Source organism: Spirosoma agri (assembly GCF_010747415.1).
GTDB lineage: Bacteria > Bacteroidota > Bacteroidia > Cytophagales > Spirosomataceae > Spirosoma > Spirosoma agri.
Map to the genome: position 1 here is coordinate 922,739 of NZ_JAAGNZ010000001.1, position 115,343 is coordinate 1,038,081.

The window sequence follows — 115,343 nt, forward strand, 5'->3', positions numbered from 1 at the left end:
ATGCTCATGACGTGACTGGCACTGAGGCTGAGGTTATTGACAACCGGTGTCCGGTCGGTGAGGAATGTCTCGCTCAATTCGCCCGTCCGATTGGGATTGTAATAGGGGCGACCGCTGCTGATCGTATGCGTAAGCGATATGTTCGTGCTGATTTTCTCGAAATACCGCTTCAGGATCAGGCTTACATTGTGATTCGAAATAAACGTCGGTGTAGCCTCTATGGGGAATTGCTGGAACAGCCGTTTCGTGTCTACGTAGCTGTAGGTAACCCAATAGTCGAGTCCCTTGACCGTTTTTTGATCGCGCCAGAAGACATCGAATCCTTTCGCGTAACCGTTCCCGCCGTTGTTGGTCGCACCAACGGGAAAACGGTAAGGGTTTGCGTCATATTGGACCGGCATTCCGGGCTGCCCCGTAAACTCGCGGACGAGCTGCGCGTAGTTTTTGTAGAAGGTTTCGATTCGGAAGGTTCGCTTGTTTTTGATGAGCTGGTAGTTCAGAATCAGGTGGTCGGCCCGCTCGAAATCCAGCGATCGGTTGCGGAAGAGGTAACGGTAATCGGGTGTCTGGTAAAACTGCCCATAAGCCAGCGACACCTGACTGAACGTGCCCGTTTTGTAGGCCAGCGAAACCCGGGGAGCCACATTGAACCGGTTGATCACGGATGAATACTCACCCCGGATACCTGACTGAACAGCCAGATTTCGGCCCAGGTAGGTCTGCGATTCCAGAAACAACGCGCTGTAGTTGTCATGCAGGGCATAATTAGTGCCGGAAACCGTATTCCTGATCGTGATGGCATGTGCTTCTGCGCCCACCAACAACGAATTGGCACCAAAGAGCCGGGTCAGAACCAGACGACCCTGTGCCCGTTCGCTCGACCGGCCAAAATCCTGCGTGTCGAACGTAGTCGCATCGGTATCGTAGCTGTAGGACAGACCGGAATGGAGCAGCCAGCGGCCATCAGCCCAGCTATCGGTATACGTACTGGTTGTGAAAAAATTGCGGTTGCGTTGCTGAAAGGCCGTTTTGCCTGCATCGTTCGATGGGTCGAGGAAATTCATGCCGAGCTTGCTGTCCGAATACATACCATATAGTTTGAGCAGGCCGTTTTTCGTTGGTTTTAGGCGATAGGTCAGCGAAGAACCGGCAAACTCGGGAACGTGCGTCCAGTCGATGTTTTGCCGAACCAGGGCGAAAAGCGGCTTGAGATTGCCGTAATAACCCGTTGCTGAGATGGACGATTTCTCCGTGGCATGGTCGTAGCTGACCCCCGCATTCGCCAGATTCAGGCTCACACTAACGCCTTCGTTTTGCGTTTTGTCCGTTGTATTCAGCAACAGAACCGACGAAAGTGCCTGTCCATACTGCGCCGAGTAACCACCCGTACTGAACGACGTTCCTTTGAACATGAACGGTTGAAAGCGACCGCGCGATTGTACATCGGGCATTGAGCTGAAGTAGGGGTTCTGCACGATCATCCCGTCGATCACTACTTTGGCTTCTTCGCCAGAACCACCCCGCACAAACAACCCCGTCTGTTCACCAACCCGCTGTGTGCCGGGCAGTAAATTCATGGCTGCCGTAATGTCGGCGTTGGCCCCGGCGGTTGTAACGATATCCATTGGTTTGAGCATGGTCATCCGCCGTTCGTCGGACGCTTCGAATGATCCGGCGGTAATAACGACTGTATTCAGTTCATTGGCCGCTTCGGTGAGCCGGATCGTCAGGGGAGCTGTGATTCCGAGCCTAATTTTTTTGCTGAACGGCTCGTAACCGATGTACGAAACCAGCAGCGTGGCCGTATCTTTTCGGGTGGTGGGAAACCGAAAATTGCCCGTGCTGTCGGTGTTCGCACCGTCATACGTTCCGCGTAGAAATACGTTCGCGCCGGGCAGGGCGTGTCCTTTCTGGTCTGTTACACGTCCGGTAAGTATGGTTTGTGCGGGGGCTATGCGTGTGCACAGCAGTAGCATGAAGAGGACGTAATTTATTCCCATGGTGGTCTGGTTACTGATTCGATGGATCAAAACTAGCCCGCCCGGCTGCCTCCACTCGTTAGTTTCCGACGAACGCAGGAATGTATGGTGTGAAATCCCGTTAGATAAGGATAAATTTGGGTTAACATTTGCCGAAATACAGAGTTACTGTCGTATAAATACCCTCGACCATTGACCACTACCTTGACCACGTTTCAACTTTCACTTGGTCGACTTCGCCCGTGGCGCGAGGGCGATGAAGATGCGTTATCCCGTCACGCCAGTAATCGTCGTATCTGGAACAATGTGCGCGATTTCTTTCCTTATCCATACACCCCGCGCGATGCTCATTCGTGGGTGCGATCCAATAAATCGTACCAGCAACCCAACAATCTGGCCGTTGAGATCGATGGTCAGGCCGTAGGAAATATCGGGTTCACGATAAAAGATGATATCTACCGCTATAATGCCGAGATTGGGTATTGGCTCAGCGAAGACTACTGGGGCCAGGGTGTTATGAGTGAAGCGGTTCCGATCATGACCGACTATATTTTCAAAAACTTTCAGGTCAACCGGATCTTTGCCTGCGTACTGGATGGTAACCTAGGGTCGATGCGCGTGCTGGAAATAGCCGGTTACCGGCACGAAGCCATACATCGTAAAGCAGCGGTAAAGAACAACCAATACCTGGACGAGCACATTTTTTCCATGCTCCGCTCCGAATTCAGAGTGCAGAATCAATGAGTCACGCGGAGCTTATTCGCCATTACTTGAAACCGCCTTACTGTCTGTTCCACAGCGTGATAAGTGAAGAAGAGAGGCCAAAGACTGTCCAGCAGGTTGGTTATGCTTCTTAATTGTGGTTATTTTGCTGAAATAGTACCGCTTCGGCGGTTCAGGATTCATGCCGAAGATAGTAATTGCCATAGACGGATATTCCAGTTGCGGAAAAAGTACGACCGCCAAGGCTGTAGCGGCCAAAATGAACTACGGCTACATCGATACCGGAGCTATGTATCGGGCGGTGACGCTGTTCTTTCTAAAAGAGCGGGTGTCGTTCACCAACCAGAAAGAGATTGAAGCGGCTCTGGATCGAATCCATATCACATTCAATTTCAACGCGCGCATTGGCCGGAACGAGACCTGTCTGAACAGCCTGAATGTGGAGGAAGAAATTCGTACGATGTACGTTTCCAATCAGGTTAGCGAGGTCAGTGCCATTCCCGAAGTTCGCTGGGCCATGGTCGCGCAACAGCAGAAAATGGGTCGTCGGCGGGGGCTCGTTATGGATGGTCGGGACATTGGCACCAAGGTCTTTCCGGATGCGGAAGTGAAAGTCTTCATGACCGCCGATACGTACATTCGGGCTAAACGGCGTCAGCAGGAACTACTGGCCAAGGGTGAACTGATTAACCTGGAGGATATCATCAAAAACATCGAGAAACGGGATCTGATCGACACAACCCGTTCGGAGAGTCCGCTCGTTCAGGCACCGGATGCTATTCTGCTGGATACGTCGCACATGACCATTGAAGAGCAGGTAGACTGGGTCATCGAACTCGCTGACCGAAAGCTGGCCGAGATTCACCGGATAAAGAACAAGAAAGCGATTGGCGGTTTACAATAGTCGATACCGAGTCGATTACCGGATTGGAACCAGTCAGCTTTCTGAACTAGCCAGCGGGTAACTGCCTTAACCACAACCAATAAGAATGACTGCCGATTTTTTGATAGTAGGGCAGGGTGTTGCCGGATCGGTGCTGGCCTGGACACTCGACCAGCGTGGTTGTTCGGTGATACTGGCGGATGATCCGGCCCTGCCCTCGGCATCGGGCGTTGCTGCCGGTATCGTCAATCCCCTAACGGGCCGAAAACTGGTCCGCACCTGGAAGGCTGATGAGCTGTTCCCATTCCTGCATCAGTTCTATTCGACTATTGAACAGGTGCTTGGTGTTACGTTCTTCCATCCTAAAAATATCTATCGCCCCTTTCGTTCCCTTGCCGAACAACAGACGTATCTCGATATTATTGCCGATCCTGATCTGCACCAGTACGTGTCGAACGCGGTTGATAACCAGTCGTATAGTGCGTGCATAAATAACCCGTTCGGTGGGCTGGAAGTAACACAATCTGGCTGGGTCGATCTGACGGAACTGACCCGGATTATTAAGGGCTACTTTATTCGGAAGAATCAATATTTCGAAGGCAACGTATCGGCTGCCGATCTGGCAATCAAGGATGACGGTGCCGATTGGAAAGGGATAAAAATCAATAAAGTTATATTTTGCGATGGGGTACAGGCTCGCGAAAACGCGCTGTTCGGCTGGCTCCCCTACAATCCCGTAAAAGGCCAGATCCTGACTGTGGCTGTCGAAAAGTACCCGATCAACGCCATTGTTAATCAAGGTGTGTTTATTTTGCCGATCCGGAATGGACTGCTTCGGATCGGCGCTACTTACTCGTGGCACGATCTGGATTGGGAGACAACCGAGGATGGGCGAGCGTTTCTGGAGTCAAAAGTAAGTTCGGTCTTAAAAATTCCTTACCAGATCGTGGCTCAACAGGCGGGTATTCGCCCGTCAACCAAAGATCGTCGTCCATTGGTTGGTATGCACCCTACGCAGCCTGCTATTGGTATTTTCGGGGGAATGGGCACGAAGGGCGTGTCGCTGGCACCCTATCTGGCTGAGCAATTTGCGCGGTATTTACTGGACGGCGAAGAATTAGAGTCGGAAGCGAATATTAGCCGTTATGTTTCGTTATTATAGCGTTAATCTGGACGTCGGGGTTTAGCTATTGGATTTTGGCTTTTTGGGGCTATTTTCCGGTATCTTTTTTCGGGCGTCTACCGTCGTTTTGATTAGTATGCGAAATCAATACCTTCTGCTGATAGGGTTGTGGCTAGGAGTCGTTAGTGCAGCCACGGCGCAAAACTACCCGGCGCTTGAGCGTTTTGGCAAAAACCGGATTCAATACCGGAGTTTTGACTGGAAGATCATCCGGACGTCCAACTTCGAAATCTATTATTACCAGGACGGCAGCCAGATTGCCAATCTGACCGCGCAGTATGCCGAATCGGAGTTTGACCGGATCACGGAACTGCTCGGCTATACACCCTACAATCGGGTCAAGATATTCTTATTCAATTCGCCATCCGAACTCGCTCAGAGCAATATTGGCCTTAATACGCAGGGGGGGCTCAACCGACGTGAACTCGATCTGTCGAAGTCGCGCGTAGAGCTGGCCTTTACGGGTGATCAGATCAGTTTTCGGCGTCAGATCGTTCATGATATTTCCATGCTGTTCGTCTACGATATGCTGTATGGGGGTAGCCTGAAAGACGCGCTCCAGAGTTCCCTGTTGCTGACGCTGCCCGATTGGTTCATGCCCGGTATTGCGTCCTACATTGCCGATGGCTATAGTCTGGATCTCGACGATTACATGCGTGATGTGTCGATAACGAAGTCGGTAAAAAAGCCATCGTTGTTGTCGGGTATAGAAGCGGAACGGATCGGGCATTCGATCTGGAACTACATCGTTCAGAAATACGGTCGCGATAACGTGTCCAACATTCTGAACCTGACGCGCATTATCCGAAATGAGCAGAACAGCATTTCGAGTACGCTCGGTGTTCCGTATAGCCGGTTCCTGCGCGATTGGCGCGATTATTATACGGGAATGGCTAACGCAGTCACGCAGTCATACCGGTCTGGCTCCGATGATTTTCAGATCAAGCTCAACGCATCGGACGAAGAGATGACCCTCAATAGTCTGAAGTTGAGTCCTGATAAGCAGTATTTCGCTTATGCGACGTACTTTGATGGCAAGTACAAAGTAGAAGTTGTCAATACCACCAACCGCAAAAAGACGACCGTCTTGCAGGGTGGCTACCGGCTCGATGGGCAGGCTGCCCGGACACATACGCCTTTGGTGGCCTGGCAACGTGATAACAACCTGATCGTTATTACGGATGAACTGGGCAAAACGAACCTGTATCGGTTCGGCGATTTCGAAAAACGTCCCAAGCGGGAGTTCAGACGGCAGATTACGGGGTTGACGCAGGTCGTTTCGGTCGACGCATCTGACGATGGAGGGAGCTTGATTCTGAGCGCCGACCGTCACGGACAGAACGATCTGTTTATCTACAGCATCAATCGGGGTTCGTATCAGCAGATCACCAATGATCTGTACGATGATTTGTATCCGCAGTTTGTCGGAAGAACCGCTCGTCAGGTCGTTTTTAGCTCGAACCGGAAATTGGACACCCTCGGCGTTGACAAAGGGTCGTATAGAACTATTACCGACCGACTGAGTCTGTTCTCGCATGAGGGCGGTGCCCGTGATTTCTCACTCACCCGACTAACGGATTCACTCTCACATGCCACGCAGCCAATTCCAGCCAGCGAAACGGTTCTTTATTTCCTCAATGATGTAAGCGGGATTCGTAACCTGTATCGACTCGATACAGAGTCTGGCAGCGTAGGGCAACTGACGGCTTTCCCCGAGAGCATTCAGCTTTATGATCTGAACCCAGCAAACGGTGGATTCGTGTACAGCAGCCTCAAAAATGGCGAGGTGTACATTGGGTTTCGTTCGCAACTGAATCTGACACAAACGGTTCAGGCTCCGCTTACGCAGCGTAGTATAAATGCGGGCGTTGGTAATCCTGCCCGTTCGAGCGCAGGGCGCTCCGGAGCGGTAAAGCCAGACACAAGTGGGCAGGCTGGTCGTACGAGTGCAACTCCATCGGATACGTCAATCGTAAAACGAGATCAGGCAAAGGCCGCACAACTTGGCGTTGGCGCCAGACTGAAACTGGAGCCGGGTGAAGTGGACACCGATAATTATCAATTTGATCCCGACGTACTAAAGGCTACGGAATACCGGCAGCGTCGTTCGATCGGGGGCGTAACACCGAGCCTCACGACAACACTACCCCGCAACCGTCGCCGGGAAAACATTACGATCCGGGGGCCGTTCAATTACAAAGGCGTCTTTACGGTCAATGACGCGAATTCCAACTGGCGGATCGATCCTATTTCGGCCAAAGGCTTTGGCTATTCGCAGGACGTGACGCTTACCGATCTGCTGGAAAACCACGTTCTCCGGGCTGGTCTGTTTATCACGACAACTCTGCGCAACAGTGATCTTTTTGCTGAATACACGAACCTGAAACACCTGATCGATTTTGGAGCGCGTGTTGATCGGAGTACGTTGTTCGTTGATAATGCCGGGTTGAGCCAGAAGTATCGGTACAATCGAGTATCGCTATCGGCTTCTTACCCACTATCGGTAACGACCCGATTCACGGTTTCGCCCTTCTACGCCCTGACTCGGCTCATCGATATTTCTTCATTCAGCGAGCCCGATCGCGTGTCCGATTATGCAGGTTTGCGGGGCGAAGTTGTGTTCGACAACACCAAGGTCAACGGAATGAACATGGCCATCGGGACCAAGATGAAACTCAAGTATGAAGAATATGCAGGACTGCGTTCTTCGTCGGAGAGTTTCAGACGGTTATCGCTCGATTTGCGCCATTATCAGAAAATTCACCGGGATCTTGTCCTGGCGTTGCGGTTCTCACTGAGTCAGTCCGGCGGACCTGCGCCTAAGCAAAGTACGCTGGGTGGTATGGATAACTGGATTGGTACGAACTCAGCCATTAAAGAGCCCATTGCGGCCAATCCGCTGCTGGTCCCGAACACGATTCCGGCTGAAATTCCGTACGACTACCGGAATGTGTTCTTCCTGGATTTTGCCGCACCACTGCGTGGATTCCGGCAGGGTAAGTTAACGGGTACGAGTCATATGCTGTTCAATGCAGAGCTTCGGTTGCCCCTCATCCGCTATTTATACCGCGGCAATATCACGTCTAACTTTCTACGTAATCTCCAGCTAGTTGCCTTTACGGACATCGGCACTGCCTGGGCCGGAAAAGGACCATTTAGCCAGCAAAATAGTTTGAACACCGAAATTGTTGGTGGTGGAAACATTCCGTTCAGAGCTACCGTCACTAATTTCAAGAACCCATTCCTGATAGGCTACGGGGCCGGAGCCCGGACGATGTTGTTTGGCTATTTTGTTAAATTCGATTACGGCTGGGGACTTGAAAACAAGGTGGTGAGCAAACCAATCGCTTATCTTACATTAGGTTACGATTTCTAATGTCCTTGACGTCTCTACGCACAAAAACCACCTATCGCGGTGGTTTTTGTGCGTAGAGACGTTACAACCAGCCCATATTGGTTGTAAAAAAATTCTTATGTATGTTTGTCTTAAGAAACAATCATATATAGTGCTCCTTCACGATAGCGCTGTTTTACGGTTGCTATTCGGCGTATTCTCCCTCTTCTTGTCTGCTAAGGAATCACCTCTTCTCGGAGGTGTGTTGCTGTTTGTGGGTAGTCAACTTTCGTAGAATAGCTTTCTTAATCCTGTTGGTCTGATGATTGGCATAGTTTTCGCTATTCTGAACAGCCATCTGCCGTGAAGCTATTCGTGAAAACGTCAATGAGTTGCAACGCAAATGGCTAACAAATGAACCATCCTGACAAATTAACCTACTTACACCAATAAGGTTTTCCCATATGTAGCTGAATTTAATCAGATAAACGGGATGATTGGCATAGTTTTCGTTTGATAACTGCGGGTAGAAGGTGCCCCTGTCAGCGATGAATTGAAGCGTGACCTATCACTGGTTTGTGGGTCTGAATAAGTGCTAACCAGGGAGTTTTTTTTGCCATATAGTGCCCCAGACAAGGTTGCAGATGAAAGTAACTTATACGCTACGCAAAATTTGTTCATCGACCTTAGTTCACCCGTTTCCCAAACTGGTGGGGAGTTGCTTTGTGAGCACTAAAAGCCAACTCGCTCAGGTAATAAACCCGCTGATCACTCACAAGTTGGTGGGTGTATCGAATCAATCTGATCGCGAAGTCAAGTTGCTTGCAGCAACAAGTAATGCTGGTAAAGTGGCTGATTATGAACTCCCCAAACTAAAAATCTTCGGGTTCTCCGGACTACAGATCCGCTGCCGAAGTGTCTGCACCAAGAATTTACGCTTTTCGTACAACGTCCAATGAATGAAAGAACTTTACTCAATCAATCATATCGCTTAGCCTTGCCGAGACCAGTGCCTGATACGGGGCCAAAACTGGATCCGGCACTAAAAGGCTCTACCATTCCAGGCAACTTGAAAAAGTTGCTGTTGCCGTTTATAGCGTTCATCCCTTTTTTAGGTCAATCCAGGCAGCGAATGAAAACGGCTTGCCTTAGCCTGATGCTACTGGTATTGGGCGCTTTTTCGGCACAGGCGCAGTCGTCTGCTACGGTTAATCTGAGCGTTTCAAAAAAGATAAGTAAGCAAAACCCTGCACTGGGCGACGTTATATCCTATACGGTCATTGTACGGAATGCAGCAGGTTCAGCTACCGCTACCAATGTTGTCGTAAAAGATCAACTGCCCGTTGGGGGCGTTTCATACGTGGCGGGTTCCGCTACGACGGTTCGGGGTACAGGGACTTATGTTTCTGACAGCGGCCTCTGGAGTTTACGGGCTATCGCGCCCAATGACTCTGCCGTTCTGACGTTGCAAGCCACGGTGCTAAATCGTGGTGTCTGGTTTAATACGGCTGAAGTAATCGCGGTCGATCAGGCGGATTCGAACTCCCAACCCAATAATAATAGCCTGATTGAAGATGACTATGCGGCTATCTGTTTTTCTGTGCCGATTTTCTGGTATGCGGGTGATGAGTTTACCGTAAGTATTCCATCGGGCTACAAGAATGTGACCTGGTATCGTAACGACCAAACGCTGGCGACTGTCGCTGCTTCGTTAGCTGTTATCAATGCCGATTCATCATTAACGATCAAAAGCCCCGGCAACTACCGGTTTACAACAACGATCAATGGCTGTTCAGCGCTGAATTGCTGCGACATCGAAATTATTCAGGGGCCCTATGGTAGCCTGGGGGACTATGTCTTTGTCGATGCGAATAAAGACGGAATCCAGAACGCCGGAGATAGTCCGCTGGCGGGCGTAAAGGTGACCTTGTTCATTAATGGCGTATCCTCGCAAACGGCAGTGACGAATTCATCGGGCTTTTACAGTTTCGCTGATCTGTCAACTGGCAATACCATCAATTATTCAGTGGGGTTTACCGCTCCATCGGGCTATACTGTTACCGTAGCTAATCAGGGTGGCGATCCTATGAAGGATAGTGATGCCGACCCGATAACGGGAATCACACAGTCCGTGACACTGGCCGCAGGCGAGTTTAATTCAACGCTCGACGCTGGGTATTACTCAATTTGCTCGACCGATTTTAGTCTGACAACTTCCAGCGACGCTGTGCTGTGTTTCGGAGATTCGACCCGATTGACAGCCTTCAGCCCGGTTGCCGACGTAAAGCTTTCCTACTACCTGACGCAGACAGGTGGCACACCCGTTGCCAGTGTTACCAGCGGGATTCCGGTAACCGTAAACCCGACGGTAACGACCACATATTTTGTCGAAGCATCGGCCAACGGTTGCACTAGTGCTCGTAAGCCAATTGTCGTGACAGTGAATCTTGTTCAGACGCCAATCGTTCAGGGAACTGTCAGAAACACATGCCCTGCGCAAACCGTTAATCTGGCCACCGTGGCTGTTACCAATGACAATCCGGCTTTAACGTATGAGTGGTATACAAGCCCGGCTCGTTCGCAGACTACACGCGTAACAAACCTGACCACAGTAGGAGCAGGGCAATATTATCTGTATGCCCGTTCTGGCGAGAGTTGCTACAGTAGTCCAGCCGTAGTAACGGTTGAGGTGACAAATTGTGGCTGCCCGAATCCGGCTGCTGTACAGCTGAGTTCGGGACTAACGACCTGTGCCATCAATCCGGTCACGCTGAAAGCAACGATTTCCGGATCGGCCACGAGCGTAACCTGGACATCGACGGGCACGGGTACATTTAGCGCACCAACCGGCCTGACGAATATATACACACCGTCTCTGACCGACGCAACCAGTGGTACAGTACTGATTACGGCTACCACAGATGATCCGGATGGAGTTTGTACTGCATCGGCCAGTTCGGTTATCCTGAAAATCAGTAAGCGTCCCGAAGCGCCTGTCAATGCTGCACCGGACGAGGTTTCACTGTGCCAGGGTGGATCGACGAAGCTGGTCGCTTATGCGCCAAATGCACGAATTAATTGGTATGATCAGTCCGGTATCCTGCTTACGACTACAGAAAGCGGAGCCAAAGTAACGGTGAAGCCCGCTTTGGTCGGCGCCAATACATACTATGCCGAAACGGTAAGTGCTGACAACTGCACCAGTGCTGCCCGCACACCGGTAACGGTAACCGTCACCGCGTGCCAGACGCTGGCCGATTTAGCCGTAGTGAAAAATATCGTGACTGCCGGTCCGTATAGCGTAGGTCAGAAAGTCACCTACTTGATAACCGCTTCGAATAATGGTCCGCTGGCAGGGACAGACGTGAAAGTGAACGATCTGTTGCCGGCAACATTGACCTTTGGTAGCGCCAGTCCGGCTGGCGAATACAACGCGGCTACAGGCGTCTGGACCATTGGTACGTTAACACCCGGCCTGAACCGTACACTATCGATCGAAGCGACGATAACCAGTACCGGAGCGATCAGGAACACGGCAATCATCAGTGGTACGAATAACGATCCCAAGTTCGCGCTAAACGATACCTCAACCGTAGTCGTACCGGTAGGAACCTGTACGGTACAGCCTCCTTCCATCACCTGCGCAGTTACGGACATCTGCCGAGATGAAACCACCACGCTGAAAGCGACGGGCTGTGCAACGGGCACCGTCCGATGGTCCGATGGTCAGACGGGCCTGACGATCAATGTGAAGCCGATTGTAACGACGACTTATTCGGCCAGTTGTGTGGCAAGTGGCGGTTGCATTAGTGCTGCTTCGAATCTGGTTACCATTACTGTGAGTGATCCACAGATACCAACCCTCGTAGCCAGTGCTGCTATCGTATGTCCCGGCGGTTCCGTAACGCTGACGGCAACGGGTTGTGCAGGTGGTGTTATCGAGTGGTCGGAAGGAGCGCAGATCGGACCTTCGATCGTCGTCAATCCGTATACGAAGACAACTTACACGGCACAATGCTGGATTGGTAGCTGCCTAAGCAAGCCGGCCACGAAAACCATTGATATCGCAACGGATTCGCCGACGCCGACAATTACGGCCAGTGCTACCGCCGTTTGTCCAGGCAAACAAGTAACGCTGACCGTAACGAACTGCGTCGGTACGCCCGTCTGGAATACAACAACCGCAACGACGAGCAGTATTATCGTTGCGCCAACGACAGGCAACAATAGCTACACCGTCTATTGCCGCACCGGATCATGCGCAAGCAAAGCATCCCCGACGCTCACTGTTCAAGTGGTACCCGCAGTACCACCAACGGTTAGTGCTGACACCGATACGACCTGTGTGAAAGGGAAAGTGGTATTGACGGCTGACGGCTGTACCGGCACAGTTCTGTGGAGCGATAAGCAGACGGGTTCAAGTATTTCGGTGTATCCTGAGGCTAGCATCAGCTATTACGCCCAGTGCAAAACGAATGACAACTGCCTGAGTGATCCATCGAATTCAGTAGCCATTACCGTTGTATCGCCATCGGCTCCGATCATCAAAACGGATAAATCGCTCGTATGCAGCGGCCAGCTGGTTTCGCTCACCGCAACGGGTTGCAACGGAACCGTGAAATGGTACGGTGCGGATAAGGTTGGCGCAATTGCTCAAATCCTGCCGACTGAAACGAAAGATTATTACGCAACCTGTAAAGTCGGTACGTGTGAAAGTAGCCCATCGAACAGAATCCGCATAACGGTTACGACCTCGGCGGGCACCCCCCCAACGATCGCGGCTTCCTCATTGTCTATCTGCAACAGCGGTATCGTGTCACTGACGGCAACGGGCTGCTCGGGTGACGTGATCTGGTCAGATGGGCAACGTGGAGTAGTGGTATCAGTGACGGCTACGACAACGAACAAGACGTTCTATGCGGTTTGTAAACCAGTAAACAGCACCGCCTGTGCTACCGGTCAGTCGAACGTTGTTACGATCAATGTAACGGCAACACCAACGCCGGTCATTACCCGGTGCGTCTGTAGCGCGGATACGATCTGCCCCGGTGAAAAGGTGAAGCTGAGCGTAAGCAATTGCCAGGGCACCCCACACTGGAGTACGAACGAAACGACGACCAGTATTACCGTTTCTCCGACGGTAACCACATCGTATACGGTCTACTGCCAGGATGGTATTTGTCGCAGTACGGTATCTAGAGCCTATACGGTTACGGTTGTTCCGATTGCGGCCCCAACCATAGTGGCATCGGCGACGTCAGTTGCGCCGGGAGGATTGATCACGCTGACGGCAACGGGTTGTGTGGGTGAGGTCATCTGGTCGGCGAATGATCGTACCGGTAACAACAAAGGGTCTGTTTTGGTCGTCCAGCCCGATGGCATCCAGACCTATTATGCCCAGTGTAAATTCCATGACTGCCTGAGCGAACCGTCGAACAGCATCACCGTCAATAAGGTCAACTGCACCGCCAAAACGGGAACACTGCTAGCGGTAAGCCCATCAGTCTGCATTGGAACGAGTACGACGGTTACGGTTGCGGCAACGCCAGGTGGCGGTCTGGTAATGCCTACGGGTTACTCGGTACTCTATGTGCTGACAAAAGGGACAGGCTTGATCATCGATCAGACCAGCGCAACGCCGAATTTCACGGTAGCGGCACAAACAGCGGAGTACACCATTCATACATTCGTCTATAATCCGAATCCGGCTGATAGAAATTACCTGGATCTGTCGATCATCAAGCCGGGTATAACCAGCGCCACGGACGTGCTGAAACTTGTCGCGGATAAGAACGTCTGCGCCGAGCTGGATCTGGCGGGTGCTAAAATAAACGTGCGGTCGGTTGCACCACCACTATTGAGTTCAACGGCATCGAAAACGGTATGTTATGGGTCAAGAGTGGCGCTGACGGCGGTTGGCTGCGAAAGCGGTATTGTGAACTGGAGCATTGGGCTGGTTGGTCAGCGCATCGAAACCGTTGCAAACAGCGATCTGGCGATAACGGCAACCTGTACACTTGACGGCTGCGTCAGCACCCCATCGAGCAGTATTGCTATTAAACTGGGAACGCCAAACATTCCGTCGATAGCGGTCAACAAACCCGTGGCTTGTATCGGCGAAACGGTTTCGTTGACGGCCACCGGTTGCAGTGCCGGAACCTATGTCTGGTCTGATCCAGCCAGCACAACGGGAAGCGTGTTGACGGTAACACCGATCAGTACGACACAATACCGCGTCAAATGTAAAGTTGGCGAGTGCACCAGTGAGTGGTCGGCTGCCAATACCATTCAGGTTGGTACGCCGGTTGCACCGGTCGTTTCGGTCGTCGGCTCCACCGCGAGTGCTACTGTTTGTTCCGGAACGCCCATTTCGCTGACCGCTACCGGCTGTCCGGACAATACATCTGTGGTCTGGTCGAATGATCAGATTGGTCGATCCATAACCGTGACGCTGACTACCAGTGCAACCTATACCGCGCGTTGTACGGGATCGACTCAGTGCGTAAGTAACCCATCGAACCGGGTAACGATCACCGTTTTGCCGAAGATTCCGCAGCCGTCGGTGGTCGATAAGACGAATACGTGTCCATTCAATACTGTCGATTTAAGAACGGCGGTAACGAGTGCCGCGGCTACAACCGGTGGTGTCTTTGAGTACTACACCAACGCGTCGCTGAGCAGTGGGTCGAGAGTTGTCAGCCCAACGACTGTCGGTATGGGCACCTATTACGTTGTCGAGAAAACCACGACGGGTTGCTACAGTCTACCTGCTATAGTTCACGTGCAGATCAATACCTGTACTGAGCAAACGCCCTGCGATAGCAAAAATCCGGCGGTGGCCGATGCGGGTGCTGACGCCAGCATTTGTGCCGCTAAGTCGTATCAACTGACGGGTAAGATTGGCGGAGCGGCTAAAACCGCCTACTGGAAAACCAGTGGCACCGGTACGTTCGATAATCCATATTCACTAAACGCTACCTATACGGCCAGTGCTGGGGATATAACGGCGGGTAAAGTAACGCTGACGCTTTCGGCCAGTACCAACAACACGTCTTGCCCGGTTGCGCAGGACGAGATGGTACTGACGGTTGGTGGCGCTAAAACGGTTCCGGTTATAACCGTCATTGGCTCCACGAGCCTGTGCTACGGGGATTCGGTACGCCTGAGGGCATCGGATGGCGCCACGAGTTACCTGTGGAGTACCAAAGCGACTACGCAGACAATTGTTGTCAAAACGAGTGGTGTCTACAGCGTTCAGGTGCTGGATGCGCAGGGATGTAGCTCAGTGAAGTCGGAGAACGTTGTTGTCAACGTAGCTGATCCTGTGCTGCCTCCGCTGGTCACGAACCTGCGCAATGAATGTCCGGCTAAAATTGTCAACCTGACCAAAGCACTTTCCGCCACAACGGCAGGCAGTTCCTACAGCTATCGGATTTGTGCGTGTGTTACCTCAAACATCGTGATCCGGCCAGATTCGGTTGGCGAAGGGACCTATTGGGTCGTTGAGCGGGGGGCAACGGGTTGCCTGAGCACACCGGCCAAGGTAGAGGTGAAAGTCTTTAACTGTGCCGCCGATACGCTCAATACCGATGTAAGCATCGTTAAAACTGCGAACAAATCGGTTGTGAAGCGGGGCGAGACCGTTACCTACACCATCACAGTAAGCAACAACGGTATGCATACGGCCTACAATGTCGATGTGCGCGACGTATTGCCTAAAGGACTGGAACTTGTACCGGGCTTACCACCAACCTATTCATTGACAAATGGTATCATCAGGAAACGTATCGATAGTCTGCCGGTTGGCAAGACCGAGTCGATCGTTTTCTCAGCTCGGTTGACCGCAAAAGGAGAGGTTGTCAATACCGCTGAAATTACGTACCTCGATAACAAAGACACCAACCTGGCGAACAACGTATCGAGCGTAACGGTGAAAGATACCTCGGATGCCAGAACGGGCGTGATCGGTCTGGCAAAAGCTGTAGTTGGCACGCCGGTAGTGACAGGTGACTCGCTGATCAACGTCAGGTACAGTTTTGTGGTGACGAACTTCGGCAATGATACGCTTCGTCAGGTTCAGGTGGTCGATGACTTGGCGACTGTCTTTGGGTCTAATCAAATCCGCGCGGCTACCATCAGCACAACGAATGCAGACTTTACGCTGAACGCGAATGCGGCCTTTACCGGAACGGGAACGAATACCAGCTTATTCGATTCGACCAGCTATCTGGTGCCGGGTCGTTCGCAGATGTTCTTCCTCGATGTGACCGTCAAACGGACAGCCGGTGATACGACCAATACATTCCGGAACATCGCCAGCGTATCGGCTCTCAGTAACGGAACGAAAATCGAAGACCGTTCTGTCGACGGTGGTGATGTAGACCCTGATAACGACGGTGATCCGACGAACAACACGAGCTTTACTGTATTCTCGCTCAGCCAGTCAAACGGACCACGTATAGGTGTTGCCCTGGCCGTCGTAAAGGTTGAACGACAGCCCGATAACAGCTACAATGTTACGTACAAAGCTACCGTCAGAAATTTTGGTAACGTCGCACTCTACGGCGTAAGTCTGATCGATAGTCTGGTGAAAACCTTTACATCGCCAACGTCATTCTCCATTGTTGGTTCGCCGGTGGTCGGTGCAGGTAGTCATCTCGTAGCCAATGCCAGCTTCAATGGAGGCAGCAGCGCGGATCTGCTGACGAATGCCAGTTACCTGAATGCCAGTGAGCAGGACACGGTACTACTAACAGTCAATGTGAAGCCGAGCGGTACTAACGGTCCCTTCTACTCGTCAATCACGGGTCAGGGCTACACTGCCGACAGAACGCTGACCGTGCGGGATATATCGAACAATGGCTTAGATCCCAAACCCGAAGGATCTGTGGCGACAGGCGTCCGTTTCGATCTGCCACCGGCACTGCTGGGTGTTGCCAAATCGGTGGGTAGTCCGACACTGGTTGCTGAAGGGATCTATGACGTTGTATATACCATCAAGCTGAGTAATCTGGGGTCCGTGCCGCTTCAGAAAGTGCAGGTCGTTGATAACCTATCGCAAACCTTTGGACGTGGAGCACTGATTGTCAGCAATAGAATCGGGATAGCAACAGATGCCGGACTAAAAGCTGATACCTCGTATACGGGACAGGGTCTTGTAACGAAAATGCTGGTCGATTCCCTAAGTACGCTGCCCGTAGGCGCAACAAGAAGGCTTGCCTTTACGGTCCGGGTGAATGTGAAGAATGCCAGTGCGGTCACGTTCTACAATACAGCCTATGCCACCGCGCAGACGGCTGGCAACGTGGCCGTTGCCGATACATCGACATCCGGAACGAATGATGATCCGGACAATGACCTCGATCCGCGCAACAACAGCCAGCCAACGCCGGTTTCGTTGAACAATCTTCCGTCGAACTCGCGCATCGGTATCGCCAAGGCTGTTCGGGATACGGCTCGTCAGGCCGATGGCAGCTACAACGTAACGTATCAGTTTGTCGTACAGAGTTTCGGTCCGGATACGCTGACGCGTGTCAGCGTTAGTGACTCGCTGGTGAAAGTCTTCAATAGCCAGACGGGGGCGCGATATACGGTTGTGCGGGGACCCTTCACAACATCGACGGGTAGCCAGTTGAAACTGAACGATCGGTTTGATGGCAACGCGGAGCACCTGCTGGTGCTTGGCGAAAGCACCAGTATACTGGCCGCTGGCAAAGTCGATACGATTCTGTTTGTAGTCAATGTGGGCAGCAACGGCAGCACGGCCACGTTCTTCAACTCCGCAGTTGCTCAGGCAACCAACAGAACAGGCGTCGTAACCGATGTTTCGACGAATGGACTGATTGCCGATCTGAACGGAAACGGTAATCCGTCAGACGTGAACGAGAGCGAACCAACCCCATTGAGCCTGACGCCACCGAGTTCGGCGGTCTTTATACCGGAAGGCTTCTCGCCAAACGGCGATGGCATCAATGACCTGTTCGTCATTCGTGGTTTTGGTAATGTAACAATCAGTCTGGAAGTCTATAACCGCTGGGGACACCTCGTCTACAAGAGCGACAATTATCAGAACGACTGGAATGGCAAGGCCAATACCGGAATCAATGTCGGCTCCGAGAATGACGGGCTACCTGATGGTACCTATTACTACGTCATCAGGACGAGTGACGGTCGGAAATTTGTACGATACATGACGATTAACCGCTAATACCGATGTTAAAACAACTTTTTATGAAACAGTGGGCAGTCGTCTTGCTGCTGATCCTTGTGGTAAGCAGTCGTCAGGTTCGGGCGCAGCAGGACAAGATGTTCTCTCAGTACATGTTCAACATGATGGCCCTGAACCCGGCGTATGCGGGGAGTCGTGATGTACTGAGCATGTCGGCACTCTACCGCAACCAGTGGACAGGCGTGGAGGGTGCTCCGCAGACGGCCACCTTCACGATGGACATGCCCCTCAATCAGGAGCGGGTTGGCGTGGGGCTGCAACTATACGGGGATAAATATGGCCCTGTACAGGAGGCCGGTGGCTTTGCGTCCTATGCCTTCCGGATAAAGGTAGGGGCCCGCACTACGTTGGGACTAGGACTACAGGCCGGTGCTGCCAGCTATAACGTGAATCTGGCCGATATCAAAACAACACCGGACGGATCGGGTCAGATCGACCCGGCCTTTGCGAATAACATCTCTAAAATACTGCCCAACTTTGGCACCGGTATCTACCTGAGCAACGACCGTTCCTACCTGAGTTTGTCGGTTCCGCGTCTGATCAAAAACAAACTGACAGAGTATAATGTCGGCAATGTTGTGTCAACGCAACGTCGCCACGCCTATCTGGCAGCCGGGTTCGTAATCGGTATCAGTCCGGTCGTCAAGATGAAGCCATCGATGCTGGTCAAATACGCGGAAGGAGCCCCGTTGGGGTTCGATGGTAATATCAATTTCTGGTTTGCGGATCGGATCGCTATTGGTGCATCCATCCGCCGGAACCAGTTTTCGGACTGGAGTGCCGTCGGTACAGATGCCATTATCGGTATGCTGGAGGTACAGTTAAACGACCAGCTACGCTTCGGTTACGCCTACGACCGGACGATGAACAACTTCAAGGATATTGCGCCGAGTTCGCACGAAATCATGATTCGCTACGAATTTGGTTTCGGTAAAAACCGTATTCTGACTCCGCGCTATTTCTAGTGATGCAGAAAAAGCAGGAAGGCGTATGATGAAAGACTGGCTCTAGCTTCTTTTATGGTACGCCTTTTTAATTGTGACCTTGCCACTTACGGCTTGGTGTTGGCTTACTATTGATCCGTAACACGTATTCGTCTAGTCTGGCTCGTTTGAAAAAGCCTTAACCTAACCCTTATCTATGACACAAATTTGCTCGCTTTTTGGTCTGTTACTTCTGCTGAACGGATCGCTGATAGCGCAGTCACTTAGTAAACAGGCCGACCGACAGTTCGACCAAATGGCGTACGCACAGGCCATCGATTTGTATGAGCAGGCTTTGACCCGTTCTGCGTCGCTGTCGGAAAGCGAACGACGGGCGGCTAAAATTAAGCTGGGCTATAGTTATCATCAGACGCACGACACGCAGAATGCCGAGCGGGTGTACCGTGACCTGCTGAATGAAGGTGAGTTTGGCCCTGACCATGCGCAATGTTATCTATATTATGCCCAGGCTCTGGCGAGTAACGGGAAATACAGGGAAGCGCAGTCGATGTACGATAAATACACCAACGTGCAACCCGATGACAAAAGGGGCCAAACCTTTTCAAAACTCTATCGTGATGTAACTCCGCTAACCAGCAATACGGATAGCTACAAGATCGAATTCTTGACATTAAATACGCGCAAAGCTGAGTTCAGCCCCATGCTGTACAAAGGCGGGTTAGTATTCGTTTCGGCGGGGGAACCTAACGGCATCAAGCGTGTCTTCAACTGGAATAGCACGCCGTATCTGGATTTGTTTTATCTACCGGAAGCCAAAGACCTGCGTGGTTCATCGGCTTCCAGGGTTGGTGGGTCAGTGCCGAAAGCCAGTAAAAGGACAAAGACGGTACTGGTCCGGTCATTGGGCAGCGACGATTATACGACGCAAACGGCGAATGATACACGGACAATTGGCTTCTTCGGGAGCAACAACATCAACGCCGGGTTGGGTTATACGGATGAGGCCGTTAATCCATCGGATCGCTTTAGTCAGACGTTGAACACCAAGTACCACGAAGGTCCGGCCACGTTTACGCAGGATGGCAGTCGGATCATTTTTACGCGCAATAACTACAATAACGGTAAGTTCCGAAAAAGTACCGATGGCGTCAACAAGCTAAAGCTGTACGCGGCAACGCAGACAGATGGCTATTGGGGCAAGGTCGAAGAATTACCCTTTAATAGCGACAATTATTCAACGGGGCACCCCGCCCTGTCGCCGGACGATAAGCTTCTGTATTTCGCATCTGACCGGCCCGGCGGTTTCGGTGGAACGGATATTTATGTAGCCAAATGGCTTGGCGGTACATGGTCGGAACCCGTTAATCTGGGCGACAAAATAAATACGAAAGGGAATGAACTGTTTCCCTCCGTCGATGAAGCAGGCCACCTCTACATGGCGTCGGATGGTCAGCCCGGATTGGGTGGTCTGGATATGTTTTATGTCCAGCTGAGCGACGACGGGCAGCACGTCAAAAGCGTACGTAACCTGGGGGAGCCCCTGAATTCATCACAGGATGACTTCGGCATTATAACGAACGCCGATCGGAAGACGGGTTATTTCAGTAGTAATCGCAAAAATGGGGGTGCCGATGATGACGTGTACCGATTCACGCGTGAAGGGCCTATGTATCCGTGTCGGGAGCTTACCGTCAGCGTGTTCGATGCCGACTCGAAAGAGCCCGTAGCGAATGCGTCTGTGGTTGTCGATAATGGTGGGAAAAACAACGAAAAGCAACTGAAAACGGACGCCGACGGACTGATGCGCCTTTGCCTCGATGCCGATAGCGATGTTAAATTTCTGGCTAGTCGGGAGGGGTACTCCGATAATAAGGTCGGCTTCTCAACACGCGATCTGGCCGACGATCAACCGTCTCGGTTAGCTATACCCCTAAGCCGATCAGGCGGGGCTTCGGCAACTACGGCCAGCACAGTGCGGGGTATCGTTACTAGTCAGGCCGATAGAATGCCGATCAAGGGCGTGAATGTAGTGCTGGTAAATATGTGCAACGGAGCATTACAGCAAACGATGACGGGTGACGATGGTCGCTATGAATTTACCGTGCAATCGGATTGTGACTATTCGATCGAAGCGATAAAGAATAACATGGGCACTACCGGCGGAAAAATCGCCAAAGACGGTTGGGGTTCTACTGATTTGGTAATGTTCAAAAAGGGAGACATCATCAAAATCGATAACATCTATTACGATATCAATAAATCGAACATCCGTACTGATGCTGCGCTGGAACTCGATAAGGTGGTGGAGCTGATGATGAAGTATCCGAGCATGAAAATTGAAATGCGGTCGCATACGGATAGCCGGGCTACGGCGCAATATAACAACACGTTATCGGCCAATCGGGCACAGGCTGCGGTCGTTTATCTAAAGAAAAAAGGCATTGCTGCCAAACGGATGGTAGCCAGAGGCTATGGCGAAAGCCTGCTGCTGAACGATTGTAAAGATGGTGTTAACTGTCCGGACGATGAGCATCAGCAAAACCGCCGTACCGAAATCAAGATTCTATCGCTGCAATAGCAACCCTATTCGGATGCCCATGAGCGTACGGCTTACTGGCAAGACGGATTAGGTTTTTATAACAAAACCCCGCAATTTGGCCTCCTATTCGTTAATGACCTATGTCTGTTCGTATCCGTAGTAGGATCCTTTGTCTCGTTGCTATCGGGTTTGCGATGTTCGTTGCCCGTCCGGCTCTGTCGCAGCGCGAAGTACTTTATTCGCAATACCTGGTCAACCCGTTGAGTATCAATCCGGCATACGCGGGTATGCGCGAATCGTTTCATCTGTCCGCTTTTCTACGGCGCAAATGGATCTCGGCCCGCAACGCTCCCTTAACGCAAAGCGTTTCCGGTGATGGGGCTATCAATAACGGGCGGATTGGGTTAGGGTTTCAAGCGCTGAACGACCGGATGGGCTTGCTGGCCGCTACGGGTGTGTACGGGAGTGTCGCCTACCGCTTCAACCTGCCCGCACTGGCCAAACTGGCGATCGGTGTACAGGGTGGAGTTAACGTGTTACCGGTGTATGACTTTACGAGCGCATCGAGCCTGAATCGTGCCGTCGGGAGTTTCGGGATCGGCGTTTATTACGATTCTGAGCATTTCTTCGGGGGTATTTCCATGCCTGAGGTCGTGTCGAGAGGGGTGAACATTGCCGGGCAAACCTTGTATCCAGCAGTGCGGCCAATCATGGTGAATCTGGGAACAAAGCTGACCATCGATGAAGGAACGGTCCTGATTCCGTCGATCCTGGTATCGAAAATAGAAGGTCGTCCGGTTGGTGTTGACATCAATGCCCGGATCTGGTTCAGCGAAGAATTTGGACTTGGCGCATCCTACCGCAGTAATAGTCCGGGTATTATTCAGACGAATTATATTCAGGCGCTGGCTGAATATCAGCTAACAAAATCGATTCGGCTTGGGTACATCTTCAATTCGCAAACCCCCGAAAGTCCGCTATCGAACCAGTATTATGAGAAAAGTGTACACGAAATTATGTTTCGCTTTTCGCCGGGATTACTTAAGTTTTCCTATTAGCCATGGCTGTTACCCGCTACAATTAAGGCAAACTATTACTTAAAGTAGGCTATTCATTAATTTTAAGGTAATTTAGTACCGTAAAACCGTAATCTAAAGCCTGCTTGAAACCTCAGGAAGAGTTTTCCAAAGCCGAGATGTTCCGCTACCTGACGGCCGATAGTCGTATGACCAGTCAACAAACGATTCAGAATTTGTACATCCCCAGCGATCTTGACCGTGAGTTTCCGATGGCTCCGCACTTTGTGCAGGCATTTGGCAGCTACCCGAACTATCTGCATTTCAACGACGATTTCAAGCCGTCGGCACGGGCGCTATTGGATGAACGGGGCTTTAACCAGATCAATCTGTCTACCCGTGTTACCGATGATGGGTGGCATACGATAGAGCGTATCTATCAGCATAGCGATGGCGTTGTGTTGAAAGCGGAGTTTGTCGGCGAACGCTTCTTTCGATTGTACGGATTCTACCGCGATGAAGTAGCTGCCCGGAATTTGCTTCAGGGGTTTCAGGATCATAAATACGTTCACGAAGAAAATCAGACGCATATTTATCTGATCCAAAGTGGATTAGGTGGGTTGCATACGGAGCGTGTCGAAATTCTGCCGCCCGATATCAATCTCGACTTACACTATAACGAAGATTTTCTGCCCGTTCATGAGCGGTTAGTAACGCTGTTGGGTCAGCCCAAAAGCAAGGGGCTGATTTTGCTTCACGGAGAACCCGGAACCGGCAAGACGACATACATCAAACATCTGAGTTCGCTGGTCAAAAAGGATATGCTCATTTTGCCGCCTTACATGACCAATTACCTGACTTCGCCGGAGATCATTCCGTTTCTGCTGGATAATAAAGATTCGGTGCTGATCATCGAAGATGCCGAGCGCATTCTTCAATCGCGCGAAGCTGGTGGTGACACAAACAGTGTGTCAAACATTCTGAATCTGACCGATGGGCTACTGGCCGATTGTATGCACATTCAGGTAATTGCGACCTTCAATGCCAGTAAGCATCTTCTCGACAAAGCCCTGCTGCGAAAAGGACGACTGATGGTCGATTATGCGTTCGGTAAACTGGCCGCCGACAAAGCCAATGAACTCCTTGCAAATCTGGGGATGGACTACCGAACCCGGGAGCCGATGACGCTGGCTGACATCTTCAACATGGAGGATCAGACCGTTTCGGGGGAGCGGCAGGAAGTTAAAATGGGCTTCTGATTGTTAGCAGGTTAGGCTTTTATCTTCTGTTTTTTAATGGCTTTTTCCTTCTTCCGGACTTCCCGGCGCTGTTCCAGTTCTTCCACTTTATCTTCGTGAATTTCTTCGGCTTCTTCGATCGAATGCGATTCGGAGAGAGTCGCTTCGGCTTTGGCACGGTCGGCCAGTCGCCCGAAGAACTCGTGTAAGGCATGAAGCTCTGCTTCGGTCAGATCTTCGACATTAAGCAGTCGATTACTGGCTTTCCGATTTACCGCGATCAACTCGTTCAGCTTGATCTGCATGGCAAGCGAATCTTTATTCTGCGATTTCTGAATCAGAAAAACCATCAAAAACGTGATGATGGTCGTGCCTGTATTGATTACCAGCTGCCACGTATCGGAATAGCCAAAAATGGGTCCGGTAATGAGCCAGATAATAACAGTCAGTAAAGCCAGCAAAAAGGCAGTTGACGAACCAGTAGCTCGAGTGGCCTTCGACGCGAATTTTTCGAAGAAGTTAGTGAATCGATTCGTTTCCATGCGACAAGATACTAAAGCACAACTGATTATATACGTAAACAGAATACGCGTTGCTTTGTGATATTAAATCATTTTAATGTATAATTAAGCGCAAACTGGATTGACCGGGCACGTTATCAATCGCTGGCTTGGGACAGATCGCGTGCGGAAGATGCGCTGCTTCAGTTCGCTACTGGCGTTGCATCTCTGCCAATTCCTTCTCGTAACGCCTTGTATTCCAGTCAGCTTTTCCCGCTTCACGAATCGCTTCTTCCTGTGCCGTAATAGCATCATCGGTACGGCCAATCTTTTTAAGCAAAAGTGCGTATCCGTTTAGGTAACGATGAGTGCGGTACAAGTCTATCGATCGTGCTATCCAGGCCAGTGCCAGAGTCCAGTCGGTTGAGGTTGATCCCAACTGACGGTATGTATCCGCTATTTCAGAGAGTGTGTAAGCGACCTTCCAGGAGGCAATATGTTGGGTTTGTCGCTCGCTTTCCGGCGTACTGGTCAGCTGCTTTTTGAGCGAATCAGGGACAAAGGCCATCATCGGTTTGATCTGCACCGCCAGCGATGAATCCTTTTTATGCAAGTCGGTAACTGATTGACTCATCAATTGCTGAGCGATCGGCTCCGCGATTGCCCGGTATTTCGCAAAGTTTGCGGTTTGTTTGTAAAACGTTAGCCGATAGTCATTGGCTGCTTCCTGCTTCTGTACATCCTTATGGATCACGAACGGATTCCCGGACGCTGCATTCCGTTCGCTATTGATAATGAATTTTTCCAACAGAGCCTCATCGCTGGCGGCACATGCCTGCTTAAAATCATTGGCCAGTACCCGGTAAAGCGCGTTGTAGACAATACTGGCCAGTGCCTGTTGGGCTGGATCGGAGGAAAGCGGTGAGGGTCGATTTTTAAGCAGGTAGTCGAATGCTTTCGTGTTCGCCGATTGAATGGCCCCGGCCACCAGCGCGCGCGTGTCATCGGCCGGACGTTCCGCTTCCGGTAGCGCGTCGAGGTAAGCGTCCAGCGCATCACTCGTAGACTGGTTGGCTACCTGCCGTGCCAGTACATACTTTTTTAGAAAGGTTGGGTCGCGCCGACCATCAACGTAGTCTTTGTCGCCTTTGATAATGGTTTCCCGAATTCGGGGCATTGCCAGCATCTGATCGGCCTGAGCGAGCATGCCCTTGATGCCGCCGTAGCCGACCAGCTTATTCAGTAAATCACCATTAGGGGCAATGTAGAGCGCCGTTGGGTAACTTGTCACATTATACTGTTTAGCCAGCGTAAAGCCCTCGCCCTTCTCAGCGTCGATTTGGTAATTGATAAAATGCACATTGAATTTGGCCCCGATCGCTGGATTAGGGAATGCTTCTCTGGCCATTCGCTTGCAGGGCGGACACCAGGTCGTGTAGACATCGAGAAACACAGGTTTATTCTGACGTTTGGCTTCGGCCAATACATCTTTCCAGGAGCCCTTGAAAAAGCGAATACCAGATGGGCCATCACCGGGAAATGCAGCACTCCAGACCCTGGTGTCGGGGGCTATGAGTAGGGTGAGGCACAGAATCAGTCGTGAAAAGCGCAATTTCATAGAGTATAAAGGTGATGATTGGCAGTATCAGTTGCGGAAGTGTATTCGATACGCCAAATCTCCAAGATATGGCGTATCGAATACACTTCCGCAACTGATATCGACCACGGCGGATAGGTTCCAGGAAACGAAGCTACAGCGAAAGAACCGACTGACAAGACTTCCGACGAAGAATCCGGTGAGTTTAGCCCGTTGTACCGACCCGGTAGTACAATCAATCATGAAGCCACAAAGGTTAATAGGCTGCATCCGATCACGAACGTATTCGGGAAGTTTCGGGCGACCGGTTTCGATGAACTAATCCACAGCTGCACTTGTCTCTTGTGTATATGGGAAAACGAGTAACTCCACAAGCTAACACTACTGATACTAAGGAACAAATAAGCTGGCGCGAACGCTTCGCTGCCCTCGGAAATTTACCCGCTTTTTTCCGCCTGGTGTGGGAAGTTTCCCCCGCTTTATTTCTGGGAAATGCGGGGCTGCGTCTGATTCGGGCGGCCATTCCAGCGGCAACGCTGTACGTTGGCAAACTCATTATTGACCACATCGTTGCGCTGAACAAACAGGCCGCTGGCTCATCGACTGACGATATACACTACTTATGGTGGCTGGTGGCGGCCGAGTTTGGGCTAGCCATTGTATCGACGGCGCTGGGGCGGGCCGTTGCGTTACTGGATGGCTTACTGGGCGATTTGTTCGCCAATCGAATATCCATCCGGCTGATGGAACACGCGGCTACGCTCGATCTGGAACAATTTGAAGATGCAACATTCTACGATAAACTTGAACGCGCCCGGCGGCAAACCTCGGGTCGAACGGTGTTGTTATCCGGCGTATTCGGTCAGGTGCAGGAGCTGATTTCGGTCGCTTTTCTGGCGGCTGGTCTGGCGGTCTACAACCCTTGGCTGCTCCTGCTGATTCTGGTGGCCGTGACGCCGTCGTTCATTGGCGATAATTACTTCAACCAGCGCAGTTATTCACTGTCGCGTTCGTGGACACCCGAACGGCGCGAACTTGACTACCTGCGCTACATCGGTGCGAGCGATGAAACCGCTAAAGAGGTGAAGATCTTTGGTCTGTCCGGGTTTCTGATTGACCGATTCAGGAGCTTATCGTGGGAATATTTTACTAAAAATCGCTCACTGGCCATTAGTCGGGCGGGGTGGGGCGTGGTGCTCACGGCGCTCGGTACGGCGGGTTACTACGGTGCTTACGTCTGGATCGTGATGCGGGCCGTTACGGGTCAGATTTCGCTGGGGGATTTGACCTTTCTGGCGGGTTCGTTCCGTCAGGTACGTGGTTCGCTGGAAGGCATTCTGCTTCAATTCAGCAGTCTGACCCAGGAAGCGATCTATCTACAGGACCTGTTCGACTATTTCGCTATTCAGCCTACGATTCATTCGCCCGGCACGTCGCGTCCTTTTCCGAATCCGATTCGTGAAGGTTTCGTCTTCGAAAATGTCGGCTTCAAGTACACGAACTTGGAGCGATGGGCTTTGCGTAATCTGTCATTCACCCTGCATGTAGGCGAAAAACTGGCACTTGTGGGCGAGAATGGGGCGGGTAAAACGACGCTCGTCAAGTTGCTGGCCCGGCTTTACGATCCGGCTGAAGGGCGCATTCTGCTCGATGGTCATGACCTTCGCGAGTACGATCTGATGGCGCTTCGGCGGAATATCGGCGTTATTTTTCAGGATTATACGCGGTTCAAAATGTCGGCGGGTGTTAACATTGCCGTTGGCGATATTGACGAACGGACCAATCAACCACAGATCGAAACCTCCGCGCAACGGAGTCTGGCCGACACGGTCATTGCTAAGCTTGCGGATGGGTATGATCAACAGTTGGGACGATCGTTCAACAAAGGGGTCGAACTGTCGGGGGGCGAATGGCAAAAGATCGCACTCGGTCGGGCTTACATGCGCGACGCGCAGCTGGTCATCCTCGACGAACCGACGGCGGCTCTCGACGCTCGTGCTGAGTATGAGGTATTTCAGCGATTCAATAAATTGACCGAAGGGCATTCGTCCGTCATTATATCGCACCGGTTCAGCACCGTCCGTATGGCTGACCGGATTTTGGTGCTTGAAAACGGAACGCTGCTCGAAATTGGCAGCCACTACGAACTTTTAGAAAAAGATGGGCGGTACGCTGAATTATTTGGTCTACAGGCAAGAGGCTATCAGTAGCTACGCGCATTCTTGGTGTTTATAACGACAGTACGTAATGAACAACACGATCAATTAATGGCCCTAACTACCAATAACGTATGAAAATTGCCGCTCTTTTCCTTGCGTCCTACAGTCTGACCGCGGTGGTATTCGCGCAAACTCCCGTTGTGCCATCGCCCGAGGTGCAGATTAAAACCGCTGTACTCGCTGCCCCAACCGATAAACGGGATGGCGCAACTGTTTACGGTTATTCACCCAAAAATGAGTTTGTCGTGCTTCGGAAGGGGACTAATGAGCTGGTTTGCCTGGCCGATGATCCGGCCCAGAAAGGGTTGAACGTGTCGTGCTATCACCGTGATCTTGATCCCTTCATGGAGCGAGGCCGAATCCTGAAAAAAGAGGGTAAAAAACCTGCCGAAATTCTGGCTATGCGCGAGCAGGAAGTCAAGAGCAAAAAGTTGCTGATGCCGACTAATCCCTCGTCGTTGTTCTCTTACACGGCCAAGGAGGAAGACTACAATGCGGCTACGGGTGATGTAAAAGACGGTTATCTGCGCTACGTCGTTTATATTCCCTACGCTACTGCCGAAAGCACGGGGTTGCCCACAAAACCAGAGGCACCCGGTATGCCCTGGATTATGGACCCCGGTACGCACCGGGCGCATATTATGATTAACCCACCCGTTTCGACTACGGCTCACCATTAGTTTGTCTTGGTAATCAGGTGGTTAGTGTCGATTTGCAGCTGAGTCGATAAACAGTAGATGATGACGATACGGTTTAGATACCGATGGCTGAATTGGCTGATGCTAGGGCTGGTCTTATTCAGTAGCGATAGCTACGGGCAGTACGATTCTGGACAAAAAACCGCTACTTCAGCACTGTTAACGGTAACGATCCGACTCGTTGACTCAGAGACGAATGAGCCGGTGTCTGCCGGAAAGTTGACTATAACCGATGCGCAAAGTCAACAGATGCTTACGCCTGTAATCGATAGTTTAGACCAACGGTTTACTCTTTCGGTGGCTGCCGGTACAGCATTGGATTTTTTGGCAGCGGCCCCTGGTTACGTGTCTACCCGAGCCCACCTTTCTAGCCTGAACGCTCCGCGCCAGATTACCCTGAAACTGCTAAGGCTGAAACCTAGCGTCTTGACCATCAAGGTATTTTCAATGACGATCAGGCAGCCTCTCACATCGGCGGTAGTCGTTATTACCTCACGAATTACGGGAAAGTCGGAACGATTTGATCTGCCTTCGGGTCGGCTTGAGCAAATGTTTGCCGTACCCGATGAGCTTGCTATTCAGATCAGTGCCGCTGGCTACACCTCCGTAACGCGCCATCTTACAATTGATGTGCCGCCATCGGGGAAACTATATGAGCTGGATACTCAACTGGATAAACTGATGCTTGGCCTGACCGTTCGCGTGGTCGATAATCAGACGGGTAAGTCGATTTCAGCTGTCCAAATGACACTGACCGGCAAAAACGGTACACCTACTGTTCCGCTTAAAACTGATCCGGCAACGGGGCTATCTACCGCCGATGTACCCGGTAGGGGTACATACCAATTGATGGCTACCGCGGCAGGATACGAAAACTTTTCGCGGTCTTTACTCTTGGAAAAAGAACAGAATGATATGTTGGTGACGCTAATTGCCAAACCAGCTGTTGTCGATACCAAATCAGCCGCTGTGTCTGAAACGATTGCCCGGTCGGTGGCGACAAAACCGTTTGGCGTTATTGAAAAGGGAAAAACGATTCGGCTCAACAAGATCTATTTTGATCAGAGCAGCCCGGTTCTGCGACCAGCCTCTTACGCTGAACTTGACCAGCTTGTCGGCGTTTTAGTCCAAAGTCCATCACTACGTATCGAAATACGAGGGTATACCGACAACCAGGGGGATTTCGATCTGAATACGAAACTATCCCGCGACCGTTGCCAGGCCGTTATTGAGTATTTGATTGCTAAAGGAGTTCACAAAAGTCGCCTGAAAGCCATCGGTCGTGGACCGCTCGACCCCGTGGCACCAAACAACAACGAAGACAATCGCCGGAAAAATCGCCGGGTGGAGTTTGTGGCGTTCTAAACCAGGATTTCGCCGATTCCAGGATTATCAGGATGTTCGCTTTACACAAACGCTTATTTGATAACCCTGGAATCGACCCGGACAGAGTCAACGCATACGGCTAGGCTTGCTTTGGCTCAGGGCCCCGGAACGCATCTTTTTTCTCAATCGTAGCGAGTTTCACCGGACGCCCTTCCCTTGCTGACTGATAGATAGCCTCCATAATTTTCTGATCCTGAAGCCCTTCTTCGCCTGGCGTAAACGGGGCTTTATTTTCCAGAACACATTCCGAAAAGTGGTCCATTTCGCTGGCAAAGTGGTTTATTTCGCCGATTTTGTGCTGAATAACCTGATTTTCTTTGCCTTGTGCCTGACTGGTTTCCAGTTGTAAGCCTTTGTAGGGAAAAGCCGGGTCCATTTTGATCCAGCCGGTATCGGCCAGCACCTTGTAGTTCTTATCGTCGTGGTGGCCGTAGCTGGTCGCGCAGCTGGTTTGAACGCCACTCGGAAATTTCATGAGCCAGTTGACTTGCTCTTCTACTTCCTTGAAACGAGGATCACCGGGCGTGCTATGTACGTAACCAACCACTTCGTTAGGCTCTTCACCCAAAATATATCGGATTGTATTCAGGCAATATAAGCCAACGTCGGGTAGCGAACCCCCGCCAGCCAGTGCCTTATTAAACCGCCAGTGTTTCGGATTATCGGAGTTTTGACCGTTGTTGGCCATAATCGACTTCACTTTTCCGAACTTCTCTTCCTTGATCATCTCGCGTACCATCCGATTGTGGGGTTCGTATTGAATCCGGTACGCGATCATTAGTTTACGGTCCGCTTTTTTGCAGGCATCGATCATGGCCTGGCATTCCTGAACCGTGTTGGCCATCGGCTTTTCGCAGAGAATATGCTTACCTGCCTGTGCTCCCCGGATCGTGTATTCGGCGTGCATTCCGTTGGGCAGCACGATATAAATGACCTGTACCTCCTTGTTGTCGCGTAATTTGTCGTAGTCCGCGTAGCTGTAGCAGCTCTCCTTCTTTACGCCATACTGAGCCGCCACTTTCTGCATTTTCTCGGGACTACCGCTCACGAGTGCGACAACTTTGGATTTTTTGCTCATACTCAACGCCGGTAAAATTTCGTCGAGCGTCAAGTGACCCAAACCCACCAGCGCATAGCCAACGCGCTGATCGGGTGACAATGGCGTTGGAGTCGGTGCTTCCTGCTGTTCTGTTTTCGCCTTAATTTGTTCTAGTTCAATTGGCTTGGTCGAATCGGCGGGTACTTCGGCAGGTGGAGAAAGGGCCGGCAGTTTCGGAACCGGGCCGCTGGGCGTACTGGCTACTTCGGGTGCTGATGCTGTTGTTTCCGGTTTCTTGTCGCATCCAATAAGTGAACTTCCTACAGCACCAACGACCAGTCCACGGCTGGCCGTTTTCAGAAATTGCTGACGCGATACGGCCGATGATGGAGATTGATCAAGTAAGCTAAACAAATTATCAATCGATTTCATAACGTTGTAGTTTTGTTCAGTCAACCCCCTCAATGCCGCTTTGTTACGAAAAGTAAGCCAATGCCTATACTGCGTCCCACGGTTGAGCAACTCCATCAGTCTGGTCACTATGAGTTGATTGAGTCCTTTTCAATTGACGAAATGAATCAGTTTCTGCTCCGCGAATTAGGCATGAAGCCTACCTCCGCCCAGCAGCCTCGGAAGCGTACCTGGAAAAGCTGGCTTGCCCTGATCGGTATTGGATTTCTTGGCGGCCTGGTGGGCTATTTGATCAGTGCTTCATCAGCTAACTGGCTAGTAAAAGGGCTGAGCATTGTAGGGCAGATTGGGGTGGGGGGCGTCGCGTTTTTCCTCGTGTTGCCGCTTCATGAGTTCATTCACGGACTGGCATTCAAGCGCGTTGGCGCCCCCACGGTACGCTACGGAGGATCACTGAAAAACGGGATGGTGTATGCCTACAGTCAATTGTTTCCGGCTACGATGGGTGAGGTCGCTTTCGTAGCGGTCATGCCTTTTCTGGTAATTACCACGATGGGCGTGGTCGGACTTATTCTCTGGCCGTTTTATGCGGTTTCCTTTATCGTCTTACTGCTGATTCACACAGCGGGTTGCATCGGCGATTTTGTCTTGATTAGGTATTATCTTAAAAATCGGCACCGTACCATTTACACCTATGACGATGTTGATGTCGAACGTCGATCGTACTTTTTTGCTGAAATCCGAACTATGGTTTATGGGATTTGACGGACCGACTGTGATTTATTTATTAGTAGCTTTCTTCGAAAGCAAAAACAAAATCATGGTCGGTCCGTCAAATCCATAAATCAAGGTTCAGTTTTATTTAATCGGTGAATAATCCGTTGGGTTCATGTAGACGGATTCAACCTTTGTCGTCAGGGAACCATCTTTTTCCGACGCTTCTTTCACCTTCACCCAGTTTGGATCTTTACGGAATTCATCGAAGTGCGCTTTACCTTCGGCTTCGCTGGGGTGCGCCAGAATATAGACCAGCTTAGGCTGACCACCCTCTTTCTCCTGCGTAACCCAGTAGCCGATATGCGTCATACCGTGTTTGCTGAACAGCTTTATCGTATGGTCGCGGAAGCGTGAAAGCAGAGCATCCAACTTGCCGGGCGCTGGCGTGTAGGTCCGCAGTTCGAACGTCCGTTCCGGCGATTTTGTACCGGTTTTTACCTTGGGCGAAATGTCTGATTCGGTCATGAAAATCTGATCAACATGATCGACCAGCTTACCATTCGCTTCGGTCTTCGCCACAACGGCTTTCCATTCCGGATCGCTGCCGAAGGCTTTCCAGGACGCATCGCGGGCTTCACGGCTGGGGTAAGCCAGAATGTAGATCAATTCTTTGCGGGAAGTGTCGGTCGGCGTCCAGTAGCCGATATTTTCCATACCGTGTTTCTCGAAAATCTTTGTCGTGTACTGACGAAAGCGATCAACGATTTCGGCGTATTTGCCGGGTGTCGGGTGGTAAATTCTGACCTCGTAAAACTTGGAACTGGGTTTTCCGGGGTTGGCAGTAGCCATCAGTGCTGTGCTGACCAGTAAGCCAAAGGTGAGCAGCGAATAAAGTTTATACATCGTGTTAAGCAAAGGAAATAGCCGGTTATAAGTTACTCAATTTTACCGCAATTTCTTTGCAAAAAAAGCAGACTGGTGCGTATAGGCTTGTAAAACAGTGATGAAGTTCTATTTTTGTTGGTCACCCTCCGTGATAACCCAATTCTTTTACTTATGCTGAGCCGCGTTGCTAACTCTGTTTACTGGATGCATCGCTACATCGAACGGGCCGAAAACTATGCCCGTTTTATGAGCGTTAATTTCAATCTGGCCCTTGATTTGCCGCCTAACGTGAATCAGCAATGGGAACCGCTGCTCATCGCTACGGCCGATAACACGCTGTTTGCCAAGTTCTACAAAGAACCGACGCGTGAGAACGTCATTCAGTTCATGACCTTCGACAAGCGTAATCCAAACTCCATTGTTGCATGTTTGAGCTACGCCCGCGAGAATGCCCGGACAATCCGCGAAGTGATCTCGAAGGAAATGTGGGAGCACCTGAACCAATTCTACCTGCGCGTGCGCGAAACATCGCCCAAACAGCAGTGGGGTGAAGTGCAGACGCAAAACTTTTTCACGGACATTCGCAACGATACGCAGCTCTTTTACGGCATCATCGACGCGACGATTACCCGAAATGAAGCCTGGCATTTTGGCCGATTAGGCCGTTTTCTGGAACGTGCCGACAAAACATCCCGTTTTCTGGATGTAAAATACTTTACCCTGCTTCCCGAAGTGGAAGCCGTAGGGTCGACGCTCGATCTGATGATTTGGTCGGCTGTGCTCAAATCGGTGAGTGCTTATAACATGCACCGTCAGCAATACCGTTCGCTGACACCATCCAGCATTGTCGAGTTTCTTATTCTAGACAAGATGTTTCCCCGGGCCGTTGCGCACTGCATTCGGCAGGCTGAATTATCGCTCTACGAGATTTCGGGCAATCACATCACAAATGGCTTTGGCAACTCGGCGGAGCGAACGCTTTCTAAACTGCGTGCCGAAATTGAGTTTACCGAAACGGCCGACATCTTCAAAACGGGCTTGCACCAGTATCTTGATAGTTTTCAGACGCGTACGAATGAAATCGGAACGACGATTTTCGAAACCTATTTCGATCTGAAACCTATAGAAGTTTAGTCCGGTCAATTTCGTGTCTACCGCGATTGGTGCTGGTAAAGAATAATAGCTGTTAAGCTAAGTCATGCGGATGCTTGTAGCGCGGGTGAAAATCCGCGACTTTTCAGTCAATTATCGCGGGTTTCCACCCGCGTTACAAGCGTCCGTATTACGCCAACACTACCTGGATTCAATACATGATCGGGAACGAGATCGCAATATAAGCTAGTCCGGCCCGGTTCCTGAAACGGTCATTATCAGCAACAACGTTACGATTATTCGCGGTGATTTCGGTTGTCAGCCATTGATAGCCAACCTTGGCCGCAAAGCGCTGACTGATCCGAACACGAGCATATAGCTCTGTCGATAGGGTGCCGATGTTGTTATCGCCCAGCAAGCGTACGTTAAAAAAGCCGGGTCGAACCCGCTGAAACGTGTTTGCTCCCTGAAAATACAGCGTTGAATCGGCGCCTGTGGGTGTCGTCAGCGTATATTGTCCATCCGATGATCGGTAACGGCCTGTTCTCGATTTGCCGAAGGTAAAGCCTAGAAGGTCGGCACTGGCTCCCAGTTCAACAATGCCTAGATTGACCTGTGCCCGAACGCCAACGTTTACGGAGGTCATGGTTACGTAATCAAGACGAACGGTATCGATATTTGGGATGATCAGTGGACCAGACAACGCGTTAAAGCCACTTTTTCCACGGGTCAGCCGGGCGGGAGCGGTATAGTAATTTAGATTATCCCCGTAAAAAGCGCCTAAACGCAGCGTCCAGCCAAATGAAAATAGTTTGCGCTCACCGACATTGATGAGCTGGTAATACGTGAGAGAGGGATTGTAGTTGTTTTTAGAGTAACCCATTCCCAAATCAAACCCACTGCTTAAACGGGCTGCGACCGGCGACTGAGCGAAACTATGAATGGAGGACAGAATGAATAGCGCAACAATGATTTTCTTCATGCAAACGAATCAGGATGTTCGAGTCGGCAAAGATAGGGTATGAGCCGGGATTACACTGATTTAAGGATTAATCTGATTTTGTAGCCTTATTCAGTGGCTGAAAATCAGACTAATCCTTAAAAAACAGTATAAAATTATAAAGTTAGTGGCTCGCTCAGCCGATCTTCAACACGGTTGCACCGAGGGGAGGTACGTTTAGTCTGATCGATTGCGAGCGCCCATGCCAGCTTACATCTTCGCTCTGGACAGGTGACGAGTTGGTTACGCCACTCCCATAATAATCGGTGGAGTCGCTATTGAAAACTTCATGGTATGCACCTGCTGCTGGTACGCCAATACGATAGTCGGAACGGGGTATCGGCGTCATGTTGAGCACGATCAATAAGGTATCGCTCGGGTTGTTCCCGTTGCGGCAGTAGGTGATGATGCTGTTTTCGCGATCCGACGTGTCGATCCACTCAAAACCGTCGGCTGTATAACTACGCTCATACATAGCCGGTTCGTTTCTGTACAGGTGGTTGAGCGCTTTAACACAGGCGGCCATGCCTTTGTGGGGTGCGTAATCCAATAAATGCCAGTCGAGGCTGCTATCAAATTTCCACTCCGACGTCTGGCCAAATTCACCGCCCATAAACAGCAGCTTGCTACCGGAGTGCGTGAACATATACGAGAACAAAAGCCGAAGATTGGCGAACCGCTGCCATTCATCGCCCGGCATTTTACCGACCAGCGACTGTTTGCCGTACACAACTTCATCGTGCGAAAGGGGCAGCATGAAGTTCTCGGTGAAGGCGTATACCGTACTGAACGTCAGATTGTCCTGATGGAACTTGCGGAACGCCGGATCACGCTCGAAATACCGGAGCGTGTCGTTCATCCAGCCCATCATCCACTTCATCCCGAACCCGAGGCCACCGGTATAAACGGGCCGCGATACGCCCGGAAAGGCCGTCGATTCTTCCGCAATGGTCTGGGTGTCCGGAAAATTCTCGTAGATCGCTTCGTTAATTTCTTTGAATAAGGAAATTGCATCCAGATTTTCCCGGCCACCAAATTCGTTTGGTTCCCACTCACCAGCGTTCCGGGAGTAGTCGAGATACAGCATCGACGCGACCGCATCGACCCGTAGCCCATCGGCGTGACAACGGTCTAGCCAGAACAGCGCGTTGGAGAGCAGAAACGATCTGACTTCGGGACGACCGTAGTTGAAAATATAGCTTTTCCAGTCGGGGTGATAGCCTTTGCGGGGATCGGGGTGTTCATAGAGGTGCGACCCGTCAAATTCGTAGAGGCCGTGTGCATCGCCGGGGAAGTGGGAGGGAACCCAGTCCAGAATGACGCCGATACCCGCCTGGTGCAGTCGCTCGACCAGCCGCATAAACTCCTGCGGTGTGCCGAAGCGGCTGCTGGGTGCGTAATATCCCGTGATCTGATACCCCCACGAGGGCGCGTATGGATACTGCATAACGGGCATGAACTCGACGTGCGTGAAGCCCATGTCCTGTAAGTAAGGCACAAGCGCATCGCCAATCTCGCCGTAGCTTAACTCCCGTTCAGGTTCAGAAGGGTCACGTCGCCAGGAAGCGAGATGCATCTCATAGACCGAATAAGGCGCATTGAGCGCATTTTTCGCCTTCCGGTTGGTCATCCAGTCCTGATCCTGCCATTCGTAGTAGGTGTCCCGGATCACTGAAGCTGTTTTGGGCGGAACTTCCCACAGGTGAGCATACGGGTCGCCTTTTTCGACTTCGCGACCGTTCTGATTAACGATAAAATACTTGTACGTTTCTCCGTTGCCGATGTTGGGAATGAACGCTTCCCAGATTCCCGACGAATCCCAACGGACGTTCAACGGTTGACTACCTTTGTCCCAGCCGTTGAAATTGCCGATCACGGAAACGTACTTGGCCGAAGGAGCCCATACCGCAAAATAGGTGCCGGTAACGCCATTGTAGTCAACGACGTGCGAACCAAATTTTTCGTAGAGCTTCTGGTGTTTTCCAGCCCGGAATAAATAAATATCAAATTCAGTAAAGCGAGAATACGTAGCCGGAACGTCCGATTGGGTTGGTTCACTGCTGCTTTCTAAGGCTTGGGTAGGCTGTACTGGCTGTTCGGTTTCAGCCGGTGCGGGTGTAGACGGTGACGTCGTGGTTTTGCGTTTTGCCATTGGTTAGTACTGGTATAGCTACGTTGTTGAACGCGATCAGGACCGGAAAGTTAGAAAATTTCCTTACCGTTGTTAGTAAACATGTTTACAATCTGTTTGCGCATCATTTTTACATAGCTACTGGGGAACAGTCTGGTAAGGCGCTCGATCATGCGGGCGTCGGCCCCAATCAAAATGCGGGCTTTGTTTTTGTTGATGCCCTGCCAGATTTGACGGGCGGCTTCTGCCGAAGTAGTTCGGGCCACTTTTTCAAAACTGGTAACGCTTTGTTGGTGAATTGCGTCGGTTACCGGACTGTTTTTGCCGATGCGGGCGTTGAGCGCAATGTTGGTTTTAATGCCACCCGGATGAACACAGGTAACGCCAATTGCTGTGTCGAGCAGTTCCATTCGCAAGGCGTCACTAAACCCCCGGACACCAAATTTAGCGGTGCAATAAGCAGACTGATGCATAACCCCCGCCAGGCCGAACACGCTGGATAGATTGACAATATGACTGGCCGGCCCACCCGCGCGATCCTGCGCAAGCATATACGGGAGAAAAGCCTTCGTCATCCGAATAACCCCCCACAGATTAATGCTCAACAGCCACTCGAAGTCGGTCAGGTCAGTTTCCGCGAAAGGTCCGCTGCCCAGCGCTACGCCCGCGTTGTTGATCAGGATCAGGCGTCGGTTTTTCAGCGTTGGTATCGTTTGTTCAGAAAAAGCCTTGATCGCGTCAGCATCAGCGACATCCAGGCGAACGGTTGTCATGTCGCCCGATGCCGCTTCGCGCGTTTCCGTCAAACCTGCTTCGTTGATGTCTGTCGCAATAACGCTGGCACCGCTGGCCACTGCCTGAATCGCCAGTTGACGACCAATTCCTGAACCGGCACCCGTGATGATGACAACGCTGTGGGAGAAGATGTCCATGAGAAAAGTAGCGGATCGTCTGGCTACTACAACTACACCGCTTTCGATTGTAACAAACCCGTTTGCAACAGGGGAATATCCGGCGAAGCAGGCCCGTCGCTCAAACGAATTTTCTCGATCTCCCGGATCACATCAATTATACCCCGAAGCGGAATCTTAACCCAGGAAGGCCGGTAGCTGATTTCGTAGCCCAGTTCATACACCGCCTTTTCGAGCAGATAAATCAACAGCAGAAAGTTAATCTCGTTGTTGTTTTTGAACAGGGGATGGGGCGCACCGAAAACATCCAGATACGCATGCATAAACGTATCGCGGATGAGGTAAAACCACCGGTCGGATACACGCTGTAAATGGTCTGGATCAAGCTCATCCGTTTCGGCTGAATTGAAAAGCTTGGCCGAAACGGCGTAGTGGTAAGAACGAATCATACCGGCCACATCCTTGAGCGGTGAGTGCTTTATCTTTCGATCAGCAATGCTGCTTTCCGGCTCGCCTTCAAAGTCGATGATGACAAAATCATTGGCTGTTGCCAGCACTTGCCCCAGATGATAATCCCCGTGAATACGGATACGTAATGAGTCAATAGATCGGTTCCGGAAGTCGTTGATAAAGGATTCGATCATCTCCCTGGCTTCCATAAACACCCAGGCCAGCCGCTGAGCCTGTGGATCGAGCTTGGTGTAGTTGTCGATCAGTAAGGCATACCGACGTTCGAGCAGGTCCTGTAAGCGGGTGATCAAAAACTCCCGGTAGTCATCGGTAAACGATTCGGGCGCAAAGTCCGGGTTAACGGCTGCACCGGGACGGTTAGGTTTATAGAGCGCACAATGTAGCTCGCCCGTTCGTTTACCCAGCAGCTCGACCTTATCGAAAACGTCTTCCCGAATGGCAAACAGTCGCTGCGGCACCGCATACAGAAAGTCGTTGAGGTAGTCGCCCGTCTGCATCCAGGAATCTTTGTCGTTCTCCACCATCCGCTGCACCATCCCCAGCGTAATCTCGGAATGATCCGACGAACCGGACGTATCGGGTTGGGTTCGTTGCCAGACGATACTGCCCCCAAAAGCCGGTATATGACTAAAGTTGCTTTCGTCGGTCAGAAAGGCCACCATGTCTACTTCCGGATTGGTTTCACGGAAAAGTTTACGGTAGAGCTTTAAGAAATATTTTTCGCCGAACGTCATGGCCGAGTTGCTCGAATCGACAGGCAGCACCCGCGAACTTAGTTTATCGTCCCCTTCGTCTAATCCTTTACCACGGTGAAATGTCAGCTGGCCATCAGATTGCGGCAGTACCTGGTTGCTGTAGATATTCGTGAACAGCGCCTGCCGAAACCGCTCGTCGTAAATAGCGTCGATTAAAACACCCGACACCTGACCGATCACGGCCTCACCAATACGTCCCTTTTCAGGAACATCGGCCAGCTGAAAACTTGTTGAGACAGAATCTGTGATGAACGACAATGGCAACAGGTAATGCTCGGGAATGCCATCAGCGTACGTCGCTTCCAGAATCAAAAGGTACGCCACATCGCCGTCGGACAAGGCAATGGTATGAATCGTCTGTACTGAAAGGCCGGTTTGCTGCCGGGCCTTACCGGCAAACCATCGGCAGGTATTTACGTAAGTAGGTAATACGGTTTGAGCCAGATCTGCCCAGAATTCAGTGTTGGATACACTAACATTCCAGGACGAAGGCGACGTTATGGGAGGAATAGTCGGTGTCATGAATGAGTAGGGCTGTCTGCTAGCCAGCTGGTTAATTTGTGTAAATACGGAATGCGGTTGAGAAACAGCAAACTGAGCTGGTAACTACTCAACTAGTACGCTTATGACTTCGCCACAAAGCTCACTACATTAACCTGAGAGATGTCGTTCCGGTCAAAAATTGCTTGACCATACAACAAAAAACAACTGTCGATGTTGTCGGACAGGCCAACTAATTGAGATTTCCGCTACAGGCCGAGTGTGGCTGTTTGCCAATGCAATGTAGCTGTTCTGAGGGTACAAATGCTATCGAAAAGGGAGCGATCGACTGGCCAATACCACAAAAGCCCTAACCGGTCTATCCGTTAGGGCTTTTGGAAAAAGAAGTGTGCAAATTAGTTCAGAACAAGTACCCGACCTGGCGCTGCGGGTTGTTGAGTTGACAGCGTTATGGTGTGTGTCTTCGTTTCGACGCCGTTCGTGATTTCAACCTGATAGGTACCATCGGGAAGGTCGCTCAAGTTCAGACGGGAACGGTACTGACTTTCGTTTTTGCTTACCTGCTGGCTGTACAGCACGGTTCCTTCGGCGTTTTTTAGACGAACATCAACTGTACCACCGGTTTCTTTGTCAAGAGCAATGCTCAGGTTACCGTTCATGGTTGTGTAAATGCCTGCTCTGTAGGCGACCGTGCCGTTTGGCCGACCAATTGGTTTCGCTTCGGCAAGGGAGGTAGCAGTAGTAACAATACTTACTGTAAGGGCTAAGGCGAGTGATTGGAGGAAGGTTTTCATGGTATGTATGTTTTTCGTGTTTGTGTAAAAGCGAGTTGGGTTATTCCCGATTGGTGAACCAAAGGTATATAATGGATATAGTACTATGCATTGCAAACTACCGGAATGGTTGTTGGACAGGATGAATGGCATGAAACTAGAGATGACTGATTATACGGTGTGTAGGATAGGTCGCATTTTGGTCGCAATTTTGTTCTGTTTGAGGCCGCTTACCACCTCCGAAATCGCTTACTTCGAATGTCGCTTTATCAAAATCCTGCCATACTATCGGGCTTCACCAAGTTGATCGCAGCTGAAAGTACCCGGCATGGGGGCATCAGTCCGGCACCGTTTACCTCGCTTAATCTGGGCATAAACACCACCGACGATCCGGAAAATGTACTTGAAAACCGGCGCCGGTTTTTTCAGGCACTAGGGGTCGAAGCAGGAGAGGAGCATTTCGCGTCGTCTCATCAGGTTCATGGCACAGCTATTTTATACGCTACCGAAGCTGGCCGTTTTGATGGCTACGACGCACTGATTACCGATACGCCGGGCTTGTTGATCGGTGTGACCGTAGCGGATTGCGTGCCAATCTTGGTGTATGACAAGGCAAATCAGGCTGTTGCTGCCGTTCATGCCGGCTGGCGGGGCACGTCGGGAGGGATCGTCAGAAAAACACTGGAAGCGATGCAACAGCAGTTTGGAACCACAGCCAATCAGTGTTACGCGTATGTCGGCACCTGCATTGACATGACCTCATTCGAAGTCGGCCCTGAAGTGGCAGAACAGTTTGCACCGGAATTTAGGCAAATCGATTTGGCTACGCAGAAGGATTGTGTTAATCTGAAAGCGGCCAATCGGCAGCAGCTTGTTGACTGGGGTATTCCGGCGAATCAGGTCGGCGTGTCGCCCTTTTCTACAGTATTGAACAACGGTGATTATTTCTCGTATCGGGCTGAAAAAGGGCAAACTGGACGAATGCTGGTAGTAATTGGTATTAATCCGTAAAACAAACTGACAGGAGCCGCAGTTATGTACATGATTTTATGTCAAATCGTTTACTCAACAACCAATAATCATGGGAATCTTAGTATCAATCTTAGTAGGTGCGGTTGCCGGATGGCTTGCTGACCTCGTATTTAAGCGTTTTTCGTTTTCGCTGTTCGCTGAAATCCTGCTTGGCATTGCCGGTGGATTCGTAGGTGGCTGGATATTTGGCCGTGATGGTGGTATGATAGACCAGATCCTGACTGCCTTTGTCGGAGCTGTTATCATCCTCGGTATCGCTGCACTGATCAAAGGTCGTAGCAGCGCGGTGTAAATTTTTGACCTGGGATTCATTTGATTTTTGACTTACAATGACTTTGTTTTCGCTTCAACGAAGCGTGCGACTAGGACAAAATCGTTGAAGCGAAAAGATCAAATGAATCCCGGTTTTATTTTAAGATTTGCCGCGAAATGACCAATTTCTGAATTTCGCTCGTCCCTTCCCCGATGGTACAAAGCTTGGCATCCCGGTAAAATTTCTCCACCGGAAAGTCCTTAGTGTAGCCATATCCTCCAAAAATCTGTACAGCCTCGTTCGCTACCTTAACAGCCGTTTCGGATGCGAAGAGCTTCGCCATCGCCGATTCTTTCGTTACCGATTTTCCCGTGTCTTTCAGATCGGCGGCCTGATACGTCAGCAGTCTGGCGGCTTCGATATCAGTAGCCATGTCGGCCAGTTTAAAGCTGATCCCCTGAAACGTTGCTATCGGTTGACCGAACTGTTCACGCTCTTTTGCGTAGGCTAACGCTGCATCGTAAGCGCCATAGGCAATGCCCAGACTCAAGGCCGCAATCGAAATGCGCCCCCCATCGAGTACTTTTAACGACTGAATAAAGCCATCGCCCACCGCGCCCAGTCGCTGTGCGTCGGAAATACGACAATCCTGAAACAGCATTTCTGTCGTTTCAGAGGCCCTCATCCCTAATTTGTCTTCTTTACGACCGCCCGAAAAACCCGGAGTGCCCCGTTCAACCACAAAAGCTGTTGCATTATGGGGACTGTTGGGTTCGCCCGTGCGGGCAATAACTACCGCTACGTGACCACTTCGCCCGTGGGTAATAAAGTTTTTAGCGCCATTCAGCACCCACTCATCGCCCTGCCGAACGGCGGTTGTGCGCATGTTGCCCGCATCGGAGCCTGTGTTCGGCTCCGTCAATCCCCAGGCACCAATCCATTCGCCGGAGGCCAGCCGTGGTAAATAGGTTTGCTTCTGCTCTTCGCTACCGAATAATAAAATATGGTTCGTGCATAAGGAGTTATGAGCGGCCATGGATAAGCCTACAGAACCGTCTACGCGCGACAGTTCAACGATTGCGGTTACATATTCACGATAACCTAGGCCAGTTCCGCCATAAATTGCCGGCACCAGCATTCCCATTAGCCCCTGATCGCCTAACTGGCCGAACAAATCGGCTGGAAAGTGCTGCTCCTCGTCCCATCGGCGTACGTTCGGGCGAATGAGCCGTTCGCTCAAATCTCGAACGGATTGCGCTATTAATTCTTGATTTTCTTCAATTTCGTTCATCATATAAGGGTCTCACTCAATAGAGCGATTGATTAGAAATTTCGGTAAATTCTGCATAAACTCCAATGATTTATTGGTATGACTTTCCTAAGTAGTATTAACTAACAAAACGAAGTCTATTGTTACGATTGTTACTTTTATTTTTATTGGTAAATCAAATGATTGCGAATAGCTGTGATTGGTATATTTGTAGGCCCGCTACTTAGCTATTGACTCAATTCGTTTAGTGCTCGAGGAATTACCTACCACTCAGTCACATTTCTCACTCAGGTGTGGGCAGTTATTAAAAAACTCCTATTTTTGTGAAATAGGGCAACGAGAAGCTTCTACATAATACAACTCAATTGTTCGCAAATTTTACTTCGACATTTTTTATATGAAACTGGCAGTAGTAGGAACCGGGTATGTGGGCCTTGTTACGGGAACGTGTTTCGCGGAAACAGGCAATCAGGTGACATGCGTTGACATTGACGAGCGCAAAGTCGAAAAGCTTAACAATGGCATCATGCCCATTTACGAGCCTGGTCTTGACGTGCTCTTCCATCGGAATGTGGAACAGGGACGGCTATCGTTCACCACGAATCTGGAAGAAGGAATCAAAGGGGCGGAGGTTATCTTTCTGGCGCTGCCAACCCCTCCGGGTGAAGATGGATCGGCTGATTTGAAATATATTCTGAAAGTGGCCAGCGATCTGGGACCGATCATGAATCAGTATGCGGTCATTGTTGATAAGAGCACCGTTCCGGTCGGCACGGCTGAGAAAGTACACGCTCACATTGCCGATAACGCCAAGGTTGACTTTGACGTCGTATCGAATCCCGAGTTCCTGCGGGAAGGGGTTGCTGTTGAAGATTTCATGAAGCCTGACCGGGTTGTTATCGGAACGAAATCAGAGCGTGCGAAAGGCGTTATGAATCGGCTCTACGCACCGCTGGTACGCCAGGGAAATCCGATCATTTTTATGGATGAGCGTTCAGCTGAAATGACCAAGTATGCTGCCAATGCATTCCTGGCTACGAAAATCACGTTCATGAACGAAATCGCGAACCTGTGCGAGCGGGCGGGCGCTAATGTAGACGATATCCGTCGTGGCATTGGTACCGACAGCCGTATCGGCAAGCGGTTCCTGTTTGCGGGCATCGGTTACGGTGGTAGCTGCTTCCCCAAAGATGTACAGGCACTGGCGAAGACGGCCAAGGATTTCAACTATGATTTCAAGGTGCTTCAGTCGGTGATGGACGTTAACTACGCTCAGAAAACGAAACTGGTCCCTATGATCCTTGACCATTTTGGCGGTGATCTGGCGGGTAAAACGATTGCTGTCTGGGGTCTGGCGTTCAAACCCTACACCGACGATATCCGTGAAGCACCGGCGCTGGATAACATAAAGGCAATGCTTGACGCTGGTGCCAAAGTGACGGTTTACGATCCCGAAGCGATGGACAATGTGCGGGTTCTGCTTGGCAATTCCGTTACGTATGCCCATACTCAATACGCGGCCCTGGACGATGCTGATGCACTTGTCATCATCACTGAATGGCCACTGTTCCGTACGCCTGATTTCGATAAAATGAACTTACTCATGAAGAGTAAAACCATTTTTGACGGTCGTAACGTCTACGAACTTGATCAGATGCGCGAGTTAAATTATACGTACATTAGCGTTGGCCGGGAAGCTGTTCTGGCTCCTGTCGAACAAAAAGCCTAGTTTACCCTGTGGTTCATACGTAGTGGTTTCAAGTGGCCGGGCAAAAAGGTCTATGTCGCTAACCACTAGCTATGAACCACAATCTATAAAACTTTATACTGAATGAAGCGTGTTTTAATTACCGGCGGAGCCGGATTTCTGGGGTCGCATTTGTGTGATCGGTTCATTAAGGAAGGCTACCACGTCATCGCGATGGACAACCTGATCACTGGGGACATCCGCAACATCGAACACCTGTTTCACCTGCCGAATTTCGAGTTCTATCATCACGACGTCTCCAAATTCATCCATGTGCCGGGCGAGCTGGATTACATCCTGCATTTTGCCTCGCCGGCCAGTCCTATCGATTACCTGAAAATACCGATTCAAACTCTGAAAGTAGGTTCGCTGGGTATTCACAATTGCCTGGGTCTGGCTCGGGTGAAAGGCGCCCGCGTCCTGATCGCGTCTACGTCAGAGATTTACGGTGATCCAACCGTTCACCCACAACCGGAAGAATACTGGGGTAACGTAAACCCGGTTGGTCCGCGTGGCGTTTACGACGAAGCCAAGCGTTTTCAGGAAGCGATCACGATGGCTTACCATACCTACCATGGTTTGGAAACGCGCATCGTTCGGATTTTCAATACCTACGGCCCACGGATGCGCCTGAACGACGGTCGGGTATTGCCGGCCTTCATTGGTCAGGCACTGCGTGGCGAAGACCTGACCGTGTTTGGAGATGGTAGTCAGACGCGTTCGTTCTGCTACGTCGATGATCTGGTCGAGGGAATTTACCGGTTGCTGCTGAGCGACTATGCATATCCGGTCAACATTGGCAATCCATCGGAAATTACGATCAAAGAATTTGGCGAAGAAATCATTAAGCTGACGGGTACGACCCAGAAGCTGGTGCTAAAAGATTTGCCGACGGATGACCCGAAACAACGTCAGCCTGACATCACAAAAGCCAGAGCAATTCTGGACTGGGAGCCAAAAGTATCGCGGGCTGAAGGGCTTCGGATTACGTATGACTATTTTAAGAGTTTGCCTCAGGAAGAACTCTACACAGCGGCTTATCACCGCGAGTTTGTAAAGAAATAAACTGAACGGTTACGTTGTCGTTCCCGGAAAGGTTGCGTAGTTTTACTACCGTACTTGCCTTGTGCAGTACACCTTTAGCTGTCTGATAGAAACCTGTAGACCACGTGGTCCACAGGTTTTTTGTTTATAAAAAGCGTAGAGTGTGTAGTTGGTTGCGCCCATGAAACTAGTGCTTAACCGATTTGATTTGGAATGGAAAATTGACCAGCCTTTTGTCTGGGCCAAGCTCCGGCTTGGCCCAGACCAGTCCAACCCGCTACTCCTTATAGTGGTAGCGTACTAGCTCAGCCGATCCTTGAAACTATCATAGCCGTACGTTCGTATGAGCTGAAACTCGTCGCTTTCTTTCCAGACGCCAATGCTTGGCAAGTTCACGCCATTGAACGTGGTTGTCTTGACCATCGTGTAATGGATCATGTCGTCGAACACAAGTTTATCGCCAACGTCGAGTGGTTTGTCGAACGAATAATCACCCAGAAAATCACCAGCCAGACAGGTCATACCGCCCAGTCGATACGTCGGTTTGCCCGCTACGGGTTCGTGATACGAGTCAATGATGCGCGGTTTATAGGGCATTTCGAGCGTATCGGGCATATGGGCTGCAAACGACGTGTCTAGAATGGCGACCTGGATTCCCTGACTATCTACCACATCCAGCACGGTCGAGACAAGTACCCCCGTTTGCCAGGCTATGGCCGAGCCGGGTTCCAGAATCACATCGACATTGTATTTCTGACGGAACGCTGTCAGTAAACCGATCAGGTGGCTGGTGTCATATCCTTCGCGCGTCATCAGATGACCCCCACCAAAGTTTACCCACTTCACCTGATGAAGCAAGTTACCGAATCGGTCTTCAAGGGCGTTGAGCGTGCGTTCGAGCGTAAACGAATCGTTTTCGCAAAGGGTGTGAAAATGAATGCCGTCCAGCCCTTCGGGTAATTGGTCGGGCAACTGATCGCGGGTGGCACCCAACCGTGAGCCGGGTACGCAGGGATTATACATATCCGTTGCGACCTCCGAGTACTGCGGATTTACGCGAATGCCGCACGAAACACGTCCAACGGCCCGATCCTTGAACCGCTCCCATTGATTCCACGAGTTAAAGGTCAGGTGACTGCTGCGTTCCACCACTTCGCCGAATTCATCGTCGCGGTAGGCCGGAATATAGGCGTGTGCTTGTACGCCCATGTAATCGTTGACGAGTTTGATTTCGTTGAGCGAACTGGCCGTAGCTCCGCTCAGGTACTCGCGAACCAGCGGAAAGGCGCTGAACATGGAGAAGCCTTTCAGGGCAAGAATGATAGTAACACCGGCTGCCTGTTGAACAGAGTCGATGAGTTCGAGATTCCGGCGGAGTTTGGCTTCTTCGAGTATGAAGCACGGCGATGGAATGGTATCCAGACGCTGATGCAGGGTCGTATTCATGCGGCAAAGGTAAGACCTTTTAACGCGCTATCGACCCCGTACGCCGGGTACTTATTCTAGGAGTTTCTTCAACCGGCAGGTCGGTGATACTTCCGTTCGATCAGAGTCGAATGACATAGCCCATACCGACTACCGTATGAATAAGTTTTGTCGTTGACTGTCGATCGATTTTATTCCGCAGGTAATTGATGTACACTTCAACGGTATTCGGGCGAATTGAATTGGCACTTTTCCAGACATTCTCCAGGATCTCTTTCTTTGAGATTACCCGTTCCCGGTTTTGCATTAGAAAGAGCAACAGATAATATTCGCGGGGAAGTAACGAAATACGCTTGCCCGCGCGGTACACTGACCTTTCAGACAGGTTGATGTCGAGATCGTCAATGCTGAGTTCTGAGCGTGTCGCAAAATGGCCGCTTTTGCGTCGGCACAACGCGTAAAGACGTGCTGTTAACTCCCGAATATCGACCGAATTACCGACGCAGTCGTCTGCACCCGACTCAAGACACCAAGCCTTGTTATCTGGCGTGTCGGGAGAAACAATTAACAGGAGTGGTACAGTACGCCTTTCATCTGTCCAGCGCAAATCGGCCTCGTTGCTTTCGGCAATGTTCATCGTCAACAGCACAGCATCGTACTGGGACTGGTGGGTCATTGTCCAACCCGTTTGCCAGTCCGGGATAACCATAACCTGATTATTCTCGATCTCCAGACGTCGGCGAATCCAGTCTGCCTGGTTAATTTCACTGTTAATAAGTAAAAGTTTCATACCCATGATCCCAAAATCAGCATTGCCGTTCGTACATGGCCACCCATAGAACCGCTTGCTTTGCGTAGCACTAATTATCGCTACAAAGGACGTGGGGAAAGGAACGTTTGGGATTAAATCCGTCTTAGATTTTTAGACGTCTGAGCTTAAAAAGTAATTAATAGCGTGCTGGTAATGAGACGCTTTGCACCTTGTGGAAAGTCAATAATACTGCTTTCTATGTCGATCGAATGAGTGAATCAGACGAATTATTTGCCGAAAAACATGATGTGCTGCTGGGGTAAGCGACCATCATTTTTGAGTAAGCGTAAGCCCACCGCTTTCATTTCTTTGGTAGCCTGCTCCACGCTCAACTTATGGAGTTCTTTGATCGGAACCGTAGGATCCTCGGCGCGGTATTCGACCAGAGCTACCCGTCCGGTTGGCTTCAATGAAGCGACGATGTGTTCCATCATTTCCCGTGGGTACGAAAATTCGTGATAGGCGTCGATCAGGATGGCCAGATCGACCGAGTTAGCGGGTAGTTTCGGGTCTGATTCTGTGCCAAGTATGGGCTGGACGTTTGTCACCTTTCGCTTCGCGCTCCCTTCTTTCAGGTAGTCGATCATTTCGGGCTGAATATCGACGGCCAGCACGCGGCCTTTGGGTAATTCGGGAGCCATTGAAAACGAAAAGAAGCCCGTTCCTGCTCCAATATCGGCAACAACATCGGTGGGTTTCAAAGCAAGCGCTTTCAGCAACAGATCGGTTCGTTCTTCGCGCTCCCGTTCTGGCCGTTCCAGCCAAGAGGCCCCAAGATGACCCATAACCTGTGCAATCTCACGACCCATGTACCGTTTGCCGATGCCGTCACGGGTAGCCTGCTCGTATTGATAAACGCTGGATGAGTCAGTTGTTCGAGCGGTTGTTTTCTGTTGTGAAGAACCCTGTCCGCAAGCCGATAAAGAGAGAAGAGAAAATAGCCAGAGACGGTACATGCTCAATAGGGTGATGCTGTCCTTCGAACAACAACCGTGATTATGAGTTGTTCAGAAAAACCATCTAATCGCTTTTTATGAACCTGATACTACACTTATTACTGGATGCCGCCGTAATTTTTGGCCTAGCTTACCTAATGCCCCAGGTCGACGTAAAAAATTTTGGAACCGCTCTGCTCATCGCTGTACTGCTGGGTTTACTTAATTTTTTTATCGGCTGGATCATTCGCTTTCCTCTCAACTTAGTGACTTTTTTTCTGCTCACGGGCATTATCCGGATCGTTGTAACGGCCATTCTTCTGAAGCTTATTGACAGTTTTCTCGATAGTTTTACCATCGTTGGCTTCTGGCCCGCGCTCGTTATTGCCTTAGCCGTTGCGGTTGCGGGTATGCTGATCGATCGGTCAGCACCTACGCAAGAGATGGTGCAGTCGGGGTATCAGGCCTTGCTGATCCCATAACTGAACTCATACAAGTTATTATTAAACGAAAAAAGGGTAATCGAGAGACACGCGATCTCTCGATTACCCTTTTCTACTGGCACTCTATCAACATAAAGAATAGCTGATTTGGCCGGGCCAGGCTCTAGCCTGTCTGCTGGTCAATGTTAGCTTCGAATTAGCTTGATAAAGCACTCGTTGCCACTTAGTCACTACGGCGGCCACCGCTCAGAAGGCTGGCGTAATAAAGCAACGTGGCCAGCGAACCCAACGCAGCAACAACATAGGTCATGGCAGCCCACCAGAGCGCATCTTTAGCGAACTCATATTCGCGCTCGTTCACAACGCCCCGGTTTTTGATCCAGGCCAGCGCCCGACGGCTGGCGTCGAACTCGACAGGAAGGGTTACGAAACTAAAAATCGTTGTCAGAGCAAACAGGCCAACACCGATAGCCAAGGGGACGGGCGTTGTCTGAAGCATAACGATACCAAGCAGAATGACCCACTGCAAATACCGGGAGGAAACCGACAGAACAGGAACCAGCGCCGACCGCAATTTCAGCGGAGCATAGGCCAGTTGATGCTGCACGGCGTGACCGCACTCGTGGGCCGCTACCGCAGCGGCTGCCACACTACGTCCGTAGTAGACATCATTGCTGAGATTAACGGTTTTTTCCTGCGGGTTATAATTATCCGTAAGCATACCTTCCGTCGACACAACGCGTACGTCGTAAATGCCGTTTTCGTTCAGCATTTTTTGTGCGATTTCGGCACCACTCAGGCCATTGCTCAAACCAATCTGCGAATATTCATTAAACTTACTTTTCAGTCTCCAGCTTACAAACATGCTGATACCGAAGATAAGAAGCATTAATAACCAAGGTGATATCATTGTTTTTTGGTCAGGTTTATGTGTACGTGACGGCCAACTTACAGGGCCATCTCCTATAAAACAATAGTTTTGCCGAAATGTCTCCATTCACTCAACCATTTATCAAGCCTACCCGCCGTTGGGCCACCATTAATGCCAACGGCCACCCGATGAATCAGGTGGCCGTTGCAAGAATGTAGCAAATAGCTAGTTTATAAATTGGAAACCTTGGTCTGTTGGGCCTAAAGGGCTTCTCTGGTCATTACAAATTCTTTGTTGAGCCAACGCCATCCCTTATAAACGGTTGCGTTTATTGTCCGCGAATCGACCATTTCTACGTCTATATTAAGATGGTTTCCTGTCTTGGGATGGATCAACTCACCCGACCACCCTTTGCCGTCGAAGGCCAGATTGCTGATCAGTAACTGATTTTTAGTTAAACCGAACTGTTCTTTACCCGTCGGGCTGACGTCGGAGATACGACCAAAATAGCGATCACCAACACGGTACAACTCAACCGTCGATCCCCGGCCCGGAAACAGCCACCGGCCCAGAATCTGATCAGCAGTGCGGTCTACCGAGGATTTCCCCGGTACGGGCCATAAAGAGAGAACGAGAAAGAGAGAAGCCCAGAGGTAGTTTCGGAATAGCAATAGAGACATTCGTTCACTGACGGTTTACGAGGTGATACAAGCAAATAATAACGACGTTGCGGACTGTATTCTGGTGAGTAGGAGGTAATGAGGTAGCAAAATAAAAAATAAATTATCAATTTCTATTGATTAACTAGATTAAACTTAGATGAAGCATAAAAAAAACTGACCTGATGATCAGTTTTCTGTTGATAATAAGCAAGTTATGATTGATTGAAGATGGAGTATTTTTTTTGTGGTGTCTCGAAAAAATACTTAAGGAAACTGCTCTAGAAGCTTTGCTTGATGCGCTCGATAAGTTTGGTCGTCGAATAGCCCGGTACGAGCGTAACCGTCTTAACACGACCACCTCTGCCAAGCACAAAGTCGGCCCCAACAATCGTATCGACCGTGTAATCGTTGCCTTTGACAAGAATGTCCGGCTTAACCGCTTCGATGAGTTCGAGGGGAGTTGGTTCGTCGAAAAGCGTAACAGCATCCACAAATTCCAGCGCAGCCATCAGCCGGGCGCGGGCATATTCGTTGACAACTGGACGCAGGGGGCCTTTAATGCAGCTCACCGATGCGTCCGTATTCAGCCCCAGAATCAGGCGATTGCCCAGCGCGTGTGCTTTTTCAAGGTAATCGATATGGCCTAAGTGAACGATGTCAAAGCAGCCATTGGTGAAAACAATCTGCTGCCCTTCGGCCCGCCATAGTTCGGCCTGCTGAATCGCCTGCTCGCGCGATAGGATTTTGGTTTCTGTCATGAAAAAAGGTGTGTACGAACGGGTGATTACAACTTAATTGCTTTAGGATCATCGAGTACATCCGCCAGGTCTGTCGTTTTGTTACGCCGTAGCAGTACGACCAGCAGACTTAGGATACCCAGAATGATGACCATCAGCGTTGAAACGCCGTGAATAAATGTTGCCAGCACCTGCCCGTCCTGACTGGTCAGGCCATAGAGCAACGCAACCTGTCCGACCAGTAGGTGAAAAGAACCGATGCCGCCCGGTGTAGGCGCAGCCATCCCCAATGAACCAACGACCAGAATCGTCAATCCGGCCAGTGGACCTAAGTCAGCCGTAGCTGGCATGGCGAAAAAGAGGGTGTACGACATAAAGTAGTACATTGTCCAGATGAGGATCGTATGAAACACAAACGCGCCGGGTCGACGTATTCTACGAACGCTTAACAGGCCTTCGAGCAAGCCGGTCAGAAACCCACTAACTTTCTGATAAAGGGGATGCCTGCCCAACGCTTCACGATACCGGTTGAACAAAAACCAGCCTAACAGAGCTAGTCCCAGCAGTGTAGCGCCGGAGAGCATCAATAGACTAGAACCGCTGGAACCTTTTGGGAGCTTACCGCCCAGAAACTCCATGAAAAACTGGCTCAGCCGATCAAATTCAAGGATAAACGTAGCCCCCAGTAGGAGTAGTAACATGAGCACGTCGAACAATCGTTCGGCCACTACCGTACCAAAACTAACGTTCACGGGTACGCCCGAAAGCCGGTAGAGTGTCCCGCATCGGGCCACTTCGCCAGCCCGTGGGAGAGCCATATTCGCCAAATAGCCTGTCAATACGCTAACCGTTGCATCCAGTGAAGTGGGCCGTTGGGGAACAACGGGTTCCAGCAGGATGCGCCAGCGTTCGGCCCGGCTCCAGTGTGCTACGAGGGTCATTACCGCCGATACCAGTATCCATCGAAAATCGGCTGCGCTGAGTTTGCGCCCCAGATCAGCGACATCGAGATGGCTCTGCTTAAAGGTAAACCAGAGAAGCCCTCCGGCAATAGCAAGTGAAATTACGTATTTGAGAATATTCTTCAGGTTCATACGATCGGAACACGGCCGGAAAGCCGCGCTTGTGGTCAACAGGAACGACTTGCCAGCCGTCTTACAAAAAACTCCGTCACAAAGTAACGGAGTTTCACGCAAATGGATGGTACCGGATTAGCCTTTCACGAGCCGATTGTTATCATTCGGAAAGATTACGGTTGGTTTATGGGATCGGGCCTCGTCGGGTGTCATCATGGCGTAAGCGATGATAATGATAATATCGCCGACCTGTGCCCGGCGAGCTGCAGCGCCGTTCAGACAGATTATACCCGAGCCGCGTTCGCCTTTGATGACATACGTGACGAGCCGCTCACCGTTGTTATTATTGACGATATGTACCTGTTCGTTCTCGAACAGTCCGGCAGCATCCATAAGATCTTCATCAATGGTAATGCTACCAACATAATTCAACTCGGCCTGCGTGACTTTGACGCGATGGAGCTTTGATTTTAATACGGTGACAAACATGGTTGGTAATGATAATACCGTTTAGAGTGGCAACGATCATTGCTGGCCAACGGCACTCGCAAAACAGCCATGTCCGGGTGTTGGTTCCGGCTCGGATCGCAGACTGCTTGATACAAGTAAGGCCGTAACATTACGTCACGGCCTTACTTATACGGGCTGTAAGACAAAATCAATAGATTGCCATTTCGGGTTCAATGTCCCGCGCCCAGGCGTCGATACCGCCATCAAGGTTATACAGATTCGTTAATCCGCCCTGCGCATACAGGTAATTGATGACGTTGGCCGAGCGGATGCCGTGGTGACAGTATACGACAACGGGCCGATCCGTAGGAATGCGTTTTCGGTTATTGGGAATCATACCAACCGGGATCAGCACAGCTCCCTCCAGGTGACACAGGTCATATTCGGGTCGTTCGCGAACATCCAGCAGAAAAATGTCTTCGCCAAGAGCCAGCCGGTCGGCTAATTCCTGAGCTGTTATTTTCTGCGGTCCCGTCGAAACGAGGGCCGGTCGGTAGCCCGATGCCAGACCCTGTTTGGCCAGTTGGTCCGCGTCGGCCCGGCGCTTGGTTTTGATGCGCTGCTGGTTCATCGTCAGCAAATCGACCATCAGCAGATGCTCGTTTAGCGACTGCCCAATGCCGGTAATCAGTTTGATGACTTCGTTCGCCTGATACGTCCCAATCACACCTGGCAATACGCCGAGTACGCCCGTATCATTGCAGTTTGGAATTTCGATGTCGTTCGGGTATTCAGGGAACATGCACCGATACGTAGGCCCACGCTGACCATCACCCAGATCGGCATTAAGTACGGCTACCTGTCCTTCAAAACGGTGAATGGCCCCATAAACGAAGGGTTTGCCCAGTGTTACACAAATGTCATTAACCAGATACCGAACCTTAAAATTATCGGTGCAGTCAACCACGATATCGTAGCCTTCAATGATCCCTCGGGCGTTGCTGATTTCGAGAGCCGCCGTATATGTGTCGAAAGAAATGTCGGGATTGAGCCGATTCAGGTGGCTGGTAGCGATTTTCGCTTTCGGTTTACCCACCTCATCGGTTGTGTAGAGCACCTGTCGCTGAAGGTTGCTGAGATCGACCACATCGGGATCGATAACACCAATGGTGCCAACACCGGCCGCCGTTAGATACAATAGCACCGGGCATCCCAAACCACCTGCGCCAACGACGAGCACACGAGCGTTCTTTAGCCGAAGCTGGCCCGCCGTACCAATTTCAGGTAGATTAAGGTGTTTTTGATAGCGTTGTTTTTCGGCGGGTATTAATGTTGTGGCTTCCATGGGGTCGAACGCTGTGCAGAGCTGATTCCAGCGTTTTTATGAAACAGATTTCGACCCGCTAAAATTGCGCTGGATCAAAAAAAAGGTCATCTATTTTGGGAACGGACCGGCCCCCTTTTGATGGTGAACGGGCTGGATCGCTATTTCGCCAAACGTATATCGAAAACTATAAAAAAAGCCGTCTCGTTTAGGTGAGATGGCTTTTTTTATAGTTTTGATCGATCAGCGGGTTCGGATACTGATGCTGGCTTCGTCGTCTTCGCCATTGGCAAAGCCGTTGCCGGGTGTCGAGTCTGGGTCGGCCTGGGCAGCGTTGAAAATCTGAGCAACCACTGTGCCACTTCCCTTCACCTGAATCGGTATCGTCAACGTGGTTGAATTTCCTGCTGGCAGAGAGCTGATTGTTGCTGCTACGGCCTGACCAATAACCGTCAATCCGTTACTATTGGTTACCGTCCATCCGCTTGGTAAGATCACCTGAGCGGTTATGTTGGTGGCGGTTAGTCCGCCTGCATTCGTAATTGTTATTGTTATGTTATCCGGTCCATTGGCTGATACGGTCAGATAATTGGCACCCAAATCCAGACTGAGATCGGCTTTGGTCGGATTGGTGGGTGGCTGATCTGATTGCACCAGCGGCAGAGGTGTCTGGTTTGGATTTGGCGATACGAGTAGCGTACCGTTTGCATCGATCGTGCGCAGATCGGCCACACTACTATCATCCTGTCCGTCACCCGTACCCGAATTAGGCTGGCTGTCCGGATCGGGTGTTTGGCTGGTGATGATCTGGGCCGTGGTCACGAACGTACCGGGTTGAGTTGCCTTTAGTCGAAAAATATAGGGCGTGGTTGAACCGGCGGCAAGCGTGCCCGCATCAATTGTTACTGTACCCGCACTTTCACGGATAGCAGCGTTCGGCGAATCAACGAACGTAAGGTTCGGTGGTAAGAGACTTTGCGCTTTCACGCCCGTTGCATTCTGTGGCCCATCGTTCCTCAAAGACACGGTTAATGACACAACCTGGCCAATGGCGGGTATCCGATTGTTGAGTTGCATAACCATGGACAGGTCAGCCATACTGGCGGACATATTAGCGCAGACGCGTAGGAATGGACTGGGGGCGCTCGTTACCGCCGGGTTACTGCCCACTACCCGAATACGATACGTTGATCCGTCGGGTAAACCTGCGGGCAACGTAACCCTAATCGGACTTGTACCGCCTGTACCAATCGTTGTAGGAGAACTGAAAGAACCCGTCGCATCCGATAACTGAATGGTAAATATGTTGCCATTATTCACCGGACCATCGGTGACGGTAACCGATACCGAAAACGACTCGGGCAAACAGGCGGGTGACGTGGGGATTTCATCGGCGGAGAGTACGGGCGGGATGGGTGGAATTGGCTCCATAGCATAATACAGAATGTTTCGCCCGTCGATCAGGCTGACTTCGTACCACAAGCCCGCACCAGTATCCCCCTGACGACGAACCGACAGGCGATACCTTCCCGGCTCTACGCCCCCAACAGCAAAGGCAACGGGCGGGTAGTTTCGAATGTAATTGAAATCGGCAAACTCATCGTAGTCCGGTGATTGACTGTTGGGTGGGGCTACAGTCCAACCTGAGTCATTGAAGCTTCCACCATCGATACGTTCAACGCGAGTTTCTACGGGTACATCCGAACGAGCCATAGTATAAAAGCCATGACTGCCGGATTCGTAGCGATACGCGAAACGAAGAATAGACGCATCACTCGTTCCACCACTGGTTGTCAGCGGAATGGTTGGCTGAGAAGTGGTCGCATTGGCCGACTGTTGAATTAAAAAAGGCTCGCCCAGTGTACCAACACTGACCGGATGCGTTGAGCGCGTTCGCATACGATACAGACCATCGGGCAAATTGGCTGGTAGTGTTACCAACAGCGGATTTGCCGTACTTGGTGCTGATTCGTAAACGAGCTGGTTGTTGTCGGCCCGTAAGATCTGCGCAACGTATTGATTATCCGATTCATGGGCATCGGTACGAAGTGAAGAAGCCTGAATAGTCTCACCGGGTCGTCGCGTTAATGGCAACGTGTAACCGCTGGTGATCACTGTCGATTCGTCGTTCGGGGCAAACGGTTTCGAATTTTGGAAGAAAGCGGTAGTTAGACATTGCTCCCAGGTGTTGACGAAACGGTATAAACCCTCCCCCAGCAGGTGTACGTTGTCCGGACGGTTGGCGGTTCCCGTAATGCTGTCGGTGGCCGGGCCGGGAAAAACGTCCTGGATTTCTGTAATGAGCCGGTTCTGAGCGGCAATAACGGCTGGATTGGTGTTGCCGTTGATGTAGCTGGCCCGCGATACCATCCAGGCCAGTTGATTGTAGCCCGTTTGCTGGCGGGTTTTGTTGATAACGTACTGAATGTTATCGAAATAGGTCTGTTCGCCGGTCGTGCGGTCATTCTCACCCTGATGCCAGAGCACCGCCCGTGCGCCTGTACGGGATACGTAATGCATCAGCGCAACACCTAGTCGCCGATACACCGAGAAATTAGGAGCACTGTTGACGTTACCGGCCGCGGACTGTTTCCAGTCGTCGCTTGACGTGCCGCCAAGTGCTGCACCCAGAAACATAACAGGTACATTGAGCTTGCGAACAAGCCTGTCGCCGAGAATACCCCAGAGGTGAAATGGCTGGCTGGGGCCGATATTACTGCCGTAACTCACATTGCTGAAGCGGAACGGGAGGAGGTATTCGCTGAGGATTTCCTGCCGGAAGTCCAGACAGGAAACCCGGTCTTCTTCGGAACCGGGCACGCGCTGAAATCCGCCGTATACGTTCGATTGACCGGCCAGTACGAACACTTCGCCCACACCGACCCGATTGACCTGCGTTTCGGCCAGTACCGAGCCGCCCGCTTTAGCCCTGACATTCAGCCGATATTGCCCTTTTCTTACGACTACGGAACCTCGGAAAGCGGTAGAGGTAGGCAGCAAGGGCAATGTGGTCCAGGCCGTTACGTCGCCCTGTCCAAGTACCATCGGAACAAACCGGGCTTCAACAAGAGTCGCCGTCGCAGGGGCTAGCCCTGTAACCAGAATCGTTGCTTCGTCCGATTGATTTCGTTGGTAAACGAGTCTAGGTACGGGACTGGTAACGGTAAGTTGGGCAAGTGATAAAAGAGGATACAGGTATAACAAGACCCATATCACAGGTCGAGCGAAAAGCATGTTGAATAGAGCGCATGTAAACTGTTTAAAATAGTATATAATTATAAACTAATATTTCGTGAAATCAAATTATAAAGTACTTTATAATTGGTAAATATACATTATGCTTTTTCTTGTAAATAAGCGCAATCTGCCGCAACCGAACATGGTATAAGCTATGTGGCCTTTTAAACAGGGCCTGACAAAGCCCAGATCAACAAAAACCGAATGACCGAGTAAAAACATAAGGCGGACATCCTGTCCGGACAGCTATCCATCAGCTGCCCGGACAGGATGTCCGCCTTACTAGCTCTATTACTTTTACTTTGCTACGGTGGCGATTTTCAGTTCGTTCAATTGCGCCTGACTGATGGTTGATGGCGAATCGATCATCACGTCGCGCCCGGAATTATTTTTGGGGAAAGCGATGAAGTCGCGAATAGAATCCGCCCCACCGAAGAGTGAACATAACCGGTCGAACCCGAACGCAATACCGCCGTGTGGGGGTGCCCCGTATTCAAACGCATCCATCAGGAAGCCGAACTGCGCTTTTGCTTCTTCATCCGAGAAGCCAAGAATGCTGAACATGCGAGCCTGCAAGTCGCGGTTGAAAATCCGAATTGAACCACCACCCACTTCGGTGCCATTGATGACCATATCGTAGGCATTGGCCCGAACCGAACCCGGATCGTTTTCCAATAGGGGAATGTCTTCCGGCTTGGGCGAGGTGAACGGGTGGTGCATGGCAAACCAGCGGCTTTCTTCTTCGCCGTATTCGAGCAGGGGGAAATCGAGTACCCAAAGGCTGCTGAATGTATTCGGATCACGGAGTCCCAGTCGACTTCCCATTTCCAGGCGTAGTTCGTTCAACTGCTTGCGCGCTTTGTTGGCATCACCCGAAATGATCAGCATCAGATCACCCGGTTTCGCCTTGAAATGAGCGGCCCAGGCTTTCAGATCGGCTTCGGAATAGAACTTATCGACCGACGATTTTAGGGAGCCGTCTTCGTTGTAGCGAACGTAAATCAGTCCCTTCGCGCCAATTTGGGGCCGTTTGATCCAATCGGTCAGTTCATCCAGTTGCTTGCGGGTATAGTGCGCACAACCCGGCGCATTGATACCCACTACCAACTCCGCCGAATCGAACACGCTGAATCCTTTGCCCGAAGTCAGATCGATGGTATCGAACGTGCCTTTTAATTCGGCGAACTCCATCCCGAACCGCGTGTCGGGTTTATCGGAGCCGTAGCGTTTCATGGCATCGGCGTAGGTCATGCGGGGTACTTCGGCCAGGTCGATTCCTTTGACGGCCTTGAACAAATGCCGAACCAGACCCTCGAACATGTTCAGAATATCTTCCTGCTCCACGAACGACATCTCACAGTCGATCTGCGTAAATTCGGGCTGGCGGTCAGCGCGCAGATCTTCGTCACGGAAACATTTCACAATCTGGTAGTACCGGTCAAAGCCCGACACCATCAGCAATTGTTTGAACGTCTGGGGTGACTGCGGCAGCGCATAGAACTCACCCGGATTCATCCGGCTTGGCACGACAAAATCACGCGCACCTTCAGGTGTCGATTTGATGAGTACCGGCGTTTCGACCTCAATAAAATTCTGTCCGTCCATAAACAGTCGCGTCTGCTGGGCCATGCGGTGACGCAGTTCGAGATTCCGTCGTACCGGATTCCGGCGAAGGTCGAGGTAACGGTATTTCAACCGGAGATCATCGCCCCCGTCCGTTTCATCCTCGATCAGGAAAGGCGGTAACTTGGCCGGGTTCAAAACCTCCAGCGACGTAACCTTCAGTTCAATATCGCCGGTCGGAATATTCGGATTTTTTGATTTCCGCTCAATGACCGTTCCCGTTGCTTTCAGGACATATTCGCGGCCCAGCGAGCGGGCAATCGTAAAGAGTTCAGGAGCCGTCTGACCATCTTCGAGCAGGAGCTGCGTAATACCATATCGGTCACGAAGGTCAATCCATAAGACGCCACCTTTGTCACGAATTGTCTGGACCCAGCCGGTCAGTGTAGCGGTTTTGGTAGCGTCAGCAAGGCGGAGTTCTCCGCAAGTGTGCGTTCGAAGCATTTTTTAATAGGCGAAAGAGTGAACGAGTAACGAGTAAATGCTGACAGCGTTGTTTACTCCGCCCGTTCACCCGTTGCTCTTTAAATTCTGCCGCAAAGGTAGATACTTTACGGGAACTCGGCTATTCACGCTCTCACTCTTTCGCGCTTTAAGCGTCTATTTCCGATAATCCAGAGCGGGTTTCCTATCGCCCAGCAGTGCTTCATAGTTGAAGTCAGCACCGCGCTTCTGCACCCATTCCGTGTTGGCTTTCTCGATGAGCGCCGGTGTTTTATACAAATCGAGCGCGGTCATAGCCAGCGTTTTGGCTGCCACGATCATGCCTTTTTGCCCAATGCTCATACCACTGGCGGCTGTCGATTGCCAGCTGTGCGCCGACGAACCGGGTACCCACGTAGCGGTAGATAAACCAACCGTTGGTACGGCCCAGCTCACGTCACCCACGTCGGTGGAACCGCCACTAGTTGCACTTTCGGAGGCATCGCGGAAGTTTTTTACCTTGGCGGCATTTTCGATGGGTACTTTCTGATCACCGAATGTCTCGCTGATTTTCTTGGCAAAAGCGGTTTCTTCCGGCGTGTAATTTACGCCACCGACGGTTTCCAGATTGTGGTGCATCACTTCGGCCAGCGTTACATTCGGTAATATGTCATACACACCGCCCAGTACTTCCCAGGTTACCTGCGTACCTGTTCCTTTAGCGGCTCCTTCGGCGGCATTTTCGATGCGTTTCCAGACGCTTTGGACAACAGCCCGGTCTTTGTTGCGGACATAATAGTAGACTTCGGCATTGGCCGGAACCACGTTAGGGGCTTCTCCGCCTTTGGTGATGACGTAGTGAATACGGGTATCGGACGGGATGTGTTCACGCATCATGTTGACCATATAATCCATCGCTTCGACACCATCAAGCGCCGACCGACCGCGCTCTGGTGAAGCCGCTGCGTGGGCCGCGATCCCCTTAAAACGGAATTTAGCATTTTTGTTCGCCAGTGAAGTGCCGGCATCGGCAGCATTTTGAGCACCGGGGTGCCAGTGTAATACAACGTCTACATCCTTGAACAACCCGTCGCGCACCATGTATACTTTAGCCGAACCACCCTCTTCGGCGGGGCAACCGTAAATCTTGATCGTTCCGGAATGGCCCGACTTTTTGAGCCAGTCTTTAACCTCAACCGCAGCTGCTACCGATGCTGTCCCGAAGAGATTATGACCGCAGCCGTGACCACCTTTCTGACCTGCGATGGGCGTAAATTCGGGCTTAGCTTCGGTAGCCAGACCCGGTAGCGCATCGTACTCACCCAAAATGCCGATGACGGGTTTCCCCGAACCATACGTAGCTACGAAAGCGGTCGGAATACCGGCCACACCCGTTTGCACATCGAAACCTTCTTTTTTCAGTTGTTCTTCCAAAAGAGCAGAACTTTTCTCCTCCTGATAACCCAGTTCAGCAAAATCCCAGATTTGTTTCGATATACCAGCGTATTCGGGAAACCGTTTATCCAGATCAGCCATAATCGTCTTTTTGTCGGCATCAACAGCGGGGAGCGCATTTTTCTTAGCTTTGGGTTGCGCCACTGCCAGAAGGGGCAGCAACATGGCCGTTGCGAGGAATGGTGTTTTCATAGGTTTGTATTCGGATGATTGGGTTAATTGCCAATAAAAATAAGGCAAAAAGGTGATTCGGCCAATTTTGCTTAGTTGGCGTGTAACGACGGTATTAGGTTTTAGTAAACAAAAAAAGTGCGTCACTCCGGGAAGCGACGCACTTTTCAGAACGAATGACCGATTAGAGTTTATCGGCTCGGTAAGGGTATTTGTTGAATATTAAGTTGATGGCTTCGCGGATTTTCCCCTGTTGCCGGTCAAAACCGTTATTGGATGTTAAACCCGACGCCAACCCCTGCCAAACAGCCTGACTGGTTTTTGTATCAATGAGATTTATCAAAATGGTGCCTGCTTGTACTTCGATGTCCTTCTCGTCACCCAGCGTCTGGACTTCACTGGAACTAAAATAGTTTGAACCCGAACCTGTGTAGCCCTTTATTGTTGTTGGCTTGTCGAATACCCGAAAGTTAACAATTAGATCGGGCGCCTGCCGTTTGAGCTTGTAACCCCGGCCATCCATGGCAAAACCGACGGCTTCCCGAATCTGCTTCTTCAAAACCAGGTCGTTCAGAAAATAATAGCCTGGATCGAGTTTGCTGTCTACCTGCGATGCCCAAGCGTAAGTTTTGTAGCGGCTGAAATCCGTGTTTGGTTTGGTTTCGCTGTTTACTGTGACGTTTTGCGCCTGGGTTAGGGTAGCTGCTAGGCCTAATACCGCGATAAAAAATAACTGTTTCATATACGTTGACTCTTGTTTTAGGAGTATGTCCTTTTCGCATAAATAACCTATACAGCGTATAAAGGTTATAAAAAGGCTCTCAAAAGCTGTATAAAAATTTATAGTCGATCCGTTTTTGTCATTTCAGCGGCCACCGTGGCGCGGCCCGGTCCTGGCGTCGGGATGATAGAAATCACCTATATCAGTTCGTCAAAACAAAATTCAGACGGCCATTTACGGCTACAAAAAAAGAGCCGTCAACGGCTAGCTGACGGCTCTGTAAAAAACGAAATGGATGCTTTATTTACCACCCCCGACTTTACCCGCTTGAGTAGCTTTGGCCGTTGAAGCTGGATTTTTAACGTATTTGTCCAGCCAGCCGTTCATTTCGGAAAGCATGTGCAGTAGCGATTCTTTAGCCGTGTAGCCGTGACTTTCGTACGGTAAGAACACAAGCCGGGTTGTGGCCCCGAAGCCTTTAAGCGCGTTGTAGTACCGCTCCGACTGAATCGGGAACGTACCCGTATTGTTGTCGGCCTCGCCATGAACGAGCAACAGGGGCGACTTCATTTTGTCGGCATTCATAAACGGCGACATCTTGTTGTAAACGTCCGGGGCCTGCCAGTAGCTGCGTTGCTCGTTCTGAAAACCAAATGGCGTCAGTGTACGGTTGTATGCACCACTACGGGCAATGCCGCCTTTGAACAGTTTGCTGTGTGTGAGCAGGTTAGCCGTCATGAATGCACCATACGAGTGCCCACCTACGCCTACGCGACTACTATCGACAACACCTAGCCGCACCCCTTCGTCGATGGCCGCTTTGGCGCTGGCTACCAACTGCTCGACATAATTGTCATTCGGCTCTTTATCGCCCTCACCCACGATCGGAATGCTGGCGTTGTCCAGAATAGCGTAGCCCATGGTCACGAAGGCAGCGGCACCCCAATAACTGATTCGGTTGAACTGATACGGCGAACCCGATACCTGACTGGCAGCATCTTTACTCTTGAATTCAGCAGGATACGCCCACAGGAATGTCGGTAGCGGCCCCTGTTCTTTCTTGTAACCAACAGGCAGATACAGCGTAGCGGTCAGATCTACGCCATCGGAGCGTTTGTAGCGAAGTTGCTGTTTCTGAATGCCTTTCAACTGCGGATAAGGATGCGGAAAGTACGTGGCCTGAATAGGAGCGATGCGGGCCTTCAGATTGCGTACGAAGTAGTTCGGGCTTTCGTCGGGGGTTTCGCGCGTGGTCAGAATCACCTGCCGGGTAGCGTCCAGCACCGTAATGGGCCGTTCGAAGTAAGGAGACGCTGACCGCCATAGTTCGCGGCTCTGTTTGGTTTTTAGGTTTAGCAAGCTAACGAACGGACGGTCGCCTTCGGGTGATGCGCCCTGCGCATTCAGCATGATAATCTCGCCACTTGGCAGCAAATTCAGCACCTCACGGCCATACTGGTTGTGTTTGGTGTCGGGTTGGCCGGGATTGGTGTAGCGATCTTCGTAGGAGCGATCGAACAATACCGAGGTTTTCCAATCGGTTGGATTAACGATCTTGGTGATGGTTTTCCGATTTTGCCACCAGCGTTCACTGGCGAGAGCGGTTGTTTCATTACCCCAGTCGAAGCCTTCGAATCGGAACTGCGCTGCGTAGATTTCTTTTGGTTGACCTGAGAAGGGCGCGTCGACCAGAAATACTTTATCCCGAACCTCGGCTTTAACTTTTGGATCGCCGTTGTCCTGCGCTACGGTGTAATAGACTGAAGCCGGAGCATCGTTTCGCCACGCAAATTCGCGGGGACCGTTGGGCGCACCATCCGGACTGTAGGCAACGGTTTCCTGTAACGGGCCATCGTTCAGCGTCTTGACCAGTGAACCGGCAACGGCGTAGATCTCCGTTTTCAGCGGGAACCGGTACACTGGAACCAGGTACGAAAACGGGGTGTGAACCGTTTCGAGCATGATATACTGGCCATTGGGCGATGGGGACGCTGTGCGAATAATGCCGGGTTGGCCGATGTTGGTTGTTGAACCATCCAGCCCAAGCCGAACGACCTGCGCGGTGGTGTAATACGCAAACTGGCGCTCGTCGGATGGGTTTTTGAGCAAATCCTGATACGTCGGTGCCTGACCTCGTTTGCCACCTACATTTTCCTGCGTCGTTGGTCCGACCGGAACACGACTGACTTCGGGAGCTGGTCCACGTCCGGCGGGTACTATTTTCGCGATCAGACTTTTGCTGTCCGATACCCATTGATAGGGGACGCCGAGGGTCGCATTGAGTGCAACGGAACCTATCTTTTGCGCCGTGGCCGTGGCCACATCGGCGACGTATAGATCGATCCGGCTGTCTGTCGAGCTGGCAAAGGCTATTTTCGTATCGTCGGGCGACCACTGTACAAAACTGATCAGCGGATTGGCGGGGAGTCCCGTTATGGCTTTTTCGTCCTTATCGGTCAGTTTTTTCAGCTTCAGGCCCGTTATGTACTTTGCCCGGCTGGGACCGGTATTGGCCGGATTCAGGCGCAGGCCGGCCAGTTTAAGTTCGGGCTGGGCTAGCTCCGCAATTCCGGGTGCCGAAGCCTGTTCGAGAATGAGCATCACATCGCCCTTTCCCGACATGCTGACGGTGGGCGTGAGGGGAGCCGTGACCAGATCGGCCAAAACTTTGGGCGGAGTTTGGTAGGTCGGTGCATCCTGAGCGCGTCCAATGAGCGGAATTGCCAGTGACATCACCAAAAGAAGCGGATAGCTTTTTCGACGGGTAAGCAGGTTGTGAAGCATAAGAGGAACGTTGTTTTGAGTGAACTCAAGCGATAAAGATACACCGAAAACAAATCCCGTAGTTGATGAAAAGCGGACCCGTCGGGCCTATTTATTCGGCTGATTTTTGCATCATAAATTATGTATCTTCGCTGACTAGTTAGTTTTACTTATAATTTCGTAGCTGCCGAATCGCACACTCTTTTTGTTAGTATCGAGCTATGTGATTGTTTATAAGTGCTTTATCCATAATTGCTATTCCTTAAAATGCCAGCTGATACGCTTGCCGATCTTCAATTCTCCCAGCTGCTTGATGCGCTACCCGATGCTGTCATATGGATGCGTGCCATACGGGATACTGCCCACAACGTCGTCAACTTCCGGATCGATTACTCGAATAAAAAGGCGGAGGAATACAGTAATAACAAGTACCAGGTTCGCGTTGGCACCCGCCTGCTGGACGACAACAGGCACGACCAAGCGCGTATGGTACAGGTATTTAGCGAAACGTGCACGATCCTGGAAACGGGACTGTCGGATGAATACACACGCTACAATACAACCCTTGCGGCCTGGTTCCGAACAAACCGGTCCAGACTGGGCGATGGCGTTTTGCTAGTGACCCGTGATGTTTCGGAATCGAAAGCCGCAGACAAGGAGAAGCAGGAGCAAACCGAATTGCTGCAAACGATACTGGATACATCGCTCAACAATGTATTCGTCTACGAAGCCATTCGGGACGAGACGGGTCAGATTCTTGATTTTAAGGTGCGATTGGCTAACCCGGCTGGTCGCCAGGACGTCTGGAACCGATACGGGAAAGAGATTATTGGCAATACGCTACTGGGTTTTCGGCCAAGTTCGCGGGAAACGGGCCAGTTCAACCTGTACTGTCAGGTAATCGAAACCGGCCAGACGGTATGGGCACAACACTATTACCCGGATGTGCAGGAATGGTATGATACATCGATCACCAAACTCGGTGATGGCTGTGTGGTAACAGGGGTCAACATCACGTAGCAAAAACGGGATTTGTTGCGGTACAAACGGCTGTCTGATCTGCTCAACAGCGTATTGAACAGTTCGGCAAACGGTATCAAGGCGCTGGAGGCCGTTCGGGAAACAGGTCTGGATGGCCTTCCGGGACGAATCGTTGATTTTGTTATAACGGTCATTAACAGGGCGGGTGCCACGATACGCGGTTACGATGTAGACGACGTTATTGGCAAACGACTCTTGCACATTTTTCCGGGTCTTATAGAAACCGGATTGTTCGATTTGTATTGCGAAGTCGCTGAAACGCACGACCCCCGAACCATTCAGCATACGTATGGAGGTAGCTGGTACGATATGACGCTGGCCCCTTTTGGCGATGGACTGGTCGTCACGTACACTGATATCACGGCTAACAGACAGACCAAACTGGTCATCGAGCAGGCGGCTGCGGAGAATAAACGACAGGCCGATCTGCTTAATAGTGTGCTCGACAATTCGACGAATGGCATTATGGGATTTGAGTCCATCCGCGATGAATCGGGCGAGATTACCGATTTTACGTTCGTTGCTGTCAACAAAGCGGCTAGCCAATTGACGGGCAAAGTACCGGAAGAGGTTATTGGCCAATCGATGCGGTCGGTGTTTCCTGGAAACGTGAAATCGGGTATGATGGCAATGTACGTTCGCACGGTTGAGACAGGCGAACGAACGACGATGGAGACGTACTACGCGTACGATGGTCTTGCTGTCTGGCTTTCTGTTTCTGCGCTAAAACTCGGTGATGGCTGCGTTGTCACGTTTTCCGATATATCGGACGCCAAACGGGCTCAACAACAAATCAGCCAAACGGCAAATTTACTCCAGGCGATCATCAACAGTTCACCCGATGCGCTTGTGCTCTATGAGCCAATACGAAATGAGATGAACGAACTTATCGATTTTCGCTACAAACTGGTGAACCCAATGGCGGCCACGGGAACGGGACGACCACTGGACTTTATGCTCGGCAATACGCTCTTTACCATGTTTCCGGGCGCAGCGCAGGCAGGCTTTTTTGCCCGGTTGAGGCACGTGCTGGAAACCGGTGAGACGCAACACTACGAACACCATTTTTTCGGGGACGACATAGACCTGTGGGCCGAAGTTACGATGGTCAGGCAGGAAAATGACGTATTGACTGTGTTTCAGTACATCACCGAGTTGAAACGGGTACAGCAGGCACTGGAGCGGTCCAGTGCCGAACTACAAATGATCATCGATACGGCTCAGACCGGCATTTTTCTGTTCAGTCCGGTGCGCGACGAAACGGGCGAAGTCGTTGATTTTCGTTTCCAGACAGCCAACCGGAAACTGGCGTCCTATGTAGGGCAGGAGCCGGATGCCGTGATTGGCGCATTGGGCAGCACTTGGTTCCCGGATTATAAAACGAACGGCCTCTTCGATTTCTACCACAGGACCTATCAGACGGGTGAGTCGCAACGGTTCGATTTTCACTACGACGGAAATGGTATCGATGTCTGGCTTGATATCATGTCTACCAACGTTGGCGACCAGGTGTTAGTGACATTCAGCGACTACACGACCCTCAAACAGCTACAGCAGCAATTGGAAACGTCGGTAACGGACCTGCAACGGTCCAACCGGAATCTGGAGCAGTTCGCTTACGTAGCCAGCCACGATCTTCAGGAACCGCTTCGCAAGATTCAGGCCTTTGGCGACATTATTCAGAACCAGTACGCGCCCATTATCGGCGATTCCGGAGCAGATATGATCCAGCGGATGCAATCGGCAGCGTCCCGCATGCAAATGCTGATCAAAGATGTACTGGCTTATTCGCGGGTGTCTACCAAGCTTGAAGAGCATAAGCCAGTTGACCTGAATCAGCTCCTGACGGACGTGTTGAGTGATCTGGAAACGACGATCGAGGAGAAAAAAGCAGTCGTAACCGTAGGTCATTTACCTATAATCAAGGGCGACGTGCTTCAGTTGCGTCAGTTGTTCCAGAACCTGATCAGTAACTCGCTGAAGTTTGTCAAAAGTGACCAGATACCCGACATAACGATCACGGCTGACACGGTTCGGGGTCGCGAATCGGGTTTTGCCTGCTCGCCCGCCGACAGCAATCGACTATTTCACCGTATCCGGCTGATTGATAACGGAATTGGTTTCGAACCGCAATACGCAGCCCAGATATTTCAGGTGTTTCAGCGACTACACGGGCGCAGCGAATACCAGGGAACCGGTATTGGCTTGGCTATTGTTCAGCGGGTTGTTGACAATCATAAAGGATATATTTCCGCCGACGGTAGCCCGGGAAAAGGCGCTACTTTCTGGATTTTACTGCCCTCTAGCTCAAATTAAAGACTTATCCGCTGATTCGTTCGTTACTTTGACGATTGAATCAACCGCCATTCTTCATGCGTACTATCCTGTTAATTCTCGGAACACTTACTGTCTTATCCTGTAATATCGGTGTAACGGTTGATGGAGCTAAGTTCGCCAGCGACCCAAGAACAGCCCCAATCACGGCGGGACAGATCGACGAAGCATCGGGTCTGGCCGACAGCCGAACCCAACCCGGCAATCTCTGGATCGAGCAGGATAGCGGAAGCCCGGCCGAACTGGCTCTGCTGGGTTATGATGGCACTGTAAAAGGAAAGATGGCGATCCCGAACGCAACGAATGTAGATTGGGAAGACATGGCGATTGGCCCTGGTCCTCAGGATGGGAAAAATTACATTTACATCGCTGATATCGGTGACAACAATGCGCAGCGCCCCGGCTGTGTGATTTACCGGTTTATCGAACCCGCCAGTTTACAGGCGGCCATCGGGCAGGTGGAACGGATCAATTTCAAATACCCGGATGGGGCCCGCGACGCCGAAGCGATCATTGTTGATCCCCAGACCCGCGATACCTGGATCATTTCCAAACGGGAAGAAAAAGTGCATCTGTACCGGCTCCCGTATCCACAGGATATCAACCAGGTGACCACGCTTCAAGCCTACGGTGAGTTGCCGTTCACCTACGTTACGAGCGCCGGCATTTCGCCCGATGGATCGGAAATTGTCCTGAGAACGTACCTCCAGGTCTTTTACTGGAAACGGGAAGCGGGTCAATCGGTTGCCGATGCCATGCAGAAAGGCACTGCCCGACAACTGATTGCCAAAGCTGAACCGCAGGGCGAAGCAATTGGCTTTGATAAGGATGGCAAAGGCTTTTTCACCATCAGCGAACGGGCTACAAACCCATCCGTGAATCTTTATTACTACGCAAAACAGTAGCCGTTTTCGGGTATCGGTTCACTACTAATTTACTGGTTTAAGGCAAGAGTCGATCAATGCCGTCAACTGCAAGACCAGTGACTGGTTTTTAAGAACTGGTGTAACTTAAACAGGCACCAGTGAATCACAAACTGAAAACTGCGTTTTATCTTGCCGAATGGATTCTTCGATTCTCATCATTGTTCTGAGCTTATCCGTTCTGATTTCCTATGCGTTCGACCTGTTTAGCAGCCGGTTCCGAACACCATCCGTACTGCTGCTTTTAGTACTGGGTGGCATAACCCGACAGGCGACCAATTACTTCAGTGTTCAGGTGCCGGTTGTCAATACGATCCTGCCAACAATCGGCACGCTGGGTCTAATCTTGATCGTGCTCGAAAATGGCCTTGACCTGGAACTGCACCGCGATAAACTAGGCGTTATTCGCCGTACGCTGGTGGCTTCTGTGCTGTCGGTTGCGGGTATTACCGTTCTGCTGGCCAGCGTTTTATACCTGCTGTTGAATGATTCATTCTATCATTGTCTGATTGCGGCTTTACCTTTTTCGATTATCAGCAGCGCCGTAGCAATACCGAGCGTCGCGAATCTGTCGGCTGGTCAGGGGGAGTTTGTCGTGTACGAGTCGGCTTTTGCCGGAATAATTGGTGTGCTGGTCTTTAACTTTCTGTTAGTCAGCCGGGATTCGGTGTGGGGAGCCGTGTGGTTTTTTGCCCGCGATACGCTCATCATGGCGTTGTTATCGCTGATCTGCTGTTTCCTGCTTCTTTATCTGATTGGTCGAATCAATCACCGGATCAAGTTTCTGCCGATTATTTCTGTACTTTTTCTGGTGTATGCCATCGCCGAAATCAATCACCTGTCGTCGTTATTGCTCATTCTGATCTTCGGGCTTTTTCTGAACAATACCGAATTGTTCATTCGCGGACGGTTGAGTGAAGTGTTGAAGAATGACCTGTTCGAAAAAGAGCTGGACCAGCTCAAAAACCTGACTGCGGAAGGCGCTTTCGTGGTCCGTACCTTCTTTTTCCTGATCTTAGGGTACGCAGCCATCCCCGGCGAATTGCTGGATCGGGATGCCCTGATCGTGAGTGCTATCTTCGTCGCCGTTATTATTGGCTGGCGGTGGGTCACCCTCCGACTGACGTATCAGGGGCCGATGAAACCACTACTCTGGATTGCTCCACGTGGTCTGATAACGATCCTGCTTTATCTGAACATTCCGCAGGATATGCGCGTGATCGGTTTTCGCGATGGGATACCCATATTGGTTATCGTACTATCGCTGATCGTTATGATGGCGGGCGGACTGGGACAAAAACCCGCCGTAACCAACGAGTGATTCCCCATCCAGTCAGCGTTTATCCGTCGTCATATAGGGCCAGAAGGCCCATACTGACCGCTTCTTCAGGTAATTCAGATCCATTTCGTTGGCAAAAGCCTCACGTTCGAAGCTGATATTTCGATAGGCGGCATAGTGCGTTCGGAAGTACAGCCGACGGATCAGGTATTCTAGAATATACCAGAGGTAGAACGGTACAATCCCCAGTTCCGCCTGTTGCCGCAGGTGAATTCGTTCGTGGTTAATCAACACGAGTCCCGGATTGGGCTTGCGGACCAGAATGAACGGAAACAGGGCCATGCCATCCGGCCCAAGCGAAGAAACGTGAATAATAAACCTAGCCATTGACCAATAAACGTGAAAGCCTGATAAGCGCTGCCGCGCGCAAGTTATCGCTCGTTCAAAAAACAGTTACGATCGCGCCAAAATTCCCGTCATAACAGGACTAAATAACCTGATTTTTGCCACTGATTCGGCTGCCGATATGGGGTTGAAACGGCTGGCGTTTGACGGGTAGTTCCGCCGGATAAGCTGGCAGGCGGGATCGTTTGTCTGAGTACGTTTGACTTGATCCGGGATGTGCTAAACCGCCCGGACTGATGGCTTGCCGATCTGTTTCTGATCTGCTACATTTGGCAGAAAACCATAACCAAAACAGAGTATGAAAAAACTATTCGTAACCCTTCTGGCAATACCCCTGCTCCACGTTGGAGCCAACGCGCAAACGACGCCGACCGCCGACGAAGTACTGGATAAGTACATTACCGCTATTGGCGGAAAAGAGGCACTGACCAAAGTGACCGATGTTACAACGAGCATGTCGAGTGAGGGGCAGATGGGAACCATCATGATCACCCGCAAGCAGAAGCTGCCCAACAAATTTTCGATGGTCATTAACGCCAACGGGATGGAAGTAATGAAACAAACCGGCGACGGCACGAAGGTAGTTGCAGGTGGTATGCAGGGCAGTAATACGCTGGAAGGCGCTGCTGCTCAACAGATGATCGCCATGAACGTGATTTTTCCGGAATTGCATTACGCCGAAAACGGGATAAAATCGACGCTGGTTGGGCCAGAGAAAGTCGATGGAAAAGATACGTATAAATTAAGCCACACGACTGCCGATGGGTCGGCTACCTGGACGGATAACTTCGACGCTACCACTGGTCTGAAAGTTCAATCAGCGTCAACGACCAAAGGACAGCGTGGTGAAATGACCATGACATCGGTCTATACGGATTATAAAGAGGTAAATGGCATTAAATACCCCATGACAATCACGCAGCAGTCACCTCGCGGGCCGATGACCATGACGGTCGATAACGTAAAATTCAACAAGGGGCTGAAAGACTCCGATTTTACGATAAAGTAAGCGGTGGAGCCAGCACGGCTCAGAATACTCCCACAGCGTCACGGAGGACACAAAAGATCGACTCTTTATGTTCTCCGTGACGCTGTAGGGAATCCATTTTATAATCAAATTACGAGTTGATTACCTCGCCACCGTTGACGTGGATAACCTGTCCCGTAAAATAGGACGCATCTTCCGACGCCAGAAATACATAGGCTGGAGCCAGTTCTGCGGGTTGTCCGGGCCGTTCCATTGGCGTGTCTTTTCCAAATTTTTCGACCTCTTCAAGCGTTTTCGTCGCTACGATCAGCGGGGTCCAGATGGGGCCGGGAGCCACTCCATTGACCCGGATGTTGCGTTCGACCAGATTCTGCGACAACGACCGGGTAAATGATGTAACGGCACCCTTCGTTGAGGCATAGTCGATCAGTGATTCGCTGCCCCGGTACGACACTACCGACGTGGTATTGATGATGCAGTCGTATGAGCCCATGTGCGGTAACACATTCTTTGTCAGCCGGAACATGGCTAAAATATTTAGCTCAAACGTTTCGCGCATCTGCTGGTCCGAAATGTCCGTAAATTCCTTCTGTTCGACGTGATTCGCTGCGTTGTTGACTAGAATATTAATCCGATGATACGTGCTGATGACTTGGCCGACCACTTCCCGAATGAACGAAATCTGCTTTAAATCGCCCGGAAGTAGTAAACACCGACGTCCCTCGGCCTCGATAAGTGACTTGGTTTTCTGCGCATCCTGCTCTTCGCGCGGGTGATAAACGAGGGCCAGATCAGCGCCTTCGCGGGCAAAGTGAATGGCTACCGCACGGCCGATACCCGAATCGCCACCGGTAATGAGCGCCACTTTATCTAATAGCTTATCGGCCCCCTGATAGTTATCCCGAATGTAGATCGGTTGCGGGTCCATTTCATATTCCAAACCCGGCTGCGCATCCTGATGCTGGGGTTTGGTTTTAATTTCCATTTGTTCCATTGCTCTGAAAAGTTAGGCGTGTGACAGCAGCTCACGTGAGTGAGATTAAAACTGGTCTCACGGTTGAAATCGCTAGGTGTTTACGATCGTGCCGCCATTGGGGTGAAGCACCTGTCCTGTGATATACGAGGCATCATCCGACGCGAGAAACACGTAAGCGGGTGCTACTTCGCTGGGCTGGCCGGGCCGTTTCATCGGTACATCTTTGCCGAATTGCGCTACTTCGTCCGCACTTACCGAAGCAGGATTGAGCGGAGTCCAGATGGGACCGGGCGCAACCGCATTGACCCGGATACCTTTGGTAATCAGATTGGTCGATAAGGCCCGCGTAAACGTCATGATCGCACCTTTGGTGGACGAATATTCCAGCAAATCCGCGCGGCCCTGATAGGCCGTGACCGACGTGGTATTGATGATGCAATCGCCCTTCTGAAGATGGGGTTCAGCCGCTTTCGATATTCTGAAGAACGAGTAAATATTGGTCTCGTATGTCGCTACCAGATCTTCATCTGATGCCTCTTCGAGCGTTTGGTGTTGCAGTTGTAGTCCGGCGTTATTGACCAGAATATTCAACTTGCCCAGTTTCTGAACCGTATCGGCAACGATCTGTTTGCAGTACGTTTCCTGGCGAATATCGCCCGGCAGGAGCAGACACTGCCGACCTTCGGCCTCAACTAGCTCTTTGGTTTTCTGCGCGTCGACTTCTTCGCGTGGTGTGTAGGAAATGGCCACGTCGGCCCCTTCCCGCGCGAAATGCACGGCTACCGCCCGACCAATGCCTGAGTCGCCACCGGTAATGAGGGCCACTTTGTCTTTTAATTTATTCGCTCCTTTGTACAGGTGCCGAATCACTTTCGGCTGTGGGTCCAATTCAGCTTCAAGGCCCGGTTGGATAGCCTGATGCTGAGGGGGGATTTTTGCTTCCATAACGTTGCGTTGGTTGTACTTTTTGGGATAAGCCAAAAGCAACGGCGGTTGTTTGGAGAAATCCAGCCAAATGGCGGCTTTGTGAGTTGAGCTTTTGTACCTTTAGCGCGTGCAAATTGACCGTTGCGAGTAGGCTCCGTGGTACAAAACGGTAAAGCCGCTACGTCCGATCTGTCGAAAATGAAGGGCAAAACGGTTACGAAGAGGGTTGAAATAGATCGACTCGTTTTATAGTAAAATCAAGCTTGTGAATCAGGAATCTACGTCAAAAAAACTTAAGCACGATCTGGTTACTCTGTGCAACGCGCACGTTCAGCAACGCATAGATGTGGCCCGGCGGGCTATGGAAGCGGCACAGGAATCGGCCAACTCCGAGTCGAAGAGTAGTGCAGGTGATAAATACGAAACAGGCCGGGCTATGGCGCAGATCGAGCGGGATCGGTATGCCCACCAGCTCGACGTTGCGCTGGCCGTGGAGCAGGAGCTAACGCGGATCAACAGCGAAAAGGAGTACACCGTTGTTCAGCCGGGTAGTTTGGTAACGACCAACCGGGGTATGTTTTTCATCAGCATCAGCGCCGGTAAGCTCAATATCGATGGGAAAGATGTGTTCGCTATTTCGCCCGCATCACCAATCGGTTCGGCACTAGCCGGTCGGCGCGCGGGCGAAACAGTTTTGTTCAACAAGCTGGTCTATGAAATTCTGAGCGTGGCTTAGCTCAATGGACCCGTTCGCCACCAATCCAGGTTTGCTTGACTTTTGTGTCGCGAAGCTGCGCGTTGGGAGCGGTCATGATATCGCGATCCAATATCACAAAATCAGCTTGCTTGCCCGGTGCGATGCTCCCGCGCAACTGTTCCTCGAAGCATGCATAAGCGGCCCAGCGGGTCATTGCCAGCAACGCTGATTTCCGGTCGACCGCATTTTCCATCTGATAACCACCGGTTGGCGTGTTTTTGGCGTCCTGCCGGGCAACCGCTGCGTGGAACCCGAACAGCGGATTAACGGCTTCTACCGGGAAATCGCTTCCGAAGGCAATCAACTGATTCTGTTTCATCAAATCTTTAAACGCATAAGCACTCTTCACGCGAATGGGTCCTAACCGGTTGGCGGCCCAGTACATATCGGATGTCGCATGAGTTGGCTGAACCGACGGAATGATTGAGTACTGCCCAAATTTGTGAACATCTTCCGGTGATACGACCTGCGCGTGTTCAATGCGCCAGCGCCGGTTGTTGTGGCCTTTCAGCAGTTTACCGTACAGATCGAGCATGAGGTGATTGGCCGAATCGCCAATGCAGTGGGTATTCGCCTGAAAACCAGAGTTGTGTAAAAGTGTCGTGACTCGTTCCAGCTCACCAGGGCTGAGCAATAGAAAACCACCTGTCTCCGGACGATCGCTGTACGGACGACGCAGGCAGGCCCCGCGTGAACCCAAAGCCCCATCGGCATACAGCTTGAACGAACGGACCGTGAGCCGATCCGTCTGGAACGGTCCCCGCTTCAGAAAATAAGTCAGATTCGGCTCACCCAGACTAATCATAGCGTAATCCCGAATCTTGAGCTTTCCCGCTTTATGAAGACTGTCGATGAGATTGATTTCGTCGGGGCTGATTCCGGCATCCGAAATTGTTGTGAGGCCCAGCGCAACGCAAACCTTTTCGGCGGCCTGTAGCATCCGGGCTTTGTCGGCCTTGTCGGGCTGGGGAATAATCCGCTTGACAAGTTGCATAGCGTTGTCGACCAGAACACCCGTTGGCTGACCATTTCTGACGACGACTTCACCACCGGGCAGTTTAGAACCCGCTGTTACCTTTGCCAGTCGCAAGGTTTTTGAGTTGACGAGCAGGGCATGACCATCGACCCGCATCAGCGCAACCGGTACGTTCGGGAAGGCAGCGTCCAGCTTCTCTTTCGTTGGGAAGGTTTTGTCGGCCCAGTCGTTCTGATCCCAACCCCGGCCAGCGAGCCACATGACATCCGGATTTTTCTGATAAAACGATTTCAGCCGACTGATAACATCATCATACGAGGTTGCGCCAACCAGATCGGCCTGATTCAGCACTTGTCCTAAACCCAGAAAGTGGGCGTGAGGATCGTAGAAACCGGGATAAATCGGCTGTCCACCCAGATCAGCAGTACTATCGGCATCGTACGCATCCGCCAGCGTTTTGGCTGAACCAACCGCGAGAAATTTACCATCGCCGACCACGAACGCATCCGCTACGGAGAACGTGGAGTCAGCCGTGTAGATACGCGCATTGGTGACCAGCAGATCGGCTTTTTTTCGGGAAGAACACCCGGAAAGCAAAGCAAATAAAACCGTAATTACTAAAAGAGGACGTTTCATAAGGGATGATTGGGGAAAATGCAAATTAACAGAAAGTTGATAAGCCGACCAGCTAATCGCAGATTCTTGTATTTTTGTCTTTATCGACCTTGTCAACCTCAATTCAATGAAGCTCAGCAGTTGGATTCTTTTTACTTGCCTCTCCTTTTCGGCCCTTGCTCAACAACCTCAAAATGCTATTCAACGCGCTCAGCAGCGAACGTTTACCGTTGCTACCATCCCACAACCTGGCGAGGTGCTAACCCTGCCACAAGCGATCGAACAGGCGATCGGGAAAAATTATCAGATTCAAATCAACCGGTCGCAGGAGCAGATTGCCCGCAACAATTTCACGAAAGGAAATGCCGGCTATCTACCGTCACTGTTGTTTAACGGAAATTCCAGCGGTGGTTTGCAAAGCTTTCGGCAAACGTATCTGGACGGTCTCCGGCCTCCTCAGGAAGCCTCCGGCGTATTTAACCGAACGACCAACCTGGCCCTCAATGTGAACTATACCGTTTTCAATGGCTATGCCCGTTCCGCGCTGTATACGCAGCTAAAACAACTTCTTCAGATTAGCTCGGTTACGACCCGTGCCAATGTGGAGGCTACGGTTGCCAGCATCGCTACGAGCTATTACGACGTGATCCGGCAGTTGCAACGATTGATCGCTTTTAGTCAGGCACTGGATATTTCCCGCGAACGGCTTGAACTGGCCCGGGCCAACTATGAGGTCGGTACCCGTTCGAAAGTCGACTTTCTGAGTGCTCAGGTCGATTACAATACGGACAGCGCATCACTTATTGCGCAGGAGCAACTGCTACGAAACTCCAAAACTCTGTTCAATACGCAATTAGTGCGTGACCCGCTCACTGAGTTTGCCGTTCGCGATACAATCATTGTTCGGCCAAATCTGGAACTGGGCTCGCTCCAGCAATCGCTCAATACCAACAACCCACTGCTGGTCTCGGCGGTGCTGAACCGTACGATTGCCGACCTCAATGCGCGGCTTGTCAATGCTCAACAACTCCCACTGGTTACGGCTCAGACCGGTTACAATTACCAGCTTCAGGACAATCAGGGCGGTTTTGGTATCAGAACGGGTCGAACGGGTTCGTTCACCTATCTGGTTACCGCATCGATTCCGATCTTTAACGGCTATAATCTAAAGCGGCAAATCCAGAATGCGCGCGTCAACACGATCATTGCGCAAAATCAGGAGAGCGACCAGCGATTGCAACTTCAATTGGCGCTCACGCAGACCTTTCAATTATATCAGAACAGCCTGAAATTGTTAAATCTGGAAGTGCTGAATAACCAACTGGCCAATCAGAACGTCGATATTGCGTATGATCGCTATCGGATCGGTAACTCCACATTCGTAGAATTCCGGGACGTGCAGCGAAACTCCATTGATGCCCAGACCCGCCTGATCGAAGCTGAATTCAACGCTAAAGCGGCCGAAATCGAATTACTCCGGCTCAGCAGTACCATCACGCAAGAACTGGGGCAGTAGTCGGGCAGCGAGTTACTAACTACCAATGCACGATGAAGCCAGAAACTGTTCAGTCTTTCGACTGGGAACGTATTTTTATCCATGACCTTCCGTGGACCTATCTCGGCGAGGTGGCGTTCCGGACCGTATTTATGTTTCTGATCGTGCTGACTGCCCTGACGGTATCGGGTAAGCGCGAGGTGAGGCAATTGTCTATTTATGAACTGGTGTTGCTCATCGGTCTTGGTTCGGCTGCGGGCGACCCTATGTTTTACGATGATGTACCTCTTTCGTCGGCTGTAGTGGTCTTTATCGTCATGATGGGCTGCTACAAACTGACTACGTTCATCAGCGATCGCAATAAAACGGTTAGAACCGTTCTTGAAGGCAAACCCGTTTATGTAATCGAAAATGGCTGTATTCTGACGCAGAATTTCAAGCAGGAAGATATGGGACTGGACGATTTGTTTTCTGATCTGCGCGTTGGTGGTATCGAACACCTTGGACAGGTGCGTACAGCTATTCTGGAGCCAAATGGGCAGCTCAGTTTCTTTCAGTTCCGCGAAAATGACACTCGACCTGGCTTGCCTATTCTGCCCAACGAATTGAAGCGCCATACCGAAACGTTGTCGGAACCCGGCGATTATGCCTGCTGCACCTGTGGCAGTGTACAATCGATCAGCACATCGACCGGCAGCCTAACCTGCCCGCGCTGCACGCATACACACTGGGTAAAGGCCATGCGCTAAACGCCCTTCCGCTAAAGAGTCAGGCCAGTGCTTTCTTGGCGGAAGGGCTTTTTATTACTTTTTTTACCTGATCGCTCAGAAATTTCAGGAGTAACTTCTCGACGCCGTCCAGCCCATGCGGACTCGTCTGACGAAAGCGATTTTTTTGTTCGATGTACGGGTTCAAATCCAGGCATTCGTACGATTCCAGAATCTGCGGATGGACGTAATGCTTGCGGCATACGGTGCGGGTGTTGCCCAGTTTGAGCGACACTTCGTCAAGTACCGCATTGACATTTTTCTTCAACTCTTTTTCGGTTTCGCAGGGTTCCAGTTCGATCAGTAAGCGCAAGGCATTGACCGTTCCGGCCCAGGTTCGAAAATCTTTGGCCGAAAAATCATTGCCCATTGTTTCATGCAGGTAGTCGTTCACCATCCCGGAATCAATGGAGTGGCGGTCGCCTTCCTCATCGAAATACTGGAATAATTCCTTGCCCGGAAGATCACGACAGGCTTTCACGAGCCGCGCTAACTGCCGGTCGTGGAGCGCAATGTCGTGATAGATGCCTTTTTTACCCTTGAAGCTGAACCGTACGTCGCTGCCTTCCAGCTTGACGTGCCGGGTTTTAAGGGTTGTCAGGCCGTATGAGCCGTATTCTTTTTCATAGGCCGCATTACCCACCCGAATCAGCGTTTGCTCCATAACGCTCAGCGCAATGGCAATCACTTTGTCGCGAGTCAGGGACTTCTCTTTCAAATCCTTGTCGAGACGCGCACGAAGTTTGGGGAGTGCTTCACCAAAAGCGGCCATCCGGAAAAACTTTGTTTCACTTCGGATCGCGTTCCAGTTGGCGTGATATCGGTATTGTTTTCGGTTTCTGGTGTCAATACCTGTTGCCTGTAAGTGTCCGTTTGCTTTGGGGCTTATCCAGACGCGTTCCCAGGCGGGTGGCAAGGCCATGCTGCGAATACGGGCCAGTAGTTGCTCATCATCGACAGGCTGCTCTTTCGTATCGAGGTAGGTAAACTGATCGCCAGTTTTGCGACGGCTGATACCGGGCATGGTGTCGTTCATATACACCAGCCGGGCCGCCTTTGCTGCCTTCATTGGATCGTGTGCCAGTTCCAGTAAATCCACGTTTGTTGCGTTTTGTGGATTGGTTAACTAATTGATTAGGACATTAGTTAGCGAAAAGAGGAGATAACGAAGTAAATCGAGCGGACTTATTCATGAATCGAAACGCACCCGTCTGACTGAGCTGAGATCCAATATGCACTGAACTGCTTACTTCTCAGCGGCTTTGCCGAAGAACCAGAGAGCCAGCGCGGTGGCGTAATGGTAAAAATCGGTCGGGTGAAAAAAGGAGTCCAGCGACTGCGCTTTTGCGGCTAATCCCATCATCATGGCCGCCAGAACAATCCAGAGTCCCCGCTTATTGCGCTGAAGTAACGAAAACACCGCTAACAGCATTAAAATAAGAATGGCCAGTGATGGCACGACAGGCGTGAAAACGCGCACTTCGGGAAGTAGCAACAGGATAAATACGAACAGGCCAAATACCATTGTCGTCACAAAGGTCGTCATGGTGTAAATCCGGCGGTTCAACAAGCCCCAAACACCGACGACGGCACAGACAACGCCTAAACTATTAGACAACACGACCATCGAACGATGGAGCGGCTCAAGCGACTCAGCCCCTGTGTATTCGATAATGCCAATTAGGGCGGCCAGCGAAATCGTGAGTAGAAAGAAGCCCCATAGGAGTCTGTTATAGATGCTTACCCGCTGGAAAAAGTACCAAAACACCCCAACACCGGTTCCGGCCAGAACGGAGCCAGAGATAATGTGCGAAAAAATCATCACGTAATTTACGAAGATTCGGCTACTTTTGCCCAACTTATTCAATGATACAAGATTAACAAACGAACGGAAAAAGCCGAAAGAGATCAGGTATTTATTCGCTCGTTCGTTAGGCTTGCTCACATTCAATTGCATCGCCAACGATTTACTAACCGTCATGAGTGTTTTAGTTAACAAGGACTCCAAAGTTATCGTCCAGGGCTTCACTGGCTCGGAGGGCAGTTTCCATGCCCAGCAGATGATCGAATATGGTACCAATGTAGTTGGGGGCGTTACGCCCGGCAAAGGTGGTCAAACCCACCTCGACCGGCCCGTCTTCAACACGGTTCAGCAATCCGTTGATCAGGCTGGTGCCAACGTTTCTATCATTTTTGTACCGCCCGCATTTGCGGCAGATGCCATCATGGAAGCGGCCGAAGCAGGTATCAAAGTGATTATCTGCATCACCGAGGGCATTCCTACGGAAGATATGGTGGCTGTGAAAAACTACCTCAATGACAAAGACGTTCGGCTGATTGGCCCGAACTGTCCCGGCGTTATGACCGCCGAAGAATGTAAAGTGGGTATCATGCCCGGTTTCATCTTCAAAAAAGGGACCATTGGCATCGTTTCGAAATCAGGAACGCTGACCTACGAAGCCGTTGATCAGCTCACTAAAGCAGGTCTTGGTCAGAGCACGGCCATCGGTATCGGGGGTGATCCAATCATCGGTACAACGACCAAACAGGCAGTTGAACTGCTGATGAATGATCCGGATACCGACGCAATCGTAATGATTGGCGAAATTGGTGGTGGCATGGAAGCCGAAGCCGCCCGCTGGATCAAAGCCGACGGGAACCGCAAACCCGTTGTTGGCTTTATTGCCGGACAAACCGCACCAAAAGGTCGTCGAATGGGCCACGCTGGTGCAATTGTAGGTGGTGCTGATGACACGGCTGCCGCTAAAATGGAGATTATGCGTGAGTGTGGTATCCACGTGGTCGAGTCGCCCGCGCTTATCGGCGATACCATGCTGAAAGCATTAGGAAAGGTCTGATTTAACGACGTATAACGAGTGAAAGAGCGAAGGAGCGAAAGGGCAGATAGGTGGCAATTCGGTTGGGTACGTTTCCCGGCAAAGAACCAGTTTCGCCCGTTCGCTCTTTTGCTCTTTTTAGTAATGGCTTTTTCCGCTTCCGGGCAATCCCGCACGGAGGGCATAGGTCCGGCCAATCAATATTATCCGGTCCACGATTTTCACGACGATTTTCAGGTCTACGACGAAGGGGCAAAAGCATACGTACCCTATATCGTCGAGCAGCATGCCGATCAAACAGCGTTGAGCACCTACATCGACCTGGAAAGTAACCGGCATTATAATCTTCTTATTTCGACCCAGCAGGACGGTTATTTGTTTATCAATGCGGCTCTGAAACGCAAGCTTCGGGCAGGCACCTGGTATGTGTTCAATATCGATAGTTTGTACAACGTATACCGCCAGCCTGAAGTTTTTCTGACGCTGTATGGCGCACCTGGCCTGAATGACAAGAGCCTGTTCATCGGGTATCCGAAGTCGGCAACGCAAAAACCCGTTATCTTGCGCGATGACAATTTGAGCGTAAGACCGCGCTCATTCTCGGTATACAGCAATTTTCTAGGGCTGGGACTGGTGTTTCTGCTGGCTACCCATGCGTTTCTTTTCTCGTTTTATCACAGGGCTTTTCTGCGCTTCTATAGCCTGTGGGACCTGCTCTCCTTGCGGTCACCGGAAGAATCGTTTTTGATCAATCGTCCGCTCAGTAGTACGAATGTGCTGTTCGTTCTTAACCTGAGCTTCGTCATTGGATATTTGCTCGTCTTCATCCAAAGCCAAAACCTCGACGTATTTGTGTCAGCAAGACTGTTGGGCGGACAAACTATCGCGTCGATCATCGGCGAGTTTATTATAGTGAGCGGTCTGACGTTCATGGTCTTGATGGGCAAATACCTGGCGCTGGAAGTTATTGGAGGATTATATAAACTACAGGACGCAATCAATATTCATTTCTTCAAAGTTCTTCAGTCATCCATGCTGTTTTTCACCATACTGACGCTTTTGTTAGTTATGGTTTCGTATAATACGACGACCATCATCTGGTCAGAAAGTGTGTTGTTGTTTCCATTATTAGTATTCTATTTAGTTCGGCTAGCCTTTTTATACATTGTTATCCGTAGTCTGGAACCTATCAAAAATCTGTATTTATTTTCGTACCTTTGTATCGTTGAATTGATTCCACTCATCATAGGTCTTCGTTTCGCGCTGTGAGAGTGGTTTGCAATTTATGGTTACGCAGTATGGTTTTATCCGGTCCGGTCTAACCAGTCGTAGCCGTAAGTTCAGAACTGACTATTGAAACGAGTTGAGATTCGATGAACGAGACCAGCATGCAATCCACAGAAGACCGGCTAACGAAGGTTAACCGGCTGTTAGTGACCCAATCCCGCCCTGCCGACGAAAAATCTCCTTATTTTGACCTAGTCAGCAAGTACACCATCCAGGTTGATTTTCGGCCCTTTATCCAGATACAGGGCGTATCGTATAAAGATTTTCGCCGTCAGAAAATCAATATTCTGGACCACACCGCCATCATCTTCACGAGCCGGAACGCGATCGATCACTTCTTCCGCATTTGCCAGGAAGGGCGGGTTGAAGTGCCCGCCGACATGAAATACTTCTGTATTTCGGAACAAACGGCCAATTACCTCCAGAAATACATCATTATCCGGAAGCGGAAGATCTTTAACGGGACCAAGACCGCTACCGAACTGTTCGATCTGATCAAGAAACACAAGAACGAAAAATTCCTGTTTCCCTGCTCGAACATTCGGCGTAACGATATTCCGGAATTCATGGATACCAGTAGCCTGCATTTTACGGAGGCTGTCATGTATGAAACGGTCCCGACTGATTTGTCGGATCTGGACATCCAGAGTTACGATATCATCGCTTTCTTTAGCCCATCGGGTGTAGCGTCGCTGCTGTCAAACTTCCCGGATTTCAAACAAAATGGGACAAGGATGGCTGCTTTTGGCCCAACTACGGCCAAAGCGATAACAGAAGCGGGTCTGACACTCGACATTGAAGCGCCTTTACCGAATGCCCCGTCAATGACCGGTGCGCTTGATCTGTACATAAAAAAGGCCAATAATTAGTAAACAGTTGGCGTTTTAGGGAGGTTGGTTGTTGAAAACAGGGTATTCGCAATCCGTTTTCAGCGGCCAACCTTTATTTTTTCGGTTCAATAAAGTAGCGGTTTCGGCGTTTATTTGTAAACTGCACCGTACGGTTGCAACGAACGTACCGATGCGTGTCGTAGTGGGCCAGAGGGTCCTGACACAAGTTCTCTTTTCTTTGCTTGTATGATTCGCACACTTTACTTTTTTGCCATACTGACCCTTACTGTTCAGTCGGTTTTTGCTCAACAGGAACCACAGCTAAGCATGTACATGTACAACCCACTTTACTACAATCCGGCGGCTGCCGGATCGGAGGGGGTGTCCCGGGTACAACTAACGCAACGAACTCAGTATCTGGGTTATCAAACGGTCGGTAACCTCGACAACGGCGGAGTCCAGAACTCGCAGATCTTATCCTTCAATATGCCGTTGGCCCGCATAAAAAGCGGAATTGGCATATACGTCCTGAATGACAAAGCGGCTGCCAATTACAATCAATCGGTACAACTCTCCTACGCGTATCGGCTGGCATTGAAGAATGGTACACTGTCCTTGGGTGTGCAGGCGGGTATGTTCAATAAAGGTTACGATTACGGCCAGCTTCGTCCGAGTGAAGCGGGTGATCCTCTGATTCCAACGGGTCGTATTAGTCAGGCCAAGCCAGACATTGGTGCAGGCGTTTATTACAACACGACTGATTATTGGGTTGGCGTGAGCGTTAATCACCTTAACAAAGCATCTTACACGCTGGGTACGGATCGATCAACGAATCCATTATACCCAAGTGCTTATCTGACGGCTGGGTACCGGCTGGGTATCGGCTATGATATTGATATACAGCCCTCTGTGTTGATTCAATACGCTACGTTAGGCGGAATCCGTAATTCGACGGCGACGGTTAATGTCGTTGGAACGTACGATAACCGGCTCTGGGCGGGTGTTGGCTATCGATTTCAGGACGCAGCGATGGTTACGGCGGGCATCAACCTGATGCGTAATAATGCGTTACGGGTGGGTTATTCGCTTGATCTCGTTATTGGATCGAGCGTTAAGAGTGCAACGTCGCACGAGATTATGCTTGCCTATGCATTTCCTGCCCCTGACCCCCGGAAGAAGCCTATAGTACGGACGCCCCGGTTCAGGTATTAATCTAACAGGAAACAGGATTGTTCTGAGTTTTACAGCTCGCATAATAAAGTACGGTACTTTGGCAGCATTCTTGTTAGGCAGTTTGCCAATAGCTGCGTATTTTTGAAGGAAGTGGCCTTTTCTATAGCTGGTATCATACCCTACTAAGTCTATCAGTGAAGCAACGTTTTTGATAAATTCTGCGTAAAGAAAATTCTCTATACAATATCTAAAAGGATTTTCGTTTTTAGTCTGGTCTCGCACAAGAAGAAGGTTAAAAGTCTCATAATGATGAAGTACAACTGGTTTACAGCCAACGCAACTCGGGTAGTGATGGTCGCAGCAGTGATCCTGCTGATGCAAGGTTGCGGCTTTATGAAGTCAAAGTTCGGTGGTAAGGACGGCAAAGGGGGAGAAGTAGGTGTTACGAATGGAGAAATTACGGCTACAGGTCGTAAAGGTTGGAAGCAACCGACTCCCTACGGAATGGTCCTTGTTCCATCTGGCTCATTTATCATGGGACAGGCTGACGAAGACGTGGCGGCTACACAGATTAATATGAACCGTCAGGTGACGATCAGTTCGTTTTACATGGATGATGCCGAAATTTCGAATCACGAATACCGGCAATATGTCAATGCACTTCTCGCTGACTCGGTTTCCGTGTTAGGCGAAGAGGAGATCATGGCAAAGTATTATCCTGACACGACTGTCTGGAAAAATGACTTTACGTACCACAACGGAGATCCTATGCTGGAGCATTATTATGCGCACCCGGCGTTCGATACGTATCCGGTTGTTGGGGTGAGCTGGGTGGCTGCCAAGCATTTCTGCCAGTGGCGGACACATACACTCGATGACTTCCGCACCAAAGATGGTGGGTATCGTTCGTTCGGATTCCGTCTGCCTTCAGAAGCTGAGTGGGAATGGGCGGCTCGTGGTGGTAAGAGCGGAGCGAAGTATCCTTGGGGTAACCCCTATGTTGCCAATGGTAAAGGGTGCTACTTAGCTAACTTCAAACCACAGCGGGGTAATTTCGACGCCGACGGGTATCCATACACCGCTCCGGCTACAGCTTACAGCCCGAACGATTATGGTCTTTACAACATGGCGGGTAACGTTGCCGAATGGTGCCGGGATGCCTATGCTGACAACTCCAATGCTATTGTCTGGGATATGAACCCTGACAACCAGAATGCCGACGAGCCACGCAAAGTTGTTCGGGGTGGATCCTGGAAAGATATTGCTTACTACCTCGAAACAGGTACACGCTACTACGAGTACGAAGACCAGAAGCGTTCATATATAGGTTTCCGTTGCGTAATGGACAATCTGGAAGGACGTGCCGCATCGGGCCGGGGTGGCCGGGTTGGCGGTAGCAGCAAAAGCAAAAGCAGCAAAAAAGCGTCGTCTAAAAAAGCCTAACGCGTAGTAGCGCGTGAAACCAGACATCAGGACAACTTCCACTTGCTGTTTACACAACAGTCAATAGCTAGGTGTCTGAACATCTTAACCACAAAAAGTCAAATACCCTATTCCAACAAATCGCTTATCATGGCAGCAGAAAAGTCCACGAATTTCTTTTGGGATCGTTTAGTACCAACCATTTATAGTGCCGGTGCAGCCGTTGTAATTGCAGGTGCCTGGGCAAAAATCACCCACAATGAAGGTTTAGGCTGGCTGCTTACGGCCGGTCTGTTGACAGAAGTGGTTATCTTCTTGCTGTACGCTGTTCAGAGTTTTACTAGCCCGGCAACGGCAGGTGACAGCTATGCCTGGGAGCGTGTCTATCCTGAATTAGCGGACGATTATAAGGGTGAGGCCCGTAAGCCTGCCCCCCAGACGAATGGCTTAACGGGTAATATGGACCAGATGCTGGCCCAAGCTAAAGTAACGCCTGACGTATTTGAGCGCCTTGGTTCCGGCTTCCGTAACCTGAATGATACGGTTTCAAAATTGACCGACCTTACGGATGCGACCGTCGCTACAAACGATTATGCTCGCAACGTTAAGTCAGCGTCGACATCGATCGGTGAGATGAATAAGTCGTACGGTACGGCTATCACGGCGATGAATTCGATGGCCGATGCAACGACTGATGCCAAAGACTATCGGGACCAGTTCCAGAAAGTTACCAAGAATATGGGTGCGCTGAACGCCGTGTACGAACTGGAGTTGCAGGATACGAATAAACACCTCAAGGCTATGAATGCCTTCTATGGTAGCATGACATCGGCAATGGAAAATATGGCCGACGCTAGCCGCGATGCTCAACAGTTCAAGAGCGAAATGGCTAAATTAACTGGTAATCTTGCGTCGCTCAACACGGTATATGGCAGCATGTTGACTGCTATGCGTGGTAACTAAAATCAGTTAGCCAATTTACGGTTTGCGGTTATGTCTGTTTACAAGCAGACGGTTCTGCCGCGAACCGTAAACGCTACTCCCTACTATCTAACCCCCGTTTTCTACCATACTTTATGGCAGGCACTAAAGAGACACCCCGTCAGAAGATGATCGGGATGATGTATCTGGTATTGACCGCGTTATTGGCCCTGCAGGTAACGTCGGCTATTCTGGAGAAATTCGTATTGATTAATAATAGCTTAGAACAATCAACTGGAGCCGTTAATAAGGTTAACCAGTCTACACTTGAGAATATTCGAGCTACGGTTGAAAAATCAGGTAATCGCGCCACTGATCTTGCCATTGTCAAACAGGCTGACGAGGTACGGAAGATGACCGCTGACATGGTTGGTGAAATCGATAAACTAAAAGAGCAGATCGTTGAAACAGGTGGAGGCCGGGATGAGTCTGGTAATATCAAGAATCTGAGTGAGGAAGAAAACGTCGCTCAGGTTATGATTGGCACCAATCGCAACGGAGCTGCTTTCAAGCTGAAAGATCAGCTAAATAGTTACGTCGATAATCTATCCAAAGTATCGGGTACGAAATATGCGCCGATGGCTCTTGATGGTAAGGATGATCCAATTGCCGCCCGTTCGCCGGATCAACGCCGGAAAGACTTCGCTGAATTGAACTTTGCGCAAACACCAATTCCGGCTGCTTTGGCTGTGTTGAGCCAGAAGCAGGCTGATGTTCGCCGTATCGAAGGTGAGGTCCTAGACGTACTGGCTAGTAAAGTTGGCGCGCAGGATGTTAAGTTTGATAAGATTCTGGCGATGCTGAGCATGGAGTCGAAAGTGGTTGTAGCTGGCACGAAGTTTAAAGGTCAGATGTTTCTGGCGGCTTCGTCATCAGGTATTCAGCCACGCATGAGTTTGAATGGCGGTGCTGTTCGGATGCAGGATGGTCAGGGTATCGTTGAGTTTACGGCTCAGGGTGGTGCGTACGATAAAAATGGTCTTGCCCGGCGTACGCTTACCGGTTCGATTGCTTACCAGACGCCAGCCGGTTTGAAAACCGTACCGCTGTCAGCTGAGTACTTCGTTGCCAAACCATCGTACCAGATTGAAACGGGAACGATGCCACCGCTGTACCTAGGTTGTGCAAACAAATTGAGCATTCAAAGCCCCCAGTTAGGCGCTCTCTGGAATCCTAGCTTCTCGGCTGATGGTGCCTCTGTTGTGTCATCTGGTGAAAAAGGTAAAATCACCGTTGTTCCCAGTTCGGCCAGCGTAGCCTTGAACATCAGCAATAGTGGTAGCTTACTTGGTACGGAACGGTTCCGGGTCAATAAAGTGCCGCGCCCAACCTTAGAGATTTTTGTAGGTGGAACGAGAGCCAGTGATCCACGGGGTGTACCGGTGTCATCCGCGCGTAGCGTACGGATCCAGGCCGTTGCTGACCCAAGTTTTGCAACCTATTCGCCAGACGATGCTAATTTCCGGGCTACGAGTGCTACCGTTTCATTGGTGCGTGGCACGAAACGAGTGCAGTTCGTTACAGTACAGGGTGGCGGTGGCTCCATTGCGAACTTAGCGGCTGAAGCACAGCCTGGTGACCGCTTGGTTATTCAGGTCGAGGGTGTACAACGTCGGAATTTCCGGGGTGAAATTAGTGACGTACCAATGGGTAACACACTGTCTCAAGTTTCGCTGTATTGATGCACTAAAGCAGTCAGTTAGCCGTTAACATACTTGACAACAAATAGTAGCTATGACACAAATGAAAACGATACGATATGCTGGGGTGCTGGCCGCTGCTGCACTGGCCCTGGTAGGGGGGAATGCGTTAGCCCAGGAGAAAGCAAGCACTGGCACGAACCCTAATTCGGTTCGTGGAATTAATGAGAATGACATCATGATGAAGAAAACCCTTTGGCGTCGGGTCGACCTGAAGGAGAAACAGAATCAGTCGATGTTCTCGAAAAATAATGAAATTTCGAAGTATTTGATTGAAGCTGTGAAAGCTGGTTTGATCGATGCGTATGCGAACGATTCGTGTACGACAAAGATTACTGCCGCGAAATTTCACGAAAACATGCTGATCCCGAATACGGGCGGTGGCTTGTCGGCTGAAGAGAAAGCGGCCGGTTTTACGGAAGATGGTAAAACGGGTGGCGCTAACGATGGTTGGGACAGCCCAAAGAAGGACGATAAGAAGAAGGTAGCTGATGATGGCTGGGGTACTCCTAAAAAAGCAGCTGCTCAACCTGCTGACGATGGTTGGGGTGCACCTAAGAAAAAGGCAACTGTAGCGAAAAATACCAAAGGCAAAAAAGGTAAGAAAGTCGTTGCTCCTGTTATCGAAGAGCCCAAAAAGGATACCATTCCAGCTGTGGCAACTTTGTCAGGAGACGAATACTTCCCTAAAGAGCTGAACATTCTTGAAATAAAAGAAGACTGGATTTTTGACCGGAAACGCTCACGGTTGTATTACGATGTGCAAACCGTAACGCTGTTGCTTCCTTCTGACAAGAACCAGGCTGGTTTTGAGGTGCCCATCGCATCGTTCAAATACAAAGATTTGGACAAGCTGTTTCGTAGCGATCCGAAGAAATTTATCTGGTATAACCCACAGAATCAGGCTCAGCACAAAAATTTGGCCGATGCCTTTGATCTGCGGTTGTTCTATGGTCGGATTACAAAAGTGGCTAATCCGGGAGATAAGGACTTAGTTGGTATGTATGGTGATCGGGAAGGACTGTTGAAGTCATACCAGACGGAATACGAACTCATGGAAGTAGAGCATGGTCTCTGGGAGTACTAAGAAAAAAGCGGCTGAAGGGCCGCTTTTTTTATGGACATATACTAGTGAAGAAGCAGCATTTGCCGCTTCTTCTTTTACTGCTCCAGCGTGTCGAAATAGAATTTAAGCTTAGCGGCCCGATCCTTACCTACTACTTCAGCCACTTCATCGATAGAGGCTTCTCTGATTTTGGTCACCCCCTTAAAATGCTTGAGCAATTTGGCCGCTGTTTTCTTACCAACGCCTTCGACATTTTCCAACTCACTGATCAGGCTGTTGCGGCTGCGTTTATCACGGTGATACGTGATGGCAAACCGGTGGGCTTCATCACGAATGCGTTGAATGAGCTTGAGTGATTCTGATTTTTTGTCGATGTAAAGTGGCAGATTGTCTTCCGGGAAATAAATCTCTTCGAGTCGTTTAGCAATACCGATAATGGGCACTTTCCCGTATAGGTTCATCGCTTTCAGCGCGTCGCAGGCCGCACTAAGCTGGCCTTTTCCCCCATCGATCACGATCAGGTCAGGCATATCCGTTTGTTCCTCTATCACACGGGTATAGCGACGGGTAACCACCTCGTACATACTGGCAAAGTCATTCGGCCCGATCACCGTTTTGATCGAGAAATGCCGGTATTCCTTATTCGCTGGTTTGCCGCCGATGAAACATACCATAGCCGAAACCGGATTTGTCCCCTGAATATTCGAGTTATCGAAACACTCGATTCGATTAGGAAGCGTCTTAAGCTGTAAATCCTGCTTTAGGCGGATCAGAACACGATCTTTTTTGCTGGCGTTCGCCGTTGCTTCTGCGGCTGCACGTTCCTGCCGTTCGCGTCGGAAATACAGCACATTTTTGAGCGACATATCCAGCAACTTCTTCTTATCGCCAATTTGTGGAATGGTCACTTCGGCCTGTAAGTCGACGTCGAGCGGAATATTTGTGATGATCTCCTTGGCCTGACTGCCGTACTGCTCCCGAAATTCAATGATCATCATGGCGAGCAGGTCCGGATCGGGTTCGTCCAGTTTCTTCTTGACTTCAACGGTATGGGCCTGCACGATGGTGCCGTTGACAACCTTCATGAAGTTGACATAAGCCGACAGCTCATCGGAAGCAATCGAGAAAACGTCCGCATCGGCGATCTTAGGATTGACAACGGTCGATTTGCTTTGAAACCGCTGAATCACATCCATCTTCTCTTTGTATTGCTGTGCCTGTTCAAACGCCAGCTCGTTTGCCGCGTCGACCATTCGATTCTTAAAATGCTCCTGCGCCGGCTTCAGGTTTCCTTTCAGAATATGATGAACCTGCTCAATATCTTTGTTGTAGTCAACTTCCTTTTGCTTGCCTTCGCAGGGGCCTTTACAGTTGCCGATGTGATATTCGAGGCAAACCTTGTACTTACCCGCTTCCACATTTTCGGGCGCCAGGTTGTAATTACAGGTACGGATTGTGAATAGTTGGCTGAACATATCCAGCACCGTGTACATTGGCTTCAGGTTAGCGAACGGGCCGTAGAATGTACCTTGTTTGCGATCGATGCGCCGGGTCGTGACAACCCTCGGGAAATGCTCGTTCGTGACGCAGACAAAGGGGTACGTCTTATCGTCGCGCAGCAGGATGTTGAATTTCGGCTGGTAGCGTTTGATGAGTTGATTTTCGAGGAGCAGCGCATCAAACTCGGTGTGCACAATCGTGAATTCGATCTTACGAATCTGACTAACCAACCGAATTGTTTTCCGGTCGTGCTGTTTCGAATTCGTGAAATAGCTACTGACCCGGTTTTTTAAATCCTTCGCTTTACCAACATAAATCACCTCGCCCGTCGCATCGAAATACCGATAGACCCCCGGCTCATGAGGCACTTTGGCTAATTCTTTCTTGTAGTCGAATTCCGGCATATAATGGGTTGTCTACCTGCGCTGGGATAGGGTTATTGTGAAGCCGACTAGCCGCTCAGGCATTGGCAGACTGCTTTATAAAACAACCAATGTATGCTAAAGGTTGCTTATTGATCGACACGAAAAAGGGCCAGCAAAAAGGCTGGCCCAAATGAGTTATTGTAAAATCTCGTCCTCATCTTCCGGTACCACTTTAGGCGGAATGTACCGTTGGGCGGAATCGATATGGAAGCCGCCACAATCGATCTTGAAATTGTTGGGCTTCCGGAATGGCTCCGGACGATACTGCGTCAGGGTTGGATCGGCGTATATCTTTTGCATATACATGCCCCAGGCCGGCATCGCCATGCGGCCACCCTGACCAAGCTCAATCGTTCTAAAGTGAATCGAACGGTCATCACCACCGACCCATAAACCCGACACAAGGTGCTGCGTCATGCCCATAAACCAAGCGTCGGAATAATTGGACGTTGTTCCCGTTTTTGCCGCTATCTCGTTTCCACCTTCCAGCAGTTTATATTGCGTCCGGAGTCGTTGCGCCGTTCCGTTCGGATCTTCAACCGCCCCGCGCATGAGGTACAGCATTTCATAGGCCCGATTGGCACTAATGACCTGGTTGGCATCGGCACTGAACGATTTCAGGACGTTTCCATTCTTATCCCTGATCTCAAGAATCAGCATCGGCCGCACCCGAATACCACCGTTGGCAAAAGCGCAGTAGGACGATACCATTTCGAGAACGGAAACATCACCCGTACCCAGGCAAAGGGTTGGATTTTGTGGTAGATCTTTACTGACAATACCCATCTTATGAGCATAGTCGATTACTTCGGCCGCACGGGTTTTTTTGATCAGCTGCGCACTGACAGTGTTGATCGACTGTCCCAATGCTTCACGAAGCGACAGGCTCCGGTAACTGTATTTGCCATTCGAATTTTTGGGCATCCAGGGCGGGCCGCCATTGTTATCTTCTCCGTGCGCAAAGACGGTTGGCTGATCGGTCAGATGGCTGCACGGCGTTACAAAACCTTGGTCCATTGCCGTTAAGTAAATGAATGGCTTGAACGTAGACCCCGGCTGACGACGACCCTGACGAACGTGGTCGAACTTCATGTGTTTGAAGTTAATGCCGCCTACCCACGCTTTCACGTGTCCATAGCGCGGGTCCATCGACATGAAGCCGGTGTTCAGCAGTCGTTTGTAATAGCGAATCGAGTCCAGCGAACTCATGGTGGTGTCCTTCTCGTTGCGTCGGCCACCGTAAACGAAAACTTTCATCTTGACGGGTTTCCGCATTTCGCGCCAGATGGCTTTCTCATCCGTACCGTACTCAGCTTTCAGTGCTTTATACCGGGTCGTCTGTTTCGCTCGCGCTTCGATAAAGCCGGGCAGTTCCTCGTACTTTTTGGTCTTCGGATTCTTCTTTACCCACGGATTTCGTCCGCGCCAGTGTTCGTAAAACTTTTTCTGCTGATCGCGCATATTGGTCATCACCGCTTCTTCGGCGTAGGACTGCATACGCGAATCAATGGTGGTGTAAATGCGTAAGCCGCTGGTATAGAGATCCAGCTCAGCATCCGGGTTGTCTTCGTTATACTGATTGATGAACGCTTTGATGTCATCCCGGATAACCGACCGGAAATAAGCAGCCATACCCGTGTTCTGGTTTTCGATGCTGAAGTCAAGCTTGATCGGTTTCTGTTTGTACGTGAAAAACTGCTCTTCATTCAGAAATTTATAGCGTTTCATCTGGCTCAGCACAACATTCCGGCGTTGCAGGGCGCGTTCTTCAAAAATACGCGGATCATACCGGGACGGATTCTGCAACATACCGACCAGCAGCGCCGATTCTTCGACACTTAAGCTCCACGGTTCCTTATCAAAATAGGTTTTGGCGGCTGTTTTGATGCCATACGTATTATTGCCGAACGACACCGTGTTCAGGTACATCATCATGATCTCCTGTTTGGTATAGTTCCGTTCCAGCCGAACCGACAGAATCCATTCTTTGGTCTTTTCGATGACCGTCTTGAGCAGCGGCACATTACCAAGCGCACCACGCAGTTTTTCACCACGGGTATCGAACAGGTTTTTGGCTACCTGCTGCGTCAGCGTACTACCGCCCCCTGAACTACTGTTACCCGTAGCGATGCCTTTGATAACCCGAAAGAAGGAGCGGGGATCAATACCCGAGTGTTTGATGAAGCGGGCATCTTCAGTCGCCAATAAGGCTGATACGACATTGGGCGAAACCTGCGTAATCTCGACCGGTGTCCGGTTTTCGACGTAGTATTTACCCAGCAGCTGATTGTCGGCGGTATACACCTCCGAAGCGCGATCACTCTGCGGATTTTCGAGTGCTTTCAAGCTGGGCATTCCGCCGAATAACCATAGAAAATTATAACTGACAGCCAGTATGTAAAAGACCAGCATCGCCAGTCCGAATAAGGCAAACCGCCACAGTTGCTTGATAAAAGTCCGGTAGCGACCGGGTGCAAAATTGATCATTATGGGTGCGTAGGTATTTTCTGTTTGCCAGTTTGCTGCCCCTGGAGTAAGCCAGGACAACAAGCTGGGCACGTTATTTTCTGTTTGCCGTTTGTCGACTGGCAGCTTCCTGCATTTCTTTTACGCGCGGTAAGAGGGAACTGGCCGGATAATCGCGTATAAATTCGGTCAAAGATTGTTTGTAGGCATCGGTTCCCTGGACTTTACCGACAAGAATAACCCGCAACAGGGCCAGTTTGTCTTCCAGCTGCGTACCCGTAAATGTATTGAGCGAGTTTTCCGTCCGGGCAAGCGCTTCCGTCACGTTATTCGCTTTGTAGAGTTCATATATCTGGTTGTAAGTAGCCAGCGCCTTGGTTTCACTGTCCGTAGACTGCTGAGCAACGGCCCGGCCTACCAGTCGTGCATATGAGGTGTTCGGATAGTCAGCCAGTAATTTATCTTTCCAGGGAGACGCCTTACCTAACTGCTCGTTCGAGAGGTGCAGCAGGTAGTACACTTCGGGTTTCTGAAGCGTATTGGGATAGCGGGTCAGCAATTGCTCGAAGGTGGGAATGGCGTCTGCCGGTTGATTGAGCTGGAATTTGTACAGCTTACCTAGCTTATATAAGGCGTTTTCAATGCGTTGATTGGCCTGCGCCTGGGCTTCTTTCGTGAACGGAATCTTGGCATACAAAGCATCTTTCTGCGCCTTCTGGACAGTCGCTATGCCACTACTCCCCAAAGCTGTCTGGGCCGACGCGTTTGTAGCGTCCTGTTGCTGTAGGGGCGCGTTTGGGTTTATTTCGTTAGCCGATGTGCCTCCATTGAGCGGACTATTGACGCCGGCAATGGCTTCCGACGCTTCTTTGTTGCTACGTCGCCAGTTATCTTCAATCGGACGATTGCCCCAACGGGTAGAAAACTCTTGTCGGCCCTGGCTCAAGGCAACGGGATTATACAAAACCCAGCGTTCGTTCGGTTGCAGATCGGAATTGGTTGCACCGGGAACTGTACCGACATTACCACTGGAAGCCCGATCCACAATCTGCTGAGCCAGCGCTGCCTGTGCTTTGTCTTCCTTTTCCTTCTGCGCAATGACATTGTCCAGCAGCTTATCCAACGCGGCCGGGTTCATCTGGGCCAGATGCAGCAAACTATCATCCGTACGAATCGTGGTCTGGTACTGGACGAACTCATCCAGTGTTTTTTTGCGAGTTACCAGCGCGGCATAATCCGGTGATTGTTGCGGCATCAGGGCCAGTGCGCTGTCGTAATAGACTTTAGCTTTGGCATAATCGGTTTTCTTTTCGAAGTACAGCTTGCCGATTTCCTCGTAGGTATACGGGACCTGTGACGTATTGGAACCCGCAGCCTGAATAGAAAGGCTGTAGAAATTGATCGCTTTATCGATCCGACCATTCCGGGCTTCGAGCAAGCCCATCGTAAAATAAATCTTGTCTTTCAGGTCGGCGTTTTTCCGGTCGTTGAGCATCGTCTCAAACGTTTCCGTCGATTGGGCCAGCCGCTTCTGATCACCCGTCAGGCCGTTGCTCTGAATGGCATACAGATTGGCGTAAAACGACTGATCGTAGGAGGGCCGCGAGCGTAGCACCTGTTGATAATGGGCGATTGCTTTGGTCGGTTGCCCGGTCAGATCGTATAACTGACCTGCAATCAGGTGGAGACGAGCCGTCGACTCACCTTTTTTCAGAGCCGGAAACGTAGCGTCCAGAATTCCCGCGGCAGTTGTGTATTCGCCTTTCCGCTCGTGCATGTACGCCTTGGTCAGGTAGAAGTCACGGGTATTGGCTTTATTGAGGGGTTGGGTGCGCAAATACTCCGAAACATTCAGGGCATTTGTGTAATCACTGGCTTCGGTATAGGCACGCATCAGCCCAACCAGTGCCTGGTGTTTGTCGTCTTCGTCCGTTCCTTTCGTGTTCACATATTTGAACACTTCGATGGCATTTGGTAAATCCTGTTTCAGCAAACGCGCCCGGCCGATCAGAATGTAAGCATCATCGAGCCATTTGCTGTTCTGATGGCGTTCGGGAATGAGTGAGGCTTTTTTTATCGCGTCGTCCAGCTGCGGCTTCACGGGCGCGACCAGCATCGAATCGACGGGGAACAGAATTGGCAACAGATGATTATAATTTTCCTGCCGGGTTTTGAACAGAGCCAGTTCAGCCTCCTTAATTTCGTCGCGCGCAATCACATAAGCGTTGAAATGGGCCGTCAGGTTATGATAACCCTTGCTAATGGGTTTTGTACTGTATTGCGAGCATGACACCAGTACAGCGGTCAGCAGCGCTGAAACCGTTAACAATTGTAGGTACGGGCGGTTACGAAAGTAGCGGGACATTCGGAAGTAATACGTAGTCACTCGTATCTCAAAACGTTCCGGTCTGCGTTGACGGTATGGAACGTTAGCCCAAATTAACGAATTTTGCTCTTTACATTGTATAGAACCCCTGAATTCTGTGGAAAACGAACCCGAACAGCCCGCCGAAAACCGTCCGATAAAGCCTACGGACGGTGCACCGTTGAAAAAAGTAACCGAGAAAACGACGTCATTTGTGCAATATAGCGGTATTGCGTTTCAAATGCTCGGTACGATCGGACTGGGCGTTTGGGTCGGCCTGAAACTGGACGAATGGCAGGGCAACGAACGCCCTTTATGGACAATTGTGCTATCATTGACGGCTATCGGGGCATCCCTGTATTTATTTATCCGCCAGCTAACCCGATAATAACATTAACTCAAGCGATTTGCCCATTCGGCTTACTGGCCCGCTACGCTTATGTAAGTTAGCTGTAGCTGTATCCGGATAGTAGAAAATCGCCTTATACTATGCTTCGGACAATTATCTTAACCGCTATACTGGCAATTGTATTTTTCTCAGCCGAACGATATTCCGCTCCAGCCTGGTTGCATCCCGACTGGAAGATTTTACTGCTCTTTTTTTTTAGTGTATCGTTCCTCACGCATCGGCTGGTGGAGTCTGGTTTACAAGGGGATCGGGAGCGCTTCATTCCGCTTTATCTGGCTGCAACAGTGGCCCGGCTGATACTTGGCCTTGCATTTGTCGGGTTTTTTCTATTCCGACATATTGACCAGCGCCGGACGTTCGTTTTCGACTTTCTTGTACTATATATATTTTACACAGGCTTTGAGATTTGGAGCCTTACTCGTAACTTGCGACGCGATTCGTAAAAACGATCTGTCACATCATATGATGAGTTCGGTGATTAATAGATTTATGTTGGCTATGGCTCTTGTTATGAGCTCATTAGCTTTTGTGTACGCTCAGGAGGAAGGCCATGAGGGCGAAGTTCCGGCCGAGCACGGCAAAAAAGAAGGATTTAATGTGGGCGAAATGATCATGCACCACATTAAAGATGAGCACGGTTGGGAGTTTGCCCACGGTGTTACGCTACCACTGCCCGTTATTCTGTATTCGCAGGATCGTGGACTCGAAGTTTTCTCATCATCACACCTCGCTCACGAAGCGGTTTACAACGGCTACAAGCAGGAACACGGTAAAGTGCACCGGGTTAATGAAGCCGGACAAACTGACCATGAAGCGAAGGTTTATGACTTCTCGATCACCAAGAACGTGGCATCTCTTCTGTTGAGCGCCGTGATTCTGCTGCTGATTTTCCCCGCCGTTAGCAAAGGGTATGCTACTAACAAGGGTAAAGCCCCGAAAGGGATTCAATCGTTGCTGGAACCCATTATCTTGTTCGTTCGTGACGAGATAGCCAAGCCAAGTATCGGTCCCCGCTACACGAAGTACCTGCCTTACTTGCTGACGCTGTTCTTCTTTATTCTTGTCAACAACCTGCTGGGTCTGTTGCCGGGGGCTGCCAACCTCACTGGTAACATCGCTGTTACGCTGGTGCTGTCGATCATCACGTTCATCATCGTAAACGTGAGTGGTAACAAGCATTACTGGATGCACATGATTAAGCCGACGGGTGTTCCGGTTGCGCTGCTGCCCATCATGGTTCCGGTTGAGATTGTGGGTCTGTTTATGAAACCCCTTTCGCTGATGATCCGGCTATTCGCCAACATTACGGCGGGTCACATTATTATCCTGAGTTTGCTGGGTCTGATTTTTATGGCCAACCACATGGCTGGCACAATGACTAGTATCGCTATCAGTCCGGTTGTGCTGTTTTTTACCCTGTTTCTGAACATGATCGAATTGCTGGTGGCATTCCTTCAGGCGTTCATCTTCACGCTGTTGACCGCTATGTACATTGGCAGTGCTGTGGAAGACCATCACGAAGCCGACCACGGAATCGGTTATGAAGGAACGACGTCGGAGTTAGGGTAATCGTTGACTATAGAGGTGTTGGTTCAAAAACCAGCTTACCTCAGTAGTGAGTAGCGTGCTGTGTTGGATTCTAAGAAGACGACACGTTTGATAATGCAATCTTTTGTTTCACTTGTATAAATACGTTTGAGTTTTATGTTCGCAATGTTGTTTGCTCTGCTGTTAGAAGCTACAGGTAGTGTAGCTATTATGGGTGCTGCTATTGGTGCTGGTTTAGCTGCTATCGGTGCTGGTCTTGGTATCGGTCGGATTGGTGGTAGTGCCATGGAAGGTATTGCCCGTCAGCCAGAAGCGGCTGGTCGTATTCAAACCGCCATGCTGATCATCGCGGCTCTGATTGAGGCCGTTGCTCTGTTCGCAGCTGTTATTTGTCTGCTGGTTGCTACGGCGGCTTAATTCGCCCCGCAACAGCAGTATCTAAACTTGAGTAGGCTGGTTACATTAGGTACTGGCGTCCCTGCTCGCAAAATTCCCGGAACTGTCTGTCCATTTGGGTTTGCCGATGGACAGACAGTCTCCAACAAAAGATTGAATTGAGTTGCAATGCATAGGTGACGAACACTGATTCAGAAGCCTGTAACGCGTGGTAACTAACTGAACCGAAAGTCATACAATATAACTAGCCGCTTAAGCGGTCATAAATCGTAAATCCATGGATTTGCTTACACCCGATCTTGGTTTATTATTCTGGCAGGTAGTCGTATTTCTCGGCCTGTTTTTAATTCTTCGTACGTTCGCTTGGAAACCCATTACCGACAGTTTGCACGAACGCGAAAACAATATTCAGAGCGCACTCGATCTAGCTGAAAAGACCCGCGTTGAAATGACGGCTCTGAAAGCCGATAACGACAAATTACTGGCTCAGGCTCGTAGCGAACGTGAATTGATCCTTCGCGGTGCCAAAGAAACGGCTGACAAAATGGTTGCTGATTCTCGCGATAAAGCAGCGGCTGAAGGACAACGTATTCTGGATCAGGCTCGTGAAGCGATGCAGAATGAGCGTCAGGCACTGGTAGCGCAGATGAAGAAGGAAGTAGTTACGCTCTCGCTTGATATTGCCGAGAAAGTACTCCGTAAAGAACTTAGCGATAAGGGTGCGCAGGAGAAACTGGTTAGTGATCTGGTATCCAATTCAAGACTAAACTAAAGGAGTCGTGAGGTGTAGGCGATTCGCTTACAGCTGATGACTCAGACATACACCTATGGCAGTTGCTACCGTAGCATCCCGATATGCAAAGTCTCTTCTGGATCTAGCCCAGGAGCAGGGCATAACGGAAACGTTATACAAAGACATGCGGCTATTCAAGCAAACAGTTGACCAAAGTCGTCCACTGCTGCTGATGCTGAAAAACCCTATTGTTCGGTCGGAGAAGAAAAGCGCCGTTTTGAAAGCTGCGTTCGAAAAACGACTGAATCCGGTGACGATGTCGTTCCTGCAGATCATCACCAAAAAGAATCGCGAACCCATCATGGATGCGATTGCCGAAGCCTTCATTAGCCAGTATGATAAGCTGAAAGGTGTTGACCGGGCAACCATCATCACGACCGTTCCGCTCACCGACGAACTTCGGGCGAAGTTCAGCGCGCTGGTGCTGCAAACAGCCGGTGGCAAAACGGTTGAGCTGGAAGAAAAAATTGACCCGAAACTTATTGGTGGTTATGTACTGCGCGTTGGTGATCAGCAGATCGACGGATCGATTCGCAATCAGTTGAACGAACTCCGGTTGCAGTTTTTAAACTAGTCCGAAAGCTAATCAGGTTTAAGCTGGTTGACCTCTTATAGAAAAAAGGCGAGTCCTGAATCAGGACTCGCCTTTTTTCGTTTACCACCATTTTTCATACCCTGCCGACGGCTTCCAGGTCGATTTCGGTTCAAAATGATGCCACAAAATGGCGGCTATGTTTCGCAGGGCGACGAACCCTTCGTTCGTTCGTACCCAGCTTTCGTCTTTCTGATTTTTAGTCATCACACAATAGACGTACTCGCCGTGGGGCGCATGAACGAACACTACTTCTGACCGGGCCTGATTGACCGCGCCATTTTTACAGGCTGTTTTGATGTCTGGCGGAATTTGCGAAAGCCCGTCGTTGTCCCAATACTGGTGGCCCAAATTACGATACATCTCCTCACTGGCGTCCGGACTTACCGCTTTTCCCTGGCGGATATACGTGATTAGGTCGGCCATATCACGTGGCGTCGATTGCCCCCAGCCATGTTGGGCTTGGTTGGCTGCCCGGCCAGGGGTGCGGGAATTAACGCGGGTCTGGTGAAAGCCGTTCGTGTCGAGCCATTGATTGATCGTGGCACCACCTCCGGCCAGTGCCTGACACCACAAGCTGCCTGTGTTGTCACTGACTGTTATCATCAGCATAGCCACTTTACTCAGCGCCAGTTTAGTGCCGTCTTTGAAAGATCCGACAATGCCGTCGTCATAATGCAGTGAATCCCTGTAAACGAGCTGCTGGTCATAAGCTAGCTCGCCTTTATGAATTTTGTCGAACAAGCCGCACAGAATCGGGACTTTGATCATGCTGGCCGTTGGGAAGAGCGTATCCGCATTGATAGCAACCGTTTCGCCCGTGCGAAGATTACGCACGTAAACGCCAATTGTTCCGTGAAAGCCGGCCAGTGCAGTCGTAAGTTCCCGATCGAGCGATGACGACCGAGCTTTCTTTTTTTGTGGTTGAGGAGCGCTATCCGATTGAGCAATCGTGAATTGCGTCTGGACGATAAGGAGGCAGAAGAGAAGAAAACGTATCAAAATTGAATCGGTTTAACGAGTTTATGATGAGTGCACTTGAACGACTCCCGTTCATAGAATCGGATAGTATCGGTGCGTTTTTGGTTCGTTGTCACTTCCAGATTGACGAAACCTTCTCGGGTGGCCAGTTCGAACAGAGCCGTCACCAGCTTATGGCCAATGCGCTGATTACGCTGATCGCTTCGGACGAACAATTCCTGAATTTCGCCTACTTTACCAACGTGGTGAAGTAGGTATTGAGCGTAGCAGCTGACAAACCCTACCCGCTCACCCGCCCGTTCGGCGATCAGGTAATAAATCATTGGATTCGTCAGGTTCAGGGCAAAGATGGCCTGAAATCGAGGCAGGTCGAGCTGTTCATCTTCCAGCTCACACAGAAAGTGGTAAACCGTGCCGACATCCTTCGGGCTGGCTGGCCGAATGGTCACGTAATCAGCTGGGGGAGGGGTATTCATCACGGTAATTCTAGTATCGCCATTGGTTCAGTAACAGGATGACTCGACTCGTTCAGACGTTGCCAGCGAGTGACTGAAGACCGCTAACGGGAGATTATTCGTCCCAATAGTCACGCTATTACCCTAGTATTCTTGGAGCCGATCCGATTCGAACACGTGCTTGCCGACCAATCCCTGTTGCATGGTAGCCAGCATCGCGTTAGCGACTTTCGAACCGTCAACACCTTTGTATTTTGCCGGAATAATCGGACTTAACAAGCGCATAGCTCCTTCGGCCAGCCGCTCACCCAGGCGATTTTCACCCCGATTGCCCAGCAGGAGGGAAGGACGGAAAATTAGTAAGGTAGGGTAATTCAGCGCGGCAAGGTCACGTTCGACTTCGCCTTTGACCCGGTTATAAAAAAACGTTGATTTGGTGTCGGCGCCCATGGCCGTTACAATGGCAAACTGCTGGGCACCATTAGCCAGCCCTAACCGGGCAATATCCATTGGGTACTGGTAATCGACTTTGCGGAACGCTTCTTTCGAACCCGCCTTTTTCATCGTGGTGCCGAGGCAGCAAAAAATATCGTCGGCCTGGGTGAGCAACCCATTCGGATGGTCGAAATCGAACTGAACTTCCTGCAAACGGGGATGCTGCCAATTCAATGACTTTCGCACTAGGACTTTTACTTTTTCGTAGAGGGGAGAGTCGACCAGACGGTGGGTGAGCAAGTCGCCGACAAGCCCCGTGGCACCGATTACCAAAGCTGTTTTATACGTGGGTGCTGTCATCTCAAAGAGGATATTTTTGCTAATTTAGTCGCTTAGCAAACAGATGAAGTTACTTCATGCTGAAATCTATTATATGCACCTAATTACACACCTTTATGCACCGAATAGTACACCGAATTAGTACCGTTCTTGTTGGACTTACGCTCATGTCGCTAGTTGCGTTTCGCTTCGTGAGTGACGACGATTTTTTGAAACGGCTGCTCGCCAGATTTCAAGACTACAATCAGCAACGACCTGTTGAAAAGGTGTATGTTCACACTGACCGCGACGCCTATCTGACGGGCGAAACGATCTGGATGAAGGGGTATATCATCAACGGAAATACGCACTATATTGATACCATCAGCCGGGTGCTTTATGTTGATTTGATCGATTTGACTGCTCGGCGCGTCCGGCAGAGAGTACAGCTTCGGGCAACAAACAGTTTTGCGCCCGGTCAACTTGCACTACCTGATTCGCTGGCGTCCGGAACGTATATGCTTCAGGGGTATACGAATTACATGCGCAACTTTCCGGAAGCCTATTTCTTCACAAAAACGTTGACTATTCTGCGAGCAGATGACACAGGTACAACGGCTAAATCAGCAGTATCGGGTAAACAGAATCGTCTGGATGTCCAGTTTTTACCCGAGGGCGGGCAACTGATCGAGGGGGTCGAAACGCGAGTAGCTTTCAAAGCGGTCAATTCCTCCGGGCAAAGCCAGACGGTGCAGGGGTTTGTCCTGAACACCCGAAACGACACGATCGTTGGACTGACAAGTACGCATCTGGGCATGGGATTTTTTACCCTGAATCCGGAAGTTGGCCAACGCTATACGGCTTTCGTCAGACAGGCCGACGGAACGCTCACCCCCTACCAATTACCCGCTGCGAACGTGCAGGGCGTGACCATGCAGGTCGATAATGTGAGTAATAACGTTAACATTCGGGTGTATCTTCGTCATAACAAAACCAGTGTCGATCCCGCTGCCACGATGACGCTCCTGGCCCAGACGCGCGGGCAAGTTGTGCAGATCGCGAAAGTACCTTTGGCGAAAAAAGGAGCGATGGTTCAGTTGCCCAAGGCTGAGTTTCCGGAGGGAATCGCTCAGCTCACCCTCTTCGACGAAACGAACAAGCCAGTCAGTGAACGCCTGGTCTTTATCAATAAAAACCAGCAGATCAATATTGCCTTATCGCCGGACAAACCGTCGTATAAAAATCGCGACAAGGTAGAGTTGACTATTACGACAACCAATGCAGAAGGTAAACCGGTTGCTACTAACCTATCGTTAGCAACCGTCGATGCCCGACTAGCACCCGAAGTTGATTCGAATAGCGCTAGTATCGTATCCCACTTGCTGCTGTCGTCGGACCTGACCGGCGTAATCGAACAGCCAGGCTATTATTTTGACCCGTCGCATAAAGACCGCTGGCAGCAGCTGGATTTGCTGTTGATGACGCAGGGCTGGCGACGGTTCGCCTGGTCCGACGTGCTGGCGGACTCAATTCCGCGCGTTAAGTACCACGTTGAGCGGGGGCTGTCGCTGACGGGCCGTGTTGTTCGGCCCAACCAGAAAAGCATCGGCAGCAAAGTGAAATTAACGTTTGTCGTGTCCAGACAGGATAGCACCCGTGATTTTCTGACCGGTGATACCGATGACTTTGGGAATTTCGGCGCGTACGACCTTGATTTTACGGATACCACAACGGTATTGATCCAGGGTGTGAAGGGCAAAGCAAACCGTGATCTGGTTATAACGCTCGATCAGCTACTGACACCAACCGTGACCATCACGCGCGTACCCTACAATCCGCTTGAGTTCAGACGCGATGAGCTGGCCGAGTTCATTAAACGAACTAAAGAATACCAGGAAATTGAGCGACAAATTCGGCGAAACGGCGAAGTACTGCTCCAGTCGGTAACGGTGAAGGCCAAGAAATACCAGGAACGTGATTCCAGAACCATTTACGGTACACCCGACGCTACCGTCAAATTCGATCAGATGAATACTGCCGGACGATTGACCATTCTGGATGTAATTCAGGGGCGAATTGCGGGCGTACAGGTGACGGGCAATGGTATGAATGCGCGGGTGCAGATTCGCGGAGCGGCTAACTTTAGCGGTCCTATCGAGCCCCTGTTTGTGCTGGATGGTATGCCCATGGACTTACAGGGTATCATGGGTATCTCGGTGCAGGATGTTGACCGGGTTGACGTGCTGAAAGGCGCATCGGCAGCGATCTATGGCTCGCGGGGGGGCGGTGGTGTTATTTCCATCCTGACCAAACGGGGGTCTCCGAACTATGATCTTACGAAAGAAGCGGCTCTCGGAACGTTGCTGGCGAAACTGCCCGGTTACGCGCCCATCCGGGAGTTCTATGCTCCTCGCTATGATACCAAGAAGCCGGAACACGTTCGGCCCGATTACCGCACAACACTGTACTGGGCACCGCTCATCCAGACCAATGCCGATGGCAAAGCGACCATATCGTTTTTTACATCGGACGCCAAAACGGAGCTTCGAGTACGGGCGGAGGGTATAACAATGAGTGGTATGCCGGGTATGAGCCGAGGTGTATTACGAGTCGAATGATGCTTGATTTGCTGCAGGAGGACACTAAAAGACGAATGCCACTACATTTTGTAGTGGCATTCGTACCAGCAGCAGACAAAAAAAGCGTTAAACGGCGCCCAGAATCTTCATGTTGATTGGATCCCAGCTGACGGCTTTCTTCTGCGCGAAACTCATATTGCCACACTGCGTTGGCCCACAGGCGCGGAGCCCAAATGTGGCATCTTCAATATTTGGGGCGTTGGTCCGGATGGAATTGAAGAAATTGACAAAGTGCTCATATCGATCTCCTTTATAATCTTTAGGGAAGGCGTATTTAAGCTCTTTGGGCCCTTCCAGTTCCGGATGGGGCGGATATAGTTTAGCGTATTCTTTGATGAACAGCTCTTTCTGATCTTTGGGGAAATTGTCGATCGACATACCCGGAGCCTTCGGAAATTTGTTCCGGTGAACGGTCAGCGAATCGAACCCGAGCGACAGGTCACCCTCCGTACCCACGATCCGAACCAGGTAATTACCACCGCCACCGTCAACGAAATTAGATCGTGTCGTTAGGTTGAACTCAGGATGTTCAGCCGTTTTGCCGTAATCATAGATACTAAGCTGAATATCAGGCACATCACGACCATCTTTCCAGTAGCGCGTTCCACCGGTTGAATACACCCGATTTGGTCCTTTTGAACCCGTAATGCAGTGCAGCGATGTCAGCAGGTGGACATACAGGTCACCGGCAATACCAGTGCCGTAGTCCTGATAATTCCGCCACCGGAAAAAACGGAGCGGGTCCCACGGACGTTTCGGCGCACTCCCCAGATACGTGTCCCAATCAACGGTTTGGGGCGATGCATCGGGTGGAATCGAATATTGCCAGGCACCCATGGCACTATGGCGGTCGTAAATCGCTTCGGCAAACACAAGCTCACCAATATCACCGGCTTTCATCAACTCACGCGCTTTGGCGATGAGCAGCGAACTGGCAAACTGGCTGCCCACCTGAAACACTTTACCCGTTTCTTTGGCAACTTTTATCAATTTATGACCATCCTCAACTTTCTGCACCATCGGCTTTTCACAGTAGACGTGCTTGCCTTTGCGCATGGCATCGGTCGAGATTTTTTCGTGCCAGTGATCGGTGGTGCCATTGATGATGGCATCGACATCGCTGCGCTCCAGCACCTCCCGGTAATCTTTGGTAACCGGAAGCTGATCGCCCCAAAGCTCTTTGGCCCGACGAAGCCGTCCATCATATAGATCGCAGGCAGCTACCATCTCGACACCGTCGACCATCAGCGCCGTCTGCATATCGCCGATGCCCATGCCACCCGTACCGACCAGCGCCATACGAACTTTGTCATTGGCCGCTGTGCTGGAATGGCTTTTTATCAGATTCAGGTACTGGGGAGCAGCAATTGCGCTCGTTTCTGCCAGCGCAGCGGGTGCAGTAGCCGCGGCTGTACCGGCAATGCCGAGGGCCTTCAAAAAAGACCGGCGGGAATTGTTCCCGTTGTTCTCCGCTGAAGCCTCCCGTTTGTCGTTATTCATAATCAACTGGATTGAGGATTTATAAGGAAATGAAAAGCCGAGTAGCCGGTAACGTTCGTGTTACTAAGTCACTATAGCCATCAATAGCGTTGGCTCCGGCGAATGTTCTGTAAAAATAAATGAAGTCTTCGTTATATTTTAAAAAATTTAAGAATTAAAAATAGTCTCTAAATCACTTAGTCCGCTTGCAATGCCTACACACTTTTGTCATCTTGCTTCCATTCCTAAAACGCGCTAATTCGTATGAAATTACAGCTGCTAACCTGTTTATTGACAGCTACCTTTGGCCAGATTATGGCACAGACGACCCCTTATCCAACCATCGGTCAAGTCGTGCGGCTCGACCCCCGAATTGATAAGTTGATCCCCAAGGATGCGCAGATTGAGGTGCTGTCCAGCGGTTTCGCCTGGACCGAAGGACCCGTCTGGGTTAAAAACCAGGATGCTGCTGCCGGAAATTATTTACTGTTCTCGGATGTACCGCAGAATACCATTTTCAAATGGACGGAGAAGGAGGGTGTCACACCATTTCTGAAACCATCCGGCTACACAGGCACGGGCACTTACGGCGACGAACCCGGTTCCAATGGCCTGACTATCGATGGAAAAGGGCGTCTCATTGCCTGTGAGCATGGTGACCGGCGCGTGACCGCTATGCCACTGGACGGTATTGGCGGAAAACGCACGCTGGCGGATACGTACAACGGCAAACGCTTCAACAGTCCCAACGATGTGGTGGCACACACTAACGGTAGCTACTACTTCACCGATCCGCCGTATGGTATGCCAAAAAAAGAAAAGGACCCTAGCCGGGAGACTGAGGGCTTCGGCGTTTACCGGATTGCTCAGAACGGTGCGGTTTCCATGATCGTCGGTGATCTGACCCGCCCGAACGGGATTGCCTTGTCGCCGGATGAAAAAACGTTGTACGTGGCTCAGTCAGACCCGTCGCGGCCCGTTATCATGGCGTATGCCGTTCAGCCCGATGGGTCTGTCAGCAAGGGGCGGGTGGTATTTGGTGCCGACGGGCTGAAAAAACAGAACCTGGAAGGGGGCTTCGACGGCATGAAAGTTGATCGAGATGGGAATCTATGGGCGACCGGACCCGGTGGTGTACTGGTACTATCGCCAGCGGGTGATTTCCTGGGCCATATCAAAATCGGTGGTGCGACCGCCAACTGTGCCTGGGGTGACAACGGATCGACGCTCTACATTACGGCGGATATGTACCTGTGCCGGATCAAGACGACGGCGAAGGGATGGTGAAATTTAATGACGAATTATAAACGATCAATGATCAGTGGATTGGCAAAACTCATTCCTGATTTTACACTCATAATTCGTCATTAATAACCTAACTTTGTAAAGAGTACGTAGCTTGAAAGGAAGAATTTATTCTCATGGTAGAGAATCGTAAATATGTCATTATCGGCGTTTTTTGTCTAGTCGCACTGACGTATCTGGCCCGGTTGTTTTACCTACAGGTTCTCGATGATACGTATTCGCTGGGTGCGTCGAAGAACTCGATCAAGCGAATCATCGAAACTCCCTATCGAGGGCAGATTTATGACCGAAATAGTAAGCTCATCGTTTATAATACCCCTGTCTACGATCTCTACGTAACGCCTAAACAGGTCCAAATTCCCGATACGGCTGCTTTTTGCCGGATGATGGACATTACCCCGTCGGACTTTGATAGCATTATGGGGTTGGCTAAAAACTATTCGTCCGTTAAACCGTCGCTGTTCCTGCGTCAACTGTCCAAAGAAGATTTTGCCCGTATTCAGGATGCGCTGGTCGATTATCGGGGTTTTGAGCCGATCATCAGTTCGATGCGTACCTATCCGGCTCACACGATGGCAAATGCGCTTGGGTACGTGAGCGAGATCAGCAAAAAACAACTCGACAATCAGGATCTCCCGTATTATCGACAAGGCGATTATGTGGGGCACAATGGCCTGGAAGAGCAATACGAAGAGCAGCTTCGAGGCAAGCGGGGTGTCAAGTTCATGATGCAAAATGTGCATGGGGTCAATAAGGGTTCCTGGAAAAACGGAGCCTATGACACTTTAGCCGTAGCTGGTCAAAACCTGATTACGGGGATTGATGTGGAGGTACAACAATACGCCGATAGCCTGATGCAGAATAAAATCGGGGCTGTGCTGGCGATTGAGCCATCGACGGGTGAAATCCTGGTTTCCGTTTCCGCACCGACCTATGATCCCAACCTGTTGTCGAGCCGTTTCTTCTCGAAGAACTACCGAGCGTTGATCAAAAACCCCTATAAGCCGCTTATCAACCGGCCTATCATGGCAAGTTACCGGCCCGGCTCAACCTTTAAGCTGATTCAGGCGCTGATCGCGCAGCAGCAGGGTTCGCTACTGCCAAGCACTGTTTATGGTCATGCCGGTTCGCCGATGCGATGCCATTGTCATGGGGGCAACGATCTGCGGGGTGCCGTTCAGAACTCGTGCAATCCTTATTTCTATTACGTGTTCCGGAAGTTTTTGTACTTCAATGGCGAGCGTAACACGTTCAAGGCATCGGCTATTGGATTGCGGCAGTGGCACGATATGGCCGAAAAATTTGGTATGGGTTCCCGGCTTGGCGTCGATCTGCCCAGCGAACTGAAGGGAAACTTGCCGACGCCTGAGTACTACGACAAAGCGTACCGGGGCGCGTTGCGCTGGAAGTTTTCCAATGTCTACTCGCTCAGTATCGGTGAAGGTGAGTTGCTGATCAGTCCGCTCAAGCTGGTTAATCTGGCGGCAACCATTGCCAACCGGGGCTGGTACATTACGCCCCATTACATCAAGGGATTTGGTAAGGCAGGTGTTGCGCTTCCGGATGAATACCGCCAGCGGCACGAAACCGGTATCGACTATAAATACTACCTGCCGGTTATCGATGGAATGCGGGGGGCGGTAGCGCAGGGGACGGTAACGCCGTTGGCCAACATTGCCGGTATCGACCTGTGTGGCAAAACCGGAACCTCGCAAAACGCGAAGTTCGGGCATAAGTTCGACCACTCGATTTTTGTTGGATTTGCCCCGATGAACGACCCTAAAATTGCCGTTGCGGTATTTGTCGAGAATGCCGGATGGGGTGGCAAGGCAGCGGCCTCTGTGGCTGCGCTGGTTGCCGAGCGATATCTGAAACGCAAAACAGAAGCTAAAAAGCTGGAAGCGCAGGTGCTGGCTTCGAATTACATGCCGTCGCTCAGTCAATTGCTGATTCCCCCAAAACCCGCTCCGGTCAGAAAAGATACCACTCAGAAAGTGGCCAAGCCAGTCCCGGTCAAGCCATTGATGACATCGACAAAGCCAACGTCGATTACGGCCATAGGAACAGTAGGAAACTAATACGTTGTTTGTGGTTTGAGCGTTTTTGCTTTACAGGTGCGCCGACCCGCTAGGATCGATGCAGGACTGTAGACCAGTAACCTCCAGCAAACAGATAAAAATAACAAACGAACTTGTCTCGCGATAACGAACTATTCTCTCAAAATATTGACTGGCTGCTGCTGGTACTGTACCTCGGCTGTGTAACGATGGGCTGGCTGAATGTCTACGCTGCCGTTTACAGTCCCGAAGATCATACCAGCCTGTTCGATATGACCACCAACGCCGGTAAACAGATGATGTGGATCGGCACAACGGTCATTCTGGTGATCTGCATTCTGGTTGTCAATCACAAATTTTTCGACTCCTTCGCGTACCTGTTTTACGCGTTCATGATCCTGATGCTGCTCCTTGTGCTGGTAGCGGGTGCCAACATCAAAGGGTCGCACTCCTGGTTCAAGTTTGGGTCATTCCAGATTCAGCCAGCCGAGTTCGCTAAGATGGCTACGGCGCTTGCACTGGCGAAGTACATGGATAATCCGGGTATTAACCTGAGCAAACAGAAAGATCTGCTCTATGTCGGTGGGATCATCGTTTTGCCCTGTATCCTGATTCTGGCCTCCAACGAAACGGGTTCCATGCTGGTTTTTGCCTCGTTTGGCTTTATGCTTTACCGGGAGGGCCTTCCGGGGTGGATTCCGGCGGTAGGTATAACGGCGGCTGCTTTATTCGTGGTCGCGCTGATCTTCCCCAAGCTCTACATCTTCATTGGTATTGTTGCGCTCCTGCTCGTCGTCATCGCCCTGATGCCGCGCTACAATCGGACGGTAAGCAACCTGATTTCAATGGGTGTCGTTGGCATTATCATGATGGTGTTCGTAACAGGAGTGGACTTTTTTGTGAACGATGTCCTGCAAAAACACCAGCGCAACCGCATCAAAGTACTCGTCGATCCGACCATCGATCCGCTTGGGGTAGGCTGGAACGTGACACAGGCTAAAATTGCCATTGGCTCTGGCCGACTTCAGGGCAAAGGATTTCTGGAAGGAACGCAGACCAAGTTTGACTTTGTCCCGGAACAAAGTACCGACTTCATTTTCTGTACCATTGGCGAAGAACACGGTTTTATTGGTAGCGCTGTCGTCATTGCCCTGTTCGTCGGATTACTCATCCGCATTGTGATTCTGGCCGAGAAACAGCGCAGCAAGTTTGCCCGGATTTATGGCTATTGTGTGGCTGGGATCATCTTCTTCCACCTGATGATCAACATTGGGATGACCATTGGGCTGATGCCTGTTATTGGCATTCCGCTTCCATTTTTCAGCTACGGCGGTTCGTCGCTCTGGTCGTTTTCGATCCTGTTGTTCATCTTCATCAAACTCGATTCGCGTCGAACGTCCCTGTCGCGCCGGTAATACCCAAACGGCAAGTGCCGTGAACGGGCAGGCTTCGAGTGCTTGCAGAACCGTGCCCGGTATAACGTGTCTTGACGACACGGCATACCGGGCACGGTTCTGTCAGTGAGAATCAGCGATTAACTACGGGTTGTCATGTTCACGCTGAAACGCTTCCAGGACCGTGAACGCTGGAGACATCATATTCCCGTCTACTAAACCGGTAGGCCCATGCGATTGGTAATAGGTAATTGACGCAACGCCTGCATTGGCTAAGGCACTCAGACTTTGGCGTGTCCAATCGGCACCGAAGTCAGTGAACTGACGCGGGTCGGCGGGGGCATTCAGGCGTTCTATGGCGGTTCCGGTCAGGGTTATATACCGGGGACGAAGGGTTACAGGCGAAATGTGAATGGGCTTACCATCGCTGAATTGACGGGCGGTTACAACGGTTTCGGCCTGTCCGGCAATGTTCTCCAGCAATGTAAGGTCGTCCGATGCGTGAACCTGTGGGTTGACCGAATAAACCAGAAAGTCAACCAACTCCATTGCAAACCGATTGCGATTCAATTCGACAAAATTGTCGTCCGTACCGCCCCCAATGGCTGTGGCTGGCCAACCCTCCCGCACCAACGGCACGAGTGTTTGCAGCAACTCGGTTGAGGTCGTCAGCGTAGCCGCTTGGTAGAGAATTATGGAGTAAACCGATGCGGACTGATCCTGCAAAAAATGCTGCAACGTCCGTAGTTCGGTGATCGGGTCATTACCGAAAAAGGCGGCTAGTTCCAGCGGAACCGAGAGAAGGGTCGCATCCGCAATGGCATTGGTTAGCAGGGTTTGCCAGTTCGGAAGGTTAAAGAAAACATCGACTCGTAGGTGAGACAACCGTAGCGTTCTCAGCAAATCAGCTTCCTCATTTGTCAGCGGTGGCCCAGCGGTCCGTTGGCCAACGCCAATACGCGGGTGCGTCGGTTGGGTTTCGCTCAGGATCTGATTTACCCGCGTGAACATCTGTTCGTCCTCAGGTATTACGTCGTCTGCGATTGTTTGTGTTGACCGGCTGAAACGCACCTGCTGGTGAAATTCGTCGCCGGCTGAGACGGCAACCGGAAAGGGCTGGCTGGCTGGCGTCGAATACGTTTTGAAGGAGGTATCTGTCCAGTTGCGCTGGTCCTCTGTTTCGAACACATCGCCCGAAAAGTCGAGTTGCCAGACAGCGCCGGAAGCGGGCTTCCAGCGCATGGACTCAATGGACAGAAAGGGTTGATGCGGACTGATAAAGACCGGAAAATGGCTGTTGGTTATACGACCATCAGGTGCTACTAGCTGGGCGGGTTGTCCCAAAACGCCATCGAGCGGGTGCAACACGCACAAACCGATCCGGTTCTTCTGAAATGCATTGAGTGCCCTTCCGTAAAAATCGACCGAAATCGTACCCTCAGCATCGCCCCGAATAGCGACCTTCCCTTCCATCCGAATACCGAGGTCATTGACATGCCACGTGTACGTAATGGAAAAGGAGTCGGCGGTTTTGTCGATTACCTGATCTGATAAAGTAATGCTGGCTGTGAGCCAGTTGTGATCCCGAATGGCAAAATAGATTATCCGGAGAATTTCCGTATCTCCGAGCGAAACATAGCGTAGAAAACCAGTTTCATAACAAACTCGAATAGGGCCAGCCTGTAAGAAGTTGGGTGTTTGATTCACGGGGTACCGACGTTTAGGACAAATGGTTTAGGCTTCTTGACCAATAAATGATGCACTATAAACCTGAAATCAGGCCGTATATACCGTCAATGCCAGGGGTAGTACGCGATTTTAGTGCTTATCGCCTGCGCTGATACGGCTGACTCGCTGAATCATCCATGAGCTGATCGCACGTTTGAACGAATGGAGCGGCCGAATCGGGTAGTAGGGAAGAAGCCAAGATTTCTTTGTACACGTAAATCGTAGCCTTGTTTTTCCGGTTGCATCGTGAGTTGAAACCTCTGCTACAGACAGCATATCCTGATTCCCGAATGAAAACCTCTGTTCTCCTACTTCTATTCGCCTGTATCCAGGGCCTGACGCTGGCCCAACAGCCCTTCGCTCACGGACGGCTGACTGTATCCGGGAATAAACGATATTTGGTTCATCAGGATGGGACGCCATTTTTCTGGCTGGGTGATACTGCCTGGGAGCTCTTTCACCGGCTCAATCGGGAAGAAGCCGACCAGTATCTTAAACGACGGGCCGAGCAGGGATTTACAGTTGTACAGGCGGTGGCCCTTGCCGAGTTCGATGGCCTGAAAGAGCCCAACCCATACGGTGATACACCGCTGCTTACTAACGACCCCACAACGCCCAACGAAGCGTATTTCAAACACGTCGATTATATCGTTGATAAAGCGGCTCAATACGGCATCGTTATTGGTTTCCTGCCAACCTGGGGTGATAAAGTATTTAAAAATACGTGGGGCCAAGGGCCGGAGATCTTTACGGTAGCGAATGCAAAGGCGTACGGTCGCTATGTGGGCAACCGATATAAAAACCGCGAAAATATTGTCTGGATTCTGGGCGGTGACCGCAATCCACGGGATGGTTCGCAGGACCTGGCGATCTGGCGGGCAATGGCCGCTGGTATTCAGGAGGGAACGGGTGGCCCCGACAAGGCGCTGCTGACATATCACCCGCAGCCCAACGGTCTGGATGGGGGCGCATCGGCATGGTTTCAGGCCGACGACTGGTTTGCGTTCAACATGCACCAGAATGGACATTGTCGGTTTACGCCCGTGTACGACTACATCACGGTGTCCTATGCCCGTCAGCCGACCAAACCGACGATGGACGCTGAACCAATTTATGAAGACCACCCGGTTTGTTTTAACGCCAAAGACTTGGGCATATCGAATGCCTATGATGTACGATTGTATGCTTATCTGGATTTGTTTGCCGGTGCGCATGGCCACACGTATGGGTGCCATGACATCTGGCAGATGTACAGTGCGAAACGCCCATCGGTCAACAATCCACACCTATATTGGCAGGAAGCAATGGACCTGCCCGGAGCCAATCAGATGACGCACGTCCGGAAACTGATGACGGCCCGCCCCCTGCTTGCCCGTGTGCCTGACCAGTCGGTGATTATCGAGAATAATCTCAGTGCTGCCGAACGGATTCAGGCGACGCGGGGTGCCGATTACGCCTTCGTTTATACCGCCGTAGGAAAGCCATTTACGGTCAATCCGGGTAAGATCTCCGGCAAAAGCGTTACCGCTACCTGGTTCGACCCCCGAACGGGAAAGACGAAACCAGCCGGTACGTTCGACAACCAGAAACCACAAGCGTTCACGCCCCCGTCGCGAGGCTACGGACAGGATTGGGTATTGATCCTCGACGATT

General features: G+C 50.7%; 84 protein-coding genes and 1 pseudogene (2 of these 85 running past the window's edge). 46 read left to right on the plus strand and 39 right to left on the minus strand.

Annotated elements, in window-relative coordinates; translation table 11 throughout:
* Positions 1 to 2,000: the 5' portion of a TonB-dependent receptor gene (locus GK091_RS03900; protein ID WP_164035300.1), read on the minus strand. Its footprint begins 205 nt before the window's first position; 2,000 of the gene's 2,205 nt are visible here — the first part of the coding sequence; it begins with the start codon at positions 1,998 to 2,000; the stop codon falls past the left edge of the window.
* Positions 2,001 to 2,183: 183 nt separating this feature from the next.
* Here GK091_RS03900 and GK091_RS03905 point away from each other — a divergent pair, with 183 nt between their 5' ends.
* The 9 genes from GK091_RS03905 (at position 2,184) to GK091_RS03945 (ending at position 24,088) form a co-directional block, all read left to right on the plus strand.
* Complete coding sequence (locus tag GK091_RS03905; RefSeq protein ID WP_164035301.1) at positions 2,184 to 2,723, plus strand: GNAT family N-acetyltransferase; 540 nt, start codon at positions 2,184 to 2,186, stop codon at positions 2,721 to 2,723.
* A gap of 160 nt (positions 2,724 to 2,883) precedes the next feature.
* A complete protein-coding gene (gene cmk / locus GK091_RS03910; protein WP_164035302.1) occupies positions 2,884 to 3,606 on the plus strand; it encodes a (d)CMP kinase in 723 nt (240 codons plus the stop codon).
* A gap of 85 nt (positions 3,607 to 3,691) precedes the next feature.
* On the plus strand, positions 3,692 to 4,747 hold the full coding sequence (locus tag GK091_RS03915; protein ID WP_164035303.1) for an NAD(P)/FAD-dependent oxidoreductase: 1,056 nt from the start codon (positions 3,692 to 3,694) through the stop codon (positions 4,745 to 4,747).
* A 97-nt stretch (positions 4,748 to 4,844) separates the two neighbouring features.
* Complete coding sequence (locus GK091_RS03920; RefSeq protein ID WP_164035304.1) at positions 4,845 to 8,144, plus strand: hypothetical protein; 3,300 nt, start codon at positions 4,845 to 4,847, stop codon at positions 8,142 to 8,144.
* Positions 8,145 to 9,234: 1,090 nt separating this feature from the next.
* On the plus strand, positions 9,235 to 18,309 hold the full coding sequence (locus tag GK091_RS03925) for an Ig-like domain-containing protein (RefSeq protein ID WP_164035305.1): 9,075 nt from the start codon (positions 9,235 to 9,237) through the stop codon (positions 18,307 to 18,309).
* 5 nt (positions 18,310 to 18,314) lie between these two features.
* Complete coding sequence (locus tag GK091_RS03930) at positions 18,315 to 19,295, plus strand: PorP/SprF family type IX secretion system membrane protein (RefSeq protein ID WP_164035306.1); 981 nt, start codon at positions 18,315 to 18,317, stop codon at positions 19,293 to 19,295.
* A gap of 175 nt (positions 19,296 to 19,470) precedes the next feature.
* Complete coding sequence (locus tag GK091_RS03935; protein ID WP_164035307.1) at positions 19,471 to 21,852, plus strand: OmpA family protein; 2,382 nt, start codon at positions 19,471 to 19,473, stop codon at positions 21,850 to 21,852.
* Between the two features lie 101 nt (positions 21,853 to 21,953).
* Positions 21,954 to 22,871 (plus strand): PorP/SprF family type IX secretion system membrane protein, encoded by a 918-nt coding sequence (locus tag GK091_RS03940; RefSeq protein ID WP_164035308.1) that lies wholly within the window; start codon positions 21,954 to 21,956, stop codon positions 22,869 to 22,871.
* A 137-nt stretch (positions 22,872 to 23,008) separates the two neighbouring features.
* Positions 23,009 to 24,088: an AAA family ATPase gene (locus GK091_RS03945; RefSeq protein ID WP_164040546.1), complete on the plus strand. Its 1,080-nt coding sequence runs from the start codon at positions 23,009 to 23,011 to the stop codon at positions 24,086 to 24,088.
* 11 nt (positions 24,089 to 24,099) lie between these two features.
* Here GK091_RS03945 and GK091_RS03950 read toward each other — a convergent pair whose 3' ends face one another.
* Together GK091_RS03950 and GK091_RS03955 are read right to left on the minus strand one after the other, a co-directional pair.
* On the minus strand, positions 24,100 to 24,609 hold the full coding sequence (locus GK091_RS03950; RefSeq protein WP_164035309.1) for a low affinity iron permease family protein: 510 nt from the start codon (positions 24,607 to 24,609) through the stop codon (positions 24,100 to 24,102).
* 169 nt (positions 24,610 to 24,778) lie between these two features.
* Entirely contained in the window at positions 24,779 to 26,185 is a 1,407-nt protein-coding gene (locus GK091_RS03955; RefSeq protein ID WP_164035310.1) for a thioredoxin fold domain-containing protein, read from the minus strand.
* 329 nt (positions 26,186 to 26,514) lie between these two features.
* On the opposite strand from GK091_RS03955, the gene GK091_RS03960 reads away from it, so the two are divergent.
* The 3 genes from GK091_RS03960 to GK091_RS03970 all read left to right on the plus strand — a co-directional run bounded on the left by GK091_RS03960 (position 26,515) and on the right by GK091_RS03970 (position 30,446).
* A complete protein-coding gene (locus GK091_RS03960) occupies positions 26,515 to 28,374 on the plus strand; it encodes an ABC transporter ATP-binding protein (RefSeq protein WP_164035311.1) in 1,860 nt (619 codons plus the stop codon).
* Between the two features lie 80 nt (positions 28,375 to 28,454).
* Positions 28,455 to 29,063: a hypothetical protein gene (locus GK091_RS03965; protein ID WP_164035312.1), complete on the plus strand. Its 609-nt coding sequence runs from the start codon at positions 28,455 to 28,457 to the stop codon at positions 29,061 to 29,063.
* Positions 29,064 to 29,162: 99 nt separating this feature from the next.
* Complete coding sequence (locus GK091_RS03970) at positions 29,163 to 30,446, plus strand: OmpA family protein (RefSeq protein WP_164035313.1); 1,284 nt, start codon at positions 29,163 to 29,165, stop codon at positions 30,444 to 30,446.
* Positions 30,447 to 30,546: 100 nt separating this feature from the next.
* Here the strand turns inward: GK091_RS03970 and GK091_RS03975 are convergent, their stop codons facing one another.
* Entirely contained in the window at positions 30,547 to 31,938 is a 1,392-nt protein-coding gene (locus GK091_RS03975) for a Gfo/Idh/MocA family protein (RefSeq protein ID WP_164035314.1), read from the minus strand.
* 60 nt (positions 31,939 to 31,998) lie between these two features.
* On the opposite strand from GK091_RS03975, the gene GK091_RS03980 reads away from it, so the two are divergent.
* Entirely contained in the window at positions 31,999 to 32,682 is a 684-nt protein-coding gene (locus GK091_RS03980) for a DUF3267 domain-containing protein (protein WP_164035315.1), read from the plus strand.
* 93 nt (positions 32,683 to 32,775) lie between these two features.
* Here GK091_RS03980 and GK091_RS03985 read toward each other — a convergent pair whose 3' ends face one another.
* On the minus strand, positions 32,776 to 33,537 hold the full coding sequence (locus GK091_RS03985; protein WP_164035316.1) for an NIPSNAP family protein: 762 nt from the start codon (positions 33,535 to 33,537) through the stop codon (positions 32,776 to 32,778).
* Between the two features lie 153 nt (positions 33,538 to 33,690).
* On the opposite strand from GK091_RS03985, the gene GK091_RS03990 reads away from it, so the two are divergent.
* Positions 33,691 to 34,653 carry an alpha-E domain-containing protein gene (locus GK091_RS03990; RefSeq protein WP_164035317.1) on the plus strand — a complete coding sequence of 321 codons (963 nt, stop codon included), beginning with the start codon at positions 33,691 to 33,693 and terminating at the stop codon, positions 34,651 to 34,653.
* A gap of 169 nt (positions 34,654 to 34,822) precedes the next feature.
* Here GK091_RS03990 and GK091_RS03995 read toward each other — a convergent pair whose 3' ends face one another.
* The 5 genes from GK091_RS03995 to GK091_RS04015 all read right to left on the minus strand — a co-directional run bounded on the left by GK091_RS03995 (position 34,823) and on the right by GK091_RS04015 (position 41,174).
* A complete protein-coding gene (locus GK091_RS03995) occupies positions 34,823 to 35,593 on the minus strand; it encodes a hypothetical protein (RefSeq protein ID WP_164035318.1) in 771 nt (256 codons plus the stop codon).
* 154 nt (positions 35,594 to 35,747) lie between these two features.
* Positions 35,748 to 37,763 carry a 1,4-alpha-glucan branching protein GlgB gene (gene glgB / locus GK091_RS04000; RefSeq protein WP_164035319.1) on the minus strand — a complete coding sequence of 672 codons (2,016 nt, stop codon included), beginning with the start codon at positions 37,761 to 37,763 and terminating at the stop codon, positions 35,748 to 35,750.
* 50 nt (positions 37,764 to 37,813) lie between these two features.
* Positions 37,814 to 38,674 carry an SDR family NAD(P)-dependent oxidoreductase gene (locus GK091_RS04005; RefSeq protein ID WP_164035320.1) on the minus strand — a complete coding sequence of 287 codons (861 nt, stop codon included), beginning with the start codon at positions 38,672 to 38,674 and terminating at the stop codon, positions 37,814 to 37,816.
* A gap of 32 nt (positions 38,675 to 38,706) precedes the next feature.
* Positions 38,707 to 40,401 carry a putative maltokinase gene (locus tag GK091_RS04010; RefSeq protein ID WP_164035321.1) on the minus strand — a complete coding sequence of 565 codons (1,695 nt, stop codon included), beginning with the start codon at positions 40,399 to 40,401 and terminating at the stop codon, positions 38,707 to 38,709.
* A gap of 374 nt (positions 40,402 to 40,775) precedes the next feature.
* Positions 40,776 to 41,174 carry a T9SS type A sorting domain-containing protein gene (locus GK091_RS04015; protein ID WP_164035322.1) on the minus strand — a complete coding sequence of 133 codons (399 nt, stop codon included), beginning with the start codon at positions 41,172 to 41,174 and terminating at the stop codon, positions 40,776 to 40,778.
* 237 nt (positions 41,175 to 41,411) lie between these two features.
* Here GK091_RS04015 and pgeF point away from each other — a divergent pair, with 237 nt between their 5' ends.
* Positions 41,412 to 42,164: a peptidoglycan editing factor PgeF gene (gene pgeF / locus GK091_RS04020; protein WP_164035323.1), complete on the plus strand. Its 753-nt coding sequence runs from the start codon at positions 41,412 to 41,414 to the stop codon at positions 42,162 to 42,164.
* Between the two features lie 70 nt (positions 42,165 to 42,234).
* The gene (locus GK091_RS04025; protein WP_164035324.1) at positions 42,235 to 42,477 is read left to right on the plus strand and encodes a GlsB/YeaQ/YmgE family stress response membrane protein; all 243 of its coding nucleotides are present in this window, start codon (positions 42,235 to 42,237) and stop codon (positions 42,475 to 42,477) included.
* Between the two features lie 115 nt (positions 42,478 to 42,592).
* Here GK091_RS04025 and GK091_RS04030 read toward each other — a convergent pair whose 3' ends face one another.
* Positions 42,593 to 43,732 carry an acyl-CoA dehydrogenase family protein gene (locus tag GK091_RS04030; RefSeq protein WP_164035325.1) on the minus strand — a complete coding sequence of 380 codons (1,140 nt, stop codon included), beginning with the start codon at positions 43,730 to 43,732 and terminating at the stop codon, positions 42,593 to 42,595.
* A 373-nt stretch (positions 43,733 to 44,105) separates the two neighbouring features.
* On the opposite strand from GK091_RS04030, the gene GK091_RS04035 reads away from it, so the two are divergent.
* On the plus strand, positions 44,106 to 45,437 hold the full coding sequence (locus tag GK091_RS04035) for a UDP-glucose dehydrogenase family protein (protein WP_164035326.1): 1,332 nt from the start codon (positions 44,106 to 44,108) through the stop codon (positions 45,435 to 45,437).
* A 102-nt stretch (positions 45,438 to 45,539) separates the two neighbouring features.
* Positions 45,540 to 46,520, plus strand: a complete 981-nt coding sequence (locus GK091_RS04040) for a UDP-glucuronic acid decarboxylase family protein (protein WP_164035327.1) — start codon at positions 45,540 to 45,542, stop codon at positions 46,518 to 46,520.
* A gap of 279 nt (positions 46,521 to 46,799) precedes the next feature.
* Here the strand turns inward: GK091_RS04040 and nspC are convergent, their stop codons facing one another.
* The 3 genes from nspC to GK091_RS04055 form a co-directional block, all read right to left on the minus strand.
* Positions 46,800 to 47,945 carry a carboxynorspermidine decarboxylase gene (gene nspC, locus GK091_RS04045; protein ID WP_164035328.1) on the minus strand — a complete coding sequence of 382 codons (1,146 nt, stop codon included), beginning with the start codon at positions 47,943 to 47,945 and terminating at the stop codon, positions 46,800 to 46,802.
* A gap of 100 nt (positions 47,946 to 48,045) precedes the next feature.
* A complete protein-coding gene (locus GK091_RS04050) occupies positions 48,046 to 48,714 on the minus strand; it encodes a response regulator transcription factor (RefSeq protein WP_164035329.1) in 669 nt (222 codons plus the stop codon).
* A gap of 248 nt (positions 48,715 to 48,962) precedes the next feature.
* Positions 48,963 to 49,691 (minus strand): class I SAM-dependent methyltransferase, encoded by a 729-nt coding sequence (locus GK091_RS04055; protein ID WP_164035330.1) that lies wholly within the window; start codon positions 49,689 to 49,691, stop codon positions 48,963 to 48,965.
* Between the two features lie 77 nt (positions 49,692 to 49,768).
* Here GK091_RS04055 and GK091_RS04060 point away from each other — a divergent pair, with 77 nt between their 5' ends.
* Positions 49,769 to 50,152 (plus strand): phage holin family protein, encoded by a 384-nt coding sequence (locus GK091_RS04060; RefSeq protein WP_164035331.1) that lies wholly within the window; start codon positions 49,769 to 49,771, stop codon positions 50,150 to 50,152.
* A 184-nt stretch (positions 50,153 to 50,336) separates the two neighbouring features.
* Here GK091_RS04060 and GK091_RS04065 read toward each other — a convergent pair whose 3' ends face one another.
* The 11 genes from GK091_RS04065 to GK091_RS04115 form a co-directional block, all read right to left on the minus strand.
* Entirely contained in the window at positions 50,337 to 51,002 is a 666-nt protein-coding gene (locus GK091_RS04065) for a zinc metallopeptidase (RefSeq protein ID WP_164035332.1), read from the minus strand.
* Between the two features lie 242 nt (positions 51,003 to 51,244).
* Positions 51,245 to 51,664 carry a DUF2147 domain-containing protein gene (locus GK091_RS04070; RefSeq protein ID WP_164035333.1) on the minus strand — a complete coding sequence of 140 codons (420 nt, stop codon included), beginning with the start codon at positions 51,662 to 51,664 and terminating at the stop codon, positions 51,245 to 51,247.
* A gap of 260 nt (positions 51,665 to 51,924) precedes the next feature.
* On the minus strand, positions 51,925 to 52,404 hold the full coding sequence (gene rfaE2, locus GK091_RS04075; RefSeq protein ID WP_164035334.1) for a D-glycero-beta-D-manno-heptose 1-phosphate adenylyltransferase: 480 nt from the start codon (positions 52,402 to 52,404) through the stop codon (positions 51,925 to 51,927).
* Positions 52,405 to 52,430: 26 nt separating this feature from the next.
* Positions 52,431 to 53,477 (minus strand): lysylphosphatidylglycerol synthase transmembrane domain-containing protein, encoded by a 1,047-nt coding sequence (locus GK091_RS04080; protein ID WP_164035335.1) that lies wholly within the window; start codon positions 53,475 to 53,477, stop codon positions 52,431 to 52,433.
* Positions 53,478 to 53,594: 117 nt separating this feature from the next.
* Complete coding sequence (panD, locus tag GK091_RS04085) at positions 53,595 to 53,948, minus strand: aspartate 1-decarboxylase (protein WP_164035336.1); 354 nt, start codon at positions 53,946 to 53,948, stop codon at positions 53,595 to 53,597.
* A gap of 169 nt (positions 53,949 to 54,117) precedes the next feature.
* On the minus strand, positions 54,118 to 55,254 hold the full coding sequence (gene moeB, locus GK091_RS04090) for a molybdopterin-synthase adenylyltransferase MoeB (protein WP_164035337.1): 1,137 nt from the start codon (positions 55,252 to 55,254) through the stop codon (positions 54,118 to 54,120).
* Between the two features lie 222 nt (positions 55,255 to 55,476).
* Positions 55,477 to 58,467 carry a sialate O-acetylesterase gene (locus GK091_RS04095; RefSeq protein WP_164035338.1) on the minus strand — a complete coding sequence of 997 codons (2,991 nt, stop codon included), beginning with the start codon at positions 58,465 to 58,467 and terminating at the stop codon, positions 55,477 to 55,479.
* Between the two features lie 300 nt (positions 58,468 to 58,767).
* Positions 58,768 to 60,537 carry an aspartate--tRNA ligase gene (gene aspS, locus GK091_RS04100; RefSeq protein ID WP_164035339.1) on the minus strand — a complete coding sequence of 590 codons (1,770 nt, stop codon included), beginning with the start codon at positions 60,535 to 60,537 and terminating at the stop codon, positions 58,768 to 58,770.
* Between the two features lie 156 nt (positions 60,538 to 60,693).
* Positions 60,694 to 62,163, minus strand: coding sequence for an amidohydrolase (locus tag GK091_RS04105; protein ID WP_164035340.1), 1,470 nt, complete (start codon positions 62,161 to 62,163; stop codon positions 60,694 to 60,696).
* Between the two features lie 163 nt (positions 62,164 to 62,326).
* Positions 62,327 to 62,884 (minus strand): DUF4136 domain-containing protein, encoded by a 558-nt coding sequence (locus tag GK091_RS04110; RefSeq protein ID WP_164035341.1) that lies wholly within the window; start codon positions 62,882 to 62,884, stop codon positions 62,327 to 62,329.
* Positions 62,885 to 63,163: 279 nt separating this feature from the next.
* Positions 63,164 to 65,647: a S9 family peptidase gene (locus tag GK091_RS04115; RefSeq protein ID WP_164035342.1), complete on the minus strand. Its 2,484-nt coding sequence runs from the start codon at positions 65,645 to 65,647 to the stop codon at positions 63,164 to 63,166.
* 246 nt (positions 65,648 to 65,893) lie between these two features.
* Between GK091_RS04115 and GK091_RS04120 the strand changes: the two genes are divergently transcribed.
* The 4 genes from GK091_RS04120 (at position 65,894) to GK091_RS04135 (ending at position 71,245) form a co-directional block, all read left to right on the plus strand.
* Positions 65,894 to 66,646, plus strand: coding sequence for a hypothetical protein (locus GK091_RS04120; RefSeq protein ID WP_164035343.1), 753 nt, complete (start codon positions 65,894 to 65,896; stop codon positions 66,644 to 66,646).
* Between the two features lie 12 nt (positions 66,647 to 66,658).
* Positions 66,659 to 68,983, plus strand: coding sequence for a PAS domain-containing sensor histidine kinase (locus GK091_RS04125; RefSeq protein WP_164035344.1), 2,325 nt, complete (start codon positions 66,659 to 66,661; stop codon positions 68,981 to 68,983).
* A 56-nt stretch (positions 68,984 to 69,039) separates the two neighbouring features.
* Positions 69,040 to 69,906 (plus strand): PE-PGRS family protein, encoded by an 867-nt coding sequence (locus GK091_RS04130; RefSeq protein WP_164035345.1) that lies wholly within the window; start codon positions 69,040 to 69,042, stop codon positions 69,904 to 69,906.
* A 157-nt stretch (positions 69,907 to 70,063) separates the two neighbouring features.
* A complete protein-coding gene (locus tag GK091_RS04135) occupies positions 70,064 to 71,245 on the plus strand; it encodes a sodium:proton exchanger (protein WP_164035346.1) in 1,182 nt (393 codons plus the stop codon).
* A 12-nt stretch (positions 71,246 to 71,257) separates the two neighbouring features.
* Here the strand turns inward: GK091_RS04135 and GK091_RS04140 are convergent, their stop codons facing one another.
* Positions 71,258 to 71,590 (minus strand): hypothetical protein, encoded by a 333-nt coding sequence (locus GK091_RS04140; RefSeq protein ID WP_164035347.1) that lies wholly within the window; start codon positions 71,588 to 71,590, stop codon positions 71,258 to 71,260.
* Positions 71,591 to 71,906: 316 nt separating this feature from the next.
* Between GK091_RS04140 and GK091_RS04145 the strand changes: the two genes are divergently transcribed.
* A complete protein-coding gene (locus GK091_RS04145) occupies positions 71,907 to 72,617 on the plus strand; it encodes a LolA-like protein (RefSeq protein ID WP_164035348.1) in 711 nt (236 codons plus the stop codon).
* A gap of 109 nt (positions 72,618 to 72,726) precedes the next feature.
* Here GK091_RS04145 and GK091_RS04150 read toward each other — a convergent pair whose 3' ends face one another.
* Positions 72,727 to 73,590, minus strand: a complete 864-nt coding sequence (locus tag GK091_RS04150) for an SDR family oxidoreductase (protein WP_164035349.1) — start codon at positions 73,588 to 73,590, stop codon at positions 72,727 to 72,729.
* Positions 73,591 to 73,662: 72 nt separating this feature from the next.
* Positions 73,663 to 74,553: an SDR family oxidoreductase gene (locus GK091_RS04155; RefSeq protein ID WP_262889172.1), complete on the minus strand. Its 891-nt coding sequence runs from the start codon at positions 74,551 to 74,553 to the stop codon at positions 73,663 to 73,665.
* A gap of 211 nt (positions 74,554 to 74,764) precedes the next feature.
* Here GK091_RS04155 and GK091_RS04160 point away from each other — a divergent pair, with 211 nt between their 5' ends.
* Complete coding sequence (locus tag GK091_RS04160) at positions 74,765 to 75,235, plus strand: 3-oxoacyl-ACP synthase (RefSeq protein WP_317166269.1); 471 nt, start codon at positions 74,765 to 74,767, stop codon at positions 75,233 to 75,235.
* A 1-nt stretch (position 75,236) separates the two neighbouring features.
* Here GK091_RS04160 and GK091_RS04165 read toward each other — a convergent pair whose 3' ends face one another.
* Entirely contained in the window at positions 75,237 to 76,868 is a 1,632-nt protein-coding gene (locus GK091_RS04165; RefSeq protein WP_164035351.1) for an amidohydrolase, read from the minus strand.
* A gap of 106 nt (positions 76,869 to 76,974) precedes the next feature.
* Here GK091_RS04165 and GK091_RS04170 point away from each other — a divergent pair, with 106 nt between their 5' ends.
* Together GK091_RS04170 and GK091_RS04175 are read left to right on the plus strand one after the other, a co-directional pair.
* A complete protein-coding gene (locus GK091_RS04170) occupies positions 76,975 to 78,363 on the plus strand; it encodes a TolC family protein (RefSeq protein ID WP_164035352.1) in 1,389 nt (462 codons plus the stop codon).
* Positions 78,364 to 78,395: 32 nt separating this feature from the next.
* Positions 78,396 to 79,091: a YetF domain-containing protein gene (locus GK091_RS04175; RefSeq protein ID WP_164035353.1), complete on the plus strand. Its 696-nt coding sequence runs from the start codon at positions 78,396 to 78,398 to the stop codon at positions 79,089 to 79,091.
* A 19-nt stretch (positions 79,092 to 79,110) separates the two neighbouring features.
* On the opposite strand, the gene GK091_RS04180 is transcribed toward GK091_RS04175, so the two are convergent.
* Positions 79,111 to 80,208 carry a DNA topoisomerase IB gene (locus GK091_RS04180; RefSeq protein ID WP_164035354.1) on the minus strand — a complete coding sequence of 366 codons (1,098 nt, stop codon included), beginning with the start codon at positions 80,206 to 80,208 and terminating at the stop codon, positions 79,111 to 79,113.
* Between the two features lie 147 nt (positions 80,209 to 80,355).
* Complete coding sequence (locus tag GK091_RS04185; protein ID WP_246202139.1) at positions 80,356 to 81,090, minus strand: DUF6962 family protein; 735 nt, start codon at positions 81,088 to 81,090, stop codon at positions 80,356 to 80,358.
* Here GK091_RS04185 and sucD point away from each other — a divergent pair.
* The 8 genes from sucD to porN all read left to right on the plus strand — a co-directional run bounded on the left by sucD (position 81,089) and on the right by porN (position 90,426).
* Entirely contained in the window at positions 81,089 to 81,967 is an 879-nt protein-coding gene (gene sucD, locus GK091_RS04190; protein WP_164035355.1) for a succinate--CoA ligase subunit alpha, read from the plus strand. The genes GK091_RS04185 and sucD overlap by 2 nt on opposite strands.
* A gap of 123 nt (positions 81,968 to 82,090) precedes the next feature.
* Positions 82,091 to 83,215, plus strand: coding sequence for a DUF4271 domain-containing protein (locus tag GK091_RS04195; protein WP_164035356.1), 1,125 nt, complete (start codon positions 82,091 to 82,093; stop codon positions 83,213 to 83,215).
* 104 nt (positions 83,216 to 83,319) lie between these two features.
* Positions 83,320 to 84,102 carry a uroporphyrinogen-III synthase gene (locus GK091_RS04200; RefSeq protein WP_164035357.1) on the plus strand — a complete coding sequence of 261 codons (783 nt, stop codon included), beginning with the start codon at positions 83,320 to 83,322 and terminating at the stop codon, positions 84,100 to 84,102.
* Positions 84,103 to 84,309: 207 nt separating this feature from the next.
* On the plus strand, positions 84,310 to 85,275 hold the full coding sequence (locus GK091_RS04205) for a PorP/SprF family type IX secretion system membrane protein (RefSeq protein ID WP_164035358.1): 966 nt from the start codon (positions 84,310 to 84,312) through the stop codon (positions 85,273 to 85,275).
* A 267-nt stretch (positions 85,276 to 85,542) separates the two neighbouring features.
* A complete protein-coding gene (porK, locus tag GK091_RS04210) occupies positions 85,543 to 86,679 on the plus strand; it encodes a T9SS ring complex lipoprotein PorK/GldK (RefSeq protein WP_164035359.1) in 1,137 nt (378 codons plus the stop codon).
* Positions 86,680 to 86,808: 129 nt separating this feature from the next.
* Positions 86,809 to 87,621, plus strand: a complete 813-nt coding sequence (gene porL / locus GK091_RS04215) for a type IX secretion system motor protein PorL/GldL (protein ID WP_164035360.1) — start codon at positions 86,809 to 86,811, stop codon at positions 87,619 to 87,621.
* Positions 87,622 to 87,734: 113 nt separating this feature from the next.
* Positions 87,735 to 89,321, plus strand: a complete 1,587-nt coding sequence (gene porM, locus GK091_RS04220) for a type IX secretion system motor protein PorM/GldM (protein ID WP_164035361.1) — start codon at positions 87,735 to 87,737, stop codon at positions 89,319 to 89,321.
* 52 nt (positions 89,322 to 89,373) lie between these two features.
* Positions 89,374 to 90,426 (plus strand): type IX secretion system ring subunit PorN/GldN, encoded by a 1,053-nt coding sequence (gene porN / locus GK091_RS04225; protein WP_164035362.1) that lies wholly within the window; start codon positions 89,374 to 89,376, stop codon positions 90,424 to 90,426.
* Between the two features lie 74 nt (positions 90,427 to 90,500).
* Here the strand turns inward: porN and uvrC are convergent, their stop codons facing one another.
* The 3 genes from uvrC to porW all read right to left on the minus strand — a co-directional run bounded on the left by uvrC (position 90,501) and on the right by porW (position 97,161).
* Complete coding sequence (gene uvrC, locus GK091_RS04230; RefSeq protein WP_164035363.1) at positions 90,501 to 92,309, minus strand: excinuclease ABC subunit UvrC; 1,809 nt, start codon at positions 92,307 to 92,309, stop codon at positions 90,501 to 90,503.
* Between the two features lie 156 nt (positions 92,310 to 92,465).
* Positions 92,466 to 94,817, minus strand: coding sequence for a penicillin-binding protein 1A (locus GK091_RS04235; RefSeq protein ID WP_164035364.1), 2,352 nt, complete (start codon positions 94,815 to 94,817; stop codon positions 92,466 to 92,468).
* Between the two features lie 73 nt (positions 94,818 to 94,890).
* Complete coding sequence (gene porW / locus GK091_RS04240; RefSeq protein ID WP_164035365.1) at positions 94,891 to 97,161, minus strand: type IX secretion system periplasmic lipoprotein PorW/SprE; 2,271 nt, start codon at positions 97,159 to 97,161, stop codon at positions 94,891 to 94,893.
* A gap of 118 nt (positions 97,162 to 97,279) precedes the next feature.
* Between porW and GK091_RS04245 the strand changes: the two genes are divergently transcribed.
* The 6 genes from GK091_RS04245 (at position 97,280) to atpH (ending at position 100,881) form a co-directional block, all read left to right on the plus strand.
* Positions 97,280 to 97,549: an AtpZ/AtpI family protein gene (locus GK091_RS04245; RefSeq protein WP_164035366.1), complete on the plus strand. Its 270-nt coding sequence runs from the start codon at positions 97,280 to 97,282 to the stop codon at positions 97,547 to 97,549.
* Positions 97,550 to 97,650: 101 nt separating this feature from the next.
* A complete protein-coding gene (locus GK091_RS04250) occupies positions 97,651 to 98,013 on the plus strand; it encodes a hypothetical protein (RefSeq protein ID WP_164035367.1) in 363 nt (120 codons plus the stop codon).
* A gap of 19 nt (positions 98,014 to 98,032) precedes the next feature.
* Entirely contained in the window at positions 98,033 to 99,139 is a 1,107-nt protein-coding gene (gene atpB, locus GK091_RS04255) for a F0F1 ATP synthase subunit A (protein ID WP_212592941.1), read from the plus strand.
* 144 nt (positions 99,140 to 99,283) lie between these two features.
* The gene (atpE, locus tag GK091_RS04260) at positions 99,284 to 99,535 is read left to right on the plus strand and encodes an ATP synthase F0 subunit C (RefSeq protein ID WP_170312687.1); all 252 of its coding nucleotides are present in this window, start codon (positions 99,284 to 99,286) and stop codon (positions 99,533 to 99,535) included.
* Between the two features lie 256 nt (positions 99,536 to 99,791).
* On the plus strand, positions 99,792 to 100,286 hold the full coding sequence (gene atpF / locus GK091_RS04265; protein WP_164035369.1) for a F0F1 ATP synthase subunit B: 495 nt from the start codon (positions 99,792 to 99,794) through the stop codon (positions 100,284 to 100,286).
* Positions 100,287 to 100,341: 55 nt separating this feature from the next.
* Positions 100,342 to 100,881 carry an ATP synthase F1 subunit delta gene (gene atpH, locus GK091_RS04270; RefSeq protein ID WP_164035370.1) on the plus strand — a complete coding sequence of 180 codons (540 nt, stop codon included), beginning with the start codon at positions 100,342 to 100,344 and terminating at the stop codon, positions 100,879 to 100,881.
* A gap of 81 nt (positions 100,882 to 100,962) precedes the next feature.
* Here the strand turns inward: atpH and GK091_RS04275 are convergent, their stop codons facing one another.
* From GK091_RS04275 to GK091_RS04285, 3 genes are all read right to left on the minus strand, one after another.
* Positions 100,963 to 101,901: a serine hydrolase gene (locus GK091_RS04275; RefSeq protein WP_170312624.1), complete on the minus strand. Its 939-nt coding sequence runs from the start codon at positions 101,899 to 101,901 to the stop codon at positions 100,963 to 100,965.
* Positions 101,898 to 102,356: a GNAT family N-acetyltransferase gene (locus tag GK091_RS04280; RefSeq protein WP_164035371.1), complete on the minus strand. Its 459-nt coding sequence runs from the start codon at positions 102,354 to 102,356 to the stop codon at positions 101,898 to 101,900. Before GK091_RS04280 ends, GK091_RS04275 begins: the two co-directional genes overlap by 4 nt.
* A 123-nt stretch (positions 102,357 to 102,479) precedes the next feature.
* Positions 102,480 to 103,130 (minus strand): oxidoreductase, encoded by a 651-nt coding sequence (locus GK091_RS04285; protein WP_164035372.1) that lies wholly within the window; start codon positions 103,128 to 103,130, stop codon positions 102,480 to 102,482.
* Between the two features lie 1,436 nt (positions 103,131 to 104,566).
* Here GK091_RS04285 and GK091_RS30015 point away from each other — a divergent pair.
* A pseudogene (locus tag GK091_RS30015) lies at positions 104,567 to 105,370 on the plus strand (TonB-dependent receptor plug domain-containing protein); the annotation flags it as partial.
* A 423-nt stretch (positions 105,371 to 105,793) separates the two neighbouring features.
* Here the strand turns inward: GK091_RS30015 and GK091_RS04295 are convergent.
* Entirely contained in the window at positions 105,794 to 107,227 is a 1,434-nt protein-coding gene (locus tag GK091_RS04295; RefSeq protein WP_164035374.1) for a Gfo/Idh/MocA family protein, read from the minus strand.
* Positions 107,228 to 107,470: 243 nt separating this feature from the next.
* On the opposite strand from GK091_RS04295, the gene GK091_RS04300 reads away from it, so the two are divergent.
* The 3 genes from GK091_RS04300 to rodA all read left to right on the plus strand — a co-directional run bounded on the left by GK091_RS04300 (position 107,471) and on the right by rodA (position 111,983).
* A complete protein-coding gene (locus tag GK091_RS04300; RefSeq protein ID WP_164035375.1) occupies positions 107,471 to 108,493 on the plus strand; it encodes an SMP-30/gluconolactonase/LRE family protein in 1,023 nt (340 codons plus the stop codon).
* A 134-nt stretch (positions 108,494 to 108,627) separates the two neighbouring features.
* Positions 108,628 to 110,589, plus strand: coding sequence for a penicillin-binding transpeptidase domain-containing protein (locus tag GK091_RS04305; protein ID WP_164035376.1), 1,962 nt, complete (start codon positions 108,628 to 108,630; stop codon positions 110,587 to 110,589).
* 113 nt (positions 110,590 to 110,702) lie between these two features.
* Complete coding sequence (rodA, locus tag GK091_RS04310; RefSeq protein WP_164035377.1) at positions 110,703 to 111,983, plus strand: rod shape-determining protein RodA; 1,281 nt, start codon at positions 110,703 to 110,705, stop codon at positions 111,981 to 111,983.
* Between the two features lie 123 nt (positions 111,984 to 112,106).
* On the opposite strand, the gene GK091_RS04315 is transcribed toward rodA, so the two are convergent.
* Entirely contained in the window at positions 112,107 to 113,669 is a 1,563-nt protein-coding gene (locus GK091_RS04315) for a hypothetical protein (RefSeq protein ID WP_164035378.1), read from the minus strand.
* 311 nt (positions 113,670 to 113,980) lie between these two features.
* On the opposite strand from GK091_RS04315, the gene GK091_RS04320 reads away from it, so the two are divergent.
* Positions 113,981 to 115,343: the 5' portion of a glycoside hydrolase family 140 protein gene (locus GK091_RS04320; protein ID WP_164035379.1), read on the plus strand. It continues 26 nt past the right edge of the window; the window shows 1,363 of its 1,389 coding nt (coding positions 1–1,363); the start codon lies at positions 113,981 to 113,983; its stop codon lies off the right edge, out of view.

Coding starts and splice junctions, on each gene's coding strand:
- cmk (WP_164035302.1), top strand. CDS start 2,884: ATGCCGAAGATAGTAATTGCCATAGACGGATATTCCAGTTGCGGAAAA.
- GK091_RS03915 (WP_164035303.1), top strand. CDS start 3,692: ATGACTGCCGATTTTTTGATAGTAGGGCAGGGTGTTGCCGGATCGGTG.
- GK091_RS03920 (WP_164035304.1), top strand. CDS start 4,845: ATGCGAAATCAATACCTTCTGCTGATAGGGTTGTGGCTAGGAGTCGTT.
- GK091_RS03925 (WP_164035305.1), top strand. CDS start 9,235: ATGAAAACGGCTTGCCTTAGCCTGATGCTACTGGTATTGGGCGCTTTT.
- GK091_RS03930 (WP_164035306.1), top strand. CDS start 18,315: ATGTTAAAACAACTTTTTATGAAACAGTGGGCAGTCGTCTTGCTGCTG.
- GK091_RS03935 (WP_164035307.1), top strand. CDS start 19,471: ATGACACAAATTTGCTCGCTTTTTGGTCTGTTACTTCTGCTGAACGGA.
- GK091_RS03940 (WP_164035308.1), top strand. CDS start 21,954: ATGTCTGTTCGTATCCGTAGTAGGATCCTTTGTCTCGTTGCTATCGGG.
- GK091_RS03945 (WP_164040546.1), top strand. CDS start 23,009: ATGTTCCGCTACCTGACGGCCGATAGTCGTATGACCAGTCAACAAACG.
- GK091_RS03950 (WP_164035309.1), bottom strand. CDS start 24,609: ATGGAAACGAATCGATTCACTAACTTCTTCGAAAAATTCGCGTCGAAG.
- GK091_RS03955 (WP_164035310.1), bottom strand. CDS start 26,185: ATGAAATTGCGCTTTTCACGACTGATTCTGTGCCTCACCCTACTCATA.
- GK091_RS03960 (WP_164035311.1), top strand. CDS start 26,515: ATGGGAAAACGAGTAACTCCACAAGCTAACACTACTGATACTAAGGAA.
- GK091_RS03965 (WP_164035312.1), top strand. CDS start 28,455: ATGAAAATTGCCGCTCTTTTCCTTGCGTCCTACAGTCTGACCGCGGTG.
- GK091_RS03970 (WP_164035313.1), top strand. CDS start 29,163: ATGCTAGGGCTGGTCTTATTCAGTAGCGATAGCTACGGGCAGTACGAT.
- GK091_RS03975 (WP_164035314.1), bottom strand. CDS start 31,938: ATGAAATCGATTGATAATTTGTTTAGCTTACTTGATCAATCTCCATCA.
- GK091_RS03980 (WP_164035315.1), top strand. CDS start 31,999: ATGCCTATACTGCGTCCCACGGTTGAGCAACTCCATCAGTCTGGTCAC.
- GK091_RS03985 (WP_164035316.1), bottom strand. CDS start 33,537: ATGTATAAACTTTATTCGCTGCTCACCTTTGGCTTACTGGTCAGCACA.
- GK091_RS03990 (WP_164035317.1), top strand. CDS start 33,691: ATGCTGAGCCGCGTTGCTAACTCTGTTTACTGGATGCATCGCTACATC.
- GK091_RS03995 (WP_164035318.1), bottom strand. CDS start 35,593: ATGAAGAAAATCATTGTTGCGCTATTCATTCTGTCCTCCATTCATAGT.
- glgB (WP_164035319.1), bottom strand. CDS start 37,763: ATGGCAAAACGCAAAACCACGACGTCACCGTCTACACCCGCACCGGCT.
- GK091_RS04005 (WP_164035320.1), bottom strand. CDS start 38,674: ATGGACATCTTCTCCCACAGCGTTGTCATCATCACGGGTGCCGGTTCA.
- GK091_RS04010 (WP_164035321.1), bottom strand. CDS start 40,401: ATGACACCGACTATTCCTCCCATAACGTCGCCTTCGTCCTGGAATGTT.
- GK091_RS04015 (WP_164035322.1), bottom strand. CDS start 41,174: ATGAAAACCTTCCTCCAATCACTCGCCTTAGCCCTTACAGTAAGTATT.
- pgeF (WP_164035323.1), top strand. CDS start 41,412: ATGTCGCTTTATCAAAATCCTGCCATACTATCGGGCTTCACCAAGTTG.
- GK091_RS04025 (WP_164035324.1), top strand. CDS start 42,235: ATGGGAATCTTAGTATCAATCTTAGTAGGTGCGGTTGCCGGATGGCTT.
- GK091_RS04030 (WP_164035325.1), bottom strand. CDS start 43,732: ATGATGAACGAAATTGAAGAAAATCAAGAATTAATAGCGCAATCCGTT.
- GK091_RS04035 (WP_164035326.1), top strand. CDS start 44,106: ATGAAACTGGCAGTAGTAGGAACCGGGTATGTGGGCCTTGTTACGGGA.
- GK091_RS04040 (WP_164035327.1), top strand. CDS start 45,540: ATGAAGCGTGTTTTAATTACCGGCGGAGCCGGATTTCTGGGGTCGCAT.
- nspC (WP_164035328.1), bottom strand. CDS start 47,945: ATGAATACGACCCTGCATCAGCGTCTGGATACCATTCCATCGCCGTGC.
- GK091_RS04050 (WP_164035329.1), bottom strand. CDS start 48,714: ATGAAACTTTTACTTATTAACAGTGAAATTAACCAGGCAGACTGGATT.
- GK091_RS04055 (WP_164035330.1), bottom strand. CDS start 49,691: ATGTACCGTCTCTGGCTATTTTCTCTTCTCTCTTTATCGGCTTGCGGA.
- GK091_RS04060 (WP_164035331.1), top strand. CDS start 49,769: ATGAACCTGATACTACACTTATTACTGGATGCCGCCGTAATTTTTGGC.
- GK091_RS04065 (WP_164035332.1), bottom strand. CDS start 51,002: ATGCTTCTTATCTTCGGTATCAGCATGTTTGTAAGCTGGAGACTGAAA.
- GK091_RS04070 (WP_164035333.1), bottom strand. CDS start 51,664: ATGTCTCTATTGCTATTCCGAAACTACCTCTGGGCTTCTCTCTTTCTC.
- rfaE2 (WP_164035334.1), bottom strand. CDS start 52,404: ATGACAGAAACCAAAATCCTATCGCGCGAGCAGGCGATTCAGCAGGCC.
- GK091_RS04080 (WP_164035335.1), bottom strand. CDS start 53,477: ATGAACCTGAAGAATATTCTCAAATACGTAATTTCACTTGCTATTGCC.
- panD (WP_164035336.1), bottom strand. CDS start 53,948: ATGTTTGTCACCGTATTAAAATCAAAGCTCCATCGCGTCAAAGTCACG.
- moeB (WP_164035337.1), bottom strand. CDS start 55,254: ATGGAAGCCACAACATTAATACCCGCCGAAAAACAACGCTATCAAAAA.
- GK091_RS04095 (WP_164035338.1), bottom strand. CDS start 58,467: ATGCTTTTCGCTCGACCTGTGATATGGGTCTTGTTATACCTGTATCCT.
- aspS (WP_164035339.1), bottom strand. CDS start 60,537: ATGCTTCGAACGCACACTTGCGGAGAACTCCGCCTTGCTGACGCTACC.
- GK091_RS04105 (WP_164035340.1), bottom strand. CDS start 62,163: ATGAAAACACCATTCCTCGCAACGGCCATGTTGCTGCCCCTTCTGGCA.
- GK091_RS04110 (WP_164035341.1), bottom strand. CDS start 62,884: ATGAAACAGTTATTTTTTATCGCGGTATTAGGCCTAGCAGCTACCCTA.
- GK091_RS04115 (WP_164035342.1), bottom strand. CDS start 65,647: ATGCTTCACAACCTGCTTACCCGTCGAAAAAGCTATCCGCTTCTTTTG.
- GK091_RS04120 (WP_164035343.1), top strand. CDS start 65,894: ATGCCAGCTGATACGCTTGCCGATCTTCAATTCTCCCAGCTGCTTGAT.
- GK091_RS04130 (WP_164035345.1), top strand. CDS start 69,040: ATGCGTACTATCCTGTTAATTCTCGGAACACTTACTGTCTTATCCTGT.
- GK091_RS04135 (WP_164035346.1), top strand. CDS start 70,064: ATGGATTCTTCGATTCTCATCATTGTTCTGAGCTTATCCGTTCTGATT.
- GK091_RS04140 (WP_164035347.1), bottom strand. CDS start 71,590: ATGGCTAGGTTTATTATTCACGTTTCTTCGCTTGGGCCGGATGGCATG.
- GK091_RS04145 (WP_164035348.1), top strand. CDS start 71,907: ATGAAAAAACTATTCGTAACCCTTCTGGCAATACCCCTGCTCCACGTT.
- GK091_RS04150 (WP_164035349.1), bottom strand. CDS start 73,590: ATGGAACAAATGGAAATTAAAACCAAACCCCAGCATCAGGATGCGCAG.
- GK091_RS04165 (WP_164035351.1), bottom strand. CDS start 76,868: ATGAAACGTCCTCTTTTAGTAATTACGGTTTTATTTGCTTTGCTTTCC.
- GK091_RS04170 (WP_164035352.1), top strand. CDS start 76,975: ATGAAGCTCAGCAGTTGGATTCTTTTTACTTGCCTCTCCTTTTCGGCC.
- GK091_RS04175 (WP_164035353.1), top strand. CDS start 78,396: ATGAAGCCAGAAACTGTTCAGTCTTTCGACTGGGAACGTATTTTTATC.
- sucD (WP_164035355.1), top strand. CDS start 81,089: ATGAGTGTTTTAGTTAACAAGGACTCCAAAGTTATCGTCCAGGGCTTC.
- GK091_RS04185 (WP_246202139.1), bottom strand. CDS start 81,090: ATGACGGTTAGTAAATCGTTGGCGATGCAATTGAATGTGAGCAAGCCT.
- GK091_RS04195 (WP_164035356.1), top strand. CDS start 82,091: ATGGCTTTTTCCGCTTCCGGGCAATCCCGCACGGAGGGCATAGGTCCG.
- GK091_RS04200 (WP_164035357.1), top strand. CDS start 83,320: ATGAACGAGACCAGCATGCAATCCACAGAAGACCGGCTAACGAAGGTT.
- GK091_RS04205 (WP_164035358.1), top strand. CDS start 84,310: ATGATTCGCACACTTTACTTTTTTGCCATACTGACCCTTACTGTTCAG.
- porK (WP_164035359.1), top strand. CDS start 85,543: ATGATGAAGTACAACTGGTTTACAGCCAACGCAACTCGGGTAGTGATG.
- porL (WP_164035360.1), top strand. CDS start 86,809: ATGGCAGCAGAAAAGTCCACGAATTTCTTTTGGGATCGTTTAGTACCA.
- porM (WP_164035361.1), top strand. CDS start 87,735: ATGGCAGGCACTAAAGAGACACCCCGTCAGAAGATGATCGGGATGATG.
- porN (WP_164035362.1), top strand. CDS start 89,374: ATGACACAAATGAAAACGATACGATATGCTGGGGTGCTGGCCGCTGCT.
- uvrC (WP_164035363.1), bottom strand. CDS start 92,309: ATGCCGGAATTCGACTACAAGAAAGAATTAGCCAAAGTGCCTCATGAG.
- GK091_RS04235 (WP_164035364.1), bottom strand. CDS start 94,817: ATGATCAATTTTGCACCCGGTCGCTACCGGACTTTTATCAAGCAACTG.
- porW (WP_164035365.1), bottom strand. CDS start 97,161: ATGTCCCGCTACTTTCGTAACCGCCCGTACCTACAATTGTTAACGGTT.
- GK091_RS04250 (WP_164035367.1), top strand. CDS start 97,651: ATGCTTCGGACAATTATCTTAACCGCTATACTGGCAATTGTATTTTTC.
- atpB (WP_212592941.1), top strand. CDS start 98,033: ATGATGAGTTCGGTGATTAATAGATTTATGTTGGCTATGGCTCTTGTT.
- atpE (WP_170312687.1), top strand. CDS start 99,284: ATGTTGTTTGCTCTGCTGTTAGAAGCTACAGGTAGTGTAGCTATTATG.
- atpF (WP_164035369.1), top strand. CDS start 99,792: ATGGATTTGCTTACACCCGATCTTGGTTTATTATTCTGGCAGGTAGTC.
- atpH (WP_164035370.1), top strand. CDS start 100,342: ATGGCAGTTGCTACCGTAGCATCCCGATATGCAAAGTCTCTTCTGGAT.
- GK091_RS04280 (WP_164035371.1), bottom strand. CDS start 102,356: ATGAATACCCCTCCCCCAGCTGATTACGTGACCATTCGGCCAGCCAGC.
- GK091_RS04285 (WP_164035372.1), bottom strand. CDS start 103,130: ATGACAGCACCCACGTATAAAACAGCTTTGGTAATCGGTGCCACGGGG.
- GK091_RS04295 (WP_164035374.1), bottom strand. CDS start 107,227: ATGAATAACGACAAACGGGAGGCTTCAGCGGAGAACAACGGGAACAAT.
- GK091_RS04300 (WP_164035375.1), top strand. CDS start 107,471: ATGAAATTACAGCTGCTAACCTGTTTATTGACAGCTACCTTTGGCCAG.
- GK091_RS04305 (WP_164035376.1), top strand. CDS start 108,628: ATGGTAGAGAATCGTAAATATGTCATTATCGGCGTTTTTTGTCTAGTC.